This window comes from Rhizobium sp. NZLR1, from assembly GCF_017357385.1.
Classification (GTDB): domain Bacteria; phylum Pseudomonadota; class Alphaproteobacteria; order Rhizobiales; family Rhizobiaceae; genus Rhizobium.
Map to the genome: position 1 here is coordinate 112,727 of NZ_CP071635.1, position 115,343 is coordinate 228,069.

Sequence of the window (115,343 nt, forward strand, 5' to 3'; positions counted from 1 at the left end):
TTGCTTCAACTCCAGTCACACCATAGCCGTCCTGCTCAAGGGCGGCGGCGTACGCGACGGCATATGCCGCGATCTTATCCGCACAATCCATTCCATTGATAACTTGGCGAGCGTCGATGAAGTTGGTTGCCCGAAGATTAATGTAATCCGAGAGCTTCTTGCCGGTAAACCAGCCTTCCTTCAAGCCCATGACAAGCACCTTCGCCGCAATTTCCGGTACCAGTGCTCTTGCTGGAACGGAAACGAGATCAATGCCGAGCTTGATGCTGGCCACGCGGTAGTTTTTCTTGTGCGTGAGTTGGGCGTATCCTCTCCCAAACCAGCCTTGACGCCAATATGGGGAGGAGACCCAAGGCAGCCCGCCCTTTGCCCATGCGCTGTCAAGACGGGCAATCGCCTGAAAGTCAGATATCGCGAGAGTCTCGCGCACCGGCTTCATAAGGCATCTAGTTTCATGAAATGCTGTAGCCAACACGTAGGCGCATTGGTTGCGCTGTAATGTGTGCACCTTGCATTCCGAGATTAGAAGTCGGGCGTCCCCGCGGTCGAGGTCGCCGACGCCGCTTTTGGCGGCAAACGCCACGGCGACGCAAATTAAAATAATCAGGCATGCTGCAGCGAGTGTTCGGAGTATCGGCTCCGCTTCCCGTTCAGGGTGCCGCATGAGTGCGCCACCTACGTAGTCGAAGGCGTCTCGTGCGTGTTCTACGTCTGATGACGGGCGGTACTTGCCATAGTAGTAGGCTATCTGCATCGCTTAACTCCGCAATATGCTGAGATGAAATCGACAGACGCCCCGCATAGGTGCGCAACTCAATTTTAGTTTGTAAACAATAGGGTAGCGTACGTAACGGACCAAGGAGAGCAAAGTGACTCTTGCCGGGCGCCGCTCTGTCAATCGTTGTACTTATGGGCTGTGGCCAAAGAAAAAGAGAACCCAGTCGACACTCCCAATGGAGAAAGAGAACGTTGGGAGCTATGAGCGCGCGAGAATGGCGAGCGCGAAGTTCGGATCACCTCCTTTCCATGCTCCTTGAGCGCCTCTGGACCTCGCGTATCGTCTCCTCCCGACTCGACAGCACGTTGATGAACTCGGGCATGTGGGAGATGTCCTCGCGGGCGATCACTCTGTTTTTGCCTGTTTGATCATCATGGAGCGCGAATTCGGATCACCTTTCCTGACTCATTCGAATTCGGCCCGCGACAGACTGGTTTGTTCGCTTTCGGGCTTGCGATGGAGCCGCAATTCCGCAACAAGGCTGGACGTAACCTCATCGACGGGCCTCAGCCCATTAACGGTGCGTAGGAGCCCGGCGGTGCGGTAGTAGTCCGCGAGCGGCTGCGTCTGCGTCCGGTAGGCCTCGAGCCTGACTTTCAGCGCTTCCGGATTGTCGTCGGCGCGCACCGGCCGGCCTGCGGCCTTGGCCTCGCGCGCCCGATAGATGATGCGGTCTAGCAGCACGGATTCGTCGACGTTCAGTTCGAGCACCGCATCCAGACCGAGGTGTGCCTTTTCGAGCGCTTCATCGAGGGCCCGCGCCTGTCCCAGCGTGCGGGGAAAGCCGTCGAGGATGAAGCCGGACGCAGCGCCCGGCTCGGCGATGCATTCGAGGACGCAATTGACGACGATGCCGTCGCCAACCAGTTCGCCCCGCGCCATAAGGTCGCGCGCCGCAAGGCCAACCGGCAAGCCCTTGGCGGCAGCGGCGCGCAGCATATCTCCCGATGACAGCTGCGGCACGCCCAGCCGCTCGGCGAGGCGCGCTGCCTGCGTTCCCTTGCCCGCCCCCGGCGGTCCAAGCATGATCAATCTCATCATTCCCTCCTTCGTAGGTCTGCCTGCGGATTGTCTTTTCCCTGATCGTCTCGTCGGCGCCGATGCGACGACGCGCTGGAACCCACGTCTTCATCTTATGCTGCCATCAGCCATCCTTCCGGTTCTGTCGGTTGACTATCAGATCGTCGACGACCGCGGGATCGACGAGCGTCGAGGTGTCACCGAGGTCGGCAAAATCGTCCTCAGCGATCTTGCCCAAGATGCGGCGCAGAATTTTTCCCGAGTGGGTTTTCGGCAGGCCGGGGGCAAATTGGATCTTGTCGAGCGAAGCGAGGGGGCCGATCTTCCCGCGCACCCAGGAAACGAGTTCCTTCCGCAGGTCGTCGTCGTCGTTTTCGCCATCTATGAGGGTGACGTAGGCGTAGATGCCCTGACCCTTAATCTTGTGAGGATAGCCGACTACCGCGGCTTCCGAGACCTTGGCGTGGGCGACAAGGGCGGATTCGATCTCCGCCGTGCCCATGCGGTGGCCGGAGACGTTGATGACGTCGTCGACGCGGCCGGTGATCCAGAGATAACCGTCCGCATCGCGCCGGCAGCCGTCGCCGGTGTAAAATTTGCCGGGATAGGTGGAAAAATATGCCTCGAAGCGCTCATGATCACGGTACAGCGTGCGCATCTGGCCCGGCCAGCTGTCGGCGATCACCAGGTAGCCGTCTGCAACGCCGTCGAGCACGTCTCCCGCCTTATCCACGAGCTCGGGCTTGACGCCGAAGAAGGGCTTGCTGGCGGAGCCTGGCTTCAGGTCGGTGGCGCCAGGCAGCGGCGTAATCAGGATGCCGCCGGTCTCGGTCTGCCACCACGTATCGATAACAGGGCAGCGCTTGTCGCCGACCACATTGTAGTACCATTCCCAAGACTTGGGATCGATCGGCTCGCCGACCGTGCCGAGCAGGCGCAGTGAAGAGCGCGAGGAGCGCGTCACGAAGTCGTCGCCGGCACCCATCAGCAAGCGAATCACCGTCGGCGCCGTATAGAAGATGTTGACCTTGTACTTGTCGATGACTTCCCAGAAACGACCCTGATCCGGGAAGTTCGGCACGCCCTCGAACATCAGCGTAGTCGCGCAGTTCGCCAGAGGCCCGTAGACCATATAGGAGTGGCCGGTCACCCAGCCGACATCGGCCGTACACCAGTAGACGTCGCCGTGGCGATAATCGAAGACATATTCATGTGTCATCGCCGCATAGACGAGATAACCGCCCGTCGTGTGCACCACGCCTTTCGGCTTGCCGGTGGAACCCGACGTATAGAGGATGAACAGCGGGTCCTCAGCGTTCATTTCCTCGGGCGGGCATTCGTCGGGAACGGTCACGGCCAGTTCGTCGTAATAGTGATCGCGGCCTTTCAGCATGCTGACGGCCGCGCCGGTCCGCTTGACAACGATGACGCTTGTCACCACCTCGGGGAGCTTATCCAGCGCCGCGTCGACATTGACCTTCATCGGCTTATTGCGCCCGCCGCGTGGGCTTTGGTCTGCGGTCACCACGACGGTGCTCGCGGCATCGGCGATGCAGCTTGCCAGTCTATCGGACGCGTAACCGCCGACGACGAAGGAATGGACCGCGCCGATGCGCGCGCAGGCGAGCTTCGCATAGGCGGCTTCGGGGATTATCGGCAGGTAGAGGGTGACGCGATCGCCCTTCTTGACGCCTTGCTTCTTCAGGACGTTCGCCCATTTCATAACATGGGCGTGTAGTTCGCGATAGGTGATCCGGACGGCGTCATCTTTCGGGTCGTCCCGCACCCCGATGATGGCGATCTGATCGCCCCGCTCGGGCAGATGCCGGTCGACGCAATTATAGGAGACATTGGTGGTGCCGTCTTCGAACCATTTAATCGAAACCTTGCCCGGCTCGAACGAGGTGTTCTTGACGGTGCCGTAAGGCTTGAACCAGTGGATGCGCTTGCCGTGCTCGCCCCAGAACCCCTCGGGGTCGGCGATCGAAGCCGCATACATTGCCGCGTAGCGCTCCGAGTCGATGAAAGCGCGCTCGGCCCATTCCTTCGGAACCGGATAGGCGCCTGTCACCTGATTGTTGCCGTTATCTGTCATGGTTTTCTCCTCAAAAAGGGTTTGCCAGTCGCACCGCCGCCGTCAACCGGGCGGCGGGCTGGTCAGAAAATTGTGCCCGACGTCGATCTCGTGCAGCTCGAAGAGTGGGGGCACAACTGGGAAGAGATCCTCTGGTCCCAAGACTAATCCTGCACGGCGGCGTCGATCGGCCCCCAATCGATACATACGGAACGCGATAAAACGGTGTTGCCGACTGGCCGATCACAGCCCTCCACCGTTCCGCCTGGAGCCGGTTCTTTCTGGCGTGCGTTGCTGCGTCTCTTCCTGATGATCTTATCCACGCACATTCCCAATGCCTTTCACGCACGAATTATGCTTTCCGTTCGACAGGTCCGGCCTCACGTATCCTTTCCGATTGTCGCGGCCTTGCGGAACTGCTCGAAAATCTCGGTCATCCGCTTGCGGGTGATGGCGAAAGCGTTCTCGCTGGCCTTGACCGCCATGCTGGTGATCTCGCGCGAGCCGATCAGCGCCACCTCGTAAGCCTGTTTCGCCAGTTCGCCGCGCTCCTTGGGGGCAAGGGCCGCATCCTCAAACATCATCAGGAGCTGTGAGGAAGCCGCGCGGAACAATTCCAGCTGCTTTTCGACGACGCCGTAGGCGCCTTTGTTGGCAACCTGCGTGGCCTGCGCGAAGGCCTCGATATTCCTGGCCTGCTCCCTAACAAGTGCTGCCGGATCGGCGCCCGGCATGTTGAACTTGGCGAGCATCTCGTTGATCTGGTTGGTCAACGTTTGGATATCCGGGGTCTGCGATGTAGGCATGGTGGGCTTCTCCTCAAACGATGGGGTTACAAGGTTGCCGGCGTCTAGCCCATAGCGGGCGGGCCTCGTGCTGCGCTCTGCATCGAAATCTATGCCCTCTGAAAGCAGGCGTTCGAGCAGCAGCTGGTCGAGATTCATCGGACCGTCGGCGAAGATCACAGCCGCCATTTCGCGCGGCTGGCGGATGATCGGCCGGAACTCCATATGGGCGAGGATGTCGCGCTCGATATCGATCCCCGGCGCGACTTCGATTAGTTCCAGCCCCTCAGGGATCAGCGAGAAGACGCAGCGCTCGGTGACGATGAGCACGGTCTGGTGGGTCTCGCGGGCATATTCGCCCGAGAAGGTGATCTGCTCGACCTTTTCGATAAACTTCGCCTGCCCTTCCTGCAGGATGACGAGCTTGCCGTCCCGGATCTCCGTGCGCAGGTCCTTGGTAAACGTGCCGCAGAAGAAGAGAAGGCGGGTGTTCTGAGAAATGTTGATGAAGCCGCCGGCCCCGGCGAGGACATCACCGAACCGACTGACATTGACATTGGCTTGCGCATCGACCTGCGCGAAGCCGAGACAGGCGAGGTCCAGCCCGCCGCCGTCGATGAAATCGAACATCTGGTTCTGGTCGATGATCGATTCGGGGTTAATGGCCGCGCCGAAATCCAGCCCCCTCTGTGGGGTGCCGCCGATGGTGCCGGATTCGGTGGTGAGCGTGAGCTGGTTGATGATATTCTCTTCCGTCGCGACCGCCGCAAGCCCTTCCGGCATGCCGATGCCGAGATTGACGACATCTCCCTTCCGCAGTTCTAAGGCGCAGCGCCGCACGATGATCTTGCGTTCGTTCAGTTCCATGGAGGCGGCGCGGTCCGGCGGCGTGCGGAGTTCGCCGGAGAAGGCGCCGTTGTATTGGGTCGCATAGGTCTGCATGTGATGTTCCGGCTCGGCGACGACGACGTAGTCGACCAGGTGGCCGGGGATTTTGACGTCGCGAGGGTTCAGCGAACCGGCGGCGCCGATCCGCTCGACCTGCGCGATGACAATACCCCCGCTGTTCTTGGCGGCGGTGGCGATCGTCAGGTTGTCGAGCGTCAGCGCCTCCTTCTCCATCGTGACATTGCCGGATGGATCGGCCGTCGTGCCGCGCAGGATGGCGACGTGGATGGGGAAGGTCTTGTAGAGGAGCCCCGGCTCACCGTCGATTGCCGTGAGCTCGACGAGGTCTTCCGTCGTGTTGGAATTGAGCTTGCCGCCGTCGATGCGCGGGTCGACGAAGGTCCGAAGTCCGACTTTCGAGATCAGCCTGGGCTTTCCCACAGCGATCTCGCGGAAGAGATGGGAAATGATCCCGAGCGGCAGATTGTAGGCCTCGCACTTGCCGCTGACCGCCAGTTCCGCCAGCTTCGGCACCAGCTTGAAATGCCCGCCGATGAGGCGTTTCACCAGCCCGTCATGCGCAAGTCGGTTGAGGCCCTTGTCTTTGCCGTCGCCCGGGGCGGCGGCAAAGAAGAGGGTGAGATTGCTCGGCTCGCCCGTTTCGAGGAAACGCTTCTCAAGGGCGCAGATCACCGCCTCCGGCGTACCGATTCCGACGAAGCCGGAAAAGGCGACTGTATCGCCCGAGCGGATCATCGCGACGGCTTCGGCGCCGGAGACAATCTTGGTAGTGGATTTGTCAATTCCGCCCTTTCCATAGAATGCAATCTGATGCCGTTCTGGCATATTTTGTTTCCTTCACGTGTTCGAACCAATGCGGTTAAACCGCAATGTGGATGGCGCCGGTCCCTCCCGCTGCCTCGCAATAGCTCTCAAGATTCGTGCCAAGCCGCCCGATTGAGCTGACGAACAATTATTTGCTGCTGTTTCAGCTACGTGGGCGGAAAATACGGGATCGGGCGAAGTGGAATGGGTGTTGCAAAGCCGACAAAGGTCACGACGATGTCGTAAGTTGAATGTGGAGATTCCGGTTTGTCGTCCGAGCTCGGTCATAGCCTGCTCGCTCCCGCAAGTGCTTTGGCATAGATCGCCCGAACTTGGTCGTAGTCGAGCTCGCGCGGATTGTTGACCAGTAGGCGATCCTTCTGTTTCATCGCATCCTCCGCCAGCTTGGAAAGATCGCCTTCGCCGATTCCAACCGCCGAAAGCGAGCCGGGCAACCCGCAGTCTCGGCAGATCGCCTCGATCTCGGCGATGAAGGCCACAGCGTCCGCCGCATCGGACTGGCGGCGATAGCCGGGCTGGATAACGTCGGAGAGCTCGGCATAGAGCGCTTCGGCCGCCGGCCGGTTGAATTCCAACACGTAAGGCAGGACCAGCGCAACGGAGAGGCCGTGCGCCTCATGGAAGATCTCGCCGATCGGATAGGCGAGCGCATGCACCGCTGCAACCGGCGAATGGGCAAACGCCATGCCGGCCAGCATGGAGCCGAGCAGCATTTCCGAGCGCGCTTCGAGGTCAGAGCCGTCCGCGCACACTTTCCTCAGATTGGCCGACAGCAGCGCCAGCGCCTTCAGCGCGAGCCAGTCGGAGGTCGGGTTCTTCTTGATCTTGCCGGTATAGGCCTCGATCGCGTGCACTATGGCGTCGATTCCCGTCTGGGCGGTGAGGTGCGGCGGCAGGCCGAGCGTCAGTTCGGGATCGAGGATCGCCCAGTCCGGGATGAGGAGCGGCGAGATCACCGCCTTCTTCTCATTGTTCAGCGTTTTAACGATGGAGACCGGCGTCACTTCCGATCCGGTGCCCGCCGTGGTCGGCACCAGCAGCAGTGGCAGCCGGTCGCCGGTGGCAAGGTCGATACCGTAGATATCATCAAGCCTGTCCGGGGTTTTGGCGAGATAGGCGACGAGCTTTGCCGTATCCAGCGCGCTGCCGCCGCCGATCGCCACGACAGCGTCGAAGCCGCGCTCGCGGCAGATTTCTGCCGCCGCTTCGATGACATGCGACGGCGCGTCGACGACCACGCCGTCGAACACGGTGAGCGCGATGCCGGCTTCGGCAATCGCCGCTTCCGCATTGCGCGTCAGCCCGGCCGCCCACACCTTCTCGTCGGTGACGAGCAGCACATGGGCGGCCTTGTAGCCCTTGAGGAGCTCGCCGATCTTGCTGGACGCGCCTGCGCCGAAACGGATGTTGGGCGTGGTCTGGAAAGTGAAGGCCATGTGTTTGGTCCTTTTGTTTGGCTCTCTCGGGCGGCAGGGCGGCCTGCCGCCCCCTCTGAAAAGCCGATCCTTGCTGTCGACCGCCCCGGGGCTCCCCGAGGCGGTTTATTTCGGGTCAATCAGGCGCTCGGCGGTTTCGCCTTGCCCGAGCGCAACTCGTCGATGCGATAATCGATCGGCAATGCGACCAAATGCACGCCGCCGCCTTCGAAAGCGGCTTCAAGCGCCGGCACCAGATCGTCCAGCGTTTCGACGCGCGTGCCCTTGGCGCCATAGGCTTCGGCCAATTTCACGAAATCCGGATTGCCGAAGGAGATGCCGAAATCCGTGAAACCGCGGGCGGCCTGCTTCGAGCCGATCATGCCGTAGCTGCCGTCAACCAGGATGAGCACAACCAGATTGACCTTGAGGCGGCGAGCCGTCTCAATCTCCTGGCTGGTCATCATGAAGCCGCCGTCGCCGCAGACCGCCATGACGCGGCGCTCGGGATTGATCATCGCTGCCATCATCGCCGAGGGCAGGCCCGCGCCCATAGTCGCCAGCTCGTTGTCGAGCAGCAGCGTATAGGGGTGATAGGTCCGGTAGCTGCGGGCGAACGCGAGCTTGTATTGACCATTGTCGAGCGCCACGATGTCGCTTTCCCGCATGAACTTGCGCGTGCACCAGTCGATCCGGGGTGACCGGCCAGCTTGCGTCATCGGCGCCGTTGCAAATCCGGGAGAGGATCTCCTCGCGCAGCGGCAGCAATCCGCCGGCATTGGGCAACTTACCCTCGAGGCGGTCCGCCAACGCCTCGAGAGCAGGGCCGATGTCGCCGATGACCTCGAGTTGCGGGAAGTAGACCTGCTCGACTGGCGCCGGAGTATCGTCGACATGGATGACTTTCGGTCCCTTTGGCTTCATGATGAAGGGCGGTTTTTCGGTCGTGTCATGGCCGATCGTAATGATCAGGTCGGCCTCGTCGACGGCGGTGTGCACATAGTCGCCTCCGGAAAGCGCCGCCGTGCCAATATAGAGGCTGGAGTTCTCGGGCACTGCGCCCTTGCCCATCTGGGTGGTGAAGAACGGGATGCCGGTGCGGTTCACAAACTGCGCCATTTCCGCTGTAGAGCCGGGACGCGACACGGCGGCCCGCGAGGCGCCGGCCCCAAACATGAGAAGCGGACGCTTGGCTGTCGTGATGCGGGCGGCGGCGCGATCGAGGGCCGTATCGCTTGCTATCGGCAGGTCGCGCTGGTGCGGCGCAATCAGCGCTACCACTTCCTCGTATTTATCGGCCGCGATATCTTCCGGAAGCTCAAGATACACTGGCCCCGGCTTTCCCTCCTTGGTGACACGGAATGCCTCTCTGACGGTCGAAGGGATCATTTCCTTCGACGCGATCTGCATTGCGAACTTGGTCAGGGGCTTCATAGTCGCGACGGCGTCGACCCTCTGAAAACCCGCCTGGGGGCGGCTCTTGATCCCCTTCTGGCCGGCGATCAGCACCAGCGGCATCCCGTTGAGCTGGGCATAGCCAGCGCCGTTGCAGAAGTTGAGCATGCCGGGGCCGAGCGTCGCCAGGCAGACGGCGGGCTTGCCAGTCAGGCGGGCATAGTTCGCGGCCATGTAGATGGCTCCCTGTTCGTGTCGGGTCGGCACGAACTTGATCTTCTTCGACTTGCGCAGCGACTCGAGGAGGTCGAGGGTTTCCTCGCCGGGGATGCCGAATATGTAAACTACGCCCTCGTTCTCAAGCGCCGACACAAAAATGTCAGACCCCTTGATCACGGTGCGGCCGCCCTGAGAGCTGGGTGGGTTCTTCCTGCTTTTTTTTGTCATGTCAGTCACCTTTCAATTGCTGCTGTGAATTCCTGGTCGCCGCGCTGCCGCCGACCGCCGTTCCTGACATTGTCGATGTTCAGCACCTTGTCGCCCGCGTTGCGGATGGCGTTCGCCTTCTCGCCTTCGCCGGGGGAGCGTGAGGCACGTCGCGAGGCACTGCGGTCGGATTGGAGAGACCAACCGCTCGATGTTCGGAGTATACCTATCAGATTGCGCATAAAATAGCACCGCGACGGTTTTCCTTTAATATGGTGGCTGTAGATCGTCACGACATAGAGATACCGCCTAGACAAGTCAACAGAAAAAATGCCGACAACAAACTTGGCCCCCGCTCCATCGACGAAGCGGCCTTCGTCAGCCTCATTGAGTTTTCGTGGATTTTAATCGGGACGCATCGAGGCAAACTTCCTCGGCTCCGCGGTCGGGCGCGGACTAGCCTCCGATCAGGATGAACACTGACGACGCCTTTCGGACTGCAAAAGGTTAGCAAAGCATGAAGCGCAGGCCGTTCAACGTATAACTGCAGCTGCCGGAATCTGTGACAAGTCCCATCAACTTGCCTCCCGCAAGTTAACCTGCTCCCGGCCTTGACCGGAGAGATCGACGACATAGCCGTCGCCTACACCATGAATAGTGACGCCCGCAGCCGATCACCGTTGCGCAGGAGTGTGCCGAATACCCGCAAAGAGTTACGCCGCAGCCGGCCGGCCTCCTGCGCCAACGCAAGCTCATCGTCCCGTAAAGCGAAATGATCGAGGCCGATCGGGAGTTAGCCTTTCCGCAATGCGCGTTGGCCACGGCCGCGAGCTGACAGGTCCGGCAGCGAAGCGCCTCCTCCTCGATCAGACGTTGGTTTATTCTAAGGCTGGAACATGTGCGTAGCCGAACACGGCAAATCGACTGGGGTGCCTGGCGGCGGCAGCTCCCGCGGCGTTGACGCAGGACTGCACCGTCTGATTTGGAAGGCCGTTGATCAAGTCAAAATTGATGCAGTTTACCTCGTGGCGGCGCAGTTGATTGGCCACACTCGCCGTCAACTCCTCGCCTTGGATTCGATTGGTTGCTTCTTGAACATCCGGTTCGAAGCTCTGTACGCCGATGCTCGGTTCACCCCGGCCGCTAGTAGCGAGTTGAATTGTTGCCGCGGCATTATACGCAGACTGTTGACTGACCCAGGCGACCGGTTTATGTTTCCGCGACGGGTTGAAAGCGTCATTTTGCCCAAACTACGTCATGGAGATTTTATGCCGAAAATAAAAAAGCGAGCCCTGAAACGAAGTCGGCGTCGGAGTGCATTCGTCGCCATGTTGCCGATCCAGGGAACGGCTTGTACGGCGGATCGGATTGGGCTGCCCGCCCAGTTGGAAGTGGCGCATCCCGACGATCCGTTTCGGACCCGCCCACACGCCGCAGCCGAAACGGCTGCGGGACGACCAATCACAGTTACGCATCGCTTGAGGGATCGCAGATCCCGTGGAGCCACGTTGATCAGTCACATTTCTTTTGACGTCTGGAATACTCTCGTAACAGCGAACCCAAGTCATGCGACGAGGAGGACCAAGTTTCTCGCCACCTGTTTTGATAAGGAAGAAGCAGCTGTGAGGAATGCATACGCGGAGGTCAAGAAGTGGGTTAACCAACAGGCGATCGAAACGGGGTACGCCCCATCCCTGTCCGAAAATATTCGTCTGCTTATGATGCGTTGTAATGTTCAAAAAGATCCAGGTTTGATCGCAAAGGCGTTTGAGCACGTTTTTGAGAATTGCAAACCAGTTGTTTTGGACACCACGGTGAGGTTAATCCGTTCGTTGGCAGACGACGGGTTTACGCTATCAATTGGTAGCAACTCGAGTTTTATTAGCGGCACTACGATGCACAACTTTCTTGAGAGCACCTTTGGATGCGTATTTCGGTTCGGAATCTATTCCGACCTGCTTGGATATGCAAAGCCAAACGAGGCATTTTTCAACAAAATCATCAAGTCGTGCGGCGTTGCGGCCGACAACATCCTGCATGTGGGCGATGACGCCATCTGCGATCTGCAAGGTGCACGCAGCGCTGGAATGCGCGGTGCCCTGGTGGGAAGATCTGAGGACATTCAAGAGGCTGTTTATGACGCAGTTTGAGGAGTTTGCGCTTTATGAATTTCAGTCAATCGAAGATGCACCCTTTCGACCGGAACAATATTCGCGTCTGAAGTTCGGTTGCGACGAGGCCGCTCGCGAGATGGGCCACCAGATGGCAGACGCGTTCTTCGAAAAAAACGCATCCACAATACTGAACGGTCGCTGCCTGATGATTCCGTCGCCATTCAATTTCGTTCCGAATGCAGCAAATGTAATGACTATGCATTTGCTAGATCGCCTCAACAACCACATCGTTGATGCGAAAGGCAACCATGTGGAATATGCGACTGTCCCGCGAAAGATCAGTTACATGGACGATTATGGATTTCTTTCAGGGGAGGATCGCAAATCATTGATTGCTGGTGATAGGTTCTACTTCAACTCGCAACATTTCGAAGGTCGTTGTCTTCTGTTTATCGACGACGTGAAGATCACTGGCACTCACCAAAACAAGTTGGTCGAGCTCATGCGCGAGCAGCAGTTAGAGAATAAAACATTTTTCCTGTATTTTGCTCGATACACGGGCGATCGTCCTAACATAGAATCCGAGCTAAATTTTGCCGCCGTTAAGTCAATCAAGGATCTAAACCGGATCGTGGTGGAGCCTAGTCATCACATGACCGCTCGGACAATAAAATACATCCTCTCGGCAGATCCAGATGACCTCTATAACCATTTTCTAAGGTTCAGAAGCCACCGGTACCTTAAGGCTCTTTATTTCAATTGCTTAAATGAAGGGTATTACAAAATACAAAAATATCAGGCAAATATAGATCTCATTCGCAATGTTGTTAAATTAGCGGAACAGCAAATCCCTAAGTGCTAAGAGTTAGGCGGCCTGGCTTTATTCCATCGCGTTCGCTAGCTGCCCACAATACGTGCTTGGGCGGCGGCGACTGCTCGATGCGTTTTTGGACGGTATCTGCATGATAGATTATTTTGGAGAGGCTTCCTGCAATTGAAGTGCAGAACCAGTAGCGTGGCGTGCCCCGCGAATTTCCAGCCGGACGAAGTGTGCACCGCCGAATTTTGAGCCACCTCTGGCGGACCATCGGCGGTGCCCGACCTTACAGCTGCAGAACAAATATCAGGCCGGCGGAGTTGAGATTGTCACGGGAGCGGTCGGGTTAGGTACAGTCGACCCGATCCACGCGATCGGGTATGTCGGAAACAACATTGGTTCGGCGGTAGGGGTGTTTGGGACGGCCTTCCTATAAATGCTCAGGGCCATGCAAGTAGGCGTCGAGCTTTCTTGAGCATGTGAACGGGCGCGGTCATGTGTCAGGCCCCATCGTTGCGGCATCATATGCACTGCGGGCCTGTATGACGTTACGCGGATTAGGTCTAGATCGAATTTACGAGCTTTGAGCTCGTTGCACGCCCCTAATTATCCTAATCCCAATCATATCGATCATAGCCGGGCCGAGCGGCTCACGAAGGCTGTTTTCGACGATGGGACGCCTGGCGCCATTATGGTCGGTGGATTCTGCGACCAAGGATCTCGATTTCCTCGAGACAGGCGGCAATCACCAGACGCACGCGGCGTGGCCGGCATTGATGATACAACCATTAAGTCCTCTCGATTAGGAACTCGCCTTACCTGCAGTCCGCGAAGCCCTCGACACATACATCGGGGGACGGCCCCAAACCTCGGCTATGAGGTCCATTACCTCCGCATTGGTGGAATTCAGCGTTTCCATCGCTTGCTCGTACGCCGACCGGCCTACCTCTCCCGCTGACAGCTCATACAACGACCGGTTTTTCATCCAAGCTTGCCGGATCGCGTCCGATTCCCAGACGGTCGCAGTCAACAGATCATCCCCCAGCCAGTCCCGCAGTAGTGCGACTGCCTCCTGCTGTGAGACGTCACGCGGATCGTGCCCTGTCACCAAATATTTGGTGAAATCATAATTTACCGACCTCCCAGCCTTTTCGATCAAAGAGACCAAATGCGAGAAGCGGTAGAGGGACAGGCCCATTGACTTGATCTCAGGCCATTGAGGGCGGACCGTCACCAGAACGCCGGTCGCGGCTTCATACGCACCCGCGGTCAGAAAGCCTCCACGTCCACAGTGGATAACGACAACGTCGTAGCCCTGCTCGACTTCCTTGAGCGCATCCACCATTCTGATGCTAGCGTCTGGGTGCCTCAAGTCCTCATTATCGAAGCGCTTCGTACTTTCCCGTTCGAATATTTCGAGCTCGAAAGTACCCGGCACAAGATCAAGACCATCAAAATGGGTGGGTCGGATTACAGAGCTCATACTGACCCGATCGTCATCATATCTTAAAGCGCCATACATGGTCGTAGGGTGGTCGGGACAACCGATATCCGGAAAATAATAGCCGAACATTTTCGACAATGAGCCCTTCGGATCGAGATCTATAGCGAGAACGCGGTATCCTTGAAGTGCAAGGCCCTGAGCCAGATAGTACGATGTGGTGGTGCTTGCGGAGCCGGAGGCTACTGAGATGATCTGTAGTTTCTCACCCTCGCGCCTGCGCGGGCAAAACTTCAAAGCCTCTTTTGGACGGGCCGAAGCGAGATAAGCGCGGAGTTCGTTGATCTGTCGAAGCGTATAGGAGCGCCGTCCTGCGGTCCCTAGCCCCGGTGTTGGCCCCAGCCCATCAATTGACAACTGGCGCAAATAGCTGCCCGACACGCCGAGAATTTCGGCAACCTCGCCCAAGGAGAACGAGCGAAGGGTCCTGTCGTCTCGGTCTCGAAAATCAGGAGCTCCCCGCTCCCTTAGGCGATCCCAGAGTTCGTTGATACGGCGCTCGATGCGCTCCGAAGTGGTTTCCATTTGAGGTGGATTCTCAGTGGGTGGCATAAGTGACCTCGTGACGGCATTTCTTGTGCATGACGTGTTTATTCTGTCACGATTTACCACATTATCTGTGCCCGTCAACAAGCACTCTGCCGCGCCAAGAACTTGCGGCTGCATACTTTCGTCAGGGAATTCTTGTTCTCTATTCCTCTTAAGGCGGAACGAGATTTTTTGGGCGATCGTTCTGCTCCGGGGTCCGGCTTGGGCTCGTGTTCGGCGGGACGAACAATCCTCCATGCCGGCGGGGCCTCCCCACAGGAACCACTCGACCCAGCGTGCCACGACCTTCGCCGTTACCCCCTATGGCCCTGATGGCCGCGGATCGTGCGGCCCCGCTTGTCCCAATTAGCCTAAGACGTGGGCTCGCGAACTGAATCGATCCAGATTCTTGTCACAACATGACGATCGTTGCGGTGCGGCGAATGATCTCGAAGCGCACAACCCGTGCCTTCGATATCCGCGCCAGCCGGCTGAATTCAGAAGAGGTCTGGCCCAGAACATTGCGCCGCTCGCGCGCAAGATCAGACTCGTCCTCCGCGAAACAAGCGCCGCTAGGTCCCTTCCGCTGCCGGGGCGATGCCGGACCCGGCGCCGATCACGAAGATAGACGGTCATAACTTCATCGCCGGGCAACTTTCGGCGGTTCGCTTTCTCGGGCAGCGTCGTGGCGGGGCCGGCGTTAGTCCCCGATTGCAAAGCGAGCAATTGACCAGATGAAATCCGTCTGCATGGCAACGGCGGCCTTGTCGAGCTTGCCCGGATTGGTCCAGAACCAATTCGGATCCGGCGCGCCATTCGGACTGCAGGAACCGGATGGATTGGGACAGAGCGCCGGCATCGGCGGATCGACAAATCCTGCTGGCGTCGTCTTTATTCCCTTTGCGTTGACGGCGGCACGCGCATGGCAGGTGATGCAGGACGAAGTGTCGGCGAATCCGGCCTCCGTTACCGAATTGCCGAGATGCGTCGGCAAGCCGGTCGCCGAGACGAAGTCGGTCTGGCTGCCCTTCAGGCAGTAATGTTCCCACACGGGTGAAAGGCCTGCAGAGCCCATCATGGCTTTCAGTGCGTCGTTCTTTGCACAGGCGCTGTAGGGCCGATCAGGGACGTCATTCGCGTCCACGTCGGCGACAACCGCACCATAGGCATCATGGCATCCGGTATAATCGCAACGGCCTGGATTGTTCTGGTGCTCGAACGTTGCCCAGGTCCAGTTGGGCAGCACCTTACTGCTGATATGCATGGCGATTAGCGCGTATTTCTTCCCGTCAGGTGCCTCGCTGACATAATAATCGGCGCTATCGACCTCATCGGCGGGTACCCAATTTGCCTTGACTTCCATGGCGCCGACAGGAGCTGAGATCGGCCGGCCGGCATTATAGAAGGATCGCAGACCGGCCTTGGTAAAGAGCTGGTTGCAAACGATGTAATCGAAAGTCGCCTGGTTGCGGCGAACTTCTTCGCTCCCGTCGGGCGACCCATGCGGGACGAGGCCCATCGGAGCCAACTGCTGGAGGGCTGGAAGACTCAGTATTTTTGGGCTGGCCACGGGAGCGGCGATTTCCGCCGCTGCACCCGACTGTCCACAGGACGGGTCACCTTTGGCGCCCGGAAAAACCGGGCGCGGAGTGAATGTATCTTCGTTCGAAGCCCATGTTTCGAACAAAACCTTGCCAGGCGTCGCCGCGACGGGACTAGCGACATAAGCGAGGAAACGCCAAGACGCCTCGTCCGGCCTGTTGATTGCGAGGTTGGCATCGACCGACTGAGCGAAGCCGTCGAGGGGTATGGACGCCAACGTAAAAGCGGCACCCGTTGCAAGTAATCTGGAAATCCAGCGCATCTTGTTCTCCTAGCAGTTTCATCAGTCTCCGAGCTTTTTCGGAGGGGATTTTGTATTTTCGTTGCCTATTCGAGACATCCCGCCTCGCGTGGAAACCGTCGCGCGGACCGAGCGCAAGGTCATGTGTCTGGAAATAGATAATCGCAGCTGCGCGCCGCGCGCGTATGCGGCCCAGAGTCCTTTGCGATGGCGTCGAGTTAGTTCCGACGTTGTCTCCATTTCAATTTGGTTATTATTTTCGTCGCGACAGCTTTTGACGTCTTTGACGCTTTTATGCCGTCGCGTTATAAAACGCAAGGCCCGTGCCAGCCAACAAGCGCTTTGCTGCGCTGCTCCGTCGGCGCAGGCCTTTCGTCAACTCATTGAATTTTCTCAGTGGAGTGCTGAATGAAGGTCTTCGGGCCAGCGGCGCCTTGTGGACCACGTCCTTCGGCTTGGCGGTGGGATCCGACGTATATACAGCGCTTCGCCACAAGGTTTGGCTGATCCTCCGCGCACACCCTCTGCATTTGGACCTGAAAGCCATCGAGCCGACACGCTAAGTTCGGAACTTTTCATGCATGCCGCACGATCGTCCTTCGTCGGATTGATTGCCGAGGAATCGACTGGCGGCAACATCATGCCAGGCACCAGATGCGGGACGAGGTTACCTCGTTCTAGTGAATGGGACCGCTTGCCGTGACGCTTGATCGTCGTCGATCATCCCACCGGAGAGCGCTGTGGGGCAGGCGGGGCCCAAGGATTGGTTTAGCGCGATAGCACTAGCCTATCAGTGTTTTCAGGTAGGGTCGATTGTTGATGATACGATATCGTCCTCACCTTTGTCCGCTCCGCGACACGCATTCGTCTTCGCCCAATCGCGTATTTTCCGCCCACATCGCTGAAATCGCAGCAAATACTTTGTTCGTCAGCTCAATTGGCCGGCTTGGCACGAATCTTGAGAGCTATTGCGAGGCAGCGGAACGGCCGCCGCATCCGCGTTGCGGGATAACCGCATTGTTCGAACACGTGAAAGGACAAACAATAGCATCACAACATCAGATCGCATTCTGTGGAAAGCGTGGAATTGGCAAATCCACTACCTCTCAAAATACGCTGGCGGCCCTTGTTGACCACGGCCAGAAGATCGCTCGCCGAATGCGATCCTTAAGGGACAGAGGATTTCAGACCCCGTCCAACAGCCTTTCGGCCAGGCGCGTCCAGCAAGATCGGCGGCCTCGGGAAATTAGTTCGATCGAGAAGGTTTCAAGATGATTAAGCGGAAGAAAGCATTCTTCGTCAAGCGGGTCAGAGGTGGCAAGCAGGGGGTCGGCAAGGCGGATTACGGTAAGGCGGAGGTCGGCATCGGGGGCGTCGGCAAGTCCAAGCGGAAGCCTAACAAGTCTAAGCATTAACAGAACGGCGCCCAAAGACGGGAGTTCACCGCTGCGACCTACCACTAACCTCGTACGATTTAGCGTCGGCATTCATTTTGCGGACCGAATCGTTCAAACAGCGAAGGACACAACATGGCACTCACCCTTCCCCATAATCGGCGAACTCTGCTTACCGCGTTAATCTCCCTTTGCGCACTATCGGGGCCGACGCGCGCGGCTGATGTCATTGATCACGATAAGGTCCAAGGGTTTCCCGACAGCACCTCCGGCTTCCTCAAGACCTTCCAGCCCTATCTCAAGGTTTACAACGGCTGTGTCCCTTTCCCGGCCGTGGATGCCGCCGGCAACGTCAGCGGCGGCCTGAACCCGTCGGGAGCGATGGACGGCCATTGCTCACGAAGCATCGGACAGGTCTACGTCAGAGCGGAATCATCCTTCAGGGGCCAGTGCGCGATCATGTACGCTTGGTATTTTCCCAAGGAGCAGAACGTCGACGGACCCGGCAATTTAGGGCATCGGTCTGGTTGGCAGAATGTCGTCGTCTGGACGGCGAGTTGTGACAGCCAAGCGCGGGTGAACGCAGTCAGCTACTCAAGCCATGGTCATTACAACCGGAAGACAGAGCCTCACATGAGCGGAACACATCCGCTGGTCGCCTATCAGCGCAACCCATTCCCGCTCAACCCTTCACTGGTTGACACCAGGACTCGTGGCGGGATGCAGCCTGCAATAAACTGGTTCGACATGACGCCAGCAGCGAGACACACGCTTGACACCTATGTCTTCGGCAAGGGGGTGCCATTCAACGATTACAACTTCTACTACAATCTGAGCAAGGCCCTATTGTAATTAATGGGTGGCGCCGGCTTCTCGCCTTCTCGCCGGCGCCTCTTTACGAGTATCGACGATGGCATGCGCCCAAGCGCACAGTGGAGGAAACGCTGGCACACATATGATCGGAGCCTGGAGAAACCCATGCACTTCGCGGTTCGTATTAAGCAGGGCTGGATTCTGCGCGAATCACGCCGATCCTGGATGAGCACGATCATGCGCCGGGGAGTGCCAACTCATTGTCAACCCCCACGCCTCCAGGCGCCCTCATCGCGCTCTTACCGTTAAATTGCGTAGACAGCCGCTGAGCGAGTTGACATGCCTGCCCTCTCCAAAGTGCCCGCGATTGCACTGCGGCATTCTCCGTATCACATCATCTCGTAGACCTGACGCTTAGGCCGCCGCCCAGAAGGACGCTGCCGACCTACAGCATATTTCAGGATGCCTTGGCGATGTTGTTGGCTGCATAGAGTGCTACCATCTCGACCGACAGACGATGTCGGTTCCTGAGCTTTATTCTCACGGATAGGCAACGCGAAGCCGCCGCAAATAACGTCATAGGATACGTCATAGTTGTGGAAGTTAGTCCTGGCTTCTAACAGTTCTGTTTCGCTCCCTTACCACCGCCGTCGTCGCTCCGCGCAACGCCAATTGGTCGTTTCCTATCACCCGCCCAGCTCGCGATGGACGCAAGCGTCATGCGCCAGTCGGTTGAGGCCCTTGTCTTTGCCGCCGCCCGGGGCGGCGGCAAAGACAAAGGTGAGATTGCTCGGCTCGCCCGTTTCGAGGAAACGCTTCTCGACGGCGCAGATCACCGCCTCCGGCGTGCCGATGCCGCCGAATCCGGAAAAATCGGCTCTATCGCCCGAACGGATGATCGCCACGGCTTCGGCGGCGGAGACAAATTTGTTGCGCATCGCTATCCTCTTACCCGTCCCGTGCCTGGAGCCATTCAACCATGCTTTTGGTGAGCGTGCCCTGCGACTTGCTCGAAACGAACAGGCCGACATGCCCGCTCAGAAGCGGAATCTCCATATAGTCGGTGCTGCCGATCTTGCCGCCGAGCGCCTTGGAACAGGCCGGCGGAATGATATGGTCGTTCAGCGCGTAGATGTTGAGCACGGGCACGTCGATCGCGTGGAGGTCGACGATGCGGCCCGACAGCTCGAACCTGCCCTTGACCAGGCGGTTCCCCTGATAGAGCTCCTTCAGCCATTGCCGGCCGGCCGCGCCCGGGTGATCCGGCCGGTCGGCCAGCCATTTCTCCATGCGCAGGCAGTTCATCAGCAGGTCCTTGTCGCCGGCGATGTCGATGAGGTTGACATTGTACTTGGTCAGCGATTGCATCGGCGTCATGAGCGAGAAGATCAAGCTCATGAATTCGCCGGGGATGACGCCCAACGCATCGACCATGCGATCGATATCCTCTGGCGCAAGCGAGCGCGTCCAGATGTTGAGGAGGCCTTGACTGGCCGCCGGGTCGTCGATATCGGCGTGGAAGTCGATCGGCGTGATGGTCAGGACCAGGTTCTTGACCTTCTCCGGATGGAGCGCCGCATAGCAGGTGGCGAAGAAGCCGCCCTCGCAGATGCCGAGCAGCGTTACCTTGTCATGCCCCGTCTCGCGGCAGATCCGGTGCACCGCCTCGTGGATATAGTCGTCGACATAGTCGTCCATCGTCAGCCAGCGCTCGGCGCGGCCGGGCTTGCCCCAGTCGATCAGCCAGACGTCGATGCCCTTGGCGAGCAGGCTACGCACCAGCGAGCGGTCGGGCTGGAGGTCCGCGATAGTGTAGCGGCCGATCAGCCCATAGACGATGAGGACCGGCGTCTCGACGATGCGCTTGGCCGTCGGCTCGTAGCGGAACAGTTCCACCTTGTCGCGACGCATGACGAGCGTCTTCGGCGTCGCTCCGACATCGACATCCTCGTCGCGGATCCCGGCGAGCACGTCCGCCCCCTTGTGAAACTTGCCGACATTCTCGGCGAAATCCTTCAGGAAGCTGTTGAAGGCGGTTTCGCGGGGTTCGGTCATGACTCATCCCTTCCTGGTTGTGTGGCGAGGCCGCGTGCATCTTCGGCCTCATCGCGCTGTGCCCTGCGGCTGGCGCGCACCTCCCGCCTGAGTTCCGTGAACTGCCGCGTCAGCTCGTCGAAGTCGTGCTGGCTCGGAACGCCTAACAGCTTCGCGACGCTGTCGGTCATTTGCTGTTGGCGGGTGCGCAGCTCCAGCCCGGCGAGCAGCAATTCGCGCTGCGCGGCGAGGAAATCCTTAGAGCGCAGGTTGCTGATCAGTTCCTTGTTCGCAATGTCCCTCCACTTGTCGAAGGCCTTGCGCCAGCCGAAATCCTTGGCGTCTCCTTCCTTCGTGTCGGCGAGCGTCGCGCTGTAGCGTTCATAGGCCTTGCTCCACGGCACGGATGCGATGGCGTGATAGGCCGCCATGCATTGGCTCACGTCCATCCAGGCCGCCATCAGCGCGTAGACCTGCCGGTCGAGGTTCCACATGTCGGCAAGGCGCGGGGCTTCCGCCATGCGTTTGATGGTTTTTGAGATCTCGCCGCACTGCGCGACGGCAAACAGGCTGCTGTCGGCCGCGCGCGTGGTGAGGAAGGGCATCATCGAGTTGAACCACATTTTTCCAATTTCCCCTGCTCCATGCTGCTGCGCCACATTTCCGACATGCGCAGCAGCATCTGCGAGAATTCCGGTTGGTCGTCCGAGCTCGGGGTCATGGCCGGCTCACTAGTCTGCGGCCGGGCCGCGGCCCGCAAGCGCGCTGGCATAGATCGCCCGGGCCTGATCACAGTCGAGCTCGCGCGGATTATTGACCAGTAGGCGATCCTTCTGTTTCATCGCATCCTCCGCCAGCTTGGAAAGATCGCCTTCGCCGATTCCAACCGCCGAAAGCGAGCCGGGCACCCCGCAGTCTCGGCAGATCGCCTCGATCTCGGCGATGAAGGCCACAGCGTCCGCCGCATCGGACTGGCGGCGATAGCCGGGCTGGATAACGTCGGAGAGCTCGGCATAGAGCGCTTCGGCCGCCGGCCGGTTGAATTCCAACACGTAAGGCAGGACCAGCGCAACGGAGAGGCCGTGCGCCTCATGGAAGATCTCGCCGATCGGATAGGCGAGCGCATGCACCGCTGCAACCGGCGAATGGGCAAACGCCATGCCGGCCAGCATGGAGCCGAGCAGCATTTCCGAGCGCGCTTCGAGGTCAGAGCCGTCCGCGCACACTTTCCTCAGATTGGCCGACAGCAGCGCCAGCGCCTTCAGCGCGAGCCAGTCGGAGATCGGGTTCTTCTTGATCTTGCCGGTATAGGCCTCGATCGCATGCGCCATGGCGTCGATGCCCGTCTGGGCGGTGAGGTGCGGCGGCAGGCCGAGCGTCAGTTCGGGATCGAGGATCGCACAGTCCGGGAGGAGGCGCGGCGAGATCACCGCCTTCTTCTCGTTGTTTGGCGTTTTAACGATGGAGACCGGCGTCACTTCCGATCCGGTGCCGGCCGTGGTCGGCACCAGCAGCAGCGGCAGTCGGTCGCCGGTGGCACGGTCGACACCATAGATAGCATCAAGCTTGTCCGGGGTTTTGGCGAGATAGGCGACGAGCTTTGCCGTATCCAGCGCGCTGCCGCCGCCGATTGCCACGACAGTGTCGACGCCGCGCTCGCGGCAGATTTCTGCCGCCGCTTCGATGACATGCGACGGCGCGTCGACGACCACGCCGTCGAACACGGTGAGCGCGATGCCGGCTTCGGCAATCGCCGCTTCCGCATTGCGCGTCAGCCCGGCCGCCCACACCTTCTCGTCGGTGACGAGCAGCACATGGGCGGCCTTGTAGCCCTTGAGGAGCTCGCCGATCTTGCTGGACGCGCCTGCGCCGAAACGGATGTTGGTCGGGGTTTGGAAAGTAAAGGCTTTCATGCTTTTGGTCCTCACTTGGGTCTCTCGGGCGGCAGGGCGGCCTGTCCGAGGCGGTTTATCCTAGGTCGCTCAGGCGCTTCGTTGGTTTCGCTTTGCGCGAGCGCGGCTTATCGGTGAGCCCTCGCTTGTAATCCGAATGAACGATCGCCACTTCGACAACATGGACGCCGCCGCCTTCGAAAGCGGCTTCCAGCGCCGGCACCAGATCGTCCGGCGTTTCGACGCGCGTGCCCTTGGCGTGATAGGATTCGGCCAATTTCACGAAATCCGGATTGTCGAATTTGGTGCCGAAATTCTTGTAACCCTTGGAGGCCTGCTTACAGCTGATCATGCCGTAGTCCTTGTTATTCAGGATGACGATGACCAGGTTGAGCTTGAGGCGGACGGCCGTCTCCAGTTCCTGGCTGGTCATCTGGAAGCCGCCGTCGCCGCAGAGCGCCATGACGCGGTGCAAGGGATAGAGCATTGCGGCAACTATCCCCGACGGCAGTCCTGCTCCCATTGTTGCAAGAGCATTGTCGAGCAGCAGCGTATTGGGGGCATTGGTCTGGTAGTTGCGAGCGACCGAGATCTTGTACTGACCGTTGTCCAGCACCAGGATGCTGTCATGCGGCGTCATCACCTCGCTTATATCGTTGACCAAACGCTGTAGCGCGAAGCTGTCCTCCGTCGCCCGCGCGGCGGTGCGCTCGAGAATGGGCTCGCGTAGGTAAAGAAGCGCCTGCGCGTTTGGCAGCTTGCCCTCGAGGCGATCGCCCAGCGCCTTCAGCGAATGGCCGATCTCACCGATAAGCTGGTATTGCGGGGAGTAGGCCGGCTCGAATGGTGCCCCCTGTTCTGCGATGTGAATGACCTCCTGGCCGCCCTTGCGCATGATGAACGGTGGCTTTTCGGTCGTGTCGTGGCCGATCGGGAGGATCAGGTCGGCCTTGTCGATGACCTCATGCACATCCTCGCCTTCGGATAGCGCCGGCGTGCCCATATAGAGGTGGGAGCTCTCGGACACGGTGCCCTTGCCCATTTGAGTGGTAAGGAACGGAATGCCGGTGCGGATCACAAACTGCGTCATATCCGCTGCCAAGCCGAGATTAGAGGCGGCGGCACGCGAGGCGGCTGCCCCGAATATCAGAAGCGGACTTTTGGCTTCGGTGATGCGGGCGGCGATTTGATTGAGGGTCGCATCGCTTGCTATCGGCCGTTCGAACTGGTGCAGGAGGTCGGACCCCTTGACCATGCGCTTTTCGCCCTCAGGGCTGCGAGTGTTCTTTCGTTGCCTTGTCATGTCAATTCCTTTCGATTGCTGACTGTGCGAATCGTAAACTGCGCGAATCCGGTGTAGATCGGGGACGCGAGGCGACTGCCCCGAACATCAGAAGCGGACGTTTGGCTGCGGTGATGGGGCGTCGGCGCAATCATCAGAGCTCCTCCTCCTCGCATTTTTCGGCCGCAATATCTTCCGGAAGCTCAAGATACACTGGCCCCTGCTTTCCCTCCTGGGTGACGCGGAAGGACTCCCTGACCATCGACGGGATCAACTGCGCCGATGCGATTTGTATTGCGAGCTTGGTCACGGGCTTCATCACCGCGACGGCGTCGACCCTCTGAAAACCTGCCTGGGGGCGGCTCTTGATCGCTTTCTGGCCGCCAACCATCAGAAGCGGCATCCCGCCGAGAAAGGCATAGCCAGCCCCGTTGGGGAAGTTGAGCACGCCCGGACCGCAAGTGGCGAGGCAGACGCCGGTCTTGCCAGTCAGGCGGCCATAGTTCGCAGCCATGAGGGCCGCGGCCCACTCGGTGTGGGTCGGCACGAACTTTATCTTCGTCTTCGACTTGCGAATGGATTCCATGATGTCGAGGACTTCCTCGCCGGGGATGCCGAAGATGCATTTGACCCCCTGCTCCTCAAGCCCCCGCACAAAGAGGTCAGACCCCTTGACCTTGCGCTTCCGACGTTTAACAGACTGCGTCACAACAAACCTCCTGACGGTCTACTATTATATAACGGAAATAATCCGTCATAATGCATTTCTAACGTCATTAGGCAGGAGCGTCAACAGCCATTAAGCTGCCGCGCCAACAAAATTACCGGCTCTATCGGAGCAAGGCCTTTCGTGACGGCTTCGGCGGCGGAGACAATTTTGGTAGTGGACTTGCCAATTCCGCCCTTTCCATAGAATGCGATCTGACGCAGAGCTGCCATGCTTGGTGTTCCTTCATGAGTTCGAAGCAATGCGGTTATCCCGCACCGCGGATGCGGCGGCCGTTCCGCTGCCTCGCAATAGCTCTCAAGATTCGTGCCAAGCCGGCCGATTTTGCTGACGAACAACTATTCGCTGCTATTTCAACGATGTGGGCGGAAGATACGCGATTGGGCGAAAACGATTGCGCGTCGCGCAAGCTGACAAAGGTGACGACGATGTCGTAGGTTGGCGTGGAGAATTTCGGTTAATCGGGTCATCTGGAACTGCATTTGTCGACTTACGACCCGCGCAGGAAAAAATTAAGCGGAGATCGCATTGTCCCGAATTTTGATAGAGGGAGAGGCTGATCGCCGATGTCTGTCGCAAAGTAGAAGCTTCTAACGCGACCTTCTAAATTAGCACAAAATATACTGGTCTGATGCCCTCGCAAGGTGAAGCGTCAACGCCATTTTGGAAGGGCGAACGTCAAGCTGAAGCGAACTGTCGCAGAGCTATCGTTGAACAAGACCGTGCTGCAGGGGTGTCACCTTCGTTCATGCAAGCGTCATGATTATTCAGGTCGCAGGCGCACGGCGAGAGCCTCGCTGAGGTCACCCACACCAACGGGATCGTCCGCCTCCCTGCGCAAGGCCTTGGCATCATCAAGCAGGGAATCGCTGTGTTCGGACTTTTCCTGCATGCCGGACAATCGTCCTTCGGAGATCCTGCTTTCGCCTGACGTTCTTCGCTCAATTGCAACGCTCTGGCATAGTGATGGACGAAACGGTCGATCAACATGCCGTAAATCCTGTGAAAAAAGGCTTCGTGCCCGAACTCTTTATTCCGAACGGAGCGTGCGGACCTGTCATCATGACCAGCTGCAACAGCACTCCAGGCGCGCAGGGCCGAATACATTTATGAAACGGCAAGCGTCATTTGCTCGACGTCGTGGTCCCTTGAGTGGGGAGAGGCCGCTCAAACATTTTTGGCCGATGGCGGAGCAGGCGCGCGCGCCAGACGGCAACATTATGCAGGGTACCAGATGCGGGACGAGGTTACCTCGTCCTGGTGAATGGGATCGCTCGCCGCGGCGCTTGATCGTCGTCGATGATCCCACCGGAGACAGCGCTATTGGGTAAGTGGGATCGTATCCCAGGGAGTGGTTTAGCGCGATAACGCTGGCCTGCCAGTGTTTCCGGTAGGGTCGGTTGTTGATGACAATCATCGTCGTCACCTTTGTCAGCTTGCGCGACGCGCAATCGTTTTCGCCCAATCGCGTATCTTCCGCCCACATCGTTGAAATAGCAGCGAATAGTTGTTCGTCAGCTCAATCGGCCGGCTTGGCACGAATCTTGAGAGCTATTGCGAGGCAGCGGAACGGCCGCCGCATCCGCGGTGCGGGATAACCGCATTGCTTCGAACTCATGAAGGAACGCCAAGCATGGCAGCTCTGCGTCAGATCGCATTCTATGGAAAGGGCGGAATTGGCAAGTCCACTACCAAAATTGTCTCCGCCGCCGTCGCGAAAGGCCTTGCTCCGATGGAGCCGGTAATTTTGTTTGGCGCGGCAGCTTAATGGCCGTTGACGTTCCTGCCGAAAAGATCATAATTCGGACAAATGACGGATTAGTACCGTCATATCTTAATTAGACCGTCAGGAGGTTTGTTATGCCGCAATCTGATAAACGTCGGACGTGCTCGCCGGCATCCGTGATGAGGATGTCGATGTTGGAGAGACGCCGAAGACGTATCATGCTTCACGCACGGCCAAGGCTTTCTGAGCTCGAGGCGATCTGGAGATTAAAGATGTCCAAAACTGAACTTAAGCCTTTTGTTGGCGATCTGGGGAAAGACGTCAGCCTGCTGGAATACGTGAAGGAGATTAAAGATGTCTGATACTGAACTAGAGCGTTTCGTTGGCGATCTGGGGAAAGACGCCACCCTGCTGGAATACGTGAAAACGAATGCTACCGGTCTCGCATCACTGGTAGCGAGCGGAAAGACGCACGGCTACGATTTCACGATCGATGAGGCCAAAAGTTACATAAAGGCCAGAAATCCAAGTGGCATGACCGACAAACAGACCGATCCGGCTGTCGGCAAGCGCCATTCGGACGTTGTGACCTCTATCAAAGCAGTCCAGACCATCGTGGCCGCGACCACCGCCGTTGAGGCAGCGCAAGTCGTGGTCGCTGCGGTCCTCGTCTAATCAAACGGTCCCGGGGGTACTCATTCACCCCCGGACCGATGAGACAGTGGAAAATGGGAGGTAACCTCGTGGTGCATTCTGCCAAGGAACACTATCGACAGATCTTTAACCGGCGGACAACTGGAGAGGTCCGCACGTTGGCCCATATCAAGCGCTTCCTGGAGTGCCTCGGCGGTGACGTGGCCTTCAAGAGCGCGCTTTCGGAGAACGTCGACAACCCTCGTAGCGTAACGGCACGCTACGGGATTGAAGTCGATCCGATGCTACCGCTCTGGCATTCGAGCTACCGGAAATTCTATCGCGAGCCGGAGTGTGCGTCGTGGCCATTGGCTGTAACTTGGCGTGAGTATATGGACGAGATGGTATGCCATCGCGACATCCTGCGCGACCAAGGCAATATGTCGGTGGCCTCCCCTCGTTTCCATGCGTGGCGCGAGCGCCAAATGCGCCGCTGCGATGACGTGTTGGGCACATCGGCAGAGTCGATCACACACCCCGTCATTGCTTTCGAGCTGAGCGAAGGCTGCACCGGGGGCTGCTGGTTTTGCGGTCTCTCGGCGGGCCAGTTCAAAGGTTATTTTGAATATAGCAAAGAGCATGCCCACCTGTGGCGCGGCGTGGCCGCGGCCGTCCCTAATTCATCGCGCAAATCTCGGTCTGGAGGATTGGCGTGGAACCGACACTCCAATGTTGATTAGCCGGAGCTGGAGTCTGGGCGCGGTTCCTCCATTTGTTGCCCGACGAGGCGCCAAGTTCGTTTTTGGCCAAGCTTAGGGAAATGCGTTTGACACGCTGCTCATGCCCAAAGTCCGCAGAATGCGTTTATGACAGCTTCAGCGTTCGAACCGCTCTAACATCCTCTTCAATTGCGCATTCTGCATTTGGAGCTTGCGCGCTAACTTGTCCCGGAGGAGCCTGATTTCTTCGTCGAGATTGATTGCATCGTCAGAAGCGGTGAGAGCGCTTAAAGAAGGTGGGATAACGACTGCAACCCTTTCCGCCTTCTTGCCCCGTCTGCTGCGCTTTCGCGTTGCACCTTCACGAGGCTGCAAGGGCTTTAGGCTCCAAACCCAATCAAGCCATTGATCAAAATGGATCGCTGTGATTCATTATGATGACAATGGGAGTTTTGATGATGGCAGGAGAGTTCTGGCTTGATGATCAGCAGAGGGCGGTGATTGCGCCCCTACTTCCCACGAACCAACCCGGTGCTCATCGCACTGACGACCGTCGAGTGATTAGTGGAATCATCCATGTCCTGCGATCGGGTTGCCGATGGCAGGATTGTCCCACTTGCTACGGGCCTTCAACAACCATCTACAATCGCTTCCATCGCTGGTCTGCGAAAGGAATATGGCGGCGGCTGTTTGAAGCTCTGGCGCAAACAACCGATCGGGATCTTCATATGATCGACAGCACCACCGCCAAAGCCCACCGATCAGCCGCTGGCGGAAAAGGGGGGCGGATGCCGAGGCAATCGGCCGCTCGCGAGGCGGCAGATCGACAAAAATCCATGCTGTTGTCGATGGTTGCGGCCGTCCAATCGCGCTGCGAATAACGCCCGGGCAGCGCGGCGACGCACCCGTTGCCGTTCCGCTGCTCACGCCCTTGCCTGCGAGCCGCCTATGTGCCGCAGACACCGCTTATGACAGCGACACATTACGCGACTTCCTCACCGCCCGCGGCACGCAGCCGGTCATTCCCAACAATCCTACTCGAAAGCGCATACAGCCCTTCGACCCCATTGCCTACAAGCGCAGGAATATTATTGAACGCACCTTCTGCCGCCTGAAGGATTGGAGGCGCATCGCAACACGATACGACAAGCTCATGATCAACTTCGAGGCAACTTGCTACATCGCTGCTCTCGTCATTTGGTGGGCATGATTGAGTCTGGAGCCTAGTGTGGTGTGTGCGGCTGTACCGGCGTCATCGGATAAGACCGGATTAGCCGCCTCCACGGTAAGCGCGGTCCTGAGGCCACGGCCAAGGGAGGAGCTTAGTGCTGATTTGCGAGCTGGCGAGCAGTTAGAGCCTCTGCCTGCGCCATCGCGGCAGCCTTGGTTTTGAAGGGGCCGACATCGTTTTCTTCGGTGTCAGGTAACCACTTCGGAAGGAACCACCAGCCTCCGGGATGATAACGGGAACTGCTCCTCACTGAGCCGACATCCTTGGCGAAGAACCAGCCGGAGTCGATTCCATCTTGCTCCCACGAGATGCTCTGCACTGTCATGACATATCCAATCGCCGCCGATTTTATCGGAGCATTTTATCCGTGCGATATGCCCAGGGCAATAACTCGTCGATCCGACTATTGGGGTGGCCGTTGACGATCCTGGTGAGCACGTCCGCGAGATAGCCGAGCGGTTCGACATCATTGAGCTTGGCGGTCTCGATGAGCGAAGCGATGGTCGCCCAGTGTTGCCGGCGTCGGAGCCTGCAAACAATGCATTCTTGCGATTGAGAGCCATCCCCCGTTCATTCTGCCCATGTCGGCGATGAAGTCGAGGTTCGTTATCGCTGGCATCCGTATTTCGGCCAAAAGGTTTCCATTCGCCGCGTCGAAGAACGAGCGACAGGTCGGTTTCTGAAGGTTTTGGGGCCCTCAGTTGTGGTGGTCTCGATTTCGGGGTGGATGATTGATCCTTTGGTGTGCGGCGGCATGACCATGGGAACGGCACGCGTCGATCTTGCGGCGCTGATCGAACTGAACTGACTGGTCTCAAGCGGTGCGAAGGCGGCACTCTTCCGGGGTGAACATGGAATCACTTAGGAGGAAGATGATGAGATCCCGCAACACGCTGGTGCCGGCGTCGGGCCGGCAGCTCGACCTGATATTCAAAACCCGCACGCTCGACGGACTGAGCGACAAGGATCGCAAGAAGGCGATATCAACACTGGCTTGCCTGCTGATGCAGGCGGCCGGTCTGGCCGTCGAGGAGCTCAACGATGATCAGCACTGATCTGATTCCGACAGTGCTGCTTGAACGCAAGGCCGTCGTTTACGTTCGGCAGTCCACTCAGTCACAGGTGACCAATCTGGAAAGCCAGCGACGGCAGTATGATCTTGTTGACGTCGCACGACAGCGCGGCTTTCTCGACGTTGAGGTCATCGACGATGACCTCGGACGCTCTGCCAGCGGAACGGTCCGCGCGCCCCGGCTTCGATCGTCTCGTCGCCCTGCTGTGCGCCGCCAAAGTTGGTGCCGTTTTATGCTTCGATGCCTCACGGCTCGCACGTAACGGCCGCGACTGGCACCATCTGCTCGAACTATGTGGCCTCGTTGAAGCCCGCGTCATAGATCACGATGGTGTCTACAATCCATGTCGGCCCAATGATCGTCTGCTGCTGGGGATGAAGGGCAGTATCAGCGAGTTCGAACTTGGCGTGCTGAGAGCCCGCATGCTCGATGCCGCCAGATCGAAAGCGCGCCGTGGCGAATTGCGACTTTCCGTTCCGTTCGGGCATCGGGGGGCGGGGCTTGGACTGGACCCCGATCTGCGTCTGCAAGACGCAATCCGATCTATATTCGCACGCTTCCCCTAGCTTGGAAGCACGCGTCAGGTGCTGCTGTCGATGACGAAAGATCAAATCCACTTTCCGCGGCCGTCGGATGAAAGGCGCATGACCAACTTCGTCTGGACGCCGGTCCGTTATCGCAATGTAATCGGCATCCTCAAAAAGAGCTGGCTCGGGAAATTTGAACAGAGCGGTAAGTGAAATTTCTGCCTATCGTCATAGCGCCAGGCCCGAAAGGACTTGTGTGAGCCGTCGTCCATTCGGATCGTCAGACGGGCTTGCGTTAATCTCGCGCGGGTACTCCCATCTTTCGAGAATTGTCGACTCGATGTTGAGGTGCTTTGCCGCATCAGCAAGGCGTGTCACGGCCTGCTGCAACATGTTCTCCGAGCTCATTGGGCTTTTCCTTATTTCTGATGATCACCGGTATTCGTAATAGATGCTGGGCGGCAGATGTTGCCGGCCGGCTTTTGTCGCTGATCTGACACAGGTGACGACAGTGTCGCACATTTGTTGTCACGCGTTTGAAGGACCACAAGCCGGCGCGGGTTCAATGCAGCAAGTGCCGTCAGATCAAGTGGCTTCGGGTTGTTCATTTGGTCATACGGTACTCGCCCAACCGATCAGAACGGCGTTGATGTAAATGATTGAGACGGAGAAAAGCCAAGACCTCGACGCGCTGCGGCAGCGTTCATGAACGGCCTTCGATTGATATTTCCAGCAAGGCTTCTCCACGCCTCTGGCAATGATCCTGGTGACGCCGCAACATCAGCTAAAACGCTTGTCCAACCTCACTAGGCGCCGCAGCGTTATTTTCTCGATCGCTGTGCTTCTGACCGCGTATTACGGTGTCGCTAGTCAGTTATCACCGGCAAACCGAAGCTCGATACACGCCGACCGCACCAGATCTTCAGTCCCCGTACTATCTCCCGGGGGCCGGCTCGTATCGCAGCTATCATGGAGTTGTCCGACCTGAAGCCTATCGAACCGCCATCCGTTCGCGGTGGTGATCGGGCGGATTGCGACACGACATGTCGGCAACCCTACAAAACCCCTCCGCATAGCGACAACGAAACATGTGCAATCTCGAAGGCTTACCGCCGCAACCTGATTGGCACGAGTAGTGCTCAGAGTAAGCCGGGTCCCTAAAGCCCAAATCCGATTGGGAGCTTAAACGATTATGCACATCGTGGTCTGTATCAAACAAGTGCCGGACTCTGCGCAGATACGCGTCCACCCGGTGACAAATACGATCATGCGCCAAGGCGTACCGACCATCATTAACCCTTACGACCTGTTTGCTCTCGAAGAGGCACTACAAGTTCGTGACCGCTATGGGGGCGAGGTGACCGTTCTCACGATGGGACCGCCCATGGCTGAGCAAGCGCTACGCAAAGCCCTCACCCACGGCGCAGATCGCGCAGTGCTTCTGACCGACCGCCACTTTGCTGGATCTGACACGCTGGCGACCTCGTATGCACTTTCTCAAGCAGTAGCGAAAATTGGCGAGAGCTATGGGGCGCCTGATATCGTCTTTACCGGAAAGCAGACAATTGACGGCGACACGGCCCAGGTCGGACCCGGAATTGCAAAGAGGCTGAACCTCCAGCAACTGACTTACGTAACGAAGATTGTCTCCATTGATCCCACGTCGCGCGAGCTCATGGTTGAACGGCACGCGGAGAGCGGCACGCAGATGCTGAAGAGCACGTTGCCATGTCTCATCACCGTGCTGGAAGGTGTCAATGCAATCCGCCGGGGCTCTCTCGATGACGCCTTCCGTGCCGCGCGAAGCCCGGTTCTTAAATGGGGGGCCGCTGACGCCGGCATTGGGGAGTTGACCAAATGCGGCCTAAGGGGATCGCCGACGGTCGTGAAGCGAGTATTCGCTCCTGGTCCTCGCGCCGAAAAAGCTATGCAAATGGACATTAACGACAAAACGTTGGCCGAGGTCGCGGCGGACACGGTCGCTGCAATTTTTGCCCGCGAGCCTGTTTTGGAACGCAAGCTCACGTCCCATGGCGATCGGTGAGCAGCGAGGAGTAGATTTTGGTCGCTAGAAAAAATGAAACGCCGGCAAACGCGGTCGGCCGCGCCAGCTCAGGGAAAAAGCTGCTTAAGTGTTTCGAAGATCACCGGCACGTCTGGGTCTTCATGGAACTTGAGCGCGGCAAGGTTCATCCCGTATCGATTGAACTCCTCGGAGAAGGCCGCAGACTAGCCGATAAGCTGGGCGTTCAACTGGCCGGGGTAATCCTCGGTTCGTCTGAAGGCGTGGGAACCAAGCCTGCGATCGAAGAGGCCTTCGCTTACGGAGCTGATGTCGCCTATCTGGTAGAGTCGCCCCTCCTCGCCAACTATCGAAACGAACCCTTCACCAAGGCTTTGACGGATCTGGTCACTACTCACAAACCAGAAATTCTCCTTCTCGGCGCGACCACGCTCGGCCGCGACCTCGCCGGTGCTGTAGCAACGACCTTACAAACGGGGCTTACGGCTGATTGCACCGAGCTGGATGTTGATGGAGATGGTTCACTCGCAGCGACACGGCCAACTTTCGGCGGGTCCTTGTTGTGCACGATCTACACGCTGAACAGCCGGCCGCAAATGGCAACGGTGCGGTCCAGGGTCATGGCGACGCCGCAACGTGAGGATAAGCCAATTGGGCGCGTTATCCAGCACGAACTCACAATGGTCGAGGAAGCGATCGTCACCAAAGTCCTCGCATTCCTCTGCAACGACGGATCTGAGCAATCCGATCTGGCCAACTCCGACATCGTGGTTGGGGGTGGACTCGGCCTCGGCGCTGCAGGAAACCTGCAATACTTGAGAAACCTTGCAACGACGATCGGCGGGGGAGTCGGGTGCTCGCGGCCACTGGTCCAAAAAGGCTGGATGCCTGCTGATCGACAAATTGGTCAGTCCGGCCATACCATTAGACCTAAGCTTTACATCGCGGCGGGAATATCTGGTGCGGTCCAGCATCGCGTTGGCGTCGAAGGAGCCGATCTGATTGTCGCCATCAACCTCGACCAGAACGCTCCGATCTTTGACTTCGCCCACATCGGCGTTGTCGCTTGCGCGCTGGAGTTCTTGCCGGCGTTGACAGAAGCTTTCGCCAGGCGAATGCCACCGCACAATTCTATCAAGGGTATGGATCGAGGAAGGCTAGATGACCAAGAGTAAGTTCGACGCGATCGTCATTGGTGCCGGTATGTCCGGCAACGCCGCAGCGTACTCGATGGCTCGTCGCGGTCTAAAAGTGCTGCAGCTGGAGCGCGGAGAACATTCGGGCTCTAAGAATGTTCAGGGGGCTATATTATATGCGAACATGTTGGAGGCGATTATCCCAAACTTCCGAGATGACGCTCCCCTGGAACGGCATCTGGTCGAGCAACGATTCTGGCTAATGGATGACTCGTCGCACACGGGCGTGCACTATCGCTCTGATGACTTCAATGAACTGAAGCCAAACCGGTATACGATCATCCGTGCCCAGTTTGACAAATGGTTCTCATCCAAGGTGCGCGAGGCGGGCGGCACAGTCCTTTGTGAAACGACAGCGACGAAACTTGCTCGAGATCGGAGCGGTAGTGTAATAGGCGTTTACACGGACCGAGAGGGCGGTGTGATCCTCGCGGACGTAGTCGTCCTTGCTGAGGGCGTGAACGGACTGCTTGGAACACGAGCCGGTTTACGCGATATGCCGAAGCCAGAAAATGTGGCACTCGCTGTCAAGGAAATGCATTTTATGCCGGAAGAGGTCATCGCAGAGCGCTTCGGCCTCAACGGTAGCGAAGGCTGTGTGATCGAAGCCGGCGGCACGATCTCACGCGGAATGGCCGGACTGGGCTTCCTTTATACCAACAAGGAGTCGATCTCGGTGGGGATCGGCTGCCTCGTCTCCGGTTTAGCGGAAGGCATGGAAAATCCGTACCGCCTTCTTGACGCCTTCAAGCAACATCCCTCGATCCGACCATTACTGGCCGGATCAGAGATCAAAGAATACGCCGCGCATCTTATTCCTGAGGGGGGCTTCAAGGCAATCCCCCAGCTCTTTGGCAACGGGTGGGTCGTCGTGGGCGACGCGGCGCAACTAAACAATGCCGTGCATAGGGAGGGGTCGAACCTTGCGATGACATCCGGCCTCATGGCGGGTGAAGCGATCTTCCAGATAAAGAGCCGTGGCGGTCTGATGACGAAACGCAATCTCTCTCTCTATAAGGGCATACTGGACAAGTCGTTCGTCATGAAAGACCTGATCAAACACAAAGATCTTCCAAGCCTCCTCCACACCGACAGTAACAATTTTTTCATGACGTATCCAACGCTTATCTCTCAGGCGGCTCAAAATTTTGTGCGCGTCGACGGTGCACCTAAAATCAACAGGGAGAAGGCTACAGCTGCCTCCTTTATCAACGCACGATCCCGTTGGGGGTTGATTAGCGACGCGGTTCGTTCCGCCGTATCTTGGCGTTAAAGGAAAATTCGATGAAGGCGACCATCATTGAGCGCATTGAGGATAAGCTGTACCAAAACCGGTATCTCGTCGATACTGGACGCCCGCACATTACGGTGCGACCGCATCTGTCGCCGAGCCCAAACCTCCTCGCCTTGACGCAAATCTGTCCGGCCAAATGCTACGAGGTGAACGAAATTGGTCAGGTGGCGATTGTTTCGGATGGCTGCTTGGAATGCGGCACATGCAGAGTGTTATGCGAAGCGAGTGGCGACATAAAGTGGAATTATCCCCGGGGCGGGTTCGGGGTCCTCTTCAAATTCGGATGAGGAGTCCCTACCTCCGCCGGGATAGCAGCGATCGATGCAGCTGCATTAGCGGCGGCGATTGAATGTGCATCCACTCAACCTTTCGAAAGGCTAATTTTTGCGCCGTCGATAACACGTATTTTTAACTTAGGAATATGCGTTAGCATATTTCGCGTACCAGGGTAAAAAGCAGTGCACCCTCCCCTGTTTGTAGGCATGATTAAACCAGAGGCGCGGCTCCATATTCTCTACGACATCTCCAAAGAGCTTATCTCTTCTTTTCCTCTAGACAACTTGCTGAAGGCTGCCATGAACGCCCTCGTCGAGCATCTGCGATTGCGCGATGGCGGAATCGTGATTCACGACTCCGGAGGAGAGCCCTGGATAAGCGTGCGAGCTCCAATTGGGCACGACGTTCGCTCACGTTCTCTTACGATTGAACAGGCGGACGCAATAAATCGTGTCATCGTTAGCGGTGAGAAGCACTTTGGGAAAAATTCTGCCGTTCTCCCCGTTAAGGTAAACCGGAAAGCAATTGGCGCATTGTGGATTGATTTCGCGCAGAAAAGCGGAGATCAGGACGAAACCCTTCTGGCGATGATTGCCGTCCTGATCGGCTTAACCTGCCAGCGCTATCACGAATTGTGCAGCGATGGCGGCTCAGTCGCCGAGGAACAACAAGCAGGACAGATTCCGAAAATCAAGCCGAAGTCTCATCCCACCCAAATCGATAAAATCGACTGGATCGTCGGGGAGAGCCCCGCGCTCAAGAGGGTATTAGCTATCACCAGGATCGTGGCCGCGACGAACTCCGCGGTGCTCTTGAGAGGAGAGAGCGGCACTGGCAAGGAATGCTTTGCAAGGGCAATACACGCGTTATCGATACGGAAAAGCAAGGCGTTTATTAAGTTGAATTGCGCCGCGCTGTCGGAAACCGTTCTGGAATCCGAATTGTTTGGCCATGAGAAGGGCGCTTTCACTGGCGCTCTCCTTCAACGAGCTGGACGTTTCGAACTGGCCAATGGCGGAACGCTGTTGCTTGATGAAATTGGCGATGTATCACCACAATTCCAGGCGAAGTTATTGCGCGTGTTACAGGAAGGCGAATTCGAACGTCTCGGCGGAACGAAGACATTGAAAGTAGACGTTCGAGTTATATGCGCCACCAACAAAAACCTTGAAGTGGCCGTCCTTCGAGGGGAGTTCAGAGCCGACCTCTATTACCGGATCAATGTGGTGCCGATCATTTTGCCGCCACTTCGGCAGCGCGACGGAGACATTTCGCGTCTAGCGCAAGTGTTCCTCGAGCAATTCAACAAGGCAAATGATCGAAATTGCGACTTCGGGCCGTCGGCAATAGACATTTTGTCGAAATGCGCCTTCCCCGGCAATGTTCGCGAGCTGGACAACTGCGTTCAAAGGACCGCCACTCTCGCCAGTTCAAATACCATCACTTCATCGGATTTTGCCTGTCAGCAAGACCAGTGTTCTTCGGCGCTCCTCCGGAAAGCCGACGGCGACGGTATTGGCAACGACGCGATGCATGGTCTCGACCCGCGAGATACAATGTCGGGCGGACTGGGCGCCCACGCAGGCACTCCCAGCGGTGCCGCAGCCACAATCGAGGCAGCGGGCCTCACCGAGCGTGATCGGCTGATCAACGCAATGGAGAGGGCTGGTTGGGTACAGGCCAAAGCGGCTCGTATCCTGGGTAAAACGCCGCGGCAGGTCGGCTATGCGCTACGCCGGCATCGTATCGATGTGAAGAAGGAGTGACGGCGATCGCCAAGAACTCCGTAAGCGTGGCCCAACGACTTCGGGCGCGATCTATTTTCATTTCTATAAGACATCTCCGGCAGCAAACGGGGAAACGAGCGGTAAGGCGACATAAGCGCTGAACAGCAATGTCTCGTCGACCGGAATCTCTCTTGCTTTTGGAGCTGTAACCTTTCCTCAACAGTGGAACAGTGCGATGTGGGAACCGGAAATAAAGGTCGGGACGACCAGCAGTACCCCCTCCCACCGGGCGCCGATGGCTCCCGCTATGCCCGGTGGCCGCGCATCTTCGTCCTATGGCCTTTCGGTGACGGATGACAAAGATGCGCGGATCTGGGAGAGAATTAAAGATCATCCCTGCTTTTCAGAGCAAGCGCATCACTATTTCGCTCGCATGCATGTCGCGGTCGCACCTGCGTGCAACATCCAGTGCAACTACTGCAATCGCAAATATGATTGCACCAACGAAAGCCGTCCCGGGGTCGCATCAGTAAAGCTAACTCCCGACCAGGCACTACGAAAGGTGCTTGCCGTCGCCAGCAAAGTGCCGGAGCTTTCCGTAATCGGCGTTGCCGGACCGGGCGACGCTTGTTACGACTGGAGGAAGACCGTAGCGACGTTTGAAGGAGTTGCGAGAGAAATACCTGACATCAAACTATGTATCTCCACCAATGGATTGGCGCTTCCGGATCATGTCGATGAGCTAGCTGACATGAATATCGATCACGTGACGATCACTATCAACATGGTGGATCCGGAGGTAGGGGCGAAGATCTATCCATGGATAATTCACGGACATCGTCGATACACTGGCATAGAAGCTGCCGGGATCCTTCACGAGCGCCAAATGTTGGGTTTGGAATTGCTGACCAAGCGCGGCATCCTCACCAAAATCAATTCGGTTATGATTCCAGGCGTCAATGACACGCACCTCGTCGAAGTTAACCGATGGATCAGAGACCGCGGTGCATTCATGCACAATGTGGTGCCCCTGATTTCCAAGCCTACGCATGGTACTTATTACGGTCTTACGGGTCAGCGTTGCCCGGAGCCGTTCGAACTGAAGGCACTTCAAGACTGTCTCGATGGCAACGTTAAGCTTATGCGCCACTGCCAACAATGCCGGGCCGACGCCATCGGTTTGCTGGGCGATGATCGCGAGCGAGAGTTTGCCCTCGACCAGATCTCCACCAAAGTTGAATTCGACACCAGCAAGCGCGAGGCCTATCGCAAGCTGGTCCAGCACGAGCGAGGGGATCAACTGGCAGCAAAATTGGACGCGAACAAAGCAGTCAAGTCACTTGGTTCTTCGCGAACCCTTGCTGTTGCCGTGGCGACTAAAGGTGGCGGCCGGATCAACGAACATTTCGGTCAGGCAAGGGAACTCCAGGTGTATGCAGTCTCACGAAAGGGGATCAACTTGGTGGGACACCGCAAGGTCGAGCAGTATTGCCTCGGTGGTTTAGGCGAGAAGGCCACTCTCGATCACACTATCGTTGCACTCGACGGCATCGACATTCTGCTTTCTTCCAAAATCGGCGATTGCCCAAAGAAGCGGTTGGCAGAAACTGGCGTGCGAGCCAGTGACGCATTTTCCTATGATTACATCGAGACTGCGATTGGCGCGCTATACGCCGCCGAGTTTGGCGGCAAACCGGCGATGCCGACGGCTTTAGGCCCCTCTAATTGAATCAGGAGCTAAATCATGGCCTTCAAGATCATTATATCCCAATGCACCCAGTGCGGCGCTTGCGAATTTGAATGTCCCTCAGATGCGATCAGTTTCAAAGGTGAGGGATATGTTGTGGATTCAAAAAAATGTACCGAGTGCAGGGGTGAGTTCGACACGCAACAATGCGCTTCGGTGTGTCCGATGCCGAAGACCTGCGTCCCTGCCTGATCGTCACCGGACTAAAGCGCAAAATGGGACGAGTGGTCAGTGGTCTCCTAGGCGAACATGAGGTTAAAAATTCACGTCCCACCAATATCCCATCCAGTGAGCGATGCGCGCAACCTGAGTAGCCGACGTTGGCCCGGGAACGGATGCCGTCCAAATTTCAGACAGAGCAATAAGGGAGATATCGGCCTGGGCATATGTCGTACTGAACTAACAGGCTTTGATAACGCTCGACGTCCGGAGCTCCAAAGCCGCCACAACGAGAAGGGACATGCATGAGAGTGACAATCAGCAGAACTGACGTCGGCTTATCGGTCTATATTCACAAGAAAGACCTTGAGGAACCGATCATTTCGGTTGAGCACAAAAACCTATGGGGCGGCTTTATTTTGCTGAAAAATGGATGGCGGATAGCCCTCCCCGAGCTATCGCAGAACAGGCGCCTGCCCGTTACTGTCGACGCGAGGAGGCTATCCAGTTAGCGTGTGCGCGGGTCGATAGATGAGCGTCGATGCCAAGCGCAAGCGGGCATACACCCCGAATAGGGGGCATCGAGTTCCCGATCCATTGAAGGCGGCCATCGGCAAGAGGCCGCCCGTAAATCAGGAGGAATCCGACATGACCCAACTCAACGACACAACGCTTGAGAAGCTCGTGGACCGCATCCTTGGCGACCTTGGCGGTGCATTCAGCGTGCCGCTGGTGCGGATCGGCGATGACCTCGGCCTCTACAAGACGCTGAAGGAGATCGGACCCGCGACGGCCGAGGAGGTTGCCGTGGCCGCTAGATGCGCGCCTCGCTATGTGCGCGAGTGGCTGGCAGCGCAGGCGGCTTCGGGCTATGTGCATTGCGAGAATGGCCAGTTCTCGCTCACGCCGGAGCAGGCCTATGTGTTTGCTGAACCCGACAGCCCGTTCAACCTGATTGGCGCGTTCGATACCGCTGCCGCGATGGTCGGAAATCAGCCGAAGGTGCAGTCTGCCTTCAAGACCGATGAAGGCGTTGCCTGGGGCGACCAGGCTGGCTGCATGTTCTGCGCTGTAGCGCGGCTGTTCCGCCCTGGTTACGTCAATGCGCTGGTCCAGGAGTGGCTGCCGGCGCTCGATGGCGTGATCGCCATGTTAAAATCGGGTGCAACGGTGGCCGACGTCGGTTGCGGGCACGGGTATCGACGGTGCTGATGGCGCAGGCCTTTCCCAATTCCCGGTTTGTGGGCTACGACTTCCATATGGGCTCGGTCGCGGCTGCGAAAGCGCACGCTGAGGCGCACGGGTTGACGAACGTGCAGTTCGAGGTGGGCCGAGCGCAAGATTTCGACGGCCGGGATTTCGACTTGATCACCTGCTTCGACTCCCTGCACGACATGGGCGACCCGAAAGCCGCGGCGTCTCATATCAGAAAGGCGCTGAAAGACGGCGGCACGTGGATGGTCGTCGAGCCGATCGCGGGAGATACGTTGGAGGAGAACATCAATCCGGTCAGGCGCCTCTACTACTCGGCGTCGACGATGATCTGCGTTCCCACCTCGCTTGCGCAGGAGACAGGGCTGGCGCTAGGCGCGCAGGCAGGCGAACGGCGGCTGACCGAGGTGATCCGGTCCGGCGGCTTCACCCATATCAGGCGCGCGGCCCAGAGCTCGCTCAACATGGTGCTCGAAGCAACCTGACGGCAAGGAGTGGCGCGTCCGTGTCCGGCCAGTTGGGGCGGGCGCTCCGCGCAGACGCGACGTCGAAAGCGGGTAGCCTTTGAGATTCGGGCTATCCTGGGGCTCGAGGGCAGATCCGGTCATCGCGCTCTAACTCCCTGCCGGACGAGAGAGAGCTGCGATACCCGCCTCATCGGCCACATGCAGAAGCGCTTACCGGAGTTGTTCCGGGGCAGTCTTACCGCTCAATGCGTCGACGCAAGGTAAGCGGTGCCTTGACCCCACCTTCCGGATCAGCGTGTGATTGTTGATGTTGTTGCCGAACGAGGCTTCGACATATGACGATTACAGGATTTACGCATGGCACCAGTGAAGATGTGCCGTTGCAACGGTTTGAGGTTTTCACGGGAACAGGCCGTCGCCGCGACTGGAGCGACGAGGAGAAGGACCGCATTGTCGCCGAGAGCTATAGCGGCGAGATGTCGGTCAGTGCTGTTGCGCGTCGGCATGGGTTGTCGCCCGGACAATTGTTTACCTGGCGTCGGCAGGTGCGAAGTCAGGCGAAGCAAGACTCGCCGTCAATGTTTGTGCCAGCGGTAATTGATCGTCCGGCAGAGCCACCCCCGACACGGCGAAAGACGATAACGAGGAGCGCACTTCCAATTGCGGCAATCGAGCTGGAGGTTGGCGGCGCGATCGTCAGGATCGCATCTGGCACGGACAGCGCGACCATTGCTGCCGTGATCCAGGCCTTGAAGGCTCAGTCGTGATTGGTCCGTCCGGTGCGGTAAAGGTGATGATCGCCACCAAGCCCGTCGACTTCCGCAAAGGTGCTGAAGGATTGGCAGCACTGGTGAAGGCGGAGATGGGTGCTGACCCATTCTCTGGCACGATCTACGTGTTCCGCGCCAAACGAACGGACCGGATTAAGCTGATCTTCTGGGATGGCAGCGGCGTGTGCCTGGTCGCCAAGCGGCTTGAGGATGGCGAGTTCCATTGGCCTCGAATGCAGGACGGCGCGATGCATCTGACGGCCGTTCAGTTCTCGGCGCTGTTCGAGGGATTGGACTGGAAACGCGTGCATACGCCGAGCGAAACGCGCACGCCGGTAAGGGCTGGATGACGGCCGCGACCAATTGAATCAGCATCATCCAGCCTCTCGATCCGAGCGGTAAAATATGCTGTTCTTGGCGCATGACGATAACGGCGGACGAGCTTCCGGATGACCTGAACGCGCTGAAAGCGACGGTGCTTTCGCGCGAGGCGGAGAATGCCCGCCTGCGTCAGATCATCAAGGAATTGCAGCGCCACCGCTTTGGTCGCCGTGCCGAGACGCTTCCCGAGGACCAGCTTCTGCTTGGGCTTGAAGAGGCCGAGCAAGTCGAGGCTGCCGGTCTCGAAGACAATGAGCAAGCCTCCCCTGCTGTTCGACAGGCGCAGGTCGCCAAACGGCGCACGAACAGAGGTTCGCTGCCAGCGCACCTGCCGCGCATCGAGATCGTGGTCGATATTGATGACCATGCCTGTCCTTGCTGCCGCAATAACCTGCATCGGATCGGCGAAGATGTCAGCGAGAAGCTGGACATTGTGCCCGCCCAATTCCGCGTGCTGGTGGTGCGCCGCCCAAAGTATGGCTGCCGGGCCTGCGAGGAGGTCGTTGTCCAGGCTCCGGCCCCGGCAAGGCTGATCGAGGGCGGCATTCCGACAGAGGCAACTGTCGCCCAGGTTCTGGTCTCTAAATATGCCGATCACCTGCCGCTGTACCGCCAGGCGCAAATCTACAAGCGCCAGGGCATTGATCTTGATCGTTCGACGCTCGCCGACTGGGTCGGCCGTGCCGCCTGGCATCTGCGCCCAGTCCATCAGCGGCTGCTTGATCATTTGAAGTCGTCGTCCAAGCTCTTCGCCGACGAGACGACAGCTCCGGTGCTCGATCCGGGACGTGGCAAAACCAAGACCGGGCAACTTTGGGCCTATGCGCGTGATGACAGGCCATGGCAGGGCAATGACCCACCAGGCGTCGCCTATGTCTATGCGCCGGACCGCAAAGGTGAACGGCCTATGGTCCATCTCGATGGCTTCGCCGGTATCCTGCAAGTAGACGGCTACAGTGGATATCGCCCGCTCGCGGCAAGGAACACCGTGTCGCTGGCCTTCTGTTGGTCCCACGTTCGACGCCGCTTCTATGAGCTGGCTGCCGCCGGTCCCGCGCCCATCGCCAGCGAGGGGCTCCGACGCATCGCCGAACTTTACAAGATCGAAGACGAGATACGTGGCCGGACCCACGAGGAGCGTCGTGTCGCCCGTCAGGAAAAAAGTCGTCCGATTACCGACAGCCTCGCTCCCTGGCTGCGTGAACAACTCGGCTACATCAGCCAAAAGACAAAGCTCGCTGAAGCCATCCGTTATGCCTTGTCACGCTGGGACGGCTTGACCCGCTTCATCGACGACGGCCGGATCGAGATCGACTCCAACACCGTCGAACGATCCATCAGGCCAATTGCCCTCAATCGCAAGAATGCGCTATTTGCCGGGTCCGACGCCGGGGCCGAACACTGGGCGACCATCGCCTCGCTCATCGAGACTGCCAAGCTCAACGATGTCGAGCCACTGGCCTATCTCTCAGACGTCCTCACGAAGATCGTCAACGGGCATCCAAATAGCCAGATCGACGACCTGCTGCCTTGGGCCTATGCCGCAAAGCACGAACTCAAAGCCGTGGCCTGAAAACAGCGCTTACGACGCAAGCTTTGACGGCAGCCACATATTCCTCGCCGTCATAGCGTCGTTGATCAAGAGACGCGCCGCGTTGCCCAGCGTTCACACGATCTTGCGAGATGCCGGGCCTTGCAACGCAAACCCGCATCCTTTGTCCAGCGTGCCTTGGACCCAGTGTGCTTCGTCGTTGACTGTATCGCCTCTATCCTGCGCCATTTTAGCCGAGTGGCTTTCTGACGGGACCGTAACGGTATTCGAGAGGCAATTGAAAGTGAGGCGAGACACCGTCCGAAGATGGCTCGCTCAGTCGTTGGTAATGATTTACGAACGCCCGCTTATGATGGTTTTCATGTCTGGCTGCCAATGCCTCGATTTAATGCCGAAACATTGTGCAAGGGGGCTTTCGCCTCAGGCGTGATCGTTATTCCTCCCGGGCAACGGTTGTTGATCCTATGATCATAAACGCCGGTGATCGCTTATGTTTGGGAAGCGTCGTGGTCCGATTTATCGTCAGCTATAGCAACGATATCGAAAATCCCTGAACAATCTCAATGAAAGCCGTTCTGAAGTGTCGATAACCTACTGAGATTCTGTTCAGGGTCATCGCTTATCGGCTAGACTGGTAACACGACGACTGAAAAGATCATGGATTTCGACATTGCCAATCTGCTCGATTCAGACGAGGCAATGGAAGCCGGCGATTCAAAATTTATCGCCTCAGCCCTCGGCGTTCTTGCCGCGCGAGGCGCACCTGACAGCCGTTGTCGTATCCTTAGAAAGAACCCGTATGACGCGGAATTAGTTGTCGCCAAGGATTATGTCGAAATCGATGTCATCGATTAGATGAGCCACGCCAATTGAATCGTAACGCTGGCCGGGTAAGTTTCGAGAAGGCCATTTCGATCGACTTCTTATCGCGCTGCCATTTTCGAAACATGTGCTCGCGGACAGTCGGCAACGTCCCTGCTCTCCTGTCCCTTCCCGCACAGCCTGCCAGTCAATTGATAGCATGGATGGATGCCATGCATAGAAACGATTTTACCAACCGTATGAAAATCCAATAAAAAAGTCGCGAGCCGATATGGAATGGACGAACAGGAGTATTTGTACCGGCACAATGTGATCGCCCCAGCGAATGAAACGGAGAAAAACATGTCTGATGCAAAATTGCAGAGCGTGCTTTCGGCTCTTTCGGAAGTGCCCGGACAGCTGAACGCTCTGCCTTCCAGTAAGGCGCCGGATGCTGGTTGCATCAAGCTAAACACGAATGAAAATCCATTTGCGTTGCCGGCAGTTGTCATGCAGAGCGCTATTGCTGCCCTCGAACGGCAGTATCTGTATCCGGAAAATGACAACATCAGTCTGAGGGAAGCAGCCGCCCTTACCTATGACCTCTCCAGAGATCAGGTGATCGCCGGGAACGGATCATCTGAACTTCTCGGGCTTATCTACAGGGCATTCCTTGCTCCGGGTGACACTGTCGCGATGGTGTCGCCGGGGTTTTCATTCAACCGCAAACTGGCCTTTTTGCAAGGAGCTGATTTTCTGGAAATTGGGTGGGGGGAAATTCACTCATTGCTGTCAAAGCAATTACTCCTCGGACCAGCAAAAGATGCCAAGTTCATTCTGTTGGCTAATCCGAACAACCCAACCGGAACATTTATTCCGATTGCTGACATCGAACTCCTTGTGGCACAATCGGATCGGTTGATTGTTTTGGATGAAGCCTATGTCGACTTTGCACCTGACGATGCTCTACGTCTGGTTAAGCGTCATGCGAACCTCCTGCTCTTAAGAACATTTTCGAAGAGCTATGCTGCTGCGGGCATTCGAGTTGGGCTCGGATTCGGTCATCCTGAGGTCATCGGCAGACTGCGAAACATACAGAACGTCTTCAACATGAACGTGATTGGCCATGCTGTTGGCGTCAGCATCCTTTCGAATCGGTCCGCCTACGACGAGAACCACAAGCAAATTAAGTATGAGAGACAGCGAGTGAGCGCAGCGCTCTCGCAATTTGGTTTCACCGTAACTCCCTCGCATGCAAACTTCCTGCTGGCCCGTGTGCCAGCGGGAAGAGACAGCGTCTGGTGGCAAGCCTCCCTGGAGCGGAAAAAGATACTCATTGCTGTCTTCCCCGATAGAGGACTGGAATATTCCATCCGCGTTAGCATCGGTACAAAAGCGCAGATGGATGCATTTCTTGCGGCGGTCAGCGATATTATGGGAGCTGAGGATCTCGAAGGCCGGCCTTAAAGCAACGCTGCCTCTCCTCTATGCGTTGCATAAACATGATATGGCGGGCAACGGGAGGCCGCTGCTCGATACTATCCGCCCGGTTTGGACCGGCCATCAAAGTCAAATCAGGAACCATCTTCACAAAAGGCGCGCGTCGGCACGACCTGCAAAGCGTCGACGAAGCCACCGGGTCGGCATTCTCTAGGCCTTGGTGATGTAGAGCGGGCCGACGCCTGACGGTGGACTTTCGGCAACAGCAAAATCACAGATCGCTGCGGGCAATTTCGAGATCTCAATGATCTGCCCTCGCAGACGCAAAGCTCAGAGGTAAGTTCGCCCTGAGCATGAGATCATGTCCGCTCAGCAATCCAAGTCTTAAATTTGGATCGGTGCCTGAAGGATGTGCATGAACGTTGGAGATACGGAATGAGAAACGCCTTTCCTGCAAAGCTAAGCTTCGGCATCTTTGATCATTTGGACGAGGATGGTCGCGACCTCGCACAACAATATGCAAATCGCCTTACGCTAGCAGAGACCTGCGATCGGCTCGGTTTTTATGCGTATCATCTCGCAGAGCACCATTGTACTCCGCATGGCAGAGGCCCATCGCCGAATTTGTTCTTATCGAGCGTGGCACAGCGCACTCGTCATCTTCGCGTCGGCCCCATGGTCATGCTGCTAAGCCTGTGTCATCCGCTACGCGCGTTTGAAGAGATCTGTATGCTTGACCAGTTGAGCGGTGGTAGGCTCGAGTTGGGCATAGGCCGCGGATCACTCCCAATCGAATTGGGCTACTTTGGAATTGATGCGGACGCGGTGCCGGAGCGTTACGCCGAAGCCAGTGAAATCCTTGTCAAGGCAATGAAGGGCGGTACGCTATCCTACCAAGGCGATCACTTTGAGCTAAACAACGTACCATTGACGCTGAAGCCTTATCAGCGTCCACATCCGCCCATTTGGATCGCCACCAACCGGCCCGAGTCTGCAGCTTGGGCCGCTGCAAATGGCGCGAATATCGCGTGCCTAGGACCCGCGTCTGTTGTTCGAAAAATTACTGATGCCTTCCATTCCCATCGAGAGGACTACGATGGCACGAACGACCAAGCCTCATTTCTCGGATTGCTCCGAATGGTGGTGGTCGGACGTTCTGCCGCGCATGCCTATTCACTCGCGGCACCTGCTTACGAACGATGGGTTAAGAGCTTCAAATTTCTATACGATATCAATGCGATCCCAGTTCCGTCAAACCTGCCGCTGACCTTGGATGCCGCAATTGAGAGTGAATTGTGCGTAGTAGGAACGGCAGCCTCTGTGCGACGGTCTCTTCTTGATCAGTTGGAAGAGGCAGGCGCCAACTATCTTCTGTGTCAACTCGCGTTTGGAGATCTGCCATTGGACGCTTCAATATACACTGCTATGACCATTCAGTCCGACATTATGGATCGGGTTGGTTGACTTCGGCAACCACTTGGCGCGCCGCCTGACCTTTCCCCGTGGACTCCGCAACTAACACCAGTTATCCCATGCCGCCTCCACGACACAATTGAATCTAGGAGTCGGCCCGAAGGAGCCCCGGCCTGACCTTGCTCGAAAGTTTTTCGGAGTTCCCTCCAACGGTTTTGTGACGTGGCGGATGTCGTCACTGATCAGATTAAGGCTGGCTTAGGGGAATTGCCAGGCTGTCTGTTGCTTTCTCTAGCCGATAACGTGGCGGTTCCGGCCTAGGTTTCTGTGGGTCATGTCATCGAGGATTGTGTCGTCCCTAGAAACCGCAAGATCGCGTACAGACCAACGGCTATCGCCGACCCTGATTGATCAGCTGACGGGGCTCGGCAGCACGGTCGTCATCGGCGGCATCGCTGGGCTCACGCAGACCATGCTGGCCGAGGCCGGAACAATGGTCGTTTGACCTTGGCATTAGGCCGCGCAATCGTAGTGAGGTGCTGACGGTGGCAGCCATAGCAAATTGGTGAGGCGGCATCACGCCGCTGGAGCCGGGGGTCGTCGCTGCCCCAATATGGTTGGCGGTGATGGCCGCGGAGACGCGATGTGCCCTTTTACTTGCTAAGCAGCATTCTTCACCGCATCAGTCGCCGCCGAAGCAATGCGGTAGACAAGAAGAATGGTACGACTATGTAGATGCAGAGAACGCCGATATGCAGGCAGACATTGGCGATTGGTTGGCCCAGCATCGTCGGGCGGATAACATCTATCGAATGTGCCAAGGGCAAGAAGGCCGCTATCTGTTGGAATGCTACGGGCAATTGGTCTACGGGAAAGACTGCGCCTGATAAGAATAACATCGGTGTGATGACAAGCGTTTGGTAAAATATGAAGTAATCGTAGCTGGGCGCGAGGGCCGTGACGACCATTCCAAGGCTCGCAAAGGCTAAGCCAGTGAGGGCGATGACCGGAAGCGCATAGAGAAGGCATAACCAATGTGTGTATCCCAGCGTGGCGGCGACGATACCAATACCGGTGCCCGCCAGCGCCGCCTTAGTTGCTGCCCATGCCATTTCCCCAACGACGATATCCCCTAGTGTGAGCTGTGTGTACAACATTGCTTCCCAGGTGCGCTGGCCCTGCATTCGGCCAAAGGCCGCATAGATAGTCTCGAAGGTTGCAGCGGTCATCGCGCTTGTCGCGATCATTCCAGCCGCCAAAAATGCAGTGTACGATACGCCGTCAACGCGCCCTACCATCACTCCCAATCCAGCGCCGAGCCCGAATAGGTATATTATGGGATCGGCCAGATTTCCGAGAATGGATGCCAGCGCCGCTTTTTTCCAAGCCAGATAGTTTCTGCGCCAAACTGCGAGCCAGTTCAAACCGCCAGCGGGTAATGTTGCTACGCTCATCGTCTACTTCTCCATCTCGCGTCCGGTTAACCGCAAGAAGACATCCTCTAGATTTGGTGGACGCTCCAGCAAGCGCAGGCCCGAATATCCACGCAGTTGCGCGCGCACCTGCTCTGGATCAGGCGTGTAGCAGAACAGGGTCTCTCCGCTGATTTCCAGTCGCCTAGCGTTTGGCCTGATCAAAAGACTAAGCTCCTGCGGATCGCCACCATAAATTTCGATCACGGGACAGCCAATCTGCTCCTCGATCAGGGCATGCGGTCGGCCTTCGGCGATCTTTCGCCCAGCTTCAAGCACGCACAGCCGGTCGCACAAGCGCTCCGCCTCTTCCATGATATGGGTGGTCAGAAGAATTGTCTTGCCTCGTGCCAACAGCGATCGAAGCCTCTCCCAGATCAAGTGTCGCGCGTGTGGGTCGAGACCAGTGGTCGGCTCGTCCAAAATGAGTAGCTGTGGGTCATTAATGAGCGCACGCGCCAAAGTGAGGCGCCGCTTCATTCCTCCCGATAGGTCTGCCACACGCGTATTCGTCTTGCTCTCAAGTCTCGCAAAATCAAGCAGAGACGGGATGACCGCTTCGATTTCTCGGGTGCTCATGCGGAAGTAGCGGCCGTATACCAAAAGGTTTTCGCGAACCGTGAATTCCAAGTCGAGATTATCGAACTGTGACACGATCCCGATTTTCGCGCGTGCCAAGCGAACCTGGCCCGGCTCCTGCGCTCCGAGTACAGTGATCTTGCCTGCACTTGGCGACGTCATTCCTAGGATCATACGGGTGATCGTACTTTTACCTGCGCCGTTCGGTCCTAAAAGACCAAAACACTCTCCTGCGGCGATAGTAAACGACAAGTCATTGACGACGACTTTACCACCATATGATTTCGAAACGCCGGCCAGGTCGATTGCGACTGGGGACAACGAGCCAGAAGGCGAGTCTATAGCCTTAAATTTCGAACGGCCCTGCCGCTCCGATATGATGATATGATCCTGGTGCGGATCAGCGATTGTCGTCTTCAAATTCGCCAATTGCCCGTTCATTTCTTGTCCCAAATTTTGAGCTGCGGTGACCCGTTCATCACTCGCCACTATAGGCAATTTCAGATGTCGCCCGCCCTGGCATTTTGGTGGCGCCCTGCTGACCAACAGTGGGCGCAACAGCGACTGATCCGCGCGACAGCCAGTCGCTATTGGACAAGGTACAAAGGGCATAGGCCTTCAAGGGAATTAAGAGAAAGATGTTCACGAGCGTGTGGAGAGCAAAACCCAGAAACCTAAGTTCGCGGGCGCGATAGGCAGCCACGCTGCATCGTACAAGAGTCATGGATCCGATCACCAGGATCGTCCACCATGGTACTGTGGCGGTCAGCGCAAACTGGCCAATACCCGTCAATACCGACAGCGCAAGAAGCAGAAGGCCGCCATTTTGCCCGATTGCGTCCAGCGTGAGATACCGATCGAGGCCAGGCAGTATGGGGAGCGCAAGCAAAGTATCCCGAAAGGTGCTGCGTGCCCACCGTAGTTGTTGACGCAAATAAACACCCATTGTGTCAGGAACGACTGTCGCCGCGATGGCGCTCGGAACATACTCAGTTCGAAAGCCTGCGCTCAGCATGAGAATCGTCAAATGGCGATCTTCACCGAAGTCACTCGGCTTGCCGCGATAAAGCTGCGTCTCGTACTGATCGAGCAGCGAAAGCATAGCAGACCGACGGTACATCGCACATGGGCCGCAGCAACACATAACTGCACCGAAGCGAGCTTGTGCCGCGCGCTCCTCGTTGCAGGCAAGCCAGTACTCCATGTCAATCAAGCGAGTTAGCCAGGTGTCCGCCTGGTTACTGGCTTTCATTTGGCCCATCGCCGCACCGACTGCTGGATCGCGCATCTTGTGGGAGAGCTTCGAGACGACGTCGGGGGCGATCGTCGTGTCTGAGTCCACATTCAAGATGAGGTCCCCAGAGGACTGGGTTATAGCGGCGATTTGCGCTTTGCGCTTTCCAACATTTTTAGGGAGAATTGTGAAGTTGAATCTCTCATCGTCTGCATACACAGCGCGCTGAGCCACCACCGCGTCCCGATTTTTGGAACCATCGTCGACTACATAAATACGCAATTTTCCGACGTAGTCCTGTTCCGCAAGCGACGCGAGGCATTCCGAAAGAACGATTGGGTCCTCGTTGAAGCACGGCACGATGACATCAACGCTCGGCACGGGGGTGGATTCAATGTCTTTCGCAGGTGTTGTTGAGATCGTTGTCCGCCTAGCATGAAAAACCTGCGCGCTCTTGTAAACGGTGGAGAGCATTGCATAAAGCGAGACGGCGGCGATGCTGGTTGTTGCGAGCAGGGTCATGGTTTCTCGTTTGTCCAGTGTTTCAGGGAAGCGGGCGAATTTCGAATCCGCGGCTATGCAGTGCCGGAATAATTCGAGAGAGTGCTAAAAGCGTCTGGTCACGCAATCCGGCAAGCGAGCATTGCTCAACCTCATCGGGAGGACACCCGTCGTGCAAAAGCACGATTGCACCAGGCTGAGCAGCCGCAAGCACCTCATCAACGATCACGTCGACGCCCGGGCAAGACCAATCTCTAGGGTCGGCCGACCAGTGAACTGCTCCAAGTCCAGCCCTCATCGATGCTGAAAGCACGTCTTCAGTCCAAACCCCGTAAGGCGCTCGTAAGTGCCGGACCAAGGCTTGGGGACAGGCCGAGACAATAGCTTGATGCGCCTCGTCTATTTCACGTTTGACATCCTTGGGATCGCAGGTGGCGAGGTCGGGATGCGTCATGGTATGATTGGCGACATCATGACCTTCCGCCACAAGACGCCGAATGAGGTCGGGGTGATCCTTCACGTATGAACCGATAGCAAAAAATGTCGCCGGGACACCGTGCTCAGCTAGAACATCAAGGATTTGCGGCGTGCAGTATGGATTAGGACCATCATCGAACGTCAAATAAACGCAGCGATCTTCCTGGCCGCTTGTACGATTGACCGGTACTTCGCTCATATAGGCAGGCCGCTTCATAGTTCCGACCCATTTCGTTCAATCAACGAGCCCGCAGGCCACTCCGTCATCGGACGGTCGACGGGAACTACCAATACGAGGACATCTTCAGTGCGCGTGGCTGGCAGGTCGGAATGCGCGTCTGGAAGCGTGGAGCGCACACGTAGCCCGGTCATCATATTGGCGGCACCGTCTCGGCAGTATCTTTCCATATGATTCCGCATGGCGTGGCGAACTGTTCCAAAAGCAAATGGAACGCTCAACTCGCGCAGAACCGGAAACATGGCGCGGACCGAGTGAGCGATGCCTAATCCTTCCAGATCCGGTCGCACTCCGTACAGGCCTAGCTCGGCCACAAGCAAATCAGTCGTACCGACCTTTATGAAGCGGCGTAACAAGCCCATGTGGCTAGCGACGCCGCGCGAGTCATATGCGATCGCGCGGCGTTCGGGCCTCGCACCACCCCAGCTTCGGCCAGTCTCGAACGGCTTGGCATTGAAAGCTCCCGTCGGCCCATAGGTCTTGCAAAAAAAATCAGCGAGTTCCGCGTGGTCCGAAGCTTCCAGCTCATTTTCCCAGCATATTTTCCATCGCACTTCAGAAGACATGCAAAAGCTCCACGTTGTTTCTTCACCCAGCCACGATCAAAGCCGCGAGATTGTTGCACACGACTATTGGATTGCCGGTTAGACAATCGAGCGGTTAGGAGAAGTAAAGAATTGAAATCGGGCCCTTGCCCGGCATTTCGATTTTTCGTTCCCGGCCTTGATATTGATCAAGTTCCGGCTTTTCTATAAGTGATCCGAAAGATTGGTAAAATTGATTGTTTGGATGGCAATCATCTATGGAATGGATATACACTCATGCGTTTTAAAGGCCTTGATCTCAACCTTCTTGTAGCGCTCGACGCTCTAATGACCGAGCGCAAGCTCACAGCAGCGGCACGCAGCATCAACCTCAGCCAACCCGCCATGAGCGCTGCCATCTCCAGGTTGCGCGCCTATTTCAACGACGATCTTTTCATCATGCAGAGACGGGAGCTAATTCCGACCCCGCGTGCAGAGGCACTTGCCCCCGCTGTTCGCGAGGCCCTCTTGCATATTCAGCTCTCCGTCATCGCATGGGATCCAATAAACCCTGCGGAGTCCGACCGCCGATTCAGAATTATCCTTTCAGATTTCATGGCCTTGGTCTTCTTCGAAAAAATCATAGTGCGCTTAGCTCGGGAGGCGCCAGGGGTCAGCTTCGAGTTGCTGCCACTTGACGACGATCCCGAGGAGCTTCTCCGCCGCGGGGACGTGGATTTTCTGATCCTACCCGATCTATTCATGTCCGGCGCCCATCCGAAGGCAAGGCTTTTCGAAGAGAGACTGGTGTGCGTCGGCTGCCCTACGAACGAGCAGTTGCAAGGGAAGCTCTCCCTGGAGCAATATATGTCCATGGGACATGTTGCGGCTAAGTTCGGACGTGGTCTTAAGCCTTCCGTTGAGCAATGGTTATTGCTGCAGCACGGCCTCAAGAGGCGTATTGAACTCGTTGTCCCGGGGTTTAACTTGATCCCACCGTTGCTGTCAGGCACTAATCGAATAGCAACCATCCCCCTGCGGCTGGTCAAACATTACGAACAAACTATCCCCCTGCGGATCATCGAGCATCCTTTGCCACTTCTTTCGTTCACTGAGGCTGTCCAATGGCCGGCTCTTCACAACTCTGATCCTGGAAACATATGGATGCGCGAGATTATGGTCCGAGAGGCTTCGCGCATGGAATCCGAGACGGAAAGTTGTACGTCGTAAGCGGCACCACTGGGTTCATTTCACGGCCCCAGTCGTTGGAATGGACGCTGATCATTGGAAACTACGCATTCGCTGTGTTCCCAAACGAGGCATCACGTTACAGGCAGGCCCGGCTGCCTCAGCTCATCAGCGATCGAAGCCATTTTGCCGAGAGCGATCGTTTCTACCTGAGAAGGTGCCATTTGTATGCTTTCCTTGGCCTGATGCAAAATTGATTCAAAACTTTATTCCTGTCACTCATGTTCGGCTCATTGCTGAAAACCAACATCACGTCGCGGCGACTTCACCGACCTCCCGCACATGCTTTCTGCGCCGCACTGACAACGCGCCGGCCCGGGAAAGCGGCCAAGCTCAATACTTTCGAACCGCGTAATCACGCTTTTCCTGGAGGGTTTGCAACTGCGCCGGCGCATGAATTCAGCCGCGGCAATGCCCGAGCCGCAATCCATAGCGTGGATGCTTTTGATCCACACAATCAATTTTACCAATCATTCCATATGATCCATAGCAGGGCAACCGCGCGGTGACGTTCCGGTAAGTTTATCGGTTTCTGTCGTCGTTTCGCATAACGAGCCGGAACATCTTCCGATGTTATCAGCAATTAGATCGAGCCTTCTCGCAAGGCCGTCGGCTTGTCGAAATTAGGCATGATGGAAAGGAATACAAATGGCTGATCAACTCACACTGGAAATTATCAGTGCGATCAATAAGCTCGTCAAAGCTGAAAACGGCGAGAGAACGACCGTAGCGCTCGGCGAAATAACGACTGACACTGAGTTGACTTCGCTTGGCATCGATTCGCTGGGTTTGGCCGATGTCCTTTGGGATCTGGAGCAAATCTACGGCATTAAGATCGAGATGAATACGGCCGATGCCTGGTCGAACCTCAACAATATCGGCGACGTGGTGGAAGCCGTCCGTGGCTTGCTCACCAAGGAGGTCTGAATGGACAGGCGCGTCGTTATCACCGGATTGGGCGGACTGTGCGGACTGGGCACCGATGCTTCCTCTATCTGGACGGAGATGCGCGAAGGCCGCTCCGCCATCGGCCCGATCTCAAACTCAGAGATTCATGAGCTGAAGGGGATGATCGGGACCGAGATCAAGGTGCTGCCTCAACACGACATTGATCGCAAGCAGCTCATCTCCATGGACCGCTTCAGCCTGCTTGCCGTGCTTGCAGCTAAAGAAGCCATGCTACAGGCCGGCCTTTCGTGCGATGAAGGAAATGCCCACCGTTTCGGCGCGACAGTGGGCGTTGGCTTTGGCGGCTGGGACGCTACCGAGAAGGCCTACCGCACCCTCCTATTGGGCGGCGCGACCCGCACTGAGCTATTCACTGGGGTAAAGGCAATGCCTAGCGCGGCTGCCTGTCAGGTAAGCATGAACCTCGGGCTGCGGGGGCCAGTCTTCGGTGCCACCTCTGCCTGCGCCTCGGCCAACCATGCGATCGCTTCAGCGGTAGATCAGATCAAGCTCGGTAGGGCGGACGTTATGCTAGCTGGAGGAAGCGACGCGCCACTCGTGTGGATCGTGCTTAAGGCATGGGAAGCAATGCGCGTACTCGCTCCAGATACTTGCCGGCCATTCTCCGCCGACAGGAAAGGACTAGTTTTGGGCGAGGGTGCGGGCATGGCCGTGCTGGAAAGCTATGAGCATGCCGCCGCCCGCGGTGCAACGATGCTTGCCGAGGTCGCCGGCATCGGCCTTTCCGCCGATGCCTACCACATCGCTGCACCAGCTGTGCATGGGCCGGAGGCGGCGATGCGCGCCTGCCTTGTTGATGCGGGCCTAAACGCCGAGGACGTGGACTACCTCAACGCCCATGGCACCGGCACCAAGGCCAACGATCAAATCGAAACGATGGCGATTAAGCGTGTCTTTGGTGACTATGCTCGATCGATCTCCATCTCTTCCACCAAATCCACTCACGCGCACTGCCTCGGGGCAGCAAGTGCGCTCGAAATGATTGCTTGCGTGATGGCGATCCAAGAAGGTGTCGTGCCGCCGACGGCCAACTATCGCGAGCCAGATCCCGATTGTGATTTGGACATCACGCCAAATGTGCCCCGGGAGCGCAGGGTGCGCGTGGCCATGAGCAACGCTTTCGCCATGGGCGGCATGAATGCTGTCCTTGCATTCAAGCAGGTGCAATGAAGTGGGATCGTCACGATTGACCCCTTGTAGGGCCACTTCAAATGCCTGAAGCAGGCGCCGCCGATTCCCGTCAGCAAGGTTTCGCTGCAATTCCCCAGATACTCTCGCGTCTGAAAGATGTTCCTCCGCGCAGCCACGTTACTCCGCTTTCACCACGCGTCGCGGGGAGCTGGTGCCTGACTATTTTCGTCGCCGGAGCTCTCACTCGGCTCGCCGGTCGACTAAAGTTGATGCCTCATCCTTTTCTGCCACGAACAAGGAGTGTTACTATCAATTCCACCTCCGCCTGCGCCCGCCATCGTGCCAGGTGCTAGCTAGCTTGATCGCGATGTAGGCGCACTCAAGTACCGTCATCCCACGAACAAGATCTGAGAAGAGACGATGACACGCAGCCAAAAAGAAAAAATGCTGGCAGGCGAAATGTACAACGCAGCGGACCCCGAGATCCAAGCCGAGCTGCTCCTCACCGGGGCTTGGCTGAAGCGGTACAATGACACGCTGGGCGACACCGCCGAGCGGTGGAATGCGCTCCTTTTAGAACGATTGGGCGCGGTCGGGCTTGGAGCTGTTATTCGTCCGCCGTTCCACTGTGATTACGGGTTTAACATCCGGATCGGAGCTTGGGTTTACATCAACTACAACTGCGTCATTCTTGACGTGGCAGCGGTGACTATCGGTGACGGAACCGCAATAGGCCCTGCTGTGCAAATTTATACCGCGGACCATCCACATGATCCAGAGCAGCGCCAGGCTGGACTGCAGTTGGGACGACCTGTCAGCATTGGCAGGCACGCCTGGATTGGCGGTGGAGCAATCATTCTCCCGGGGGTGACGATTGGCGATCACGCTGTCATTGGCGCTGGTAGTGTGGTCACGCGAGATGTTCCTGCAGGAAGCACGGCCATGGGAAATCCAGCTCGGGTCAAGGCTGGTGGACGCTTGCCAAAATCCTAAAACCAGGCGTCGGGTTAAATCCGGCGGTAAGAAGTAGTTTCTTTGCTTGTGCGAACGGAACTTCTGGGCCGCCATGGCCCCTGCGGTTCAAACTGTCGGCACTTTCACTCCGACGCAAATCTCTTTGCAAATGCGGCTGGGCAGTCGAGCTGACCGGTTCGTGATCACGTTTGCAGGCAAAGGGGCAATTACGACTTAGGGTCAACCCGTAGACGCAGACCGCTTCACCTGTAGAAAAACGAATTGTTTTTTCAGTCCGTGGGCACGATGAAAGACAATTCGTCGTGTCGAATGGACATGCGCGCGCGGCATGTCGTCGGCAAATCCCAATCCCTGTTGACTGGAACATCTTTGTCAGAGGCTACGCCCATCATCAGGGCGTAGCCTATCTGTCGACACTTTGCAGAAGGCATCATTCGCTGCGTGCAGCGTTTATCGAACCTATGAGTACGCCGCATCCATGACGTGGATGATAGCTATCGCAACAATCAATTTTACTAATCTGTTTAGATTTATTAGCACGCGCTGGAGGACACGCACCGAGCGGCGTCCGCCTTCCTGATTACCGGTCGGGGGCTCTTGGGACATGGGTGACGAGCATGTGTGGGATTGTTGGCATAGTGGGACGGAAGCCCGTGTCGGAGCGGCTGATAGAAGCCTTGGAGCGACTGGAATACCGTGGCTATGATTCAGCCGGCGTTGCTACGATCTGCGAGGGAGAATTGCACCGACGCCGCGCAGAAGGCAAGCTCGTGAACCTTAAAACGAGATTGAAAAAAGAGCCCCTGAGCGGCACCGTCGGCATCGCCCACACGCGCTGGGCGACCCATGGCGCACCGACAGAATGCAACGCACACCCGCATTTTGCCGATGGCGTAGCCGTTGTTCATAACGGCATCATCGAAAATTTCTCCGAGCTGAAAGACGGATTGGCAGAGGTAGGGGCCAAGTTCCAGACCGACACGGATACCGAGGTGATTGCGCATCTCCTGACAAAATTCCGTCGGGATGGCATGGGATGCCTTGAGGCCATGCATGCCATGCTGAAGTGCGTCAAGGGCGCCTTCGCTCTTGCCATCCTGTTTGAGGATGATCCCGCGACCATTATGGTAGCGCGCAATGGACCACCATTAGTGATAGGCCATGGCGATGGTGAGATGTTTCTAGGCTCCGACGCGATCGCTCTTGCTCCGTTCACCAATGACATCACATATCTGAACGATGGCGATTGGGCTGTTGTAGGCAAAACGAGTGTCCAGGTTTTCGATATCGAAGGCAAAGTCGTCACGCGCCCACGGCACATATCGCTTGCTACCGCAGGCCTGGTCGGCAAGGGAAATCACCGGCATTTTATGGAGAAGGAAATCTACGAGCAACCCGAGGTCCTCGCCGGTGCTCTTGGTCACTACATCAATGTCAACGAAAATCATGTCAAAGCCATTTCAACCGACATCGGTTTTGCCAGGGTTGAGAGCCTCGCAATTTCTGCCTGCGGCACTGCATACCTTGCGGGACTGATTGGCAAATATTGGTTCGAGCGCTACGCACGCTTGACGGTAGAGATTGATGTCGCCTCCGAATTCCGCTATCGCGAAATCCCATTGTCGCCACGGTCGGCAGCGCTCTTCATCTCTCAATCTGGTGAGACGGCTGACACGCTTGCATCGCTCCGGTATTGCAAAGCACAAGGTCTGAGAATTGGTGCTGTCGTCAATACCCCAGAATCAACAATTGCCCGCGAGGCAGATGCCATCTTTCCGATCCTCGCCGGGCCAGAGATCGGCGTTGCTTCTACCAAGGCATTCACATGCCAGCTTGCTGTTCTCGCTGCGCTAGCCATCGGCGCGGGCAAGGCGCGGGGCACAATCACGGACGACGAGGAACAAGTGCTCGTCCAAAGTTTGGCGACGTTGCCGGGCGTTATGCGACAGGTGCTGAACGACATCAAGCCGAAGATCGAGCTCTTGTCACGGGAATTGTCGCATTACCGCGACGTGCTCTATCTCGGCCGCGGCACGAGTTTCCCATTGGCTATGGAAGGTGCGCTGAAGCTCAAGGAGGTCTCCTATATCCATGCTGAAGGTTATGCAGCAGGAGAATTAAAACACGGTCCGATCGCCCTGATCGATGAAAATATGCCAGTCATCGTCATCGCGCCACATGATCGGTTCTTCGATAAGACTGTCTCCAATATGCAGGAAGTGGCCGCCCGCGGCGGCCGCATCATTCTGATCACCGACGAGACGGGAGCTTCGATGTCGAAACTCCCCACCATGCACACTATCGTATTACCCAATGTCGAGGAGATTATCGCGCCGATGATCTTTGCTCTGCCGCTACAGCTTCTTGCGTATCACACGGCGGTGGTCATGGGGGCAGATGTGGACCAGCCGCGGAATCTAGCTAAGTCAGTCACAGTCGAATGATTGTGACGATTGGTTAAATCGCAGCTCGCCTCCGGGAAAATCCACGACTTGATCAGTCATCAAATAAGTGAGGTCGAATGCACGAACTTTCGCTCGCCGACGTGCCGTCGCGAATTGGCCAGGAACTCGGCAAATCCGAATGGATCACCGTTGATCAAACTACAATCGATCTCTTTGCCGACGCGACACACGATCATCAATTCATCCACGTGCACCCGGAACGCGCGGCAGTCGAAAGCCCGTTTGGTGGCACGATCGCTCACGGCTTCCTGACACTCTCGCTTCTGTCGGCGATGAACTTCAGCGGCATGCCAAGGATCCGCGAGCAGACCATGGGCCTTAACTACGGCTTAGACCGGGTGCGTTTCATGTCACCGGTCAAGACCGGCAGTCGTGTGCGCGGTCGCTTCGTTCTCTCTGAATGTCAATTTCGCGGCGCAAGCATGCTGGTGACCACCTACGAGGTGACGGTCGAGATCGAGAACGAGAACCGACCGGCACTCACTGCCAATTGGATCACGATCATTCAGTTTGACCCGAACGACAGGCCTAAAGGGATTTGACGCCAGCTCGCGCCAGCGGGTGTCGACTTGTTGTTTTGGCTGCACGCGATTTCGTAGTGTCACGCCGGAATTCTCGATCTGCTGCGTCGGCAATTGCGCGCTGGCATCATCCTTCGGGCAGGCGAAACGGGTTTGAGTTGAATTTCGCTGTAATGGAGGCTGATTAATTGCATTCGTTCCGTCTGGCCGCTGCGGTGTTGCCGCTACTTTTGTCATCTTGCATGCTCGGGCCCGACCATGCACCGCCGGAAACGCCTTTGCCGGAGAAGTTTTCCGAGGGTGCAAAACAGAGCGCCGGCGATGTTGCGGTGTCGGCGTGGTGGGATTCGTTTTCAGATCGTACGCTCAACCAGTACGTTGCCTCCGGCCTGGATGAGAACCTCAGCGTTCAGCAGGCGCTCGAAAGGGTTAATGCCGCCGCCGCGGACGTCACCATCGCTGGCGCCGGGGGCCTTCCCAAGGCATCACACACGACAAGCGGCGAGATCGGCAAAGGGGGAGATGTCACGAGCACACAGAATATCTCCAGCGTGCAACTATCGTTGACCTGGCTGCTGGACGTATTCGGTCAGTACCGGCGCAGCACTGAAAGCGCACTGGCTTCTCTTGATTCTGCGCATGCGGCTGTCGACGCCGCAAAGCTAGCTCTAATCAAAGATCTTGTTTCCTCCTACATCGACGCCCGGTACTACCAGCAGCGCGTCTCGATTTCCCGAGCGAACCTGAAGTCCCGCCAGGAGACCTACGATTTCACGAATTTTCAAGTCGAAGCGGGAGCGGCTTCCAGGCTGGATGTCTTGCAAGCCGAAGGACTTGTCCGATCGACGATTGCCGAAATACCAAGGCTAGAACTGAATTTTCGCGTGTCGGCGCATCACATTGCGGCCCTCCTCGCTTTGCCGTCGGAAACAGTGATCAAGCAACTGCAGAAAAGTGAAGGGCAGCCGGTCTATCGCGGAAAGATCAATGCCGGCATTCCCGCCGATCTTATTCGCAATCGATTCGATATTCGCCAGGCTGAACGGGATCTCGCCGCCGCGACTGCACAGATCGGCGTGGCGGAAGCACAGCTTTACCCCGCGATAACGCTCTCCGGCTCGATCACCCCTTCCTATATCAAGCAGCGCGGCCGTCACGGGGGTATCTTGAAATGGTCCTTCGGGCCGAGCCTTGACCTCCCAATTCTGGACGGCGGCCGTTTGCGGTCAAACGTGGAGACTTCTAAATCGGACGCCGCAGCAGCCTACATAAGCTGGAAATTAACCGTCCTGACAGCTGTGCAGGAAGTCGAGGACGCTTTGACAGCCATCCGACGCGACGTTCACACAGAGAACTCACGTCGCAGGCAAGTAGAAACGATCGAAGAAGCACTGAAGCTTTCGACGGCCTCGTACACGGATGGTGCCTCTTCTCTCCTCGATGTTCTCGAAGCGCAAAGGCAGGTGTCCAGCGCTCAGGCGAGCCTCGCTGCGGCGATCCAACAACTGGCCAAGGATCACGTGCGGTTGAATGTAGCAATCCGCGGTGGTTTTGCGGCTCCCAAAGTCGCGTCACCCAGGGAGGCCTCGACGGTTGCAGCCGCAAATGCAAACATCCAATCCGCACATTCGCAATAGCCGAGCGCTGGATGCGGGATGGTTTAACCTGATCACGTCATTAGCGCGCCAGCGCCTGAGTTGTATTGGCGCCGGCCGGGAGGTCGTCCAATCGCGGCACATGCCCTTCACCACCTCCCGCTTACGAGCAGGGCTTAGAGCTAATGGGATGGTCCGCCCTGTCTCCCGAGAGCATAACGGAGGTGGGCAAAGGAGGGCTGAAATTATGGATCGCAACCAACTGCGCCAATGCGCCGTCTTCGGCATCGATATCGGAAAGAACCTCTTTCCCGTGGTCGGCCTGGATAGTTCCGGCGCGAGACGCTACTGCAGTTCTTCGAACGAGCGAACAGAACGCTTGTCGGAATGGAATCCCGTCCGGGTTCCCAATGGCTTGCGTTAAGTTGCAGACGATGGGGCATTCCGTCCGCATCATCCCGGCGCAGTGAAGTCTATGTAAAATCGAACAAGAATGACATCATCGATGCTGCGGCGATCGCAGAAGCTGCAAGGCGACCGACGATGCGCTTCGTTGGCATTAAGCAAGCCGATCAGGTCGATCTTCAGATGTTGCATTGGGTGCGTATTCCGATGAAACCGGCCACCGATTCCGATTTGAAGCCGGCCATTTTTCGGGCTGATCCTGGGTCTGTTTGATGTTTGGATCGGGTTTTGTGTCAGGTCAAGCTTTGCTGTATTTCAAGCGCCATCGGTGAACGCTGTTTGCGCATACTTTCGCCAATGAGATCGATGCCTCGGCGTTGTGAACGAGGCGATCCAGTATCGCATCGGCGGCGTTGGATTTGAAATAATTTCCCACCAGCGATCCAGGGGCACCTGGCTTGTGACGATCGTCGAGCGACGCTCGTAGCGGTCTTCGATGATCTCGAGAAGATCGCGGCGCTGATCATCGTTGAGTTTTTCCGGTCCCCAGTCATCGAGGATCAGCAGGTCGGTCTTGGCGATAGATTTGGGGATTCTGCCGTATCGCCCGTCACCCCTTGCAAGCGCGAGCGTGGCGAACAGCCGGGGAACGCGGTGGTATGCAACGGAGAAATCCTCGCGGCATGCTTTGACCGATGGATGCGGCCCAGCGCCGAAAGCGATCTGGTGTCCACTCAGCGTATCGCCGGTGGGAACTGGGCATGTGATCTGGGTCGGCTCCATGACGACAGCCGCCATAGCGGCGCTGATGGACGGCGATGCGCTTGCCGCGGTAAAAGATCTCGATGGTGCGCGCCGTTGCTCTAAGATCGACCTGCTGGCGAATGAGGGCATGGGGGACGGAACTAAAGAAGCTTTTGAACTCGACGTGATAATCGGTCGAGACACGGACCAGACGCCATTCGGCGAATTCGTAGTTTCAACCCGGGAGGCTAGCGAGCGCAGCACGTTCGACACGTTCAAATACTTGCCGCCGGGTAACACCCAATCGACGCATGAGGTGATCGTTGATGCGATCAAGTGCCAATAGCGGCATTGGCCTCAGCCAGCGAGAAGAAAGTCAGCTTGCGCAACCGCCCCAGGATGCAGGTGGCGCATGGCGGCGTCGTCATCGGCGACGAGAACTTGTTTCAATGGCGTACCTTTACTGGTGCAGTCGATCAATAAAATCACGTCGTTTCTATTTTCAGTTCCCTGCGCCATGTTGGAAAAGAGAAGCGCCCCAAGGGTGGAACGCTCCTCGGATCTTCAATTAAATGAAGCCGAAATTTTCCGCCGTGAGCGAGGTAAGATCCGACATGTCGTGCAGATTGTCGACATGAGCGAAGGCATGCGCGTGGTTCGCAGAATCAACATAGGCTAGTGTCGCACCGTGAGTTTTGCCATCTTGACCGAGAGTTTTTTCATCATGGTAGACAATGATGTCACCGGGGGCTTCGTGATCAATAGCAGTCGCGGCGGCAGCGGCAGACGCAAAGCCTCGATCAGTGATTACCACGACATGCTCGCCGTGCGCGCCTTCGGCCGCGCCGTTGTAGAAGGTGTCCACAAATTCGCCCGGAAAGCCCTTGGAATGATTGATGAAATTTGCATCAAACAGATTCCGGTCACCACCGAAATCTGCGGCGTCCAGGACAAAGCGGTCCTGCTTCGTGTCGAAATCCATCACACTCGTATAGCAGTGCGTTGTTCCAACCATAGGGTTGTGGAACCGAAACACGAAGGCGTCGCCGTCGTCGCCGCCAGTCAGAACATCTGCGCCGTCACCAGCCACAAGTATATCGCGGCCAGGGCCGGCGTCGAGCACGTCATCGCCCTCGCCGCTATGCGGTATTACGCGGTGAGGGTCGGTGACGTATAAGGGGTAGGAGGCGTCGCTGTACAAGAGATCGTCACCACCGTCGGCATGGATTACGTCTGAGCCATTCCCGCCGTAGGCAGTGTCATGGCCCGGACCGGCCATGATGTAGTCTTGGCCGTCACCAGCTTTGATCCGATCATCGCCGTCGCCGGCATCAATCCAGTCATTCTTCTTGCCGCAATCGATAGTGTCGTTGAGATTGGATCCCCAAATAAAACCGCCTTTATCACTGCCTTTGATATTCATCGCATATACTCCTTATTAGGCAACGGGCGCCGCCTGTGCCCCTTATCTTTTCCAAGAGCGAATTAGTGAAATCCATTGTTTTGATATGACCTATTTGAATGACGGATGCGAAAATGTTTATCTCGGCGGCACCGTGCGCCCTTCGCGGTGGCCGGCAGAATATGAAAAAAGACTTGGGGCGATGACAATCGGCGGCCAAGCAGCGGCAACAATGTCCGCGACACCTCGTTGACGAAGGCGAAAGCTTCCTCCCTCGTATGCGCTGCAGACATAATCTGCAGAGCACCTGATCTTAGGTGCTTTGCAGATCGGAATCCTCAGCTCCAGGCATGGAGCGGTGGCTTCTCGCCATTCAGGAAATACTTACCCAAAATGGGGTACTTCCAGCGGACCGGGTCGTGCAGAGTATGGGTGCGGGCGTTGCGCCAGTGGCGATCAAGTCCGTGCTCTGCAGGGGTTGAGCGCGTTCCTGCCAGCTCGAACAACTTGTGGCCGCAATCGCGATTTCGGTGGAGAGTATCTTCGCTTCGGCGGTAACGATCTGGGCTTCCGCAACGGTTCGGGAAGAACAAATTGGCGATGCTGATCACCAGCAGGAACAGCGCCGAGATACTGGTCCCGACGACGCCGTCAATGTTGTGAATATCCTCAAGCCGACCCGACGCGTCCCTATGACACGCTTCTCCACCAACGGTGAGCCAACACGGCGGGGTGGGAGTCGGACGGGCGTCTCACCCATCACTCGGGGGTTGCCAGACGGCTGAACCGGCCTCGGGGTCGGGCATCGCACCGCAGGTCGGCAACCGCTCGGCCCCACCCAGTGGCTGACCGACGATCATATCACTGCGAAATACAGGCTCCTGGACTCGCTGCGGATTACAGGCTCCTGGACCAGGAGTGGCAGGGACGCTCTGCGGATCTGGCCGCCCGGACGAGCGTCGTGAATTCTGTCGTGGCATAAGGTCAGCTACAGTCGCGCTTTCGTTGTGCGAGCCTAATTTTGTTGGCGCGGCAAATGCTTGTGCCACCAGCTGGAAAATAAACCATAATATATATGAAAATATATTGTCGTATATTTTCCTTTAAACGGTGAAGTATCAATCCATTCCCGTTTTTGATATAACATAAACGAATATATTCTTAAATATATCCTCTGCGTCTCTTGCCTTAAATCAGGTAATTGTAGAGAGTCTGCTTATGAAAGCAGGTATGACAATGCTGAAATATTCAACAGGCGAAGGGCTGTCGCAGGGAGGAACGTCGGCTATGGTCCAGGAGGAAGGCTCCAGCACAGCAGGGACAACGCCTCCTATGTCCCAAAGAGCGTCGGGTCGACCCAAGACCCAGCGGACGCGATGCGAAACTTGATCCAGTCGAGCGATTTGGCTTTTCTCATGGAAGCTGATGATGCCCTCTCCGCGGGTAAGGCGGGGCCTGCAGACTTTGGGCGTCCAGCCCAGCACCGGATGTTAGTTTCGCTCGTTATGGAGTTACATATGTCGCTAATTAAAAGAAAAATCTTCTCCGTAGGTGTCTTGACGCTAATGGCATGCGGCGCGTCGGCGGCCGATCTAGCTGACCACAGCGTTCCGAGCGCCCCCTCTTATGACGCACCGGGAACCTTCTCGTGGGCCGGGGCTTACGCCGGTCTTCATGGAGGTGTCGCAGCCTCCAAATTCAACCCGTTCAACAATGGTCGCGCCCCAGCGGTGGGCGCTCAGGTAGGTTACAATTTCCAGGCTGGATCGGGCGTTTTCGGCGCCGAACTGGAAGGCTCTTACTTGAACAACGAAGTGCGTGTGCCCGGCGGCAACGTGGAAAGCCGCTTCCGCGGTGGCGCGAAAGCGAAGGCTGGCCTGGGCTTGGATCGCACTTTCGTCTACGGCACCGCGGGCGTCACAACGACCGAGTTCGAGGGCCGCCGCCTCGTATCCGGATCGGACAAACGGAAATCCGGGCCGGATAGCTGGAAACAGGGCTACCTCTTCGGTGGCGGCGTCGAGCACGCGTTTTCGGGCGGCGTGTCGGCAAAGATCGAGTACAACTACGTCATTAACAACGCCGTCCCGACCACGAGCGGAGGCATCAGCTCGAAGTCCGACCTCAACGATAATGTAATTGAGGCGGGCCTTAACTTTCGCTTCTGACGAACTCGTCTGAAGCCTTGAGCAAACGCAAACACCAGGCAACCGCCCGCACGATCGGCCATGCCTCGAAATGCCGGCCCTTGAAATCTTCCATCGGTTGCCGCTTCAGCTTTTCGGTAATCGCATTCAGAATCGTCGGTTCGCTCCACAACTTTTGGAGGGACAATCTCTCGTCCCATGGTCCACATACCGTTAAGCGCCAAAATTTGCCACAGGCCCTGCTTCGAAGTTGTCAGTCATTTGCCGTACGGTTCCGAGTCAATGCCAAGCTAAGCGATCGGGCTGACGCACTCGGTTAAAATTGACGGCTCGAATTGTTTTTCAGACGAGCGGCGCCAAACGGTTGCCGACGACGATCCCGTCTGGAAGATGCGATTTTTGGTTGTATATATCAAGGGTATCTAATATGGTTTTCAGAGTTAGCCGCCCACCGAACTGGGCACTATGACGAAGTTAATCTTGCGCCGAACCGGAGGTTGTCGTGAAGGAAGGATCCTCAGCGGTCTCGAATCTGGTGTTCGATTTCCTGTCAGAGTCAGCCAGTGCAAAGAGCAAAGACGATGTGTTGCTCCTACTTGGAAAAATTTCACAATATTTCGGGTTTAGTTATTTCGCGATATCCGGAATCCCCTCGCCTCCGGAGCGAATTGAACCCTATTTCGTATTGGGCAATTGGTCAGCCGGGTGGTTTGATCGCTATCGTGAAAACAATTATATCCACGCCGACCCCATAGTGCAGCTTAGCAAGACATGTGATCACGCATTTGTTTGGTCGGAAGCTCTGCGAGATCAAAAACTCGATCGGCAGAGCCGTCGCGTCATGAATGAGGCACGCGAATTCAAGTTGATTGACGGCTTCAGCGTTCCTATACACACTGCCGCTGGGTTTCAATCGATTGTCAGTTTTGGAGCGGAAAAGGTAGAGCTCTCAACCTCCGACCGAAGCGCGCTTTATCTGATGGGGGCTCACACACACAGCTTGCTCCGCGCCCAAATTGGGAATGATGCCAGTCGAAAAATTCAGGCCTTACCCATGATCACAACGCGAGAGCGCGAAATCATCCATTGGTGTGCCGCAGGCAAAACAGCAATAGAGATCGCAACGATTCTCGGACGATCCCATCGAACCATTCAAAATGTCATTTTGAACATCCAGCGAAAGCTCAATGTGGTTAATACACCTCAGATGATTGCCGAAAGCTTTCGTCTCAGAATCATTCGCTGAAACACATGGAGTTGCGGGCCACTTCAAAGATCGGGCCTGTTGGGTCCACGACAGCCATCATGATCAGATAGTAGCCCCATTGAAATGCAGAGCTAAATCAGCGCCTGAATTGATAGACAGGCGCAACACAGTTTTCGGTAGGTCGAGCAGAGAGCATCCATTGGGTGACTGCGAGGACGTGCTTTGAATTTGTTTCCTCAGAAGTCGTCCAATGACCGCCTACCGCCAGACGGCCCCCCCGAATTGACCAGTCGCGTCTTTTGGGGTGATCCCCGACAGGTCGCAGTGGTTGGCATTTTCTGGTCGGGCAGCTTGGATTAGCCGCGCACTTTTGACCGGCGCATTTATCATGCAATACGCGTTAAAGCGTGCGGGTAGCCCTGGCAATGTATTCGCCTGGTTGCCATTTGGCCTGCAGTTGACGCTTGCCCCCTCCAAACGTCCGGATGGATCCACAGGCTCACCGCTGAAGTCGCATGTTTTTCCGGTTGACGTTCCCGGATTTCCAACCGGGCCGGCAAGCGTGACGCCGCGGATCACGATGCCAGTTTCTACGGGCTTCGCCGCGACCTTGCCTTTTTGATGCTCCTCAGCCGCTGCCGCCTGCGCGAAGGTGACGGTCAGAGCGAAAGCAGCAAGGCATCCGAAAGCTCTCAAAGTATCAGTCATCAAACTTCTCCTCTTTTGCCGGCCGGCAAGATGTCGCTTCCGGACCGATGTCTCTGAATCGAATGAAAGGACCTGCGCGCCTTTCAAGTTACCGAAACTTGATCAGGTAGTTCACGGCCACGTTCTTGGGACGCGTCTCAAGAGCGGTGCGTGCCGGACTTTCCGGCAAGCCTGTCGATTTGCTTGAAATGGAAGTTCCGGCGGCACTGCCCTGTTGCGAAATTCCCGCCGGCGTCGTTATCTCATAGGGATGCGCGTGAACTTGCAGAGCATCGCATTGGAGTGATCCAACAACATTCGCAACATTATTGCCGGTTGGATCTAGCCGTCGTTTCGCGTCAGGGTCCATACCGCCACCGGCATCGAAACCGCGCAGGAACAGCCCACGGTAGTCTGGAATCCGAAATTCCAGATCGGCCGTAGAATTCCGCTCTCCATAGAGTCCGCCGAGAACGGCGTAGAGTTCTGGATAGGCGGCTGCCCTGAGATAGCGTCCATCGCAAAGCATCCATCCCTGGGCTTCGACGTAGCTGATAGGAGCTTCCGCATTTGTACCCGTAGCCACGCCAGAGCTTGCGCATGGTGTGTTGCTCCAGATTGTATTGACCGAGCTCGAGATGGGGGCAACTTGCCCCGCAAAGGGACAGACCGCACCGATTGGAGGCCCTGCAAACATCTTTGGTTCCTCGGTCAAGATTGATGCGTGAGGGAAGGAATGCCAATTATTATCAACAACAGGTACTCCCAGGCATCAGCTCCGCCCTGACGGGCGGAGCTGATGCCTATTCACCTTGCCATCAAGCCGGGTTGATATCCCAGGTATTGTCCTCTTGGAGCACGCCTACGAGATTGAAGACGGCAGAGGGAAACTTGGCTTCCCTGGTCTGGGTGATCGTGTCGATACTGAGCACCGAGCCGATATTCACATTTGTTCCCGCCGCAATCCAATAGCTCGGAGTTGGCGTGAACGTGTGGAGCAGATTGGTGCCCGCTTGTGCAACATAAGTTCCCGTTCCGGACATGCCGATGCCCACGGAGAACCGGTTGTTTGGCACATTGGCAGCATCGTTAATGACCAATGATCCTGCAGGATCACCCTTGATCGGCGCGGTCAGGCCAGGTCCATCACTTAATGAAAAAGTAGTGGTGTTTCTCCCGCTGGGGCTGCAGTCCTCCACCCCGGAGGAAAGAAAGTCCACGCCAGGAATCAGTTGTCCCGTGTCGCTCCAGACGAAATTATAGGCGAGCTCCCAACTGAATTTGATTTGATTGCCAACCCGAATTTTATACGGAGAGCAGAACCATGCCAAAGAGAAGACATTGGCAACAGGTTGAGGCATCTTTTGATAGACATAGAAGGTCCAAGGTTGCGCCGATCGATTCTTCAACAGCAACGAATATTGCGTTCCTTGGGCAAGCGCCGCGCTTCCCGGCTGAGATGCACGGGCATGATCCGTCATTTCCTTGTCTACGTAGCTGACATGCAAGGACATTTGATTCTCCCTTTCCGCTGATTTTCTATCTTCACGCCAGGACTGATCCAATCGTTTGGACCGCTTCTTTGCCCAGCTCCAACTGAGGCGAGTGTTATTGGAGGCACCAATTCAGCTATAAGTATTTCTGGGTGACGTAAATGAGTAGATATACTCCCTGACAGACTACCATTAACCCACAGCCATGCCCCCGAGACCCGGGACGGTAAGAGCGGTCGAAGCCTATTTAGTCGGTAGCAGATAAGCACCGGCCGAGATGGTTTTCTAACGCAATCACACCAAACGAAAAGCGGCCTGAGAGCCGGCTCGATCGAGCCTTTAGGCGTCTTTGAGCACACCGATGCTCTGCAATTTCACTCTAGCGGCACGAGATGTCGGCATTCTAAACCCGTTGCCCGATCTTTCCGAAACCGCCTTCCCACGCCGCGCGGGATTGTCCGGATTCAAATCATGATTGCGCGACGAATGCTGCGCGAGAAAGTCGCCAATCATCCTCGCCCCAGCGCAGAGGTGAGTAATTCTACTCATTTTGAAGGACCGAAAGATCGTGCATAGTGATCCGGGGGTCAGGTAGCGATGATCAAGATTTGCATTGGGCACTCTCGGGCTAACGCCGCAATCATGGAGAAAATCTGGCGATTTCGACACCAGCAATTTGTGGAACGACGTGGGTGGGAGGCGTTACGCAAGAGTGACAGACGGGAAATAGATCAGTTCGATCACGATTGCGCTATTCATTTTAGCGTTCTCAAGAACAATGCGGTGATCGGGTATTCTCGGCTCCTTCCTACTGTGCAGCCACATCTTCTCTCAACCGTCTACCCGCAAATCATGCGAGGTCAAAAGTGGCCAAGGTCGCACGACGTTTTCGAATGGACGCGGTGGGCGGTCGCAAGCGGTGACGAAAAGATTGACGGGGTTCCAGTATCGCGTGTTTTGATGATCGGGTTGATGGAGTTTTGCCGCGTTGCTGGCATTACCTCGCTCATCGGCGAGACGCACCCAAAGCTGATAAACTCGTTGCATGCCAACGGGTGGCAAACACACATCCTCTCAGAGCCTAGCACTTTCGAAAAAGAATTAGTCGTGCCGCTCGAAGTCATCCCATCGTCCTTTCCGCAGACGTTTTAGGCAATTAGCTGGTATAGGAAATTCCGCTCGATGTTTGAACATTACGTCTCAGGAAGTTTTGGTCACCAATTCGCCGCCAGTCCGGCTCACAAGCGAGGACGAGTCCCCGCCTGGAATTCTTTTGTACAAGCGGCGCCGCATCGCAGGCAGACCCGCTTCTTTACCGGGCGATTGTCGTACGCTCAATGCATAGGTCAGAGAGCCAGCCGCGTAGCCGCCCGGATCGATTGCAGCCAAATACTTCCGCAGCCTATGCCACCCTAGAACGGCATGGGACAATGTACCTCAGTCAATCGCGTCATTGGCCCCTTAGGGGGACGGCGAGGAAAACCAACGGAGAGTCATAACATGGAAACGATAGCTAGCCGTAAGCCCATTGATCCAATCGGTAGCGAGTTGAGCGTGTTTGCCAAGGCGCCGCGCGTCGGACCGACCCCTTCGACCACAGAAATTGCTGCCATGATCAAGGGGGGCAAGCCAGGAGACATGGACAAACTGGACGTTTAAGTTTCATCCGTGTGACCGTCGCCAAGGCGGCGGTCACTGCCCTTTAGATTTTCATCAACCAAGCGATCATCCATGTTCAAGGGAACGATTGACCGAGGTCATCTCGAGTGCGTGGCTGAGCCCCCGATGTATCCGCCGCCCTACCCCAACATCTCTATCAAGATCCTAGACCATCCTTTGCTCGAAAACTTCCGGTGGGACACCGCTGATCAAATCATCCTGATCTGCCGCGAGCGTTCGGCCGAACCGAATGGGCAGGTTATGGCGCTCAGGGATTGGCCGATAGAACGAGCGCATGATTTCTGTGCTTTTGGACAATGGCGATTGGACTATCAGACAATTTCGATCAATCGCCATTCCGGCACGGTTACCTTCAGCGCCGGACATGGAGGTGTTGCGCCACTTTATCTGAAGGTCAGCGGCGAGCGAATTGATCTCTCTTGGTCGATAGCGGACTTTTATTCGGGCATGACCCTGGCCGACGTCGACACGGACCGAACTGGTCTGCGTCTTGTGGGGACGCTCCCCTATGCAACAACCACGATGTTTCGCGGTGTTTTCATGCTGACCGAGCGCGCGTCACTTTGCATCAGCAGGACGGGAGCCGTCGAGACGCACTATCCGCCTCCGGCACCGTATTTCATCCCGACCCCGCTTGTGGATGAGGCCGATGTTGCAGCCGCAGCATGCCGTTTGATCGACGCTCTGCTGCGTCGCTGGCCGCTCACACCCGCCCTCACGGCTAGCGAATTCAGCGGAGGATTGGATTCGGCAGTCGTTGCCGCCATTTTGGCGGGGCAGCATCCTGACGCCCTGCAAACCTATGCCTTAGAGGTCGAGGGGCCAGCTCGAAGTCAACAGACTTCGCGGCGCGAAATAGCAATCGAGCACTTTGGCTTCCACGACCAAACGCTGCGTGTTGACACGATACCAATGGTTCCGTGTGGGTTCGAAGTGAGTAGCGACTACGTTCCCGCTCCCTACAATGCCGATCTGCAGCGGCCTCTCCATCAACTATTGAAGTCGCTCACAACTGCCTCAGCCCCACGGGCGGTCGCAACTGGCACAGGCGGTGATGAGTTGCTAATGGCCCATGCTTTCGAGCAAAATCACGAGCAATTCGCTCGTAATGTTAGCGATTCATTCCTTCCTGCGATCCTTCCCTCCGCCATGACGCTGGTGCTCAAAAACCGATTGCCCGACTATGCAGCAAGCTGCGATCGGGCACCCTTTCCTATTCTGCCGATCTCGGTATTGGAGGCACACGCCGCGCGGGCTCCTTTGTTTGCGAGCCATGGCATATGGCCAATTAGCCCATTCGCCCAGCCAGAAGCCGTACGATTTTATCGGAGTTTGCCTTTAGCCTGGAGGCACGAAAAGGCGCTGCATCGCCGGATGTTGGAACGGCTTGGATATCCCGAACGGTTCTTCACCGTTTCTATACGAGAAAATTTCGAAAACTATCTGTCCGGCTCGCTGATTATCGGTGCTAGCGAGATCACTAGTCAATTATCCCGCCGTTGCCTGCTGCATGAACTGGGACTGATCGATGCTGACCGCCTGATCGCCGCAATAGACGCTATCCGATACGATTCTCCGCTTGGCGAGCTCGGCTTTATCTTCCACGCGATTAACGTTGAACACATGCTTCGGCGAATTGACGGAACTTGAAGGAGATCACCCATCGGGACTTCGACACGCCTGCAATTAGGTCCCTTACAATTCCGCCTGGTGCCGTCGCGAGGCAGATCGTGATTACTCTCGCAATACCGGCCAATAAGACTTTCGATTTCCTTCGCTACAGATAGAACCCGGCCGTCCGCACCTCGTGCACCAATAATCTGAATACCGATAGGTAGCCCCGTGGCGCTAAAACCGCAGGAGACCACACATTCAGGTTGCCCTGTCAAATTTAGCGGGTAGCTAAAGCCAGTCCATTCAGTCCAACTCTTGACTCCGGTATCGGGTGGAGCGTTCATGGCCGTTGCAAAAGGGAGATGGGCGGCGGCGGGCGAGATAACGACGTCCACGCCGTTTAAAGCCACATCCAATGATGATCGAACAAGTCCAAGACGTCATCGATTGGAAGTGTAAATGGGATGATGGATGCGCCCTGATCTGCTAGCGTTTCCATCGCTGACGACACAGCGATATCGATTTCAGCATTAAGCGCTCCGACTGGAGGTTGTCTCCAGAAACCTATTTTCATCGAGCGAAAACTAACCTCTAACATCGCCCTCTTACCGGCACGAGCGCCGGCAAGGTCCCCTCCTGCCCGCCCCTCACGGCATAGCCGCTGGGACGGGTTAATTGGTTTCTCTGCGTTCCGCGTCCAGCCAGTTTTCGAGCTTCAGTCCGGGATACGCCAGGAAGTCCCGCGTGTTGTTGGTCACCAATACCGTGTCCAGAGCGATCGCATGCGATGCGATCAGTTTGTCGAGATGATCTTTCTTCCGGTCTCTCGTCGCCATTCGAACCGGACCGTAGGCACGCGCTGCTGCGATCCCAAACGGCTCTACCGTGATTAGCTCGGCCAGGGCGGAGAGATTATCAAGTTCTCGTTCCGGATCATCGGATGCGGAAACACCGTACTCGAGTTCCGCGAAGGTGATGGCGGACATCACCACGTCCCCCACATAGCAACTGGCAAAGCGGCGAGCGACCTGCTCCGGCTGGTTTTTCATCAGGTAGATACACATGTTCGTATCGAGCATGTAGCGCGCCATCAGATCTTGTCCCGCTCGTCTTGCTCATGGGACTCTCTTCCGTCACGCATGAAATCCGGAGAGAAGCGGGCGAATACATCCAGAACGCCGGCCAGGGAGCGATGCACAGGACGGATGCGAAGCTCGTCGCCGATGCGCTCGATCTCCAACTCAACATCGGTTCGCTCAAACGCCAGTTCCGCCGGTATGCGAACCGCTTGGGAATTTCCATTCTTGAAAGCTTTAGTGGTGTGCATGTCATTAGCCTTGTGTGTACGTGGATGTACTATATCCTAGGCTTTCCAAATAGTACATCCCCAGTGTGTACGTAAATGTTTGGCGCTTGGGGCGACGGGGCGCATCTCGCAACAGGGTGAGGTCGCTCGTGCCGAATCGTGTGCTGGTCCACCCGCCAACGGGTATTGGCCAGCAGGGCATCAAGGCGCCCATCCTTCGGCGGCTCGGGTCGCGCGAGCCCCCGTTTCTTCTGAGCGCGGCCGCGAGGAAGGCCCTGATCCTAGTATCTGGCGGGGGTAGCGGGTCGCCGAAGCGTCGATGCGACGTCAATCTTCGTCAACCCCGCGGTTTTGGCCGCCCTACTCTTGCATCCCGCGATCGGAGGGTGAGCACTTTTGCCGATGTTCATAGCCACCCCTGTCAACTTCATCGAAATGAAATCAGAAATTTGTCCACCGAACTTGATAGGCCTTGCCGTTTATCGTGACGTCGCTGACCAAATAGCCCCGATCGGCGGGTACTTCAAAAACAGCGCGGACAGCCTTTTCAGCTGTTCCACGCGTAATTTTCCAGAAGAGGGCCGGTTGCGTCCCATCCGGGCTTGCCCAACCGGCCGTGTTCAAACCTGCGAAATAGATACCAACCGGATTGGCGAGTGAAATGTTTGCGTCAGTCCGCGCCAATAAATTGACGCCGCCCCCGATGGTCGGGTCACTATGCCTTTCCGCTTGCCCATAAGCGCCGCATCGAATGAGGTCCTGGTCGTTCGTCAACAACACGCCTTTGGGCGCACGCGTATTGCTCGCCCCGGCGGCGAGTTCAATCTCTGCGCCAAGAGTGTTGTTCTGTTGGATCAGGTGCATGGCACCCTTAGACGTCCCGCTGTTCCACTTGTTTCTCGGATTATAAGTTCCGGCCGAGGTCAAAAGATCATTCGGCTGAACCGCAGGGTCTATGTGGCCACGGTAAAGGTCCAAAACTTTAGCTGGATCGGTTGCCGCGAGAAATTGCCAGTATTCGGGCCCCTCGCAGGTAAATGTCACGCGCGAAATACGCCCGTCGGCCAAGCGGGTTACACTCCACTCGCAATATTCGTCCTGCACGTCCCTGCTTCCGTCAGCGGTCTTCCAACGCTCTTCGTCGGTGGCCGCATCGATTGCCACCAGGCGGGGAAACGCGGTCCAGCTTATATCTTTTTCGACAGCATCTGCCGCCAACGGCGTCTTAGCGACGTTGAAGAAGCGTGGGCGCGGGGCGTCAAAATCGTACGTCCGGCTGTCCGGCCTTCGCATCGTCAAGCTGTTGCGACATCCAGTCACTCCAAGCCTCTTGTTGCTGCTGGTTGAAGTCCTGCAAGAATCCAGGTGGGTCAAAACTTGGCATCACGCTTCCTCCGGGTCGGGTAAAACATGGGCGTCGACATCCATGCGTAGAAAATCAGTGATCTCAAGAGTGCTGGCGATCGGCAATGTCAGACCGAACTCCGACAAGGGGCGCTTACGGAACTGCCGACGTCTGGATTCGGCCAGCCGAAAAATTTCGTCAAAGCCATCTGCCGTACCCAACTTCTCGGTGAGCTTCGTCCAATGGGTCTCGATCATCGTTGCGAACGACTGTTCCCAGCCGCTTGGATCGACGTCCCATAGGGAGAGGAACTCTGCCCCCATTTCGCCTCCGGGATCGCGAACGGCCTGAACGAAAAGCGCCTCGCCGCTGCCGTCCAGCTTCATTTGGGTGGGGAAAAACCGCAGCAGATATTCTCGTTTTCGGGAAAAGATCGGGTTCTGGAAATCGACCATAAGCAAACAGGCTGCCAGGCGACGGGACAGAACACCTCTTCCCAGCAGGCCGGCTAGAATAACCCGGTCCTCCAGAGACGGCTCCGGAACGGCGAAGGCGAAATCGACATCCCCTTGAACCACGACGCCCCCGTCCTGCCGTTGGACGGCGTATCGACTGAGGCAATTCGTATAGAACGCGCCCGGAACTTTCAGACGCTGGATGTTCGCAGGTATGTTCAGTTCATCAAGCAGGCACTCTGTGTTCAAGAAGAACGTCGTGGGCAAGCGAAGCAGCTCATCTGGCGCCAGTGATGCCGACTGTTGAGGAGAGGATGTAAGATTGACCGTCGTCGTCGTGACAACTTGTCGTAGGAAGCTCTGGGCATTGGAAAGGATGCCATTTTGAGCCTCACGATCGAATCTCGATTTCGTCCAACGGGAGGTGCCAGAGCGCACGATAAGTTCGAGATCCTCAGCACCCTTGACCTGCGAACTGTGGTAGAGAGTGTCTGATCGCAACGGATCGTCAGGAGCAAAGATCTCGTCTTGAATCGGCGACGCCTGAGAGTGCCAGTGTAGCCATGGCACTTTCAGCTCTTTCATGACCGGTCCGCCGTTACATGGCTGTCGAACGGACCGCGCCCCCGGGTTGGCGCTTGTAGCGAATGCCACGAGTTCCCAGCCCAAGACCAGGTTCCACTACGCCGCTCGTAAAAATTATAAGCGCCTGCGACCGGATCCTAGGCAAAAACCTGTAAAAAGATGCCGCTGGAATTGAAAGGAGGCGCCGTCGATACGAATATCTCGGCATCTTGTTCGCGGTGCCGTGTCACAACCAGCCTCAAATGGCGATCTAGATCTGCAGTGGAAGGATCCCAGGCAATTTGCCCGCCGTCTGTGACCCGATAGATCCGCTGATCTGGGAGCGCATCTGGGCCGACAACAGCATCAAGGACAGCCAGCAATTCAAGCAGGGTCTCCGGCCGGTGCCCGGGAGCAAGGACCAGCTTCGCAAAAGCGTCATTGACTGGTGAAGCTTCTGCCCTTGGATCGAGCACCGACGCCTTACGGTCGATCCCTAGGATAAAGCGCGCCGCGGCGCCGGTCGGTGTATCCTTTAGGGGATCGGCGAGCCCGTCACGAGACAGCCCGGAGGCATTCCGGTGGTAAGGAAAATTACGAGTGGGAAATCTTGAGGCGCCTTCAAACTTCATGTTTGTCACCACTGCGTTTTGGTGGTTGGCCGCTGAATTCTTTTACTGCTTTGTCTCATTAGGGCTCGGCTCTGGCCTTTCGAGAGCAACCCCCGATTTAGCTTACCGGGGGCGGGCCACGCTCACCTACGAACCCAAGCTCATGGCAGCCTATGTCCGGCCCTCCCGCAAAGGCACCTAGTTGAGTGGAATCGCTTCCACATTCGCCGGAGCTGTTGCACCGTTCGAACCAGCGGTCCCCTTATTCGCCAGAACACGATATTGGATCATGTTCTTGCCTGAGATGACCTTTCCTTGAATCGTCGAGATCTTCAGTTCACCGGCCACTGAATAGTCGTTGCCGGTATTGATGCTTTGAGCGATACGATCCGCCATATCTGCGATCGTCGAAACAAGTGTTTTAATGTTATCCTCTGACAGGCCTACGTTCTTTAGAAGGTGGCGTATTTTATCATAACCTGCCTCAACGCCGCCGAAAAGATATCGGAAGAAATTCAGGTTCCCCTTTCCATGGACGCTTTCATAATGTTGGACCTCTTCACGAGCTGATGCCGAAAGAAGGGATTTTGAACAGCGCGTCAATATCCTGAGCTTCTTGGCTCGTCAGTGCTGGGACCTTAATTTCTGCGTCCACCCAGCCCTCTGAATGCGCTGGATCGTATAGTCGATGCCCGAATTTATTCCGTCGCCATGAGCATCGACCGATAATGAATCTTCCGCTTACGGGCCTTGAGCGCCATCAGGAGCTAACACCCCATGCAAAAGCGAAAATTGTATTTTCTGAACTGCCATTGATTTTAACCCTTCAGGAGGAATCTTCGTGGATTTAGACTTTTGGTTCGCCAAAAAAAATGTGGCTGCGGTAGTGGTGATCTACGTCATGGTAGTGCCGATAGCCACCGATCACATGGGCGTCGTCCTTCCAAATGCCCTGGCCTCGGCTGAGCTCCTTCGCCAGGGTATTAGCCTTTGATTTGGTCGTATATACGTCCTTGCCGTCCTTCAGCCGCTGTATTGCTTGCGCCTTATCGATCCCATGAAGACGATAGATCTTTACGCTTTTATTTACGCCTTTGGATATTATCTGCGCTGGGTAGTAATCCATGCCCGTACAACTCCTTTCTGACGACGTTTAATGGCTTTAGTGCTGCCATGGTTTGTGAATCGTCTGTCCGCAATACAGGAGCCAAGCCACGTTCGGCGAGCGCGATACATCAGGAGTATAGTGTGCCAACTACCGGCAGGCTGTCGCCGTCATTTGTATTGAGGTGTACTTTGGGAGCCAAAAATCGCAGTTGCTTGTGATATTGCCCTTGTTGGATTGTTGCATCCATAACGATTGCAAAGAGACTACCGGTCACGTCATAATCGAAGTCGCGGTTATATATAGTGCCCTTGTAGTTGAACGTTGACTCGTTCTGAGCGATCTCCATCATGCCGTTAACGATTTTCCGCTGGTCCTCCGCACTCAGGCCCCAACCGTCCAACGTGTGTTTGACATCACTATAACTTGCTGACACGCCGCCCGACCAAAAAGCGAAGAATCCTAAGCCTCCGCTAACGTTCGTCGATTCTGTTTCCTCAAATTTATGAGAATGCGAAGCGTCAAGCATTCCTTTTATCATGTTGTTCAATGCAATCACGTCTGATGGAGTAACACACTGAAGTTTAATATTTAAGGCGACATCAATTTGCCCATGTGCAGGCACTGTATACATCACGCCTATGAGCTGTCCGCGACCGTATGAGGTAATTGATACTCCGTTCTCAACGGCCGGATCGGATCTAAATACAGAAATATGGTGCAGTACTGTCTCTATTCTTCCGACATTCGTGATTGGTTCAAATGTTAAGATGCGTGCTTTTCTAAGTCTGCCGTTCATTACATCCTCCAAAAGTTGATCCATCGCTCCAAGAAGCCAGTCTTTTGAGACCTTCTCAATTGCAAGGCGGACAAATTTGCGTAGAATCAGGCAGCCGGCCTCCATGTCTTGCAATTTGTCAACTGTCTGCATAACTGGAGTAGGTTGAGGCTGTCCGGCATAACACTGATGCCATCTTCTAGTAACGAACGTGCCGTCTCCCAATCCTTCGCGTCTATCGCCGTCCAGATGCGATCGATCAGGGATTGTTCAGCGGAGTCCATTGAGGGAGCTGTTTCACCTACCTTTAGGTTGGGCATGCTTGGCGTTCCTTCATGTGTTCGAAGCAATGCGGTTATCCCGCAATGCGGATGCGGAGGCCGTTCCGCTGCCTCGCAATAGCTCTCAAGATTCGTGCCAGGCAGGCCGATTGAGATGACGAACAATAATTCGCTGCGATTCCAGTTATGTGGCGCGAAAATACGCGATTGACAACAAGGGCGCCTGTCACGTAACCGACAAAGGTAGCGACAATGCCGCAACGTCATGACGTACCCCAATTGAATAGGCCAATTGGAATTTGCCAGTTACGATCCCTGACGGTACTGGTAACCCTCCCCGCCATTAAGGGGCTTCAAAAGTGGAATTTTCTCCGGCTTTATGATCGAGGAGATTTCGATGAAGACGAGCAGATTTAGCGAACCACAAATCCTTGCCATTCTTCGCCAGGCGGAAGGCGGTGTCCCTGTACCCGAGCTTTGCCGGGAACATGGCATGAGCACGGCGTCATTTTACAAATGGCGATGGCGTTGGTGCACGGATGTGGAACTGAAGGGATGGGGATCTTTGAAACGGCTGATTATGGCTTGGCTGCCTTGCGGCGGACGGCTTTCGGGCGTGCGAAAGCAAGCATGCGGTTGAGGACGGCGCAGCCGATGGCGACTTCGGTCTGCTGACCAGGCAGCGACCTGGCCCGCAGACGCCGCCCGATGACGGACTTGTATCGCCCGATTGCCGTCTCAACCAGCGAGCGTTAGCCGTAGCCGTTAGAGACCTGCCATTTCATCCGGCCGTCACTGTTGATTGCGGCGATATGCCGGTTCCGTTGGCCGGGAGGTCTATCGTCGCTTGGCTCGACCGCGTTGGCGCGAGGCGGAATGACGATAGCCGCCGCCGCGCTATGATCGATGACTGCCTCGTATGTAGGTTTTCCATCATAGGCACCGTCGGCTGTGAACTGTCCGATCGGACCGCCAATCTGGTCCAGGAGTGGCGCAACTTGAGAGACATCGCCAGCATCCTGATGGGACTGTCAGGAATTTCGTGTACGGGCGTGCATAATGGGTACGAAGGAGACCACCCATGGCACGACGGAAAGAGCCTATCATCGCGGACAGCATTTTGGACCAGCTTCTCGCCGGTTCTGATGCGAAAACGGCTTTCGAGAGCAACGGTCTGCTCGATCAGTTGAAGAAGGCGCTGGCGGAGCGGGCGTTGAATTCGGAGATGGATCATCATCTCTCCGACGAAGAGACCGTCGGCAACAGCCGCAATGGCTACGGCCGCAAGACAGTGCTGACGGATAGCGGCTCTTTGGAGCTTTCCATCCCGCGCGACCGGCAGTCGAGCTTTGATCCTCAATTGCTTGCCAAGTATCAGCGCCGCTTGCCTGGCTTCGACGAGAAGATCGTGTCGATGTATGCGCGTGGGATGAGCACGCGTGAGATCGTGGGGCATGTCCAGGATCTTTACGGGATCGACGTGTCGGCCGACTTGATCTCGGCCGTCACCGACGCGGTGCTGGACGAAGTTGCGACCTGGCAGTCGCGGCCTCTGGAGCCGGTCTATCCGTTGGTGTTCTTCGATGCGCTGCGGGTCAAAGATCAGAGACGAAGGCCATGCAAGGCGGTGCACATCGCGCTCGGCGTGCGCGGCGATGGCACGAAAGAGATGCTCGGCCTGTGGATCGAAACGAATGAGGGTGCCAAATTCTGGCTGCGGGTGATGAACGAGATGAAGAACCGCGGCGTCGAGGACATCCTGATCGCCGTCGTCGACGGCCTGAAGGGCTTTCCAGACGCCATCAATGCCGTCTTCGCGCAAACGACGGTGCAGACCTGCATCGTCCATCTGCTGCGCGATTCTCTGGATTTTGCACCATGGAAGGACCGCAAGGATTTGGCCCGCGAGCTGAAAGCAATCTACGGAGCCATCGATGACAAGGCGGCGGAGGCGGCGCTGACAACGTTCGAGGGTGGCTTTTGGGGTCGGAAATTCCCAGCCGTCGCCCAGATCTGGCCGCGAGCCTGGCAGGAGGTCATCCCCTTCTTCGCCTTTCCAAAGGATGTTCGCCCGATCATTTACACCACCAACGCCATCGAAGCCCTAAATTCCAAGCTGCGTCGCGCCGTCCGGGCAAGAGGTCATTTTCCGAGCGATGAGGCGGCGACAAAACTGCTCTACCCGGTCTTGAACAGATCGGAGAAAGAGTGGAAAATGCCGCCGAGGGAGTGGGCGATGGCAAAATCCCAATTCGCCATTCTCTTTGCGGACCGCTTTCAGGCCGCAAGGGCGTAAGAGCAAATGTTCAACCGCACGCCCGTACACGAAGTTCCTGACAGTCCCTCCGAAACCTCTTCGTCCCATCCCAGACCAACCGCTCCGCAGCACAAATTCGAACCCATCGACGCCAGGCAATGGCCGCGTGGGAAGCCGTGAGTGCACGGCCTGCCTGAAAAGCGCAGGCTCGGCCTCACGTGGCCACATTCAAACAACGTGACACCGCCCATCCGGGAGCCGGCGGCGCAATCATCTCGAAACAAAGGACGACCTCATCGGAAACGGCAACAAAACTGAGCAATAGTACTTATTTACGACATCACAAATATAGCTAGTCTAGCGGCGTCTTGTCCCGCCAAATTTCAATCAATTGTGGAGTCAGCCGATGACAGCAGCGTTTTGGAGTCAGCCGACGACAGTTGCGGATTTGACCAGTACAGGCGTGGCCATCGGCGCTCTTGCGCGTGTGGTTACTGTGACACCTGCCTTCGCGCAGACCGACTTGGTTGCGTTGTCGCGCTATTTTCCTGATGCGGCTTTGCGGGAATGATGGAGGATCAAAGTGCTTTTCCCACTCGAATCAGCGCTGAAGGCGGATTCCAAGTCTGTCGCAGCGTCTGGCGACTACGATATCGTCGTCGTTGGTTCCGGCATTTCCGGAGCTATAATTGCCAAGCAGGCTGCAGAAGCTGGCAAGCGTGTCCTTGTGCTTGAAGCCGGAACCGGTGCCAATAGCTCTTTGGCAGGCTATAACGATCTGCTGACGACCTTCTATTCGGCAGCCACCAAGGATAACCAGTCGCCCTTTCCGCTGAATGCGAACGCGGCCATGCCCCGCAGCACGCAGCTTCGCAAGCTGCAGGCGGGGGAAACCGATAGCTCGACCTATATCGTTCAATCCGGACCTTATGCGGCAATATGCGGCCCATCCTGTCGTTCACGGTTCCGGAATATACCATGAAGGGTGCCGCCTATGGCCGCCAGTTTGCGCGCACCGTCTTTACGCGTCTGGGCGCGCAGGATCATACCCATTACGACCCTAGCGATTTCGGCTGTGTGGCCTATGAGGCAAGGCTATGCGATCCGCGGCGGCAATCATCTGGCCGGCACCCACATCATGGGAACGACGAAGACCAATTCCGTCGTGGACAAGAACCAGCGCAGCTGGGACCACGAAAACCTCTATCTGGTGGGCGGCGGCAGCATGCCGACGATCGGCACGGCCAATGTCACCTTGACGCTGGCCGCCATGTGCTTCCGAAGCGGCCGCGACATTCTGAAGTCTCTGCACTGAACAAAGACCAATATCCGATACGCGGAACGAACTGCGGGACTCGACGCAAGCGACACGAAGCCGGACTGTGCACCTAACTATATTCCAGGGAGCTTGAGGATGGATCCTTATGGCATTAAGACGCTCGATGAGCTGAAAGAGTTTCTCCACCGTGCGATGCAGCTCGAACATGCGACGATTCCGCCGTATCTGACTGCACTTTACTCGATTAAGCCCGGTGTAAACCGGGATGCGGCGCAAGTTCTTCGCGTGATCGTCGTGGAAGAAATGCTGGATTTGACCATTGCGGCCAATATCCTCAATGCCATCGGTGGCACGCCGGATCTTACTAGGCCAGATTTCGCGGTTAACTATCCCGCCTCGCTCCCTGACGGCGAGACCGACTTTAAGGTCAGCATACAGGCTTTCAGCCGTGAAGCGCTGGCGACATTCTTGAAAATCGAGCGGCCGGCCCGGCGCCCCGAACATCTCGCTGGCAAGGGCCTGATACAACGCAAGAACTCCCCGCATATCACAGCGCTTGGCAGTGATCCGAGGCACGAAGATCTCCATTTTTACAGTATTGGCGAGTTCTATTCGGCAATCGCAGACGGCATCAAATACTTAGAAGCCGAAGCGCGCCGGGCGGGCACAACGATTTTTATCGGCGACAAGTTTCGCCAGATTACCTCGGAATATTATTATTCCGGCGGCGGTGAGTTGTTTCCCGTGACCGATCTGAAAAGCGCCCTCGAAGCCATAGAGCTCATCATGGAACAGGGCGAAGGTGACGGTGGTGGTATCTACGACGATGACGAGCACGAACTGGCCCATTACTATCGTTTCGATGAACTGGTCAAAGGCCGCTATTACCGGAAAGGTGATCAGCCCGACCACCCCACGGGTCCGCATTTGCAGGTCGACTGGGAAGGCGCTTATGCCATCAAACCGAACCTCAAGGTGGCGGAAATATCCAAAGGCTCGGAATTGCGTGAGGCGGCGACCGACTTCAATACATGTTATGGCGAGTTTCTGGAGCTTTTGACGCGTGCCTATAATGGCCAGCCGAGCTTGCTGCTGGAAGCCGTTCCGATCATGTTCGAATTCCGCAATATAATCGTTGAACTGATCCGCAATCCCCTGCCGGGCCATCCCGGTAAGTACAGCAGCCCCACCTACGAGATTCCCCACAGTGCCAAACAGGCTGTCACCGGGCAGGCGGAGGTGATCGCATGAGTAGCCGTTTCGATGCATTTCTCGACCTTTCTGTCGAATTGACGGCCTTTTCCCGCTTCGATCTTTTGGGAGGGGGCCTGGCGGAACTCTCGACACGCTCGACACGGTGGTCGGGAGCGAGGTCGCCGACACGCTGCTCACCGCCCTTCGTCACCTTGCCCCATCCGTTCAGTTCCACATCCGTGCACCAACGCCAGAAAACATAAGACATAAAATCACTGTTCCTCTTCGCATTCAGATGGGAGATCGCACGACAGCCGAGCCGTACTAAACCGCGCGGGCCGCGGGCCGTTCAATCCACGGGGACCGGCAATTTTAACAATGATTGCCGGTCGATCTTGCCTGTTCCGGTCTTCGGCAGTTCGGCGACATACTGAATTATGCGTGGGTATTTGTGGGGCATCAAAGTCGATTTCACGTAGTCGCGCAGGATGCGGGTTTGCACATCGCCGTGCACTGCGCCATCGCGCAATTTCACCGCGGCCCGCAATGTCATACGGCGATCCTCCAATTTCATGTGCGAGGATGGCGCACTCATGCACGTAGGGATGTTCGTTGAGGCAGCGTTCAACCTCCATCGGCCAGACCCATTGCCCGGAGACTTTGATCAAATCGTCGGTGCGACCCAGAAAGTAATAATAACTATCCAGTCTCCACGCATCGTCTCGCTCGTCTTGTCGGCGCGGTTCCAATAGCAAGGCGCGGAAGAATGACCGCAGATGAGCATTGCGCCCTCCTCGCCCGGTTCTACCGGCTCACCATCTGGCGTGACGAGCCTGATTTCGTAGCCCGGAACGCGCGCGCCGGCGGCACCGATACGGTGATCGTCGAGTTGATTGGAAAGATAGATGTGTAAAAGCTCGGTCGAACCCAGCCCTTCGGTCGGACCGTGCCCGGTAAGATGTTTCCAGGCATTGTAGACGTCTTCCGGGAGGATTTCGGCCGCCGACATCGATTGCCGCAGCGACGAGAGATCCGTTGTCTTGGCTGAATTTGCGCGAACTAGAGCAGTGTAGAGGGTCGGCAACCCAAAAAGTACGGTTGGTTTGAACGTTTCGACCATGTCCAGCACGGCCTCAGGCGCGGGGAACTGGCCTTCCGCACAGTGCCAGTTTGATCCCTTGTTGCTGGTCCAGTCTCCCACTTTGCATCCGAGTGGCTGTCATGCAGCACCGCCTCTCGCATTTTCCTCGGTTTTGGCGATGCCGAATGCAACTGTCAGAATTGCTCTTTCACTGTGTCGACCGCTGCTAGAAGGAGATGAACCCCCTTCTCGATCTGCTGTGGGGTCAGGGCTGAATACCCCATTACAAGCCCGAGCTTGTATGCCGTCGCCTCATCTGGTTGTGGCTCATAAAGGGCTGAGATGCCATGAACTCCAATGCCGGCGCGTTGTGCGGTTTCCTGCAAAGCCGTCTCGGACGACTTCGGCAATTCGTTGAACCAGACCACAACATGCAATCCGGCATCAGCGCCTTCCACCGTGACCCGCTCGCCGAATGCGCACTGCAGTGCTTTCAACAACGTCTCACGGCGGTCTCTGTTCAGCCGCCGTACGCGGCGCACATGGCCTTCATAACCGCCGCGTTCGATGAAAGCCGCCAAGGCTTCCTGCTCGGTCACCGGCGAATGTCTGTCGAACAGTTGCTTGGCGGTTGCGAACACGTCCTGCAGTTTCGGCGGCACAACGAGATATCCGATGCGCATCATCGGCGACAGCGTTTTGGAAATCGTACCGAGATAGATGACGTTGCTTCCAGCCTCCAGACTATGAACAGGAGGCACCGGACTGATGTCATAGCGGTATTCGCTGTCGTAATCGTCCTCAATCACGTAGGCGTTGTTTTCCCGCGCCCATTCGAGAAGTTGATGACGGCGAGAAATCGGCATCACGCCGCCAAGCGGAAACTGGTGGGAAGGGGTGACATAGGCCAGATGAGCCCGTACTCCCTCCAAGAGCTCGGTCTTCAGACCCTCGCCGTCGACGGCGAGGGGGACCGGAGAGGCGCCGGTGCTGGCGAAGATCTGACGAGCCATTCGATAGCTAGGGTTTTCGATGACGAACTCGCTGCCAGGGTCGAGCAGAAGCCGTGCGCAAAGGTCTAAGCCTTGCTGGGATCCGTTCACGATGATGATTTGCTCCAGATCGCACTGCAATGTTCTGGCGCGCCAAAGATATCCTCGCAGGGCTTGCCGTAAACGCCGCGATCCTCGCGGGTCATCATAGGCAAGTCGGCTCGGTCGCTGAGCGATGACCGCATTGACAGCTTTCTTCCAGGCAAGCGCCGGAAAATCGGATGGAGCGAGGTCTCCGTAACGGAAATCAATCATAAGAGTTGGGCAAACAATCGAGCCATGGCGGTGTCGCCCGAAGCCTTTCGCCATAGGCCGACAGGCGCTGAGCACCCTGCTGCTTGAGCCTGGCATCGCTCGGACGGTGTCCGAATGGAAACGCTGCAACCCGCGCGCGGGCACCTTGGCGCTGCTCCACGAAGCCCTCCCCCGCAAGCTGCTCATAGGCGACTGTCACCGTCGTTCGCGACACACCAAGTTCATTCGCCAGATTTCGCGATGATGGCAACTGACCGCCAGCTTCATAAACGTGGCTCAGGATCTGATCCTTGAGCGCCTCGTAGATCTGGCGTGCTCCCATTTTCGCGTGCTTGGCTATTGCCTGGCTTTCCAACTGGACCATTTTCTTTCCGCAGAACTGGATGTTTCGAGCGGACCAGTATGCTGCCACTGTGGTCGGAAGCAAAGAGGATACCGAACCAATGACGGCCAGCAGCGAACAAGACAATGTCCAGGACCACTCCGATCCGTCGCATGGCGCGCGTCTCGGATTTGATACCCGCGCAATCCATCACGCGTTCGATCCTGCTGACTTCTCAAGAGCAGTGCAGCCACCTGTCTTTCTGACATCGACCTATGGCTTTGAGAGCGTTGCGGCAAATGATGCCGCCGCAGCGCTCGGGGGCAGGCTGTATGCCCGCGAATATAACCCGACCACAGAGATCCTCGAGAAGAGGCTCGCCAACCTGGAAGGGGCCGAGGCAGGGCTTGTGGTATCGACCGGAATGGCCGCGTTCGGCACCCTGGTCCTATCTTTGCTGTCGCAGGGAGATGAGCTTGTCGTGCACAAGACGCTCTATTCGAATACGGTTGCGATGGTCGAGCAGTGTCTGCCTCGCTTCGGGATCAGGGTAGTCCCGGTTGACCTATCGAATCCGAACAATCTCGACGCGGCGATCACAGATAAAACCCGTTTGGTCTATTTCGAGACGCCGGTAAATCCGCTAAGCGCCATCCTCGATATCTCCGCCATCGCAGCGCGCGCCCATGCGCGGAATGTAAAGGTCGCGGTCGATAGCACTTTCGCTTCGCCGTCACTGCAGCGCCCGATCGAGCACGGCGCAGACATTGTGCTGCATTCGCTGACGAAATACATCAACGGGCACGGCGATACCCTGGGCGGAGCGCTGCTTGGAGACGCTGAAACACTCCATACGCTGCACGAAACCGGCCTGCGCTACATCACAGGGGCGACATTGTCGCCGCACTCTGCATTCCTGATCCTGCGCGGCCTGAAGACGCTGTCTCTGCGGATGGAGCGACACAGTGCTTCGGCACTGATAATCGCGCACATGCTTGAGGCGCATCCCGCCGTTGCCTGGGTGAGCTATCCCTTCCTGGACTCCCATCCCGATCATACGATCGCCCACAAGCAAATGACGCAGGGGGCCGGCATGCTTGCTTTCGGCCTTCATGCGGGCTTCGACGGTGCACGGACGATGCTGGACCGGCTTCAACTGCTGACGCGCGCCGTGAGCCTGGGGGACACGGACAGTCTCATCTATCATCCGGCCAGCATAACCCGGGCGCGCCAGGCGATCCGGAAAGATGCTCATCTGATCGAAGGAGTTGGGGAAGACCTCGTCCGTCTCTCGGTCGGGCTTGAAGATGTCAGCGACCTCGTCGCCGATCTGCGTCAGGCTCTGCAAGATTTATGACGTGGCAGGGCTCAATCGATAACCAACGTCTCGGCAAATGAGACGAACCCCGGAGTATAAAATGAAATTTTTGAGCGGCCTGTCCGCGTTCCCTATCACGCCCATGGATCGCGACGGCCAGATCGATGCGGAAGCGGCATCGTCAACTTAACGGAATGTGGAATTCGATGTGCGATGAAGGTTGATGACAGACCGTGATCCACTCTATCGTCGACATTGCTTTCCCGCTGAAGTTATTGCCCACGCCGTGTGGCTCTATTTCCGTTTCCCTCTGAGCCTGCGAATGGTCGAGGACTTGCTGGCTGCCCGTGGGATCATTGTCTCGCACCAGACCGTCCGGCTGTGGGCGGAGAAATTCGGCCACACCTTTGCCAACGAGATCCGTCGTCGATCATCCGGTCGGCTTGGGGACAAGTGGCATCTCGATGAAGCCGTTGTTTCAATTCCGCGGCAAGAAGCATTGGCTGTGGCGCGCAGTTGATCAGGACGGTTTCGTCCTGGAGGTTCTCGTACAAAGCCGCCGAAATGCAAAGGCCGCCAAGCGCCTGATGCGCAAGCTCTTGAAGGGTCAGGGACGGTCGCCGCGTGCGATGATCACCGACAAGCTGCAGTCCTACGGCGCAGCAAAGCGAGAGATCATGCCGGGTGTAGAGCATCGCTCCCACAAAGGGTTGAATAATCGGGCGGAGAATTCTCACCAACCAGTCCGGCGGCGAGAGCGGATCATGAAGCGCTTCAAGTCACAGCGACATCTACAACGCTTCGTCTCCATCCATGATCCGATCCCAACCTATTTCAAATCCCGCGCCACGACATCTCCTCCGGCCACCATCGCGAACTGCGCACGGCGGCGATGAGCCTGTGGGCGAAAATTGCCCGAGCATGAGAGATATCTGCGGATGGCGTCTTTCGCTGGCCTTTCATCCCTTAAGTTTACCATGCCGGCGGGATTGGCAGATGCGCCTGCCATGATCTGCCTAACAGGTACGGACAGTTAGGGCTTGGTCTTAGCATGCAGTCACGACTTGATGTAAGGTCGCATCAACTGCTTTGCCTCTTGAAAAAATCCGCTCATTCGTCAGGCGAGCACATCAGCTACGAGGCAATACCAGCAATCGCTTCCAGGAATGCATCGATCTCTTCCTCGGTATTGTAATAATGTGGCGACGTTCGCACCACGGGCGGGAGTTGTCGCGTAGAGGCGTCGACGGGTGTACTGGAAGGAGGGGAAACTGAGACGTTGATTCCCTTGCCTGTCAAATAAGCCATGACAGCTGACGAGTCCCAGTCGTTGACAGTGAATGAGATGATGGACGCAAGGGGCGTCCCGAGATCATGTACGGACACGGCACGCATCCCCCTCAGGCCTTCGCGAAGCTTTGACGAAAGGTGATTGCAGCGCTCTTCGATATTTTCGAGCCCAATGTCGAGCGCGTAGTCCACTGCTGCCCGCAGGCCGAGACGAACCGAATAGTTCTTCTCCCACGTTTCAAAACGTCTGGCATCAGGTCTCAATTCGTATCGATCCGGTGCAGTCAAAGGCGCACCATAGAGATCGATCATGGCTGGCTCGATCTTCTCCAGGACGGATTTGCGCATGTACATGAAACCAGTGCCCCGCGGCGCACGGAGAAACTTCCTGCCCGTAGCGGTAAGGATGTCGCAGCCAAGGGCGTTAACATCCATCGGGATTTGCCCCGCGGCTTGGCATGCGTCGAGCAGATAGAGAATGCCATTTTCGCGCGCTATTCGGCCGATCGCTGCTGCTGGATTGATAAGCCCGCCGTTGGTCGGGATCCAGGTGACCGCTATCAACCGAACGCGATCATCGATCATTTTCGCCAGTGCGTCCGGATCAAGGACCCCAGAAGCGTCATTCGGAATGACTTCGATCGATACGCCGGTGCGCTTGGCAACCTGCAGAAAGGCGATGTAGTTGGCTGCAAATTCGGCACTTGCCGTCAGGATCCGGTCTCCAGGTCCGAAAGAGAGGGAATAGAAGGCGCGTTGCCAAGCGATCGTCGCATTTTCAGCTATCGCAATCTCGTCGCGGCCACAGTTTACGAATGTAGCCAAGCTGTCATATGTCCCCTCCAGTAGAGAGTTGGACTCAGCTGCGGCTTCGTATCCGCCGATCTCCCCTTCCCGCCTTAGGTACCCAACCACCGCTTCAATAACAGGGCTCGGCATCAGCGCAGCGCCAGCATTGTTAAGGTGGTTTCTGTTTTTTGTGCCGGGGGTATCAGCACGCAAGCGAAGAAGGTCCAAAGTCTTGCGAGCGTTGCGGCTGATTTGCGACATGAGGGATTCCTTCCTTTGATCGAGCGTCAATCTTGTTGACGCAATCGGCGTTGTCACGGAAGCTGACAACTTCGCAACCCGATGTGCAGAATTGAGCGACGGGGCGTAAGCGTCCGCCAATTCAGCCGGCCAGAGCGCTCCGCACAGTCCGATTTGCGAAACTTCACGAAGACCAAGGTGAGTTTCTCAGAAGGCGTTGTTCGTCACGACGTAGCAGCTCTTTCACGAATTGCTTTACGGCTCTCACTCTTGGAAGATAAGCTAGATCCTGGTGTGCTGACATCCAGATCTCGCGCTCGCCGCTCAGTTCGTCGAGCACTGGAACGAGACCCAGGTTTAGACTGAGTGCGAATTCGGGAAGGGCTACAATTCCTGCGCCCGCAGACGCCGCGAACATCTGCGACATCATGCTATTTGAGCTGAACGCTATTTTTGGGGTGGGTACGAGTTCCTCTAGCCAGAGCACGCTTTCAAGCTGAATCAGCTCCTCGATATAGCCAACAAAGCGGTGCTCGCTAAGATCCGCCGCTTGAGAGGGAACTCCATTGCGCTCAAGATAAGCCTGCGAAGCGAATAAGCCAGTCTTGAAACGTCCGATCAGCTGACTGTCCAGAGAAGTTCCATGGGGCTTGAAGAAGCTTAGGAATAAATCCGCTTCCCGGCGAGCGACCCGAACCGTTTGCGGCGATGTTACAAGCTCGAGGTCAAGATCAGGGTGCCGGCTACTGAGTTCAACGAGGCGCTCGGAGAGATAAAGCGTTGCGATGCCTTCCATGGTGGCCAATCTGACTGTGCCGCGTATTTCGTCACGATTGCTTACGTCGCTGCGAAGAGCATTCACGCCGTTCTCGATTTCCTCCGCTCGCCGCATTGTAACCAGGCCGGCCGGTGTCAGCAGAAGTCCGTCCTTGGTCCGCTCGACGAGTGCACCGCCAACCGTATATTCCAGACGAGCAAGCCGGCGAGATACGGTGGAATGGCTGACTTTTAGTTCGCGAGCGGCGCCGGTCACGCTCTTGCACCGGACGACGATGAGGAAGAGTTTGAGATCGTCCCAATCAAGATGATCGATTGCAGTCGCCATGCTACCTCCGTCTATTTTTGCACAGGGTAGTGCATCCTATTCGGGTTGGCTCGCAAATTCGTTTTGATAGTTTCAAACGTGCTGTGCCGCTGTATGTGTGGTGCGCAGTGAAGCAAAATATCTTGCGGAAACGCTTATCGCCAGCAGCCCGCACTACTTGAACCTACCTTGGGAGAACGCATGTCCAGACGAACTGTGAATGCTTTAACCGCTGCGGCAGTGGGACCGTATTCGCACGCGACATGGGCCGGCGATCTTCTGTTCTGCTCCGGCCAGACACCGCTAGACCCCGGCACCGGCAAACTTGTCGACGGAAATGTAGCCGACCAGACACGCCAGTGTTTCGATAATCTGTTTCAAGTCCTTGAGGCAGCGGGCCTGGGGTCGGATGATGTCGTATCCGTCAATGTCTATCTCACCGACATGGGTGACTTTGGCCAGATGAATGAGATTTACGCGACGCGTTTTTCATCGCCCTACCCGGCCCGCACCACAATCGGCTGCGCCAGCCTGCCGCTTGGAGCACGCATTGAAATCGGTCTAACAGCAAAGCGGCAATCTTGAGCCTGCCTTTGCCGAGCTAGTCGAGATGGCTGATGGCGAGCCTGGATCTGTAGAGGAATGTCGATGGGAAACATGAAATTCTGGGCCGCGGCTGCTCATATTGCCCCCGTCTATCTCGATCCTGGGGCGAGCGCGGAAAAAGCTTGCTCGGTGATAGCAGAGGCTGCCCGAAACGGCGCGTCGCTCGTGGTATTTTCGGAGAGCTTTCTACCCGGTTTCCCTGTCTGGGCAGCACTTTACCCGCCCATTCAATCGCACGAACATTTCAAACGCTTCTTGAAAGCTTCGGTGTACATTGACGGCCCGGAAATTGAGCGTGTGCGAAAGGCCGCCTCCGATAACGGTGTTTTCGTTTCAATCGGTTTTTCCGAGCGCAACCCGGCAAGTGTCGGAGGTTTGTGGAATAGTAATGTTCTGATTTCCGATACCGGCCAAATCCTGATCCACCATCGAAAACTGGTCGCAACCTTCTTTGAAAAACTAGTTTGGGATCCGGGCGATGGCGCAGGGTTGGTCGTCGCAAACACGAGAATCGGTCGCATTGGCGGCCTAATTTGCGGGGAAAATACAAATCCGCTCGCGCGCTACAGTCTGATGACGCAAGGCGAGCAAGTTCATATAAGTAGCTATCCGCCGATCTGGCCCACTCGCGTTCCCACAGAAAGCGACAACTACGACAACCGAGCTGCCAACCGCATCCGTGCCTCTGCGCACTGCTTCGAGGCCAAGTGCTTCGGGATCATCGTGGCGGGGCACCTGGACGAAGTCGCACGCAAAGCCATTGCCTTGGATGATCCTGCGATCGAAGCGATCATAGATGCCAGTCCGCGGGCCACTAGCTTTTTCCTAGGGCCGACTGGAGCGGCAACTGGTGACGAAATGACCGACGAAGGTATCGGCTATGCCCAAATCGATCTCGACGACTGTGTTGAGCCGAAACGATTTCACGACGTCGTTGCTGGTTACAACCGATTCGATATTTTCGACGTCACCGTGAACCGGATGCGTCGAAACCCAATCAGATTTTTGGAAGGCCGCGCTGAGGACGCTCTAACGAGCCCTGAGGCCGTGGCCATGCCGGAGTAAAGGTGATGGCGCGGACGGGTATGCACATGACCAAGAAGGGTTTCTCCTTCCAGGGCCCTGCCGACGGCGTTCATGCCCTTAAATCGTGGATCACCCCTGAAGATGATCTTTTTCTGGTAACGCATATGGGGTTCCTGGAGATCGACCCCGAGCATTGGCATTTGGATGTCGATGGCCTCGTGGGTAACCCGACGAGATTGCATCTGTCTGACCTTCAAGCAATGCCACAGCGCGAGTACATGTCGGTTCACGAATGCGCTGGAAGTCCGCTTGCTCCGACAGTGCCTAAACGCAGGATCGGAAATGTAATTTGGAAAGGTGTGCCGCTGTCGCTCGTTCTGGAACGCGCAAAGATCAGCAGCCATGCGTCCTACATCTGGACTTCCGGCCTGGAGTGGGGCGAATACGCAGATGTTGAAGAAGCTTATCAAAAAGACCTGCCGATAGGCAAAGCACTTGCAGAAGAAGTTATCCTCGCACTTGAGATCAACGGTCGGCCACTCACTCCAGAGCGCGGAGGACCGGTTCGACTGGTCGTGCCAGGTTGGTATGGTACAAACTCCGTAAAATGGGTTGGTTCGATCACGGCTGCGGATCGGCGCGCAAGCGGCGCCTATACGACGCGCTTCTACAATGACCCTGCGGCGTCGGGGATGAAGCCGGTTTGGGGGGTCGCCCCGGAGTCCGTTATCGTATCGCCGTCCCCAAATGATCTGCTGTCAGCGGACATGCCAACGAAAATATGGGGCTGGGCTTGGGGAGATCACCAGATCTCCAGCGTCGAGGTCAGCGTGGACGGTGGAGGCTCCTGGCGGACTGCCTCAGTAGGGCCGCGCGAAGGAAGGAGTTGGCAACGGTTCGAGTTGTCGTGGACCCCTACATCAGGCCAGAATATCTTGCTATGTCGGTGCACGGATGAATGTGGGGCGGGACAGCCGCTGACTGACGCGAGAAATGCGGTGCACACGGTTAAAGTTGAAGTTGATCCTTGACCCGGAGCCCACTGCGACATTGGGATGGGCGTCCACCGACGCACGAAAAAATCGAGATTTCTCGATGAGCCAGCGGCACTACGGTCTGCCAGATCGACAGGACAAGAGCTTTCCTGCGATCGGGTGGAACAGAGGCGGTAGCCCGCCGTCACACCGGCCCACGCATGACAAAAACCGCCTATTGAACGGCCGAGGCGATGATCGCGATCATGCGCTATAGATCAGCAGTTGTCGCAGCACCTGTCCGCGCTTGTCATCCGATCATTGGCGACACCAGGGCGCTTGTTTTGGAATGCGGACTGGTATCGTCATCATGGCCACCCGTCTTTCCCCTAGTCATCACGGGGTGCATTTCGTTTGTGACTCGATTGAGAAAACCATGCGCAAGAGCCCTCACTCCTGCCAAATCTGGGAGGCTCGCTGCCACGACCTCTTCGCCGATGTCCTCGGACTACCTACAATCTGGATACCTCATTCGTACGCCGATTGTGGGCAATATGGGCCCGACGAACACGCCTCGCTTTCTGTCACTCGCAAAGAAATTATGAAAATGACTGGTATTTTTCTCGACATCGGCGAATGTGCGTCGGCTCGTGGCTGCCATGGGGGGAGTAGGACATTAATCGGATGTACCTTTGCTGAATCTGCTGCGAGACTGTTCACCTCTGTAGGTACGCAACCGCCGGCGCGATAGTCTAGCGTGGCGCGCCCAACGATTCTCGCGGCGACAATTGCGTTCGCCGAATGTGCACGAATAGTAGCTGACCCTGCTACCTCATTCGGAAGACCAGATTCTCGGGAAAACCTTTCGCCTCCCAAGGCAGCGTGGTTGTCGTCGAACTTGTTTCGACGGCAGCCACGTGTTGTGGCTATGAGACCGCCTGTGTCGCGGGGATAAAAGTATCAATGGTCCGGGAGCGAGCGCCGGTGACTGGCGCGATAAGAATGCCGTTCGTTTTTGCTTTGCGGTGTGTCGCTCGCCCAGCGAAACTAGTCGGGTCCACCGCAAGGGAGCCAGAATGTCATCGTTTCCGACCTGACGAGAACGCCTTTTGTGCCGGCCGAATATAATGGTGGCCCGAGTAAACCGACTTCGGCGTAACCGGTGTTCTTCCCACGCGTTCTCCTGTCAGCGATCTGTGTTCGACTTTCAATACAAGAGCGAAGGAAGTGTCTTCGAGACTCCGATTCGGCCAATAAATTCAACTCACTGGCGATCGGCGCGATGGTGACGAAATACTCAATCCGACCAACTTTTCGGAGTTGTCAGATAGAGGGGAACTCTTCGTGCTGCTTGAGGGAGTCATAGCCGTACATGACCACTTCGAGCTTTGGCCATCACCAACGGAGATTGTCAGCTCGAACATTCGCGGACTCAATCAAACCTTCAGCTCGTATGAGAAAGACTATATCGTTTCGAGTTTTGTATTTGACGATTAAAGTATAAAGTTACGCTAGTGCGATTGGCCAAATATATAAAAAAATATATTATTGCTATATATTGATCTATGGCGGAGCGCCGTCTAGACCTGCTCAACACGCGCCAGGGGGACTACCCTGGTCAGCGACGGGAGGCTTAGATGAACCGACGTGACAAAATGCATCCAAACAAAGCCAGGCGTGATAGCCCAGAAATGAGGCTCGCCTTCCTCGATTGCGTACGTGTGGTTGCTCCACGGGGTGCTATACGCTGGCCGGCCGCACGGAACGACCATCTGAATGCGCTTCGCGAAGTCGCAGATAGCGGAAGATATTATCGGATTAACCGTCCCGTGGTGACCGGCACGGAGCCGAGCCTTGAAAAATTGCCGACATTGCAACAACCATCTGCCGAATACGAGGCAAGCATAGGCCTGGGCCTAACCAAGGCACTTCTCGCCACCAAACACGAACCGGAACGAATGGGCCAGATCACATGGTCTCTTTCAAAATCTGAACGTGTCTTTGATTGCGCTGGAGGTGATTCTGACAACGGCGAAACCATCGCTACTGATGGACACGTCGAGGCTCTCGCGAACCGCGGATACTCCAACACCCCCGATGCCTATTATCGGCTGGTTGATAGGAATAACCGATCGGAAAAATTGCTCATTGACGATGAGGCCGACACACGTCCACCGAAGAACTATCATGAACATGTTGATTTCGAAAACTGCCACCACATTGATGGCACTTGCAGGCCTTGGAGACACGGTTCGCTTAAAGCCGGCCGCTTACGCGAAATACGACAGGCGGTAGACATCGGACCAGCGCGCCATCCCGACGCAGCTTTGTGCCTATGGCATTGAAATTAGCGGCAGAATGCGATAGCTGCCAATTACGGCCGCGGCTGTAATGCAGGTGGTTGATGCCGTATCTGGTTCGGGCGCGAAACGCGGTGCCGGTGTTGGAAGGGCCGACTAATTCGACCTTCAATTCGAAGCGACCGTCCGGTCTCAATGCAAGAAGCTCCTGTAGGGTCCTTGAAGGATATCGACAGAGGAAAACTATCAAATGTGGTGTTGCAAGAACGCGCCCCAAGGTCGTGGGGGTGACCCAAATTTTTCTACTGAACCAGAACCTGCAAAGGCCGATATTGCCTACGAGGCTATTCGACGAATTCTCCACAGTAACGGTCGTGTGCCGGGGCAACATCTCAGGGAACAGGATCTAGCGTCTAAGCTCGATCTTGGTCGAACGCCAGTTCGCGAAGCACTTCAGCGGCTTGCAGCTGAAGGGAAGATCCAATACATCCCTCAAAGAGGCTTTTTCACGAGACCGATGTCGGAAAGAACTCTGTTAGATCTTTATGTTGTCGGACGTGAGACCCTGATCTCGGCATTAAATCGAATGCGGCCGCAGGTCCCAGAGAGCTGGACCGTGACGGATAAATTGTCCCCTGACGAACTCGCCTTAAGGGCAGAAGCGATATTCACTAAAGTCGCCCAAGAAGCATCGAATTGCGAGGCTTGCAAAATCGTCCACCGATTCTGTTTTTGCACTCACCCTCTACGAATGGAAATAACTGCGTCGGAACTTCGGCCCGCGTTTGTCGAAAGCCTCGAGAAGCTAATTGCCGCAATGTCTGAACTAGGCACGGCAACGACCCTGGTGGAGTCCGCGTTGGTGAACCACCTTGATCTAGAACAGGGTGCCGTCTCAAGGATTGTACAAGAGGTGAACGAACGTGGATTAACAGGTTTTCCGGGGCCTGCGAGAAGTTTGTGACATCGCATACCGTCATCTCGACGAATGATCCTAATCAACGAACCCGAAGAATCTTGTCGAGTGCCGCGCATATCTGCGGCTGCTGCGGGCAATCCAAAAGCCGACGTCGGCATTACCTACCAGCATTTTAATTATGTTGCCAAATCAAAGAGGCTGCCACCATCCCTTCAGCATTCCAGAATACAGCGCTGGCAAAGCGAAAGTTGCTCGTGTCCTATCGGGCAACGCCCTCCGCAGGTTTCCATTTGCCGCAGCTTGCCCAGGCCAGCTATGATGATCGAGCGACGTTTTCAGCCGAAGTCTCAAAAGACATTGTGCCAAAGATAATAACAGCCAACGGGATCGACGCTGCGACCTTGAGGACAGAGGTTACGCCAGGCGGGTATCTCCTCAAAACCAATGCATCGCTTCAGACCGAGGGTGATCTCGATGACGCCGCGGCGGATCGACTTGCCGGCTCCCTTGGCTACGTCTTCCGCCAATATCGCGTCCTTACCTCTCGCCTCAACGACACGACAGGTAAGACAGGCTTTGTTGTCGTGCGGTTTCCGCAGGGCAGCCTTAACGCCACCGTCGCGCAGAGATTCTTCGAGGCAGCGGACGCAACGAAAAAAGGCTTGGGCGGCGGATATGCCGTGTTCGGTGACGAGCAGATCTTCCTTAATGCAACGAATTCCGAAGGAAAGCCTTATAGCGGACTCGATGACGCAAGCTTCCAAGACGGATTGAGACGCGCAGCCGTATCGTTTGGCAGCCCCAAACCAATGGTTTCTTCCCTCGGCAATGCGACCGCGCGCTCTATTGGGAATGATTGGCAGAGGTCAACAAGAGGCGAGGGCTATCAAACTTTGCTCGGTGGATCGGACGGCGAGTTGGTGAGAAAGCTCGACGAGATCAGCAGGTGTTATGCATTCCTCCTCGCGAAGACAGCCGACAGCAAGGGCTGGGCCAAAGATGAATAAGGGCCGGACGAGGACCTACGCTCAAGTCGCTTAGCGAGTTCAAATGGCGTTTCGCAAAACGGATCTCGCAGTCGATACGATTTTGAGTGATCGTACGCCGGCCACCTGGGGCCGCGCCGGAGAAAATCTCACTGCTGCAATGCTCGAGAAATTCAAGACGGCTTAATCCTGCTTTGGTTCTAGAATATCTTAGCGCGGCGACGTCACAGCTTGAGTGGTCACCATCTTTGCTCGATCTGGCTCAGACATTTGCTGCGCAAGCGGCCGGGATTGCGGCATCGAGGTAGCTGAATCTGATGCCGTCTAATCGCCGTCGGAACAAATGAGAGTCGTCCAACATCGCTAGTCATAGCGTTCGATATTGGTGCGGATCCCATCACCAGCCACCGATTTTACATTCGACGGGGGATTACCAGGGCGAGCCGTGCCGCAGGGAGTCCTTATCTCGCCGGAAAGGTACTGGCCGCTGTTGCAGGGCAGCATGTTGACGTCGAGAAAGTCGCTCCTCTTCAGGGAGTTCTGATACGCTACAACTTCTTTTATCGACATCGGGGTCGAGAAGATCGTCGCTCCCTCAAATCCCGGCAACGCCTCTATTGGCTCAATCATGGGCGACGCCTGACCGGGCGCGGCTGCAGCGCCAATAACCCATGGTCCAACCGATCCGAAAATCACAGATTTCGGACGATCGGCTGGCGTACCAGAGCTGAAAGGAGAATGCGGAAACCCACTGTCGAGCACTGCCTCATCCCATTGGTAAGCTGTAAAAGCTAGAAAATAGGTATACGGCGCAAAACGGTCGATGCGCACTTTGCCGTCTGGAGTAAAGGTATAGTAAATCCACTCTGTGCCGGAGAATGCCCCTGTTGGCCCCACGACGTTCATATCCCAGGGCTTCTGCCACCATGCAATAGACGCCATGTCGCTTTGAAGCAGGCTTTTCGCAAAAGACCACTTTTGACCATTCGGATTGGGCGTGGCTCCCAACGCGAATGATAGGTAAGCATCGTTCGAATTAGAACTTAGAAGCGATAAGGCGCTACCGCCATTAGGAGCGGTATTTTCACGGGTCTTTTCGACCAAAAGGACAGTGAACCCCGTGTCCGGTCTGATCGACGCGCTTTGACTAGTCACGATTGACGCGTGCGGTGGAAAGTTGAAGGAAGTCTTGTTGGTATAGAAGTCAAATGCCTGCCTCGTATCTTCGGGCACCGGATAATCCGCTTCTGTCGCCGAGTCGTGGATGTACAGCTTTGGAAATTCCCAGAAAATTGGCACTACCTTCGGTGTGAGCGTCTGAGATACTTTGTCCGACGCGCTTCTAAGACAATTGGCTTCATTGGTGCATGATGCCCCTTGCCCTTCGCCAGCGACAAGACAGCCCAGCGTGGAAAACAACAGGAAGAATTTCATTCCATTATTCATCAAAACAATCCCGTTTTTGGAAGCGGAGGTCTTGCTCTAGCGCGTGAGCTCGGTGGTGTTGCGGCGCCCTATCTGGCGCAACATATCGCCGACTACGTCGGGCCAATCAGTGGTGATAAGATTGGTACGATTGACGATCGCCATCTCCGGATCTCCTCGGTAATCTGGTACGATCCCTCGTTGAGCGGTCGATTTCGGATCCGTGTTGTGGTCGAAGCAGCATTTTCCGGCGCTGTTGGCGACGCCCTCTGGAAAGTAGTTACTTTCATGATAGGTGGCGAAGCCCTGCTTCTGGTCGATATAGTCGAAATATGCCTGCAGACCGTCACCTTTATAGAATTGGTTCATTTCAAACTGAATGGAGAACGGCGCCACATTCCATTGATCGTAGATTGAGTCCTCGTGGGGATCGTAGCTGGAATCCTTCACATTCTCGTCATCCGGGTTTTCGACGACAATTAGCCCGCCAATGAGGTTGGGGTCGTAGGTCGTCCGATTTAAAATCGTGCCGACATCCACCGCATCCTTTGCTTTGAGCTTGAATACAACGGCTTTGCTGAGTTTCGCATTTCCCTTGGTCGCGAGAATGTCAAGGCAGCGTTGCATGAGCTCGATGGGATCAGTAGGGTCCTGATCATCGACTGCCGCCTTGATATCGACGATCATCACGTAGCCATGACCATCATCGGAGACATATTGGGCGAGTAGATCGAGCGCGGCAGAGAACGTTAGGAACTTCGCCTTTCGCCCTTGTGAATCCGTAAAAACGCGGCCATGTCGGTCCCGTAGATCGGCCTGTCGTAGCTGCGAAAAGTTCTGATTATATAATAGGCCGCTTCCAGTTGACTCGCGCTCAATCCTGTAGTCGTGAGATAGAACGACTTCATTGTCAGCGGTGAAGCGGGCATCGACTTCCACGCTCTCGATCTGCGAATTCCAGGCGTCTTGCAAGGCATAGGCTGAATTCTCGGGATAGATCTCCCAAGATCCGCGGTGCGCAGATAGCAGGACCAAGTCATCGTCGGGTTTCGGCAGCTTAAACATGTTTCTTGTAATCGCACTTACAAGATATGGTGAAGGCTTTACCGGAAGCAGCGCCTCTGCTTCGGCATAGGATGGAATAGCGAAAGCAAAAAAAGAAGTCAAAATGAGCGATGCCCGCAGATCCCGTCGGCCGCCGAGGTAACCAAAACGCGAGGCGTAAGAATTTAGGATCGCTGATGCTACGTTGTTGCTGGTGTGCATAAGGTTTCAGAACCTTTCGATGGGAATTTGGGTAGCTCGCTACGTTGTACGGCCTGTTCCTGGGGCTTTTTGCAACAGCACGAACCGCCTCAGCAGTGGCTAAGGCCTGGGCTGGGAACGAAAGAGGGGAGATGGCCTCGCTACGCGATGGGATTTGTTAGCCGACCGCCTGGTTCCCCCCTTGCTCTATGGCTGTAATAACAGGCTGTTCGACATCAAGATGATCCATAAAAGCGGAGCCTAACAAAGGCGTTGCGTTAAGAGAGGTGAAAGCAGCTTGGAGCTCGACACGATTATTTTCATCCTGGTGCAGCGGTTCTCAGGTGAGGAGGCGTTGGCAGGGTTTTCTCCATCAAAGCTGCTGCGCCATAGGGTGTTTGGACGCAATCAATTGCCTGCCAGCCGCTCTTTTCGTAAAGAACTCGCGCGTCCTCCGTTATCAAGAAAAGGCTTTTGTAACCGAGGCGCGATGCTTCGTGCTCCAGCCGCTCGATCAACAACGTGGCTATCCCTTTCTTGCGGTGAAATGGATGGACAAAGAGCGACTTAAGCCACGGGGATAGATGAGATTTTCCATCGAAATCACGATCAGCCAACGTGACCATCCCAACCGGCAATGCGTTTTCAATGGCAATCAATGTTAGCGGTATCGAATTTTTTGTTGCTGCTTCAAACTCGCCCCGCGTTTGTTCGTACGAGCCATTTGATTGAGAACCCCATTGTCCGAAAGTCCAACTTGCGCAAATGGAAATGAATTTCGGAAGTCTTTCTAGGTACTCGATCGTTACCGGAGTTGCAGCTACCATTGGTTTCGCGGTCATAGTATCTCCATTCTTCTGGCGGGCCGAGCAATCGAGCGAGGATCGGTCAATTTGAGGTGAAGCCCGTGCACCAACCGATGCTATCGGATCCCACGATATATCCTGGACGGTGACGCTGCGATTCAAGACGCTTCGCCTGAGCGCAACTGCGTGATCACAAAGCTGCTAAGATTTGTGGCAACGCCGTCATGCGGCTAAACAGCTTTGTGGCACCTGCCTCCATCAGTTTGTCTCCATGCCCAGCAAGGCAATGAGAGCCACCCACGAAGCCAATCACCATCATCCCGGCTGCCACTGCCGCCTGAGTTCCAGCAACGCTGTCTTCAATAACGAGACAACTGCCAGCCGGTGTGTTCATATTCTGTGCTGCAAACAGAAAGAGATCCGGCGCTGGCTTACCACGCGCAACTTGCGAAGCGCTGAAGACATGGGGCCAAAAGAAATCATGCAGGTCTGTGACTTTAAGAGCCAAGCAGAGCTTCGCAGCATCACTGTTCGACGCCACGCACTTCCTTAAATTGATAGCTTCCAAGGTTTGCCGAACGCCGCTGGTTGCACGCAGATCACGAGCATATCGATTTGCAACTTCGGCCATCACACGTTCATGATGATCCTCCGGTAGGCGCAAGCCGCCCTCGGATTCTATGACTGAATAACTTTGCTGGTCAGTCATTCCTATGAAGCGATCGTTATACTCTTCAGCGGATATGATATAGCCACATTTCGCCAAAGCTTCGATGTGCACCCTGGTTGCGATAAGCTCGCTATCGACGAGAACCCCGTCGCAGTCGAAGATCAGTAATTCCGGACTTTTCGAAAAAGACATACAAGGAGTCCTCGTTGTAGAATCACTCTGAGTTTTGTCCCAGCGCAGCTTTCAATCTTCCGGGCATTGAGCAAAGTATGATTGAAAAGGATCGGATGTTGACCATTGCGGCACTGGGAAATTGGTGCGACGCGCGGGGCTCAGCCAGAAATTGCTCCTGCGGCGACCTTCGGACCTTGCCTATGAAGAGCATTCCAAACCTTGTGAAACGCCTCTGCATAAAGCTTCATCAATTCGCCATCGTTGGGTGGCGCAATCTCGGAAACGTAAAACATCGTATCCAAGAGTTTCACTGTATTTGGAAAATCGGCAGCCTTCCAGTTGTCGCGAATGTCTGGAAGATATTCGAATACGGGCTTCGTGAGCCAAACACAGATAGGCACGCCTTCGGCCTGCAGCGATTTCACCACGAAATCCCTTGCAGCCGGGCCTGGCGCGAAGCCAAGTGCCGCAGGTTCGATCCGGAGGGGAAAGTTGAGCATCGAATGGTCGCAGTCAGATGGGTTGAAAAGAGGAAATATACCCACAAGCTCGCTGATCATCTCCCATAAAAGCTTGCTATTGTCTCTTCGGATTTGCAGTTGCGTATCCATCTCAGTGACCCGCAAGTTCGCTATAGATGAAGAGAATACGTTGGGCCTGTAGTTGTACCCTTGGGAATAGGGCGAGAATATTCGCGCTCCGCTCCGAGACGAGCTGGACAGCGATACGCGATCAACATGTGCAATCAAGTTGGCGTCTTCCGTGATGACAAATCCTAGCTCCCCAGCCCCAAGGTGCTTGGCGCCGTTTCCGGATAGAGCGAGTGCGTCTGCATCAAGATGCGCACCGTCGACGATTGGTTTCGCGGCGCCGATCGATTGGCAGATGTCGTCGATCACAGCAATGCCTTGAGCTCGCGCTGCAGACCTCGCGTCGGGGACGAGAACATTGTTTCCGAAAAGGTGAGTGACTAAAACTGCAGCCACGTTGGGGCCGAACTCTTCAGCGGCGGCGCGCTGATCAATCCCGGCCAAGTTCATGTCGACATCAACGAAGACGGGTTGAAGACCGCTGATCGTGATTGGCCCTACCGCTCCCGGCCAATTCAATGCTGCGGTAACAACTTGCTCGCCTCGCTCTTTCACGTAGTCGAGCTCGATGTGAATGGCTGCCGTTCCGCTGCCGACAGCGCGCACTTGCCACTTCCCGGTCCACCTTGCAAGGCTTTCCTCCAAACCGCTCACAATTGGATGATTAACGCGGTGATATCTTCCACCATCCACAACTCCACGCAGGGCATCCGAGTGCTTCTTCTCCGCGGCGGGCCAAGGTGTAACACGTCCCTGGGGGACCACAGGCTTCCCACCGAAAACGGCGAGCTTCTCGACTGAGAAAGCACCAGTTGCGTTGCGAGTTATGAGCCGTAGTGCACCGAATCTGTTCATCTCGATCTCCAATCATGCTCATTAGAATGCTGATCAGCCCACACAAACGCTAGCACTGCTTTCCCCGGCATGATAGCTCAAACTAAGTATATAAAAAAGTATATGCTAAGTTATATTCAAGATACGCGAGATAAAATAAGTATAATATTCGATTCTGTCGTGTATGGTCAGGCAGCTGCTTGGGCGTCACCTTGGTCAGCTTCTGCACGGAGCGCTTGGGATATTTCAATAGTTTTTAACGATTGGGCGGACACTAAGATCACTGAATGAAGGCTTGGGACGGGAACCGGCCAAAGTTTCCCGTAAACGCCAGGTGCCGATCATAAGATGCGTTGGAAGAACAGCACATGGCCCCCAGATCATAACCCGAGCCTCACCAGATTGCGAAGAAGCGGTTAGCCCCCTGATAGTGCTGGCCGTTGGCGGCGCAATTGGTTCGGCCAACAGGATTGGATGCTATGGACTCTTTGATAAGAAGACTCGAAGCTCACCGACTGGGAGAAAGTGAGGGCAGTTCTGACGATCGCCATAAAGATGAGAGCGCTAAGGGTATAGTACCGGCCCAAAAACTGATTCCAACGCGAACCTTGGGCCCTGCGAATCGGGGCCGATTGCTGCAAGCCTTGTACGACATAGGGCCATCCAGCAGGGCGGACCTGGCCCGCCTTGCGGGTGTGACTCGAGGGACTATCGGAGGGATTGTGCAGCCCCTGATCGATCAGGGTGTTCTTGCGGAAGGAGAGGTGATACCTCCCAACGAAGCAGGCGGCAAGCCGGCTACCAAGTTGTGGTTTTCCAAGGATGCAAGGCCAATATGCGCGGTGCTCCTGATGCACGACCGCGTGAGTGCTTGTTTGGTCTCTTTGGAGGGCAAGGTCTATGCTCAACACGCCGCCGATTTTCCGAAGAACCTTACACACCCCACCGACGCATTCCGAATTATAAGCACCTGTGTCGAAGAAACCATCGCATCTGGCAAACCGATCTTAGGGATAGGTGTAGCAGTTGCAGGAATGATCAATACGGAGACGGGCACAATTGTGACCGCCAGTCTCGGGCCATTCCTGGACGGCTTACCGCTCGAAGCCGAGTTGCACAAAAGGTTCGGCGTTACCGTGTGTGTCGATCAGGATACCAGAGCCTTGCTGGTTGGGGACCGATGGTTTGGACAAGGCCGCGGCCGGAGAAACTTCGCCTCCGTCCATATCGGCGAGACTTTGGGTGGAGCGCTTTACCTTGATGGGCATCTCTATCGGGGACCCGCAGGTGCAGGCGGCGAAATCGGTCATACGACCGTAGACATCAAAGGTCGGATATGCCAGTGCGGCCGACGTGGATGCTGGGAAACAATCGCCGGCTCGAAGTGGTTAACGGACGAGGCCAAGGTTAGGCGGTTGCCACAACCGCACTCCCTGGATGTGAGCCGATTATTGACTCTGGCCAACGACGACGTCCCAGGCGCACGAGAATTACTTCGCGACTACGCGTTCAACATTTCGGTCGGCCTGGCGAACCTTCAGCAGTTCATGGCGCCCAATTTTATCGTTATTCACGGCGACATCGTACGAGGGGGAAACCCCATGCTTCATTTAATCCAGGAAAGCTTCCGGGAATTGGTATTCCATCGCCCGGGCGATGAAATTGCCCTTTCTTTCGGAGATAGCGAATGCCTGGCGGCTTTACGCGGTGCCGCCAGTCTGCTTCTTTCTGAATTGCTGAATTTCGTCATCTAAGGACATCCGCAATACGTTCCTGCGGGAGGTCCGCGGTCATTGCCGGGATCTATCTGCAACTCGACCGTCACTCACTTTGCCGAGTTCGTTCGCGACCTTTGCCAGCATCCGGCGTGCTGGCAAAGATATTGACGCTGTTTCACGGTTGCTTTGACTGGTCTGCTGCTCAGAGAGTGCATTCTCAATCTGAAACTCCGCCACAATCCCGCGCAACTGTTTTGCCTCAAGGGCAAGTGCCGTGCTTGCAGCCGTGGATTCCTCGGCCATGGCTGCATTTTGCTGCGTAACCTGATCCATTCGATTGACTGTCCGGTTGACCTCAAAAAGGGTTGCGGACTGCTCGTTGGAAGCGGCCGTGACGGCATCAAGCTGAGTGTTAATCAGCACTATCTGGTCCACGATGATCTTGAGCGCCTCGCCGGTATCGCGGACCAGCTTGACGCCACTGCTGACCTCATCAACCGAATTGAGGATAAGATCCTTGATCTCTTTTGCTGCATGCGCAGAGCGTTGAGCAAGCTCCCGCACCTCCTGGGCAACCACTGCGAAACCTTTTCCTGCCTCGCCGGATCGTGCCGCCTCGACGCCTGCGTTGAGCGCCAGAAGATTGGTCTGAAACGCGATTTCGTCGATGACCCCGACAATACTGGAGATCTGCGAGGATGACCGTTCGATGCGTTGCATTGCCGCGACAGCGCTGGAGACCACTCCCCCGGAGTGGCGCGCCGACTTGTTTGCCTCGATCGCAACATGTCGCGCCTCCGCTGTGCGCTTTGAGGAACTGGCGACGTTCTGGGTAATTTGATCCAGCGCGGCGGCGGTTTGCTCCAGTGAAGCAGCCTGGTGCTCTGTGCGGCGTGACAGGTCCTGCGCGCTCAAACTGATTTCCTGCGCGCCATCATCTATCGATTCGGTTGCGTTCGACACAGCTCTCAAGCTCTCGGCGAGCTGGGCAACAGCAGCATTGAAGTTCGCCCGCAACGGTTCGAAGTCCTCGGCGAACTTGTCGTCGAGGCTGAACACGAGGTTCCCGTCGGCGAGATGCCTTAGGCCCTCTGCAAGCCCGGTCGTTGCCTCCGCCATATCCCGCGCCCGCTGACGATCGGTCTCGGCGAGACGCGCACGTTCAATCTCGTTTGCGCCACGACTTGTCTCTGCATCCTTTCCGAGATCGCGCGCCCTCAACTCGTTGTCCTTGAAGATCTGTACTGCCCGGGCCATCGATCCGATCTCGTCGCGGCGAATCGTTCCCTCAACAGTCGAAGTAAGATCGCCGTCGGCTATGACCTTCATCGTCGTAACCATCTGTTTGATCGGTTTGACCAACCAGGCGCGAATTGCGAGAAAGCCGAAACACGAGACAGCGAAGAGTGCCACAATAGCTGTTCCCAAACTCAGCACGGACGTGTCACGGACAACGTTTGAAACGCCAGCACGCTTTTGATCTGCGTCGGAAGCGAGTTTTTCCGTGACGGATGTGAATCTTGGTGAGATGGCAGCAAAGGCGGGTTGGCAAAGAGTGAGATAGAGTTGCTGCACCATGGCAAGCTCGGCTTCACTAGTTGCGCCGCGACCAACAGCGATGGCTGCACCACACGTATCGGTCAGGACGGAGAATCCATCCGCCTTCAACTTCGGCAGTTCGCTCTGCTCAGGAACTGCGGCAATCGCCATATCCATGAACCTGACGAAGTTTTCTCGTGCGTCATTCAAGCCAAATTCTGCGCGCGCCCTCGCCTCTTTCGACCGCGTCATCACCATGTCGCTGATGTTGGCACGCGCTATTTCCAGACTTCGGTTCGACTGGGTCAAGCGAAGTGCTGCAGATGCATCTTTGTCGAGAAGCTCCTGATAGCTGTCGTTAACTTTCAACATTTGCCGGCTCTGATAGAACGTCAGACCGAGTGCCATGACGCCAAAGACGGCCATGATGATAAAGAACTTACCGACAATGGAAATGTGTTTCACGGGCCACTCCTCTAAGCTCGGTGTCACTTACGGCGGATGGATGTTCAGATTCTGATGGTTTGATGTCTCGAGTTTTAAAAAAATGGCTGCCGCCGACCTCGTAATCGACGACAGCCAAGTTGCCTGGGAGGGCAGGAGAAAAGAGTTGAAACCCCAGCTGGCGATATTTCGTGCACGTTCTGTCAGTCGCGGATCGCAGCCCCCGTTACTGGGTCGAACCAGTGCAATTTCTCCAGGTCGACTGTCAATGGCAGCACCTGATTGGGTCGAGGTGTCAGCGCCGGTGGTATACGCGCCACAAGCCGGTTCTTACCCTTATTGGGAAAGTCTTCGGTATCTTCAGCATCGTTGATATTGACCGGCGGTGAGGCGATGTCGAAAAACACGAAAGTGTCGGCTCCAAGCGCTTCGGCAACCGGGATCTGCTCATTGAACAACGCCTCGGCCTCGGGACAAACCTTGAACATCTCCGGGCGAATTCCAACAATGACTTGTCGCCCGGCAAAGACCGACAATGCTGGCTGGGCGGGGATGGAGAAGGATATATTCGTCCCGGTAATCGCAGCTTTCAGCGTCCCGGCTTCCGCTGTCAGCTCGATGCGTACGAAATTCATGGCGGGCGAACCGATGAACCCCGCGACGAACAGATTGGACGGCTTGTCGTAAAGCTTCTGCGGCGTGTCGATCTGCTGAAGATTACTCTCCTGTCCGTTAAACACCGGCTTCAGCACAGCCACGCGATCGCCCATGGTCATAGCCTCGACCTGATCGTGGGTCACATAAAGGGTTGTGACGCCGAGTCGCTGATTAAGCAGCTTCAGTTCACCGCGCATCTGCACGCGGAGCTTGGCATCCAGGTTGGAAAGAGGTTCGTCCATCAAGAAGGCCATGGGATGGCGAACGATCGCTCGACCCATCGCCACGCGTTGGCGTTGACCACCAGACAATGCCCCCGGTTTGCGCTCGAGATAGCGCGCGAGATCAAGCATTTCGGCTGCATCGCGCACCAGCTTGTCAATCTTGTCCTTGGGCATTTTGCGCTGCTGCAAGCCAAAAGCCATGTTGTCGTAAACAGACATATGAGGGTAAAGCGCGTAGTTCTGAAAAACCATCGCAATATCCCGGTCCTGGGGTTCTGTCTCCGTCACATCAGCGTCATCCATGAGCAGCCGGCCGCTGTTGAGCGCTTCAAGACCCGCTGCCATCCGCAATAATGTCGACTTGCCACAACCCGAGGGGCCGACCAACACGACGAATTCTCCGTCCGCGACCGAAAAACTTACATTCGCAACGGCAACGGTTCCGTCCGGAAAGGTCTTGCCGATCCCGTCGAAGGTCATGGACGCCATTTTTATGTACTCCCCGTATTTTCAAGCGAGGCAAGCCGCACCGTTATGCGGACATGCCCCGCGCCTTTGGTTCCGGCTTTAGCCGATGTTCACAGCCTTGCCGGTCGCAACGGATTCCTCGATGGCGGCCAGGATCTTGGTGTTTGCCAGGCCGTCCTGCGCATCTGCCAGCAGCGGAGCGTCACGCAGGACGCTATCGACAAAGCGAGCAATGGACTCCAGGACAAAGCCGCCGATACGCGTCGCGCCGGTGGGCGTTATGCCGATATAGTCATTGTATTTCAGTCCGCCGTCGACGATACGGCGCAGGCCGCCGCTATGGGTCGGGTCTGCCTGGATCTGGCCCTTTTCACCAACGAACTCGACCTTGAAATCGACGAGCGAAGGATTGTCGCGCGACAGGATCCAGCTGTTCTCCATGGTCACGACCGTGCCCTTGGAAAATTCAAGGATCGACGCATGGAAGTCTTTCGTATCCACGCCGCCGGCAGACAGTGTCCCAGAGCGGGCGACGGAATAAACACGCACGACCTCGTCTGCGAGAATGAAACGCAGGACATCGACGAGGTGGCTTCCCAGGAACCAGAGTGCCGAAGACTTTGCAGCCCAGCTCAGCATTTCGAATGGAACAAATGTCGTATTCGAAAGACGCGCGGTCCCGTGCTTTGCCAAGCCGATCTGACCGTCCTGAATCATGTCGCGAACCTGGGCGAGGATCGGATTCACACGGTTGTGGAAATCAATCATCAGCTTGCCCTTGGATTTTGCGGCAGCCGCGGCAATTTCCTCGGCTTCACTCACCGTCGTCGCAAGCGGCTTTTCGCTCAACACGTGTTTGTCAGCTTTCAGAGCGGCGAGGATTATCGGCGTGTGGGTAAAGTCGGGTGTCGCAACCGAGATCGCATCGATCTGATCGCTGAAGATCAGCTTCTGATAATCGGTGAAGGCCCGCGTTGCGCCGTAGGTTTCCTTCATCTTCAGCGCCCTGCCCTCATCGAGGTCGCAGACGCCGACCAGCTCGGTCTCCGGCAAGACATTAAAGGTGTGGGCGTGATTGCCGCCCCAAAGACCGGCGCCAATGACGCCCATTCGCAGTCTGCTCATTTCATTACTCCATTCATAAAGGGAAAGCTCAGCCCTTCACCGAACCAAAGGTGAGGCCTCGTACGACGTATCGATCGAAAACAAGGAAGATGATCATCGGAGGTATCATCGCGAGCACTGCGGCGGCGGCGATGTAGTTCCAGGTCACTCCGCTCGTTGCGAAATATCCAAGTGTTCCGATCGGAAGAGTGGCGGTCGAGCGTGAGCTCAGCACCAGCGGAAAAGCGGCATTGTTCCATGCGAACACGAAGGCGAACATCGACGTGACAATGACGCCGGGACGTACGATGGGCAGCGTGATCCGCAACATGATCGTGTACCAGCGGGCGCCGTCGACCCGGGCAGCCTCCTCCAGTTCCACCGGCACTTCATCGATGAAACTCTTCATCAACCAGACGGAAAACGGGATCGTCAGCGTTTGCAGGACCAGGATCATGGAGAAATAGGAACCCTGCAGACCGATGCGCGTGATGAGGATGAAATACGGGATCAGAAACGCGACCGGCGGGGCCATCAACAGCCCGAGATACCACAACATGATGTTCTTCTTGCCGCGGAGCTTGAAACGGGACAACGCGTAGGCCGCAGGAACGGAAAAGGGCAGATTGAGTAGCACAGCACCAATCGCGACGATGAGGCTGTTGACCAGTTGCCGCGCATTGGTGCCAGGATCGACGAGGATGTGCCGGAATGCGTCCAGATTGGGCTCGAATGTGAGTTGCGGCGGCATGGTGAACGCCGTCTCGGCCGGCCGGATCGCAAGGGCGATGAACCAGAGGATCGGACCGACGAAGATTGCCAGGAAGAGGAGGCCGGCGGCGTAGGTGAGTGCCGTGTTGAAGCTCGTGTGGCGCCGGGACATTTTACCACTCCTCGTTTCGGAACGCGAAGAAGACGTAGAGGGCAACGATGACGTTGACGATCAGTACGGTGATCCAGGTCATGGCGCTGACCAGACCGATGTTGAAGTTCACAAGGCCCTGTTCGTAGAGAGAGTATCCAAGGGTGCGTGTAGACGTGCCCGGTCCGCCGCGGGTGAGAACGAGCACCGTGTCGAAGGTGTTGAAGATCTGCATGAAGCGCAGCATGACGATAATGATTGCGGTGCGCTTGATCAGCGGTAGCTTGATCCGCATCAGGATCGTCCATGCAGACGCGCGATCCAGGCGTGCGGCCTCCAAAATCTCGTCGGGTACGGCCAAAAGGCTCGCATAGAGAACGATTGCAAAGAACGGCGTCCACTGCCAGATGTCGACGAAGAGGATGGCCGCGAGTGCTGTCGATGGCGAGCCAAGAATTCCCTCTGCGGGAACGGGGAGCCAGAACGACTGCAACACCCAGCTCAACAGTCCACCGCCGGGATCATAGAGGTAGCGGAACAAAAAGCCGACGACGATGGGCGCGATCGTGGTGGGCAGGATCAGCAGGGCCCGCACGATGTTCATGCCAGGCAGTGCCTTGAGCAGAATGAGTGCAATCGCCAGGCCGAATATGAATTCAAGTGCCGTGCCAAGGATCGACAGGATCAGGGTATTGGTGAGCGCGGCGCGAAAGTCGAATGCATTGAAGGCCTGCACATAATTTTCGAAGCCAACGAACTGGAGCGGCTCCGGGCCGATTTGCAGGTTCCAGAAATAGAAGCTCGATCTGAGAGCAAACAGCAAGGGGTAGGCGATCAGAGCGAGCAGCATCACCACCGAAGGCGCGATCAGCAAGTATGGCAGGTTTCGTCGGATAAAGCTCTTCCGGGCAGGCCCGAAGGCTCGCGGAGAGCGAACAGTTGTCGTGTGCATTGCCAGATCCAGTTCTTCTTCAAGTGGATGCCGGCGCGATCGCTGTCGCGCCGGCCCGAGGAGAACTCTGTTACTTCTTGGCGATCAGGGCTTTGGCCCCGTCAAGAGAATCCGAGTAGCTGTCCCTTTGATAAGGGATCATGAGATTGCCCTTCAGGATGCTCTCGAACAGGCTGTTCGCGCGCTCGAGGCCGGTCTTCGGCTCCTCGTTGCCGGTCAGAAGCTGGTTCAATGTGAGACCCAACACGCTTTCGACAGCCGTGTAACCAGGTACAGGTGGGCGTGTGACCTTGCCGTTGCCCTGCTTCATCATCGCATACTGCACATCGAGGTACGGATAGATCGCCTTGACTTCCTCGTCTTGATAGAGCGAAACGCGCGCAAAGTCGGAGAACTGGTAGTTGAGGTCCGGCCAAAGAGCCATTTTCTTCTGCGTGGCCTTCGAGGTCGCCCATTTGATGAAGGCGTAGCCTGCCTCTTGCCTTTCGGAACTGGACGGGATGCCAAGGCTCCAGCCGCCGAGGCTGACCGTCTGAGGCACGCCCTCAGCTTTCGGTAAGGCTGCGGTTGCATACTTCTCCACGACGTCCGACTTCTTGCCGGTCATGTAGCCGGAATTCTTGATCAGATAGAAGTACGGGGTCCACCAGTAGAACATGCCGATGTCGCCCTTGGCGAAACGGGTGCCGGCGTCGAACCAGACATAATTGATGGCTTCAGGCGGAGACAACTTGTAGAGCTGCCTGTAGACTTCGACAGACTTGATCCAGGCCGGGCTTGTCAGTTGCGGGGAGAAATCCCACGGAGCGGCCGGGAACGATTTGAACCAGTTCGCGCCGTGGCTTGCTGAGACCTGCGTAAACATGTGGACGATCGGCGACGGCTGGGAACCGCAAACGACGGTTGGGAAGAGCGGCTTGCCGCCAAATGATTTGCCTTCCATCGACTTCAGGGTGTCAACGTATTTCGTCCAGGTCCAGTCTTCCGACGTCTCGGTCGGCGGTGCTGCAATGCCGAGTTCGTCAAAGACGTCCTTGCGGTACATAACCCCCTGGGCATAGGCGGCGACCGGCAATGTGCCGACCTGGCCGCGCCACATATTCGAGGAGTAAAGGACCTCCGGGATGAAGTCTGAGAGATCGAATTCGTTGTCCTTGGCAATAAAATCATTCAGCGAGATGATCCAGCCATTGTCGAGGTACTGCCCGAGCCACATCTGATCGACAACGATGACGTCGGCGTCTGAGGTTTTGGCGACAAAGGCAGAGACGAGGCGCGATTGCAGGGCGTCATAGGAGAGGCTTTCCAGTTCCACCTTGATGCCGGTTTCCTTCTCGTATTCTGGCACCAGCGCCTTCATTGAGAAAAAGAATGGGTCTTCAACGGACAGGACGCGCACCGTGTTCGCATCCTGTGCTGCCCCTCGCCGTGGCACGGCCAATGATCCCGCGCCAGCCACAAGAGCTGCGACGGAAGCGCTTTTCAGCAGGTCACGTCGCGACATATTTCCGATATCGATTGTCATAAACAGCCTCCTCAGTTGCTTCGTATCCCAACCCCGGCCCTTCAGCGCAGCCCTGGGCTTCCGCTTGTCGATACTGAGATTGTTACCCCTAATGTGCTTTTTGTAAGCAGTTAGTTTGTACCTCGCACAAACTTATGTTAGTGTCAAGAAGTTGTCGCGGCGAAAAATTTCCGCGCTGTACCGCGGTTGTCATCGACGTCCTGCTTGCATCACCGGAAAGGGCCTTATGTTGTATGGCCGTTCGATAATGTACGGGCTAAAAGGATCCGGTAGATTGGAGAAGAGAATTGAAGTTTGAGAGCCAGCCGTCCTATTCGTTGGGCCAGCGCACCCCTGCCAGCAGAGAAGTCGCCGCCGGCGAGAACGGCGGCAACGTGACACTTGTCTCCCAATCGGCACTTGGCGCGATAAACCGCGGTCGCGTCCTTCAGGCCTTATATGATAACGGACCCAAAAGCCGGGCAGATCTCGCTCGACTTGCAGGTGTCAACCGGACCACGATAACCGGTATTGTGCAGCCGATGATCGAAGACCAGCTTCTTGTTGAGGGAGATGCGTCGCCTTCCGACGTCAAAGGCGGCAAGCCGGCTCGTCCGCTTTATTTTAACCCCGATGCACCGATGCTTGGCGCAGTCCTCCTTCTGCCCGGCACGATACAAACATGCCTCGTGGCGCTAACCGGTGAGATCAAGGCCGTTGCGAAAGCTGAGTTTGATACGCATGGCGAGACAGAAGCATTCATCGCGGTCATGACGGAGACGCTTACTGCCACACTGTCTCAGGCCCAGCAGGCGCCGTTTGGCATTGGCGTGGCCTCTGCTGGAATGATCGACAGTGACAATGGAACCATTCTTACCGTCAACCTTGCTCCCGTTCTAACGGGACTTCCCCTTGTAGCAATACTACAAGAACGCTTCTCTCTTCCGGTTGTCATCGATCATCACCCCCGTGCCTTGCTTGTTGGGGACAGATGGTTCGGACCCGGTCGCGGCCAACAAAATTTCGCAGCAGTCTATACTGGTGAGGTTCTCGGCGGCGCCTTCTTCATCGACGGTAAGGTCTATCGTGGACTCGCCGGATCCGGCGGCGAGCTCGGTCACAGCGTGGTGCAGATCGATGGTGCCCTTTGCAATTGCGGAAAGCACGGCTGCTGGGAGACCGTCGCCGCCCTTCCTTGGTTACGAAAAGAAGCCGCCCGATTGAGCTTTCCGCATCCCAAGAGCGTCACCTGTGCCAGGCTTGTCAAGGAAGCAGACGAAGGCTCGAAGGCGGCAGAGGAGCTTCTCGACCGTTATACGCGGAACGTAGCTTTCGGCATCGTCAACCTGCAGCAAACACTCTCCCTCAACTCCTATGTCCTTCATGGAGACGTCGCCGGAGGCGGAATGAAGGCAGCAGAGCTGATCAGGCAGCATATCGAGCAACTGGTGGTGAAGAGACCTGGTCAGGAGATATCGATCACGGTGAATGGTATCGGCGAAGGCCATACGGCTCTGCGCGGCGCCGCGGGTCTGGTTTTATCCAGCCACCTCAAGCTGGTTATTTGAGGTTTTGTAGCGGCACCCATCTGCAAGGAAGGCTGCAAGGTGCGGTTCGCGCCCGGGCCTGCCCCGGTCGACCTCTTAAAGAGACTCAGGCGCGCAATCAAATTTTCTAAGGTCGGGATTTGGGCTTGCGACCGTTAAGGTAAGGACTGCCATCGTCTGCGACGGCGGCGGAAAAGAGAGAGGCAAAGAACGGAATGCAGGCCGCCCCGATCGCGCCGGCGCGAGGGCCAAGTCGAGAGGCCTCGACTGCGGCAGCCTCCAAACCGCGCGACGGGCCAAGGATTGGCTGACTGGAAATTGCGCGTACCAGCCTGTCTGTCACGAGTTCTGGCAGCCGTCCCCCAAGGACAATCAGCGCGGGGTCGAACATCGCCGTTGCTACACGTACCGTCTCGCTGAGCTGCTTTCCGGCGCGTTCAACCCAGATTTCTAACGCCGCTTCGGCGCTATCTGGCAACCGATCGAGGTCGATGAAGTCGTGGATGGCGAAGCCGGCACCGTTGAGGGTGGCAAAAAGGTCTTGGCCGGATGGGCGCGGCTGGTCGTACGGGTAGAGAACTCCGGGCAGGCAGGCGTTTCCATTGACACCGCGGTACGGCCGTCCGTCGATAACCGCCCCTCCCCCGACACCGTGTCCAATGTGAATGAAGAACATCGGATCAGGCTGCGGGATGCGTCCGCCGAACACATACTCTCCGAGCGCTGCAGCTGTTCCATCATTCTCGATGTAATAGGGCGCTTCGAAAGTCGCTTTAAAAGCTTGGTCCACCTCACCATCATCGAAAGCCGGGAAGAAGCTGTGGGCCTTGAGGATGTTCGACATCGTGCCGAAATTGCCGGGCACAGAGCAGCCGACCCCGAGAAGGCGATCCTTAGGCGTACCCAGGTCGGTCAG

95 protein-coding genes and 22 pseudogenes (2 of these 117 running past the window's edge) are annotated in these 115,343 nt (G+C 56.4%); 54 read left to right on the top strand and 63 right to left on the bottom strand.

The window, feature by feature from the left end:
* The 7 genes and pseudogenes from J3O30_RS29570 to J3O30_RS29600 form a co-directional block, all read right to left on the bottom strand.
* Positions 1–754, bottom strand: partial view of a hypothetical protein gene (locus tag J3O30_RS29570; RefSeq protein WP_183628102.1) — the 5' portion only. It extends 17 nt beyond the left edge of the window; 754 of the gene's 771 nt are visible here — the first part of the coding sequence; its start codon is at positions 752–754; its stop codon lies off the left edge, out of view.
* A 429-nt stretch (positions 755–1,183) separates the two neighbouring features.
* Positions 1,184–1,816 carry an adenylate kinase gene (locus J3O30_RS29575; protein WP_028756144.1) on the bottom strand — a complete coding sequence of 211 codons (633 nt, stop codon included), beginning with the start codon at positions 1,814–1,816 and terminating at the stop codon, positions 1,184–1,186.
* A 106-nt stretch (positions 1,817–1,922) separates the two neighbouring features.
* Positions 1,923–3,893, bottom strand: coding sequence for an acetate--CoA ligase (gene acs / locus J3O30_RS29580; RefSeq protein WP_049810880.1), 1,971 nt, complete (start codon positions 3,891–3,893; stop codon positions 1,923–1,925).
* Positions 3,894–4,252: 359 nt separating this feature from the next.
* Complete coding sequence (locus J3O30_RS29585) at positions 4,253–6,391, bottom strand: malonate decarboxylase subunit alpha (protein ID WP_245518325.1); 2,139 nt, start codon at positions 6,389–6,391, stop codon at positions 4,253–4,255.
* A gap of 263 nt (positions 6,392–6,654) precedes the next feature.
* On the bottom strand, positions 6,655–7,827 hold the full coding sequence (locus J3O30_RS29590; protein WP_164570258.1) for an iron-containing alcohol dehydrogenase: 1,173 nt from the start codon (positions 7,825–7,827) through the stop codon (positions 6,655–6,657).
* 119 nt (positions 7,828–7,946) lie between these two features.
* Positions 7,947–9,597, bottom strand: a pseudogene (locus J3O30_RS29595) (acetolactate synthase large subunit).
* Between the two features lie 56 nt (positions 9,598–9,653).
* Complete coding sequence (locus J3O30_RS29600) at positions 9,654–9,920, bottom strand: hypothetical protein (protein WP_131624601.1); 267 nt, start codon at positions 9,918–9,920, stop codon at positions 9,654–9,656.
* A 603-nt stretch (positions 9,921–10,523) separates the two neighbouring features.
* On the opposite strand from J3O30_RS29600, the gene J3O30_RS29605 reads away from it, so the two are divergent.
* On the top strand, positions 10,524–11,777 hold the full coding sequence (locus J3O30_RS29605) for an HAD-IA family hydrolase (RefSeq protein WP_028756141.1): 1,254 nt from the start codon (positions 10,524–10,526) through the stop codon (positions 11,775–11,777).
* Positions 11,764–12,603, top strand: a complete 840-nt coding sequence (locus J3O30_RS29610; protein ID WP_028756140.1) for a phosphoribosyltransferase family protein — start codon at positions 11,764–11,766, stop codon at positions 12,601–12,603. The genes J3O30_RS29605 and J3O30_RS29610 overlap by 14 nt, the downstream gene beginning before the upstream one ends.
* Before the next feature lie 757 nt (positions 12,604–13,360).
* On the opposite strand, the gene repA is transcribed toward J3O30_RS29610, so the two are convergent.
* Together repA and J3O30_RS33495 are read right to left on the bottom strand one after the other, a co-directional pair.
* Complete coding sequence (repA, locus tag J3O30_RS29615) at positions 13,361–14,611, bottom strand: plasmid partitioning protein RepA (RefSeq protein ID WP_077988132.1); 1,251 nt, start codon at positions 14,609–14,611, stop codon at positions 13,361–13,363.
* A gap of 676 nt (positions 14,612–15,287) precedes the next feature.
* Positions 15,288–16,451, bottom strand: coding sequence for a hypothetical protein (locus tag J3O30_RS33495; RefSeq protein ID WP_245315073.1), 1,164 nt, complete (start codon positions 16,449–16,451; stop codon positions 15,288–15,290).
* Between the two features lie 1,023 nt (positions 16,452–17,474).
* Between J3O30_RS33495 and nifH (J3O30_RS29625) the strand changes: the two are divergent.
* The 3 genes and pseudogenes from nifH (J3O30_RS29625) to J3O30_RS29635 form a co-directional block, all read left to right on the top strand.
* Positions 17,475–17,579, top strand: a pseudogene (gene nifH, locus J3O30_RS29625) (nitrogenase reductase); the annotation flags it as partial.
* A 122-nt stretch (positions 17,580–17,701) separates the two neighbouring features.
* The gene (locus tag J3O30_RS29630) at positions 17,702–17,845 is read left to right on the top strand and encodes a hypothetical protein (protein ID WP_165505398.1); all 144 of its coding nucleotides are present in this window, start codon (positions 17,702–17,704) and stop codon (positions 17,843–17,845) included.
* A 114-nt stretch (positions 17,846–17,959) separates the two neighbouring features.
* Positions 17,960–18,676 (top strand): NPP1 family protein, encoded by a 717-nt coding sequence (locus J3O30_RS29635; protein WP_077988135.1) that lies wholly within the window; start codon positions 17,960–17,962, stop codon positions 18,674–18,676.
* A 427-nt stretch (positions 18,677–19,103) separates the two neighbouring features.
* Here the strand turns inward: J3O30_RS29635 and nifH (J3O30_RS29640) are convergent.
* The 9 genes and pseudogenes from nifH (J3O30_RS29640) to J3O30_RS33680 form a co-directional block, all read right to left on the bottom strand.
* Positions 19,104–19,245, bottom strand: a pseudogene (nifH, locus tag J3O30_RS29640) (nitrogenase reductase); the annotation flags it as partial.
* 78 nt (positions 19,246–19,323) lie between these two features.
* Positions 19,324–19,575: a CoA-transferase gene (locus tag J3O30_RS29645; protein WP_094231116.1), complete on the bottom strand. Its 252-nt coding sequence runs from the start codon at positions 19,573–19,575 to the stop codon at positions 19,324–19,326.
* A gap of 10 nt (positions 19,576–19,585) precedes the next feature.
* Positions 19,586–20,692 (bottom strand): class III poly(R)-hydroxyalkanoic acid synthase subunit PhaC, encoded by a 1,107-nt coding sequence (phaC, locus tag J3O30_RS29650; protein WP_077988136.1) that lies wholly within the window; start codon positions 20,690–20,692, stop codon positions 19,586–19,588.
* Positions 20,689–21,294 carry a poly(R)-hydroxyalkanoic acid synthase subunit PhaE gene (locus tag J3O30_RS29655; RefSeq protein WP_245315074.1) on the bottom strand — a complete coding sequence of 202 codons (606 nt, stop codon included), beginning with the start codon at positions 21,292–21,294 and terminating at the stop codon, positions 20,689–20,691. Before J3O30_RS29655 ends, phaC begins: the two co-directional genes overlap by 4 nt.
* A gap of 108 nt (positions 21,295–21,402) precedes the next feature.
* Positions 21,403–22,584, bottom strand: a complete 1,182-nt coding sequence (locus tag J3O30_RS29660; RefSeq protein ID WP_131714030.1) for an iron-containing alcohol dehydrogenase — start codon at positions 22,582–22,584, stop codon at positions 21,403–21,405.
* Between the two features lie 55 nt (positions 22,585–22,639).
* Positions 22,640–23,794, bottom strand: a pseudogene (locus J3O30_RS29665) (thiamine pyrophosphate-dependent enzyme); the annotation flags it as partial.
* A 95-nt stretch (positions 23,795–23,889) separates the two neighbouring features.
* Positions 23,890–24,554, bottom strand: a pseudogene (locus J3O30_RS29670) (thiamine pyrophosphate-binding protein); the annotation flags it as partial.
* Positions 24,555–24,634: 80 nt separating this feature from the next.
* Positions 24,635–24,784 (bottom strand): hypothetical protein, encoded by a 150-nt coding sequence (locus tag J3O30_RS29675; protein ID WP_156915363.1) that lies wholly within the window; start codon positions 24,782–24,784, stop codon positions 24,635–24,637.
* Positions 24,785–25,335: 551 nt separating this feature from the next.
* A complete protein-coding gene (locus J3O30_RS33680; protein ID WP_259671699.1) occupies positions 25,336–25,464 on the bottom strand; it encodes a hypothetical protein in 129 nt (42 codons plus the stop codon).
* A gap of 741 nt (positions 25,465–26,205) precedes the next feature.
* On the opposite strand from J3O30_RS33680, the gene J3O30_RS33685 reads away from it, so the two are divergent.
* From J3O30_RS33685 to J3O30_RS29685, 3 genes are all read left to right on the top strand, one after another.
* Entirely contained in the window at positions 26,206–26,340 is a 135-nt protein-coding gene (locus J3O30_RS33685; RefSeq protein WP_131714032.1) for a hypothetical protein, read from the top strand.
* A 312-nt stretch (positions 26,341–26,652) separates the two neighbouring features.
* Entirely contained in the window at positions 26,653–26,973 is a 321-nt protein-coding gene (locus J3O30_RS29680; protein ID WP_094231115.1) for a Nif11-like leader peptide family natural product precursor, read from the top strand.
* 137 nt (positions 26,974–27,110) lie between these two features.
* On the top strand, positions 27,111–27,671 hold the full coding sequence (locus tag J3O30_RS29685; protein WP_207585701.1) for a hypothetical protein: 561 nt from the start codon (positions 27,111–27,113) through the stop codon (positions 27,669–27,671).
* Positions 27,672–27,806: 135 nt separating this feature from the next.
* On the opposite strand, the pseudogene J3O30_RS33500 reads toward J3O30_RS29685, so the two are convergent.
* A pseudogene (locus J3O30_RS33500) lies at positions 27,807–28,013 on the bottom strand (hypothetical protein); the annotation flags it as partial.
* 95 nt (positions 28,014–28,108) lie between these two features.
* On the opposite strand from J3O30_RS33500, the gene J3O30_RS29690 reads away from it, so the two are divergent.
* Positions 28,109–28,860 (top strand): IS5 family transposase gene (locus J3O30_RS29690; protein WP_131714033.1). Its coding sequence is split into 2 segments (ribosomal slippage): positions 28,109–28,436 and positions 28,436–28,860, totalling 753 coding nucleotides; the frame shifts between segments, so codons are not numbered across the junction.
* A 112-nt stretch (positions 28,861–28,972) separates the two neighbouring features.
* Here J3O30_RS29690 and J3O30_RS29695 read toward each other — a convergent pair.
* Both J3O30_RS29695 and J3O30_RS29700 read right to left on the bottom strand, forming a co-directional pair.
* Positions 28,973–29,206: a hypothetical protein gene (locus tag J3O30_RS29695; protein ID WP_131624680.1), complete on the bottom strand. Its 234-nt coding sequence runs from the start codon at positions 29,204–29,206 to the stop codon at positions 28,973–28,975.
* Positions 29,207–29,229: 23 nt separating this feature from the next.
* Positions 29,230–29,450: pseudogene (locus J3O30_RS29700) on the bottom strand (transposase domain-containing protein); the annotation flags it as partial.
* A gap of 306 nt (positions 29,451–29,756) precedes the next feature.
* Here J3O30_RS29700 and J3O30_RS29705 point away from each other — a divergent pair.
* On the top strand, positions 29,757–29,936 hold the full coding sequence (locus J3O30_RS29705; protein ID WP_025393262.1) for a hypothetical protein: 180 nt from the start codon (positions 29,757–29,759) through the stop codon (positions 29,934–29,936).
* Positions 29,923–30,655, top strand: a pseudogene (locus J3O30_RS29710) (recombinase family protein); the annotation flags it as partial. The gene J3O30_RS29705 and the pseudogene J3O30_RS29710, both read left to right, overlap by 14 nt.
* 44 nt (positions 30,656–30,699) lie before the next feature.
* Here J3O30_RS29710 and J3O30_RS29715 read toward each other — a convergent pair.
* Positions 30,700–30,874: pseudogene (locus J3O30_RS29715) on the bottom strand (glutamate dehydrogenase); the annotation flags it as partial.
* Between the two features lie 799 nt (positions 30,875–31,673).
* Here J3O30_RS29715 and J3O30_RS29720 point away from each other — a divergent pair.
* The 9 genes and pseudogenes from J3O30_RS29720 (at position 31,674) to J3O30_RS29760 (ending at position 40,600) form a co-directional block, all read left to right on the top strand.
* The gene (locus J3O30_RS29720) at positions 31,674–32,525 is read left to right on the top strand and encodes an electron transfer flavoprotein subunit beta/FixA family protein (protein ID WP_077988142.1); all 852 of its coding nucleotides are present in this window, start codon (positions 31,674–31,676) and stop codon (positions 32,523–32,525) included.
* 17 nt (positions 32,526–32,542) lie between these two features.
* Complete coding sequence (locus tag J3O30_RS29725) at positions 32,543–33,679, top strand: electron transfer flavoprotein subunit alpha/FixB family protein (RefSeq protein ID WP_077988143.1); 1,137 nt, start codon at positions 32,543–32,545, stop codon at positions 33,677–33,679.
* The gene (locus J3O30_RS29730; RefSeq protein WP_077988144.1) at positions 33,666–34,973 is read left to right on the top strand and encodes an FAD-dependent oxidoreductase; all 1,308 of its coding nucleotides are present in this window, start codon (positions 33,666–33,668) and stop codon (positions 34,971–34,973) included. The genes J3O30_RS29725 and J3O30_RS29730 overlap by 14 nt, the downstream gene beginning before the upstream one ends.
* Positions 34,974–34,984: 11 nt before the next feature.
* Complete coding sequence (locus J3O30_RS29735) at positions 34,985–35,281, top strand: ferredoxin family protein (RefSeq protein ID WP_018068357.1); 297 nt, start codon at positions 34,985–34,987, stop codon at positions 35,279–35,281.
* A 195-nt stretch (positions 35,282–35,476) separates the two neighbouring features.
* Positions 35,477–37,036, top strand: a complete 1,560-nt coding sequence (gene nifA, locus J3O30_RS29740) for a nif-specific transcriptional activator NifA (protein ID WP_207585702.1) — start codon at positions 35,477–35,479, stop codon at positions 37,034–37,036.
* A gap of 196 nt (positions 37,037–37,232) precedes the next feature.
* Positions 37,233–38,726, top strand: coding sequence for a nitrogenase cofactor biosynthesis protein NifB (gene nifB / locus J3O30_RS29745; RefSeq protein WP_077988146.1), 1,494 nt, complete (start codon positions 37,233–37,235; stop codon positions 38,724–38,726).
* A gap of 15 nt (positions 38,727–38,741) precedes the next feature.
* Positions 38,742–38,936: a 4Fe-4S dicluster domain-containing protein gene (locus tag J3O30_RS29750; protein WP_018484288.1), complete on the top strand. Its 195-nt coding sequence runs from the start codon at positions 38,742–38,744 to the stop codon at positions 38,934–38,936.
* 272 nt (positions 38,937–39,208) lie between these two features.
* The gene (nifT, locus tag J3O30_RS29755; RefSeq protein WP_028734772.1) at positions 39,209–39,415 is read left to right on the top strand and encodes a putative nitrogen fixation protein NifT; all 207 of its coding nucleotides are present in this window, start codon (positions 39,209–39,211) and stop codon (positions 39,413–39,415) included.
* 136 nt (positions 39,416–39,551) lie between these two features.
* A pseudogene (locus J3O30_RS29760) lies at positions 39,552–40,600 on the top strand (class I SAM-dependent methyltransferase).
* Positions 40,601–40,719: 119 nt separating this feature from the next.
* Here J3O30_RS29760 and J3O30_RS33505 read toward each other — a convergent pair.
* Positions 40,720–40,840, bottom strand: a pseudogene (locus tag J3O30_RS33505) (DUF982 domain-containing protein); the annotation flags it as partial.
* 77 nt (positions 40,841–40,917) lie between these two features.
* Here J3O30_RS33505 and J3O30_RS29765 point away from each other — a divergent pair.
* The 6 genes from J3O30_RS29765 to J3O30_RS29790 all read left to right on the top strand — a co-directional run bounded on the left by J3O30_RS29765 (position 40,918) and on the right by J3O30_RS29790 (position 46,990).
* Positions 40,918–41,349, top strand: a complete 432-nt coding sequence (locus tag J3O30_RS29765) for a transposase (RefSeq protein WP_046669441.1) — start codon at positions 40,918–40,920, stop codon at positions 41,347–41,349.
* Positions 41,346–41,702 carry an IS66 family insertion sequence element accessory protein TnpB gene (tnpB, locus tag J3O30_RS29770; protein ID WP_077988147.1) on the top strand — a complete coding sequence of 119 codons (357 nt, stop codon included), beginning with the start codon at positions 41,346–41,348 and terminating at the stop codon, positions 41,700–41,702. Before J3O30_RS29765 ends, tnpB begins: the two co-directional genes overlap by 4 nt.
* Before the next feature lie 71 nt (positions 41,703–41,773).
* Positions 41,774–43,306 (top strand): IS66 family transposase, encoded by a 1,533-nt coding sequence (locus J3O30_RS29775; RefSeq protein ID WP_077988148.1) that lies wholly within the window; start codon positions 41,774–41,776, stop codon positions 43,304–43,306.
* Positions 43,307–43,942: 636 nt separating this feature from the next.
* Positions 43,943–44,140, top strand: coding sequence for a hypothetical protein (locus J3O30_RS33515; RefSeq protein WP_077988149.1), 198 nt, complete (start codon positions 43,943–43,945; stop codon positions 44,138–44,140).
* A gap of 309 nt (positions 44,141–44,449) precedes the next feature.
* The gene (locus J3O30_RS29785) at positions 44,450–45,553 is read left to right on the top strand and encodes a histidinol-phosphate transaminase (protein WP_077988226.1); all 1,104 of its coding nucleotides are present in this window, start codon (positions 44,450–44,452) and stop codon (positions 45,551–45,553) included.
* 408 nt (positions 45,554–45,961) lie between these two features.
* Positions 45,962–46,990, top strand: a complete 1,029-nt coding sequence (locus tag J3O30_RS29790) for an LLM class flavin-dependent oxidoreductase (RefSeq protein ID WP_077988150.1) — start codon at positions 45,962–45,964, stop codon at positions 46,988–46,990.
* 623 nt (positions 46,991–47,613) lie between these two features.
* Here the strand turns inward: J3O30_RS29790 and J3O30_RS29795 are convergent.
* The 5 genes from J3O30_RS29795 to J3O30_RS29815 are packed head-to-tail and all read right to left on the bottom strand — an operon-like array spanning position 47,614 to position 52,006.
* Positions 47,614–48,393 (bottom strand): ABC transporter permease, encoded by a 780-nt coding sequence (locus tag J3O30_RS29795; protein WP_077988151.1) that lies wholly within the window; start codon positions 48,391–48,393, stop codon positions 47,614–47,616.
* 3 nt (positions 48,394–48,396) lie between these two features.
* A complete protein-coding gene (nodI, locus tag J3O30_RS29800) occupies positions 48,397–49,431 on the bottom strand; it encodes a nodulation factor ABC transporter ATP-binding protein NodI (RefSeq protein ID WP_077988227.1) in 1,035 nt (344 codons plus the stop codon).
* A 37-nt stretch (positions 49,432–49,468) separates the two neighbouring features.
* On the bottom strand, positions 49,469–50,746 hold the full coding sequence (nodC, locus tag J3O30_RS29805; protein WP_077988152.1) for a chitooligosaccharide synthase NodC: 1,278 nt from the start codon (positions 50,744–50,746) through the stop codon (positions 49,469–49,471).
* A gap of 22 nt (positions 50,747–50,768) precedes the next feature.
* Complete coding sequence (gene nodB, locus J3O30_RS29810; protein WP_077988153.1) at positions 50,769–51,419, bottom strand: chitooligosaccharide deacetylase NodB; 651 nt, start codon at positions 51,417–51,419, stop codon at positions 50,769–50,771.
* Complete coding sequence (locus J3O30_RS29815) at positions 51,416–52,006, bottom strand: NodA family N-acyltransferase (RefSeq protein ID WP_077988154.1); 591 nt, start codon at positions 52,004–52,006, stop codon at positions 51,416–51,418. Before J3O30_RS29815 ends, nodB begins: the two co-directional genes overlap by 4 nt.
* Positions 52,007–52,261: 255 nt before the next feature.
* On the opposite strand from J3O30_RS29815, the gene nodD1 reads away from it, so the two are divergent.
* The 8 genes from nodD1 (at position 52,262) to J3O30_RS33520 (ending at position 61,546) form a co-directional block, all read left to right on the top strand.
* Entirely contained in the window at positions 52,262–53,194 is a 933-nt protein-coding gene (nodD1, locus tag J3O30_RS29820) for a transcriptional regulator NodD1 (protein WP_077988155.1), read from the top strand.
* Between the two features lie 666 nt (positions 53,195–53,860).
* Positions 53,861–54,139, top strand: coding sequence for an acyl carrier protein (locus tag J3O30_RS29825; RefSeq protein WP_077988156.1), 279 nt, complete (start codon positions 53,861–53,863; stop codon positions 54,137–54,139).
* Entirely contained in the window at positions 54,140–55,351 is a 1,212-nt protein-coding gene (locus tag J3O30_RS29830) for a beta-ketoacyl-[acyl-carrier-protein] synthase family protein (protein ID WP_077988157.1), read from the top strand. It begins immediately after the preceding gene.
* A 381-nt stretch (positions 55,352–55,732) separates the two neighbouring features.
* Positions 55,733–56,305, top strand: a complete 573-nt coding sequence (gene nodL, locus J3O30_RS29835; protein WP_077988158.1) for a nodulation O-acetyltransferase NodL — start codon at positions 55,733–55,735, stop codon at positions 56,303–56,305.
* 599 nt (positions 56,306–56,904) lie between these two features.
* Positions 56,905–58,731, top strand: a complete 1,827-nt coding sequence (glmS, locus tag J3O30_RS29840; RefSeq protein ID WP_077988159.1) for a glutamine--fructose-6-phosphate transaminase (isomerizing) — start codon at positions 56,905–56,907, stop codon at positions 58,729–58,731.
* Positions 58,732–58,808: 77 nt separating this feature from the next.
* Positions 58,809–59,294 (top strand): MaoC family dehydratase, encoded by a 486-nt coding sequence (locus tag J3O30_RS29845; protein ID WP_018068343.1) that lies wholly within the window; start codon positions 58,809–58,811, stop codon positions 59,292–59,294.
* 167 nt (positions 59,295–59,461) lie between these two features.
* Positions 59,462–60,910 carry an efflux transporter outer membrane subunit gene (locus J3O30_RS29850; RefSeq protein WP_077988160.1) on the top strand — a complete coding sequence of 483 codons (1,449 nt, stop codon included), beginning with the start codon at positions 59,462–59,464 and terminating at the stop codon, positions 60,908–60,910.
* Between the two features lie 345 nt (positions 60,911–61,255).
* Positions 61,256–61,546 (top strand): transposase, encoded by a 291-nt coding sequence (locus J3O30_RS33520; RefSeq protein ID WP_245315075.1) that lies wholly within the window; start codon positions 61,256–61,258, stop codon positions 61,544–61,546.
* Positions 61,547–61,566: 20 nt separating this feature from the next.
* Here the strand turns inward: J3O30_RS33520 and J3O30_RS29860 are convergent.
* From J3O30_RS29860 to J3O30_RS29880, 5 genes and pseudogenes are all read right to left on the bottom strand, one after another.
* A pseudogene (locus tag J3O30_RS29860) lies at positions 61,567–61,963 on the bottom strand (ATP-binding protein); the annotation flags it as partial.
* Between the two features lies 1 nt (position 61,964).
* Positions 61,965–62,424 (bottom strand): annotated as a pseudogene (locus J3O30_RS33525) (IS21 family transposase); the annotation flags it as partial.
* A complete protein-coding gene (locus tag J3O30_RS29870) occupies positions 62,375–62,536 on the bottom strand; it encodes a hypothetical protein (RefSeq protein ID WP_020048089.1) in 162 nt (53 codons plus the stop codon). The gene J3O30_RS29870 and the pseudogene J3O30_RS33525, both read right to left, overlap by 50 nt.
* Positions 62,537–62,585: 49 nt before the next feature.
* Complete coding sequence (locus J3O30_RS29875; RefSeq protein WP_077988161.1) at positions 62,586–63,440, bottom strand: calcium-binding protein; 855 nt, start codon at positions 63,438–63,440, stop codon at positions 62,586–62,588.
* A gap of 317 nt (positions 63,441–63,757) precedes the next feature.
* Positions 63,758–64,008, bottom strand: a pseudogene (locus tag J3O30_RS29880) (SfnB family sulfur acquisition oxidoreductase); the annotation flags it as partial.
* Positions 64,009–64,936: 928 nt separating this feature from the next.
* Here J3O30_RS29880 and J3O30_RS29885 point away from each other — a divergent pair.
* Positions 64,937–65,587, top strand: a complete 651-nt coding sequence (locus J3O30_RS29885; protein ID WP_131646312.1) for an outer membrane protein — start codon at positions 64,937–64,939, stop codon at positions 65,585–65,587.
* A 25-nt stretch (positions 65,588–65,612) separates the two neighbouring features.
* On the opposite strand, the pseudogene J3O30_RS29890 reads toward J3O30_RS29885, so the two are convergent.
* A pseudogene (locus J3O30_RS29890) lies at positions 65,613–65,720 on the bottom strand (IS6 family transposase); the annotation flags it as partial.
* Between the two features lie 348 nt (positions 65,721–66,068).
* On the opposite strand from J3O30_RS29890, the gene J3O30_RS29895 reads away from it, so the two are divergent.
* Positions 66,069–66,812, top strand: coding sequence for a LuxR family transcriptional regulator (locus J3O30_RS29895; RefSeq protein ID WP_077988162.1), 744 nt, complete (start codon positions 66,069–66,071; stop codon positions 66,810–66,812).
* 219 nt (positions 66,813–67,031) lie between these two features.
* Here the strand turns inward: J3O30_RS29895 and J3O30_RS29900 are convergent, their stop codons facing one another.
* The 3 genes from J3O30_RS29900 to J3O30_RS29910 form a co-directional block, all read right to left on the bottom strand.
* Complete coding sequence (locus J3O30_RS29900; RefSeq protein WP_077988163.1) at positions 67,032–67,481, bottom strand: protein rhiC; 450 nt, start codon at positions 67,479–67,481, stop codon at positions 67,032–67,034.
* Between the two features lie 88 nt (positions 67,482–67,569).
* Positions 67,570–68,046: a phage tail protein gene (locus tag J3O30_RS29905; RefSeq protein ID WP_342588335.1), complete on the bottom strand. Its 477-nt coding sequence runs from the start codon at positions 68,044–68,046 to the stop codon at positions 67,570–67,572.
* A 232-nt stretch (positions 68,047–68,278) separates the two neighbouring features.
* Positions 68,279–68,974, bottom strand: coding sequence for a protein rhiA (locus J3O30_RS29910; RefSeq protein ID WP_077988165.1), 696 nt, complete (start codon positions 68,972–68,974; stop codon positions 68,279–68,281).
* Positions 68,975–69,550: 576 nt separating this feature from the next.
* Here J3O30_RS29910 and J3O30_RS29915 point away from each other — a divergent pair.
* From J3O30_RS29915 to J3O30_RS29925, 3 genes are all read left to right on the top strand, one after another.
* Positions 69,551–70,105, top strand: coding sequence for an acyl-homoserine-lactone synthase (locus J3O30_RS29915; protein ID WP_077988166.1), 555 nt, complete (start codon positions 69,551–69,553; stop codon positions 70,103–70,105).
* Positions 70,106–70,453: 348 nt separating this feature from the next.
* Complete coding sequence (locus J3O30_RS29920) at positions 70,454–70,612, top strand: hypothetical protein (protein WP_165505241.1); 159 nt, start codon at positions 70,454–70,456, stop codon at positions 70,610–70,612.
* Positions 70,613–70,684: 72 nt separating this feature from the next.
* On the top strand, positions 70,685–72,283 hold the full coding sequence (locus J3O30_RS29925; RefSeq protein WP_077988167.1) for an asparagine synthase-related protein: 1,599 nt from the start codon (positions 70,685–70,687) through the stop codon (positions 72,281–72,283).
* A 146-nt stretch (positions 72,284–72,429) separates the two neighbouring features.
* On the opposite strand, the pseudogene J3O30_RS29930 reads toward J3O30_RS29925, so the two are convergent.
* The 9 genes and pseudogenes from J3O30_RS29930 to J3O30_RS29970 all read right to left on the bottom strand — a co-directional run.
* Positions 72,430–72,663: pseudogene (locus J3O30_RS29930) on the bottom strand (amidase family protein); the annotation flags it as partial.
* 255 nt (positions 72,664–72,918) lie between these two features.
* Positions 72,919–73,338, bottom strand: a complete 420-nt coding sequence (locus tag J3O30_RS29935; protein ID WP_077988169.1) for a type II toxin-antitoxin system VapC family toxin — start codon at positions 73,336–73,338, stop codon at positions 72,919–72,921.
* On the bottom strand, positions 73,338–73,574 hold the full coding sequence (gene vapB, locus J3O30_RS29940) for a type II toxin-antitoxin system VapB family antitoxin (RefSeq protein ID WP_018496487.1): 237 nt from the start codon (positions 73,572–73,574) through the stop codon (positions 73,338–73,340). The genes J3O30_RS29935 and vapB overlap by 1 nt, the downstream gene beginning before the upstream one ends.
* A gap of 420 nt (positions 73,575–73,994) precedes the next feature.
* Positions 73,995–74,852 carry a hypothetical protein gene (locus J3O30_RS29945; RefSeq protein ID WP_131713911.1) on the bottom strand — a complete coding sequence of 286 codons (858 nt, stop codon included), beginning with the start codon at positions 74,850–74,852 and terminating at the stop codon, positions 73,995–73,997.
* Between the two features lie 84 nt (positions 74,853–74,936).
* A complete protein-coding gene (locus J3O30_RS29950) occupies positions 74,937–75,938 on the bottom strand; it encodes a hypothetical protein (protein WP_077988171.1) in 1,002 nt (333 codons plus the stop codon).
* A 137-nt stretch (positions 75,939–76,075) separates the two neighbouring features.
* The gene (locus tag J3O30_RS29955; RefSeq protein WP_131624556.1) at positions 76,076–76,549 is read right to left on the bottom strand and encodes a hypothetical protein; all 474 of its coding nucleotides are present in this window, start codon (positions 76,547–76,549) and stop codon (positions 76,076–76,078) included.
* A gap of 177 nt (positions 76,550–76,726) precedes the next feature.
* A complete protein-coding gene (locus J3O30_RS29960; protein WP_131624554.1) occupies positions 76,727–77,131 on the bottom strand; it encodes a hypothetical protein in 405 nt (134 codons plus the stop codon).
* A 244-nt stretch (positions 77,132–77,375) separates the two neighbouring features.
* Positions 77,376–77,654, bottom strand: coding sequence for a hypothetical protein (locus J3O30_RS29965; protein ID WP_018068327.1), 279 nt, complete (start codon positions 77,652–77,654; stop codon positions 77,376–77,378).
* Positions 77,655–77,763: 109 nt separating this feature from the next.
* The gene (locus J3O30_RS29970) at positions 77,764–78,432 is read right to left on the bottom strand and encodes a hypothetical protein (RefSeq protein ID WP_131624552.1); all 669 of its coding nucleotides are present in this window, start codon (positions 78,430–78,432) and stop codon (positions 77,764–77,766) included.
* A gap of 657 nt (positions 78,433–79,089) precedes the next feature.
* Between J3O30_RS29970 and J3O30_RS29975 the strand changes: the two are divergent.
* Positions 79,090–79,215: pseudogene (locus J3O30_RS29975) on the top strand (transposase); the annotation flags it as partial.
* Between the two features lie 55 nt (positions 79,216–79,270).
* Here J3O30_RS29975 and J3O30_RS29980 read toward each other — a convergent pair.
* Positions 79,271–79,714, bottom strand: a pseudogene (locus J3O30_RS29980) (transposase); the annotation flags it as partial.
* A gap of 59 nt (positions 79,715–79,773) precedes the next feature.
* On the opposite strand from J3O30_RS29980, the gene J3O30_RS29985 reads away from it, so the two are divergent.
* The 4 genes and pseudogenes from J3O30_RS29985 to J3O30_RS30000 all read left to right on the top strand — a co-directional run bounded on the left by J3O30_RS29985 (position 79,774) and on the right by J3O30_RS30000 (position 83,479).
* Positions 79,774–80,988 carry an IS256 family transposase gene (locus J3O30_RS29985; protein ID WP_164570142.1) on the top strand — a complete coding sequence of 405 codons (1,215 nt, stop codon included), beginning with the start codon at positions 79,774–79,776 and terminating at the stop codon, positions 80,986–80,988.
* 367 nt (positions 80,989–81,355) lie between these two features.
* Positions 81,356–81,520: a hypothetical protein gene (locus J3O30_RS29990; protein WP_207585642.1), complete on the top strand. Its 165-nt coding sequence runs from the start codon at positions 81,356–81,358 to the stop codon at positions 81,518–81,520.
* 12 nt (positions 81,521–81,532) lie between these two features.
* Positions 81,533–82,264, top strand: a pseudogene (locus J3O30_RS33785) (GMC oxidoreductase).
* A 99-nt stretch (positions 82,265–82,363) separates the two neighbouring features.
* The gene (locus J3O30_RS30000) at positions 82,364–83,479 is read left to right on the top strand and encodes a ferritin-like protein (RefSeq protein WP_131714010.1); all 1,116 of its coding nucleotides are present in this window, start codon (positions 82,364–82,366) and stop codon (positions 83,477–83,479) included.
* Between the two features lie 292 nt (positions 83,480–83,771).
* Here the strand turns inward: J3O30_RS30000 and J3O30_RS30005 are convergent.
* A pseudogene (locus tag J3O30_RS30005) lies at positions 83,772–84,575 on the bottom strand (AMP-binding protein); the annotation flags it as partial.
* A 122-nt stretch (positions 84,576–84,697) separates the two neighbouring features.
* Positions 84,698–86,174: pseudogene (locus J3O30_RS30010) on the bottom strand (PLP-dependent aminotransferase family protein).
* Positions 86,175–86,253: 79 nt separating this feature from the next.
* Here J3O30_RS30010 and J3O30_RS30015 point away from each other — a divergent pair.
* Together J3O30_RS30015 and J3O30_RS30020 are read left to right on the top strand one after the other, a co-directional pair.
* Entirely contained in the window at positions 86,254–87,489 is a 1,236-nt protein-coding gene (locus J3O30_RS30015; protein ID WP_131714009.1) for a PLP-dependent aspartate aminotransferase family protein, read from the top strand.
* A gap of 184 nt (positions 87,490–87,673) precedes the next feature.
* Positions 87,674–88,375, top strand: a pseudogene (locus J3O30_RS30020) (IS6 family transposase).
* Positions 88,376–88,584: 209 nt separating this feature from the next.
* Here J3O30_RS30020 and J3O30_RS30025 read toward each other — a convergent pair.
* A complete protein-coding gene (locus J3O30_RS30025; protein WP_077988178.1) occupies positions 88,585–89,790 on the bottom strand; it encodes an aminotransferase class V-fold PLP-dependent enzyme in 1,206 nt (401 codons plus the stop codon).
* A gap of 163 nt (positions 89,791–89,953) precedes the next feature.
* Positions 89,954–90,874 carry a LysR family transcriptional regulator gene (locus J3O30_RS30030; RefSeq protein ID WP_077988179.1) on the bottom strand — a complete coding sequence of 307 codons (921 nt, stop codon included), beginning with the start codon at positions 90,872–90,874 and terminating at the stop codon, positions 89,954–89,956.
* Positions 90,875–91,054: 180 nt separating this feature from the next.
* On the opposite strand from J3O30_RS30030, the gene J3O30_RS30035 reads away from it, so the two are divergent.
* The 6 genes from J3O30_RS30035 to J3O30_RS30060 all read left to right on the top strand — a co-directional run bounded on the left by J3O30_RS30035 (position 91,055) and on the right by J3O30_RS30060 (position 97,685).
* The gene (locus tag J3O30_RS30035) at positions 91,055–91,438 is read left to right on the top strand and encodes a Rid family detoxifying hydrolase (protein WP_077988180.1); all 384 of its coding nucleotides are present in this window, start codon (positions 91,055–91,057) and stop codon (positions 91,436–91,438) included.
* A gap of 63 nt (positions 91,439–91,501) precedes the next feature.
* On the top strand, positions 91,502–92,524 hold the full coding sequence (locus J3O30_RS30040; RefSeq protein ID WP_018484255.1) for a carbon-nitrogen hydrolase family protein: 1,023 nt from the start codon (positions 91,502–91,504) through the stop codon (positions 92,522–92,524).
* Between the two features lie 5 nt (positions 92,525–92,529).
* A complete protein-coding gene (locus J3O30_RS30045; protein ID WP_028734623.1) occupies positions 92,530–93,516 on the top strand; it encodes a molybdopterin-dependent oxidoreductase in 987 nt (328 codons plus the stop codon).
* A gap of 1,580 nt (positions 93,517–95,096) precedes the next feature.
* Positions 95,097–95,804, top strand: a complete 708-nt coding sequence (locus J3O30_RS30050) for a hypothetical protein (protein WP_158081456.1) — start codon at positions 95,097–95,099, stop codon at positions 95,802–95,804.
* Between the two features lie 205 nt (positions 95,805–96,009).
* Positions 96,010–96,723, top strand: coding sequence for a GntR family transcriptional regulator (locus J3O30_RS30055; RefSeq protein WP_018482090.1), 714 nt, complete (start codon positions 96,010–96,012; stop codon positions 96,721–96,723).
* Positions 96,724–96,932: 209 nt separating this feature from the next.
* Positions 96,933–97,685 (top strand): hypothetical protein, encoded by a 753-nt coding sequence (locus J3O30_RS30060; protein WP_245315078.1) that lies wholly within the window; start codon positions 96,933–96,935, stop codon positions 97,683–97,685.
* A gap of 342 nt (positions 97,686–98,027) precedes the next feature.
* On the opposite strand, the gene J3O30_RS30065 is transcribed toward J3O30_RS30060, so the two are convergent.
* The 5 genes from J3O30_RS30065 to J3O30_RS30085 all read right to left on the bottom strand — a co-directional run bounded on the left by J3O30_RS30065 (position 98,028) and on the right by J3O30_RS30085 (position 103,429).
* Positions 98,028–99,098, bottom strand: coding sequence for a hypothetical protein (locus J3O30_RS30065; protein ID WP_017958604.1), 1,071 nt, complete (start codon positions 99,096–99,098; stop codon positions 98,028–98,030).
* A 48-nt stretch (positions 99,099–99,146) separates the two neighbouring features.
* Positions 99,147–100,355, bottom strand: a complete 1,209-nt coding sequence (locus J3O30_RS30070; protein WP_020572027.1) for a glycerophosphodiester phosphodiesterase family protein — start codon at positions 100,353–100,355, stop codon at positions 99,147–99,149.
* A gap of 299 nt (positions 100,356–100,654) precedes the next feature.
* Positions 100,655–101,176 carry a GNAT family N-acetyltransferase gene (locus tag J3O30_RS30075; RefSeq protein WP_245500473.1) on the bottom strand — a complete coding sequence of 174 codons (522 nt, stop codon included), beginning with the start codon at positions 101,174–101,176 and terminating at the stop codon, positions 100,655–100,657.
* 154 nt (positions 101,177–101,330) lie between these two features.
* Positions 101,331–102,002: an HAD family hydrolase gene (locus tag J3O30_RS30080; protein WP_018517066.1), complete on the bottom strand. Its 672-nt coding sequence runs from the start codon at positions 102,000–102,002 to the stop codon at positions 101,331–101,333.
* 140 nt (positions 102,003–102,142) lie between these two features.
* Positions 102,143–103,429 (bottom strand): DegT/DnrJ/EryC1/StrS family aminotransferase, encoded by a 1,287-nt coding sequence (locus J3O30_RS30085; protein WP_184500843.1) that lies wholly within the window; start codon positions 103,427–103,429, stop codon positions 102,143–102,145.
* A 458-nt stretch (positions 103,430–103,887) separates the two neighbouring features.
* On the opposite strand from J3O30_RS30085, the gene J3O30_RS30090 reads away from it, so the two are divergent.
* The gene (locus tag J3O30_RS30090; protein WP_184500842.1) at positions 103,888–105,162 is read left to right on the top strand and encodes an ROK family protein; all 1,275 of its coding nucleotides are present in this window, start codon (positions 103,888–103,890) and stop codon (positions 105,160–105,162) included.
* Positions 105,163–105,198: 36 nt separating this feature from the next.
* On the opposite strand, the gene J3O30_RS30095 is transcribed toward J3O30_RS30090, so the two are convergent.
* The 6 genes from J3O30_RS30095 to J3O30_RS30120 all read right to left on the bottom strand — a co-directional run bounded on the left by J3O30_RS30095 (position 105,199) and on the right by J3O30_RS30120 (position 112,901).
* Complete coding sequence (locus tag J3O30_RS30095) at positions 105,199–107,130, bottom strand: methyl-accepting chemotaxis protein (RefSeq protein WP_184500841.1); 1,932 nt, start codon at positions 107,128–107,130, stop codon at positions 105,199–105,201.
* A 182-nt stretch (positions 107,131–107,312) separates the two neighbouring features.
* Complete coding sequence (ugpC, locus tag J3O30_RS30100; RefSeq protein WP_164575321.1) at positions 107,313–108,479, bottom strand: sn-glycerol-3-phosphate ABC transporter ATP-binding protein UgpC; 1,167 nt, start codon at positions 108,477–108,479, stop codon at positions 107,313–107,315.
* Between the two features lie 78 nt (positions 108,480–108,557).
* Positions 108,558–109,583 (bottom strand): Gfo/Idh/MocA family oxidoreductase, encoded by a 1,026-nt coding sequence (locus J3O30_RS30105; protein ID WP_207585643.1) that lies wholly within the window; start codon positions 109,581–109,583, stop codon positions 108,558–108,560.
* A 28-nt stretch (positions 109,584–109,611) separates the two neighbouring features.
* A complete protein-coding gene (locus J3O30_RS30110) occupies positions 109,612–110,445 on the bottom strand; it encodes a carbohydrate ABC transporter permease (protein WP_017958596.1) in 834 nt (277 codons plus the stop codon).
* A 1-nt stretch (position 110,446) separates the two neighbouring features.
* Positions 110,447–111,376: a sugar ABC transporter permease gene (locus J3O30_RS30115; RefSeq protein WP_028756218.1), complete on the bottom strand. Its 930-nt coding sequence runs from the start codon at positions 111,374–111,376 to the stop codon at positions 110,447–110,449.
* Between the two features lie 70 nt (positions 111,377–111,446).
* Positions 111,447–112,901, bottom strand: a complete 1,455-nt coding sequence (locus tag J3O30_RS30120; RefSeq protein WP_028734639.1) for a substrate-binding domain-containing protein — start codon at positions 112,899–112,901, stop codon at positions 111,447–111,449.
* A gap of 287 nt (positions 112,902–113,188) precedes the next feature.
* Between J3O30_RS30120 and J3O30_RS30125 the strand changes: the two genes are divergently transcribed.
* Positions 113,189–114,448 carry an ROK family transcriptional regulator gene (locus J3O30_RS30125; protein ID WP_028734640.1) on the top strand — a complete coding sequence of 420 codons (1,260 nt, stop codon included), beginning with the start codon at positions 113,189–113,191 and terminating at the stop codon, positions 114,446–114,448.
* Positions 114,449–114,554: 106 nt separating this feature from the next.
* Here J3O30_RS30125 and J3O30_RS30130 read toward each other — a convergent pair whose 3' ends face one another.
* Positions 114,555–115,343 carry the 3' portion of an ROK family transcriptional regulator gene (locus tag J3O30_RS30130; RefSeq protein WP_018482070.1) on the bottom strand. Its footprint extends 369 nt past the window's final position, so only the last 789 of its 1,158 coding nucleotides appear in the window; its start codon lies beyond the right edge, outside the window; its stop codon occupies positions 114,555–114,557.

Bases quoted from the DNA above. Each gene is read 5' to 3' on its own strand.
- J3O30_RS29575 (WP_028756144.1), bottom strand. From the start codon at position 1,816: ATGAGATTGATCATGCTTGGACCGCCGGGGGCGGGCAAGGGAACGCAG.
- acs (WP_049810880.1), bottom strand. From the start codon at position 3,893: ATGACAGATAACGGCAACAATCAGGTGACAGGCGCCTATCCGGTTCCG.
- J3O30_RS29585 (WP_245518325.1), bottom strand. From the start codon at position 6,391: ATGCCAGAACGGCATCAGATTGCATTCTATGGAAAGGGCGGAATTGAC.
- J3O30_RS29590 (WP_164570258.1), bottom strand. From the start codon at position 7,827: ATGGCCTTCACTTTCCAGACCACGCCCAACATCCGTTTCGGCGCAGGC.
- J3O30_RS29605 (WP_028756141.1), top strand. From the start codon at position 10,524: ATGTGCGTAGCCGAACACGGCAAATCGACTGGGGTGCCTGGCGGCGGC.
- J3O30_RS29610 (WP_028756140.1), top strand. From the start codon at position 11,764: ATGACGCAGTTTGAGGAGTTTGCGCTTTATGAATTTCAGTCAATCGAA.
- repA (WP_077988132.1), bottom strand. From the start codon at position 14,611: ATGCCACCCACTGAGAATCCACCTCAAATGGAAACCACTTCGGAGCGC.
- J3O30_RS33495 (WP_245315073.1), bottom strand. From the start codon at position 16,451: ATGCGCTGGATTTCCAGATTACTTGCAACGGGTGCCGCTTTTACGTTG.
- J3O30_RS29630 (WP_165505398.1), top strand. From the start codon at position 17,702: ATGATTAAGCGGAAGAAAGCATTCTTCGTCAAGCGGGTCAGAGGTGGC.
- J3O30_RS29635 (WP_077988135.1), top strand. From the start codon at position 17,960: ATGGCACTCACCCTTCCCCATAATCGGCGAACTCTGCTTACCGCGTTA.
- J3O30_RS29645 (WP_094231116.1), bottom strand. From the start codon at position 19,575: ATGCGCAACAAATTTGTCTCCGCCGCCGAAGCCGTGGCGATCATCCGT.
- phaC (WP_077988136.1), bottom strand. From the start codon at position 20,692: ATGACCGAACCCCGCGAAACCGCCTTCAACAGCTTCCTGAAGGATTTC.
- J3O30_RS29655 (WP_245315074.1), bottom strand. From the start codon at position 21,294: ATGTGGTTCAACTCGATGATGCCCTTCCTCACCACGCGCGCGGCCGAC.
- J3O30_RS29660 (WP_131714030.1), bottom strand. From the start codon at position 22,584: ATGAAAGCCTTTACTTTCCAAACCCCGACCAACATCCGTTTCGGCGCA.
- J3O30_RS29675 (WP_156915363.1), bottom strand. From the start codon at position 24,784: ATGGCAGCTCTGCGTCAGATCGCATTCTATGGAAAGGGCGGAATTGGC.
- J3O30_RS33680 (WP_259671699.1), bottom strand. From the start codon at position 25,464: ATGCAGGAAAAGTCCGAACACAGCGATTCCCTGCTTGATGATGCCAAG.
- J3O30_RS33685 (WP_131714032.1), top strand. From the start codon at position 26,206: ATGGCAGCTCTGCGTCAGATCGCATTCTATGGAAAGGGCGGAATTGGC.
- J3O30_RS29680 (WP_094231115.1), top strand. From the start codon at position 26,653: ATGTCTGATACTGAACTAGAGCGTTTCGTTGGCGATCTGGGGAAAGAC.
- J3O30_RS29695 (WP_131624680.1), bottom strand. From the start codon at position 29,206: ATGACAGTGCAGAGCATCTCGTGGGAGCAAGATGGAATCGACTCCGGC.
- J3O30_RS29705 (WP_025393262.1), top strand. From the start codon at position 29,757: ATGAGATCCCGCAACACGCTGGTGCCGGCGTCGGGCCGGCAGCTCGAC.
- J3O30_RS29720 (WP_077988142.1), top strand. From the start codon at position 31,674: ATGCACATCGTGGTCTGTATCAAACAAGTGCCGGACTCTGCGCAGATA.
- J3O30_RS29730 (WP_077988144.1), top strand. From the start codon at position 33,666: ATGACCAAGAGTAAGTTCGACGCGATCGTCATTGGTGCCGGTATGTCC.
- J3O30_RS29735 (WP_018068357.1), top strand. From the start codon at position 34,985: ATGAAGGCGACCATCATTGAGCGCATTGAGGATAAGCTGTACCAAAAC.
- nifA (WP_207585702.1), top strand. From the start codon at position 35,477: ATGATTAAACCAGAGGCGCGGCTCCATATTCTCTACGACATCTCCAAA.
- nifB (WP_077988146.1), top strand. From the start codon at position 37,233: ATGTGGGAACCGGAAATAAAGGTCGGGACGACCAGCAGTACCCCCTCC.
- J3O30_RS29750 (WP_018484288.1), top strand. From the start codon at position 38,742: ATGGCCTTCAAGATCATTATATCCCAATGCACCCAGTGCGGCGCTTGC.
- nifT (WP_028734772.1), top strand. From the start codon at position 39,209: ATGAGAGTGACAATCAGCAGAACTGACGTCGGCTTATCGGTCTATATT.
- J3O30_RS29765 (WP_046669441.1), top strand. From the start codon at position 40,918: ATGACGATTACAGGATTTACGCATGGCACCAGTGAAGATGTGCCGTTG.
- J3O30_RS29775 (WP_077988148.1), top strand. From the start codon at position 41,774: ATGACGATAACGGCGGACGAGCTTCCGGATGACCTGAACGCGCTGAAA.
- J3O30_RS33515 (WP_077988149.1), top strand. From the start codon at position 43,943: ATGGATTTCGACATTGCCAATCTGCTCGATTCAGACGAGGCAATGGAA.
- J3O30_RS29785 (WP_077988226.1), top strand. From the start codon at position 44,450: ATGTCTGATGCAAAATTGCAGAGCGTGCTTTCGGCTCTTTCGGAAGTG.
- J3O30_RS29790 (WP_077988150.1), top strand. From the start codon at position 45,962: ATGAGAAACGCCTTTCCTGCAAAGCTAAGCTTCGGCATCTTTGATCAT.
- J3O30_RS29795 (WP_077988151.1), bottom strand. From the start codon at position 48,393: ATGAGCGTAGCAACATTACCCGCTGGCGGTTTGAACTGGCTCGCAGTT.
- nodI (WP_077988227.1), bottom strand. From the start codon at position 49,431: ATGAACGGGCAATTGGCGAATTTGAAGACGACAATCGCTGATCCGCAC.
- nodC (WP_077988152.1), bottom strand. From the start codon at position 50,746: ATGACCCTGCTCGCAACAACCAGCATCGCCGCCGTCTCGCTTTATGCA.
- nodB (WP_077988153.1), bottom strand. From the start codon at position 51,419: ATGAAGCGGCCTGCCTATATGAGCGAAGTACCGGTCAATCGTACAAGC.
- J3O30_RS29815 (WP_077988154.1), bottom strand. From the start codon at position 52,006: ATGTCTTCTGAAGTGCGATGGAAAATATGCTGGGAAAATGAGCTGGAA.
- nodD1 (WP_077988155.1), top strand. From the start codon at position 52,262: ATGCGTTTTAAAGGCCTTGATCTCAACCTTCTTGTAGCGCTCGACGCT.
- J3O30_RS29825 (WP_077988156.1), top strand. From the start codon at position 53,861: ATGGCTGATCAACTCACACTGGAAATTATCAGTGCGATCAATAAGCTC.
- J3O30_RS29830 (WP_077988157.1), top strand. From the start codon at position 54,140: ATGGACAGGCGCGTCGTTATCACCGGATTGGGCGGACTGTGCGGACTG.
- nodL (WP_077988158.1), top strand. From the start codon at position 55,733: ATGACACGCAGCCAAAAAGAAAAAATGCTGGCAGGCGAAATGTACAAC.
- glmS (WP_077988159.1), top strand. From the start codon at position 56,905: ATGTGTGGGATTGTTGGCATAGTGGGACGGAAGCCCGTGTCGGAGCGG.
- J3O30_RS29845 (WP_018068343.1), top strand. From the start codon at position 58,809: ATGCACGAACTTTCGCTCGCCGACGTGCCGTCGCGAATTGGCCAGGAA.
- J3O30_RS33520 (WP_245315075.1), top strand. From the start codon at position 61,256: ATGGAATCCCGTCCGGGTTCCCAATGGCTTGCGTTAAGTTGCAGACGA.
- J3O30_RS29870 (WP_020048089.1), bottom strand. From the start codon at position 62,536: ATGGCGCAGGGAACTGAAAATAGAAACGACGTGATTTTATTGATCGAC.
- J3O30_RS29875 (WP_077988161.1), bottom strand. From the start codon at position 63,440: ATGAATATCAAAGGCAGTGATAAAGGCGGTTTTATTTGGGGATCCAAT.
- J3O30_RS29885 (WP_131646312.1), top strand. From the start codon at position 64,937: ATGTCGCTAATTAAAAGAAAAATCTTCTCCGTAGGTGTCTTGACGCTA.
- J3O30_RS29900 (WP_077988163.1), bottom strand. From the start codon at position 67,481: ATGACTGATACTTTGAGAGCTTTCGGATGCCTTGCTGCTTTCGCTCTG.
- J3O30_RS29910 (WP_077988165.1), bottom strand. From the start codon at position 68,974: ATGTCCTTGCATGTCAGCTACGTAGACAAGGAAATGACGGATCATGCC.
- J3O30_RS29915 (WP_077988166.1), top strand. From the start codon at position 69,551: ATGATCAAGATTTGCATTGGGCACTCTCGGGCTAACGCCGCAATCATG.
- J3O30_RS29920 (WP_165505241.1), top strand. From the start codon at position 70,454: ATGGAAACGATAGCTAGCCGTAAGCCCATTGATCCAATCGGTAGCGAG.
- J3O30_RS29925 (WP_077988167.1), top strand. From the start codon at position 70,685: ATGTTCAAGGGAACGATTGACCGAGGTCATCTCGAGTGCGTGGCTGAG.
- J3O30_RS29935 (WP_077988169.1), bottom strand. From the start codon at position 73,338: ATGGCGCGCTACATGCTCGATACGAACATGTGTATCTACCTGATGAAA.
- vapB (WP_018496487.1), bottom strand. From the start codon at position 73,574: ATGCACACCACTAAAGCTTTCAAGAATGGAAATTCCCAAGCGGTTCGC.
- J3O30_RS29950 (WP_077988171.1), bottom strand. From the start codon at position 75,938: ATGAAAGAGCTGAAAGTGCCATGGCTACACTGGCACTCTCAGGCGTCG.
- J3O30_RS29955 (WP_131624556.1), bottom strand. From the start codon at position 76,549: ATGAAGTTTGAAGGCGCCTCAAGATTTCCCACTCGTAATTTTCCTTAC.
- J3O30_RS29965 (WP_018068327.1), bottom strand. From the start codon at position 77,654: ATGGATTACTACCCAGCGCAGATAATATCCAAAGGCGTAAATAAAAGC.
- J3O30_RS29970 (WP_131624552.1), bottom strand. From the start codon at position 78,432: ATGAACGGCAGACTTAGAAAAGCACGCATCTTAACATTTGAACCAATC.
- J3O30_RS29985 (WP_164570142.1), top strand. From the start codon at position 79,774: ATGGCACGACGGAAAGAGCCTATCATCGCGGACAGCATTTTGGACCAG.
- J3O30_RS29990 (WP_207585642.1), top strand. From the start codon at position 81,356: ATGACAGCAGCGTTTTGGAGTCAGCCGACGACAGTTGCGGATTTGACC.
- J3O30_RS30000 (WP_131714010.1), top strand. From the start codon at position 82,364: ATGGATCCTTATGGCATTAAGACGCTCGATGAGCTGAAAGAGTTTCTC.
- J3O30_RS30015 (WP_131714009.1), top strand. From the start codon at position 86,254: ATGACGGCCAGCAGCGAACAAGACAATGTCCAGGACCACTCCGATCCG.
- J3O30_RS30025 (WP_077988178.1), bottom strand. From the start codon at position 89,790: ATGTCGCAAATCAGCCGCAACGCTCGCAAGACTTTGGACCTTCTTCGC.
- J3O30_RS30030 (WP_077988179.1), bottom strand. From the start codon at position 90,874: ATGGCGACTGCAATCGATCATCTTGATTGGGACGATCTCAAACTCTTC.
- J3O30_RS30035 (WP_077988180.1), top strand. From the start codon at position 91,055: ATGTCCAGACGAACTGTGAATGCTTTAACCGCTGCGGCAGTGGGACCG.
- J3O30_RS30040 (WP_018484255.1), top strand. From the start codon at position 91,502: ATGGGAAACATGAAATTCTGGGCCGCGGCTGCTCATATTGCCCCCGTC.
- J3O30_RS30045 (WP_028734623.1), top strand. From the start codon at position 92,530: ATGGCGCGGACGGGTATGCACATGACCAAGAAGGGTTTCTCCTTCCAG.
- J3O30_RS30050 (WP_158081456.1), top strand. From the start codon at position 95,097: ATGAACCGACGTGACAAAATGCATCCAAACAAAGCCAGGCGTGATAGC.
- J3O30_RS30055 (WP_018482090.1), top strand. From the start codon at position 96,010: ATGTGGTGTTGCAAGAACGCGCCCCAAGGTCGTGGGGGTGACCCAAAT.
- J3O30_RS30065 (WP_017958604.1), bottom strand. From the start codon at position 99,098: ATGAAATTCTTCCTGTTGTTTTCCACGCTGGGCTGTCTTGTCGCTGGC.
- J3O30_RS30070 (WP_020572027.1), bottom strand. From the start codon at position 100,355: ATGCACACCAGCAACAACGTAGCATCAGCGATCCTAAATTCTTACGCC.
- J3O30_RS30075 (WP_245500473.1), bottom strand. From the start codon at position 101,176: ATGACCGCGAAACCAATGGTAGCTGCAACTCCGGTAACGATCGAGTAC.
- J3O30_RS30080 (WP_018517066.1), bottom strand. From the start codon at position 102,002: ATGTCTTTTTCGAAAAGTCCGGAATTACTGATCTTCGACTGCGACGGG.
- J3O30_RS30085 (WP_184500843.1), bottom strand. From the start codon at position 103,429: ATGAACAGATTCGGTGCACTACGGCTCATAACTCGCAACGCAACTGGT.
- J3O30_RS30090 (WP_184500842.1), top strand. From the start codon at position 103,888: ATGGACTCTTTGATAAGAAGACTCGAAGCTCACCGACTGGGAGAAAGT.
- ugpC (WP_164575321.1), bottom strand. From the start codon at position 108,479: ATGGCGTCCATGACCTTCGACGGGATCGGCAAGACCTTTCCGGACGGA.
- J3O30_RS30105 (WP_207585643.1), bottom strand. From the start codon at position 109,583: ATGAGCAGACTGCGAATGGGCGTCATTGGCGCCGGTCTTTGGGGCGGC.
- J3O30_RS30110 (WP_017958596.1), bottom strand. From the start codon at position 110,445: ATGTCCCGGCGCCACACGAGCTTCAACACGGCACTCACCTACGCCGCC.
- J3O30_RS30115 (WP_028756218.1), bottom strand. From the start codon at position 111,376: ATGCACACGACAACTGTTCGCTCTCCGCGAGCCTTCGGGCCTGCCCGG.
- J3O30_RS30120 (WP_028734639.1), bottom strand. From the start codon at position 112,901: ATGACAATCGATATCGGAAATATGTCGCGACGTGACCTGCTGAAAAGC.